Here is a 113,886-nt window from a genome sequence, read left to right on the forward strand (position 1 = left end):
CGGAAGCTAAGCCTGCCAGCGCCGATGATACTACCCTGTCGGGTGGAAAAGTAGGACACCGCCGAACACAAATTAAGAATCGCCCCCCACGTTTTACGTGGGGGGCGATTCGTTTTTAATTATCGATTTCACAGTCGAATTCAGTTGATATTCGAGCGATTACTCGCTGCGTCGGCGCTCACATAATTATGTCGGCCGTGGCTGCTGCCAGTATCCTTTGCGGGAAGGGCGGGTAGAAAGGCACACGTGGTCGGAGACAGACAGGGCGACGCAGAGCGGCGCCCGCGGCGTGCATCGAACGACCGCGCATCGGGCAACAGTTCAGGCCCTCGCCGGCACTACGACCAGCGCGGGAGGGATCAACGTGCCGGCGCACCCCGGGCCTCCGGGCCGGGCCGGGCGCGGTCGGCGCAGCCCACCGAGGATGGCGAACCGAGGAACGACGGCCCGAAATTGCCGGTCGACGTCGAGGCGAAAGAGCTCGCTCCCGATGTGCGTCGGGAGCTGATCACGCTGGACAAGACGACCGCCGATTTCGTGGCCCGCCATCTCGTGATGGCCGGCAAGCTGCTGGATGAGGATCCCGAGACGGCGCTGGCCCACGCTCGTGCCGCCCGCAACCGGGCCGGGCGGATCGCGGTGGTGCGTGAGGCGGTCGGTATCGCGGCGTATTACAGCGGCGACTGGGCCCAGGCGCTCGCCGAGTTGCGTGCGGCGCGGCGCATGGGCAGCAAGTCGGCCCTGCTGGCGATGATCGCCGATTGCGAGCGCGGTGTCGGCCGGCCCGAACGGGCGCTGGAACTGGCGCGCAGTGACGAGGCTGTCGCGCTCACCGGCGAGGACGCCGACGAGCTTCGGATCGTCACGGCTGGTGCGCGTTCCGACCTCGGGCAGTTCGAGCAGGCGTTGGCGATTCTGTCGTCCCCGCCCCTGGACCCGACCAAAGTGGGACCGACCTCGGCCCGGCTGTTCTACGCATACGCCGACACACTGCTGGCACTTGGGCGTGGCGACGAGGCCCTGCAATGGTTCGTCCACGCGGAGCAGGCTGATGTCGACGGAATCACCGACGCGGAAGACCGGATCACGGAGCTGTCCTGACGTGACCACGCTTGCACGGCAACATGATTGCCTGCTGCTCGACCTCGATGGCACGGTGTTTCGCGGGCACGAGCCCACCGCGGGTGCACTGGAGAGCTTGTCCGGGATCGACGCACGGGTGCTGTATGTCACCAACAATGCGTCGCGAGCGCCTGAACAGGTCGCCGAGCATCTGCGTGAACTCGGCTTCGCCGCCGAATCCGACGATGTGGTGACCAGCGCACAGAGTGCGGCGCACCTGTTGGCCGCCAATCTGCCGGCGGACTCAGCCGTTCTCGTCGTCGGGACGGATGCACTTGCCGGCGAGGTGAGCAACGCGGGGTTACGGCCGGTTCGGACGTTCGACGAGCACCCGGTCGCGGTCGTGCAGGGCCATTCGCCCACTACCGCATGGCCGGATCTGGCCGAGGCGGCACTCGCCATTCGTGCCGGTGCCCTGTGGGTGGCGGCCAACGTGGACCTGACGCTGCCGTCCGAGCGCGGGCTGCTACCGGGTAACGGCTCGATGGTGGCTGCATTGCGGGTGGCGACCGGCCAGGATCCACTGGTGGCCGGGAAGCCTCAACCGACTTTGATGAACGACGCGCTGAGCCGTGGGACGTTCGCGACTCCGCTGGTGGTGGGGGATCGGCTCGACACCGATATCGCCGGCGCCGTCGCGGCGGGGTTGCCGAGTCTCATGGTGCTCACCGGCGTCAGCACCGCAGTCGAGGCAGTGCGGGCGGTTCCTGCCGAGCGTCCCGGCTACCTGGCCGCGGATCTGCGGGGGCTGCATGACGACGCCGACGCCTTGCGCATCGCGGCGCAGCCGGCCTGGCGGATCGATGTGGACCGGGACACGGTGACCGCGCATGCCACCGGGGAGGATCCACGCGACGACCTGTCGGTGGTAAGGGCCACCGCGTATGCGGTCTGGAGTGCGGACCTGGACCACGCCGCGTTCACGGTGTCGGCCGGCGACGACACAGCCCGTCGAGCACTGCAACGTTGGTCCTTGCTGTCGGTGCCGGTCGATTAGTGCGCCATCGACTAGCGTGAGTGTTGCTATGAGTACCGATCCCGACGAACTGCGTGCCCAGGTCGCTGCGGTGCTGGCCGGTGTGCCGGATCCCGCGGTGGACCCCTCTGCACTCGAAGGCATGGACATCGACGTGGTGGCCTCGAGACTCGAGCAGGCCCACGATCTGCTGGTGGCGGCCCTTGAATCCGTCGACAGGGGGCAACCAAGCGGACCGCAGGCGACCGGAAGGTGAGCGTCGGTGGCGCGGCGCGCCCGCGTTGATGCCGAGCTGGTGCGGCGGGGTCTGGCCCGGTCACGCCAGCAGGCGGCGGAGATGATCGAGGCCGGGCGCGTGCGGATCGACGGCATGCCGGCCGCCAAAGCGGCCACGGCCGTGGCCCCGGACACCAACATCACGGTGATCGCGACCGCGGAACGGACCTGGGTCTCGCGTGGCGCGCACAAGCTGATCGGTGCGCTCGACGCGTTCGACGTCGCCGTTGAGGGTCGGCGCTGCCTTGATGCCGGGGCCTCCACCGGGGGCTTCACCGAGGTGCTGCTCGACCGCGGAGCCGCGGAGGTGGTGGCCGCCGATGTGGGCTATGGACAACTGGCCTGGCCGCTGCGGTCCGATGAACGGGTGCACGTGCTGGAGCGCACGAATGTGCGGGAGTTGACTGCCGAGGCGATCGGCGGGCCGGTGCAGCTGATCGTGGCCGACTTGTCGTTCATATCGCTGGCCACAGTTCTTCCCGCGCTGACGGCCTGCGCAGCTGCCGACGCCGATATCGTTCCGATGGTGAAACCACAGTTCGAGGTCGGCAAGGATCGGGTGGGCGCCGGCGGCGTGGTGTCCGATCCCGAGCTGCGCATCGACGCGGTGTGCACGGTCGCGCGCAAGGCGGCCACATTGCAGTGGCATGCTGTCGATGTGACGGCTAGCCCGCTCCCGGGGCCATCGGGCAATGTCGAGTACTTCCTGCACCTGCGTGCCCGGAGCGACCGTTCGCTGGACGGCGAAGCGCTCGAGCAGGCAGTGCGGCAGGCGGTCGAGGAGGGGCCGCAATGACGGCTGAACGCACGATCCTGCTGGTGGTGCACACCGGCCGGGACGAGGCGACCGAAGTTGCCCGTCGGGTGGAAAAGGTGCTCGGCGACAACGGCATTGGTCTGAAGGTGCTCTCGGCGGAGGCTGTGGACCGCGGCCCGTTGCACCTGGCGCCCGACGACATGCGGGCCCTCGGCGTGGACATCGAGGTGGTCGACGCAGAGGAGCGGGCCGCCGAAGGGTGCGAACTTGTGCTGGTGCTCGGCGGGGACGGCACGTTCCTGCGGGCCGCGGAGTTGGCACGCAACGTCGAGATCCCGGTGCTGGGAGTCAATCTGGGCCGGATCGGATTCTTGGCCGAAGCCGAGGCCGAGGCGATCGACCACGTGCTCGAGCGCGTCATCGGGCGTGATTACCGCATCGAGGAACGGATGACCCTGGACATCGCGGTCCGGGTGGGTACCGATGTGGTGGACCGGGGTTGGGCGCTCAACGAGGCCAGCCTGGAGAAGGGACCCCGGCTCGGGGTGCTCGGTGTGGTGGTGGAGGTGGACGGCCGGCCGGTGTCGGCGTTCGGCTGTGACGGGGTGCTGGTGTCGACCCCCACGGGATCCACTGCCTATGCGTTCTCGGCGGGCGGCCCGGTGCTGTGGCCGGACCTGGAGGCGATTCTGGTGGTGCCCAACAATGCTCACGCACTGTTTGCCCGTCCGATGGTCACGAGTCCGCTGGCCAGTATCGCGGTTGAGATCGAGGCGAGCGGCAACGATGCCCTGGTGTTCTGTGACGGTCGCCGCGAGATGGTGGTACCGGCCGGAGGCCGGCTGGAAGTGACCCGCTGTGGAACGCCGCTGAAGTGGGTGCGGCTGGACTCGGCACCGTTCACCGATCGGTTGGTACGCAAGTTCCGGCTGCCGGTCACCGGATGGCGAGGGCAGTAGATACCTGTGCTGTCGGAGATTCGTATCGAGTCATTGGGCGCGATCAGTGCTGCCACCGCGGAGTTCGATCGCGGGTTGACCGTTCTTACCGGTGAAACCGGCACCGGTAAGACGATGGTGGTGACCAGCCTGCATCTGCTCGGCGGGGCGCGGGCGGACGCGACCAGGGTCCGTTCGGGCTCTGACCGGGCTGTGGTGGAAGGCCGGTTCAGCACAATCGAACTCGGTGAGGACGTGTCCGGGAGGGTCGAGCAGATCCTGGAATCCTCCGGCGCCGAGCGTGATGATGACGGCAGTGTGATCGCAGCTCGCTCGGTGAGCCGGGCCGGACCGTCTCGGGCATATCTGGGTGGCCGCAGCGTGCCGGCAAAATCGTTGAGCGGTTTCACCGCCCAGGTGCTGACGTTGCACGGCCAGAACGACCAGTTGCGGTTGATGCGGCCCGACGAGCAGCGGGCGGCACTCGACCGGTTCGCCGAGGTGGACAAGCCGCTGACGCGCTACCGGCGTATCCGCGACGAGTGGCTGGCAGCGCGTCGTGATTTGACCGATCGTCGACGGCGGGCCCGGGAACTGGCCCAGGAGGCCGACCGGCTCAGCTTCGGCATCCACGAGATCGATGCTGTCGCACCACTTCCCGGTGAGGATGAGGCGATCATCGCCGACATCCGTCGCCTTTCGGAACTCGACGCGCTGCGGGAGGCGGCGCAGACCGCCCGCTTCGCGTTGTCCGGCGAGCTGGACGAGCCCGCGGAGTCCACCTCCGCGGCCGACGGTGTGGGCCGGGCGCAAGCCGCGCTGGAATCCACCGATGACGCCGCGCTGCAGGCACTGGCGGTCCGTCTGGCCGAGGCGATGGCGGTGATCAATGACGTATCCGGCGAGCTCGGGGACTATCTCTCCGAATTGCCCAGCGACGCCAGCACTTTGGAGACGAAACTGGCGCGTCAGGCCGAGCTGCGCACACTCACCCGCAAGTACGCCGCCGACGTCGACGGGGTGTTGGAGTGGTCGCGTGATGCCGCGGAGCGGTTGGCGCAGCTCGATGTGTCCGAGGAGAGTCTGGCTGTCCTCGACCGCAAGGTCGCCGAGCTGGAGGCGCAGTTGGCCACGGCGGCAGGCGAACTCACCAAGATCAGGTCCAAGGCGGCCAAGGGGCTGGCCAAAGCGGTGACCGCGGAACTTGCCGGCCTGGCGATGACCAATGCGGTGTTCACGATCGGTGTGGCGCCGATGCCGGCACGGGCCGATGATTCCGCGCCGGTGACTATGCCCGACGGAGAGCTGCTGCACGCCGGCCATGACGGCGTGGACGCGGTCGAGTTCGGGTTCACCGCCCACCGGGGCGCGGATGTGCTGCCGCTGGCCAAGAGCGCCTCCGGCGGTGAACTGTCGCGCGTCATGCTCGCTCTCGAGGTGGTGCTGTCGGTGTCGACGGCCGGCACCACGATGGTGTTCGACGAGGTCGACGCCGGCGTGGGCGGCCGGGCCGCGGTGCAGATCGGCCGGCGGCTGGCCCGGCTGGCCCGGACGCACCAGGTCATCGTGGTGACCCACCTGCCTCAGGTCGCGGCGTTCGCCGATGCCCACTTGCTGGTCGACAGCGGTAACGGCCGTGCCAAGTCCAGCGGTGTGCGGCGCATCGACGATGAGGACCGGGTTGCCGAATTGGCGCGCATGCTGGCCGGTCTGGGGGAGTCCGACAGCGGCCGGGCTCACGCCAGAGAGTTGCTCGAGGCCGCGCAGCAGGAGCGCAGCGCCCCCTAGCCCGGGTTGGCCGGCGACAACTCGGCGGAGCCCCATCGCAACGGGCTGATGTGTGTCAGCTCGACCACTTCGGAGACCGTGAAGTCGACCGCGCATTGTGTGCCGGCACCGGAATCGGCTTCATCCCAGTTGATTTCGGCGGTCCCGGTGAGTTGGATCGTTGATCCGGAAGACCAGTCGACCACCAACAATCCGCACCGCGGATCGGCGTCGATATTGCCCAGCGTCATGAACATCGAGTTTCCGCGATAGTCCGGCCAGCGCAGATGCCGGGGCGAGAGCACCTGCAGAAAACCGGGATTGCCACCGCGATGGGAGGCGTCGGCATTGCCCGCCGCATCCGCCGACCCGATGAAGAAGGCGTCGGCGCCGGCGACGAGCTGTTGCTGCCGGTCAGTCAGTGACTCGCCGCGGTGTACGTCGGGCACCTCCATCGTCGACCGCACCTCGGTGATATCCCTGCGCGAGATGTACTTCGGGCAGTTCGAAAACACCTGATCGACGTGGATCCGGAGGCCCTTCCCTGCTGGTTCGGCGGAGCCGTTGACCCGCATCCGGCGTCGGGTCCGCGGCTCGATGGCGATCATCCCGATCTGTTGACCGCTGCGCAGCAGATCGTGGAGAGGATCGCCCGGCCCGGGCAGCGCTTCCAGCAGGATCGTGCGTGGATCGTCGGCGTGGACGAAGCCGGGTGAGCCGGCGATCAAGCTGGTCCAGAGCCGGCCTCGGTCATCGGCTGCGGCGACCACGATCATCGGCTGTTCGGCGAGGAATGCCGCGGCGGCCTCTGGAACGTCGGTGCGGATCATCCGGCCGACGCGCGCGGCGATGGTCGACTGCCCCATCCGCCGCTGCACCGCCAACTCACCTGAGTGATACATGCTCACCTACTCGGCTCAGAAGAATCCGCAGGTGGGGGTCGCCCCATTTGGTGCAGGGGCCGTCTGCGCCCCATTCGGGGCGTACACCTCGAGCCGGGTTCCGTCCGGGTCGGTGAAGAAGATACCGCCGGATGTGGCGCCCTCTCCGTGCGCGACGACGCCGTCGTGCGCGAACTCGGTGCCAAGTGCTTTCAGGGCTGCTTCGACCGTCCGCACCTCATCGATGTCGGCTGCCTCGAACGACAAATGGTGCAGGCCCGGAGTGTCGGTGGAGAATCGGCCGTTGCTCTGCTGCCAGAGGGTCAGGCGCAGCGTCCCGCCGGCTCCCAGGAAGGCGTACCGGTGCTCGCCCTCGCCGTGGACGGCCAGCGGTTCGAAGCCGAGGGCGGTTCGGTAGAAGGCGACGGAGCGGTCGAGATCGGTGACGTTGATGCCGACGTGTCCGGTGGCGAGCTGGGGCGTGGTGGTCCCGGGCATGTAGTCCTCCTGAATGAATAACCGTTGAAGTTGTTTACACAGGTTAGAACTAGTGCAGGGCTGCCGTCAACCGCCTAATCAAATTTCATCGGTTAGTTCGGCGGGTGTCCATTGCTGTCGGTGGCGCGTGGTTACCCTCAGGTATGCGTGATCCGCGCCCGCATGTCGGCGAACCTCTTGCGCTGGATCTGCTGAACACCCGGTGGATGTCGGCGGACGGACCGCAGGACCTTCTCGCGGACGTCGAGGGGCTGCGGTGCTGGTTGCTGGCCAACGGACTGGATGACCGCTGCGAGGCTGACGAGAAGTCGCGGATTGCGCTGGTCGCGGCCCGCGAGGCGATCCTGCGGGCTCTGCAGGCAGGATCCGTCGACGAGGTGAATGAGGTGCTGGAACGCGGCCGGATCCGGCGCATCCTCACGGCCACGGGCCCCGCCGAGGCTGCCGAGGTACACCAACCCGAATGGTTGGCCGGCTGGCTGGCCGCCGTGGACCTGCTGCGGTTGCTGACCGAGGCGCCCGACCGCGTCAAGCAGTGTGCACATCCGCACTGCATCCTGTGGTTCCACGACACCTCCAAAAACGGGGCACGACGCTGGCATTCCATGGCCACCTGTGGCAACCGCGCGAAGGCGGCGCGGCACTATGCAGCGAAGCGCGATTGAGACCGATTGGCTGTTACTGATGTGACAGAAGCCAACTTGTGAGGCTGGTGTTACGGCGCGCCTCCGCCCTCTGACCGGCGATGCCCGACAGAATCGGCGCATGAAGATGTCCACGCTGCTCACTCGCAATGCCAGTACGCGTCCCGGAGTGACCGGCACTGCGCGAGTGGACCGCGACATCGATCGGCTGCTGCGTCGCGTCGGCCCCGGCGACATCGTCGTCCTCGACGCCCAGGATCTGGACCGGATCACGGCCGATGCGCTTGTCGAGGCCCAGATCGCCGGTGTCGTCAACGCCTCGCCGTCCATCTCGGGGCGTTATCCCAACCTCGGGCCCGAGGTGCTCGTCGCCAACGGTGTGGTGCTGATCGACGAGGCCGGGCCGGAGGTCTTCAGGAAGATCAAGGACGGGGCGCGGATCCGCCTGAACAACGGCGGCGTCTACTCAGGTGACCGACGCATCGCGGTCGGTACCGAGCGCAACGACCAAGAGATCCACGAGTTGATGCACGACGCCAAGAGTGGCCTCGTGGCGCACCTGGAGGCATTCGCGGGCAACACGATCGAGTTCATCCGCAGCGAGAGCCCGCTGCTCATCGACGGCATCGGAATCCCGAACATCGACGTGGACCTGCACCGTCGCCACGTGGTGATAGTCGCCGAGGAACCCGACGCAGCAGAGGACCTCAAGGCGCTCAAGCCCTTCATCAAGGAGTACCAGCCGGTGCTGGTCGGCGTCGGGGCCGGCGCGGATGTCCTGCGCAAGGCCGGATACCGGCCCGCCCTGATTGTCGGTGACCCGGACAAGATGAGCGTCGAGGTGTTGCGGTGTGGCGCCCAGGTGGTGCTGCCCGCCGACGCCGACGGCCACGCCGCCGGGCTGGAACGCATCCAGGATCTCGGTGTGGGTGCGATGACCTTCCCTGCCGCGGGATCGGCGGCTGACCTGGCGCTACTGCTGTGTGATCACCACGGTGCGTCACTGATCGTCACGGCCGGTCACACTGCCTCGATCGAGGAGTTCTTCGACCGCTCGCGCCAGCGCAGCAACCCGTCGACGTTCTTGACCCGGTTGAAGGTCGGGGAGAAGCTCGTCGACGCCAAGGCCGTGGCGACCCTGTACCGCAGCCGGGTGTCCGGCGGGGCGATCGCGCTGCTGGTCATGGCCATGCTGGTGGCCGTGGTCGTGGCGCTGTGGGTGTCTCGCGCCGATGGTGCGGTGTTCGACTTGGTCGTCGACTACTGGAACCGCTTCACGCTCTGGGTGCAGAGCCTGGTCAGCTGAGTGGGCGGTGAGCTGTGATCACGCTACGCGCGCATGCGATTTCGTTGGCGGCAGTGTTTCTGGCGCTGGCAATCGGGGTGGCCCTGGGTTCGGGACTGCTGTCGAACACGGTGCTGTCGGGTCTTCGGGACGACAAGTTGGACCTCCAGCACCAGATCGAGGCACTCAATGACGGCAAGAACGCGCTCAATGAAAAGCTGAATGCCGCAAGCGAATTCGATGCCCAGATGGCGCCGCGGATGGTACGCGACGCATTGAAGGACAAGACGGTGGTGGTGTTCCGCACGCCGGACGCCGCCGACGGCGATGTCGACGCGGTGACGCGTTTCGTCCGTGACGCGGGCGGCACCGTGACCGGGAAAGTGGCACTCACGAACGAGTTCGTCGAAGCGAATTCGGCGGACAAGCTGCTCTCGGTGGTCAACTCGCCGATCGTGCCGGCGGGAAAACAGCTGAGCACCGCGGCGGTGGACCAGGGGTCACAGGCCGGCGACCTGTTGGGGATCACCCTGCTGATCGACCGGAACCCGGCCGCGGCGCCCGTCGATGACATGCAGCGGCAGACCGTGCTCGCCGCGCTGCGCGACACCGGATTCCTCACCTATGACGATGCGCACATCGGCGCGGCCAACACGGCGCTGATCGTGACCGGCGGCGGGCTGGGGGAAGACGGCGGTAACCGCGGCGCGACCGTGGCCCGATTCGCCGCCGGCCTGGCTCCGCACGGCACGGGAACCGTGCTCACGGGTCGCTCCGGGTCCGCGTCTGGAACCGGACCCGTGGCGGTGACCAGGTCAGACGCCGGACTGGCGGCTGCGGTCGGCACGGTGGACGACGTCGATTCGAGCGCGGGCCAGATCACCGCGATCCTGGCGCTGAGCGACCTCGTGGGCGGCGGGAAGCCGGGCAGGTACGGGACCGGGCAGGGCGCGATGTCGGTGACCGTGCCGCAATAGGGGCGAGCCGGCCACCGATTTGCCGCAGGCGTACGCGGCGCGCCAGCGGCGGCTTGTCGGTGTCGGTGTTAAGGTGAGATTCCGTGGGTCGGCAGGCCACAGCAGTTTCTCGATCCCCTGCCCGTCGTCACGGAGGATGCTTTTGCCCGCCTTACGCAAGCACCCGCAAACCGCCACCAAACACCTCTTCGTCACCGGTGGCGTGGCGTCTTCACTCGGTAAGGGGTTGACGGCCTCGAGCCTCGGTCAGCTGCTGACCGCGCGGGGACTGCAGGTGACAATGCAGAAGCTCGACCCCTATCTGAACGTCGATCCCGGCACCATGAACCCGTTCCAGCACGGTGAGGTGTTCGTGACCGAGGACGGCGCCGAGACCGACCTCGATGTCGGCCATTACGAGCGGTTCCTGGACCGCGACCTGTCCCAGTCGGCCAACGTCACCACCGGTCAGGTCTACTCGTCGGTGATCGCCAAGGAACGTCGCGGCGAGTACCTCGGCGACACCGTGCAGGTGATTCCCCACATCACCGATGAGATCAAAAGCCGCATCCTGGCCATGGCGGAGCCTGACGCGACCGGTCACCGCCCCGACATCGTGATCACCGAGATCGGCGGCACGGTCGGCGACATCGAGTCGTTGCCGTTCCTGGAGGCCGCCCGTCAGGTGCGCCACGAGGTTGGCCGTGACAACTGCTTCTTCCTCCACGTGTCGCTGGTTCCGTACCTGGCCCCGTCCGGTGAGCTCAAGACCAAGCCCACCCAGCATTCGGTGGCCGCACTGCGCAGCATCGGCATCACCCCCGACGCGCTGATCCTGCGGTGTGACCGCGACGTGCCCGAGCCGCTCAAGAACAAGATCGCGCTGATGTGCGACGTCGACATCGACGGGGTGATCTCCACTCCGGACGCGCCGTCGATCTACGACATCCCCAAGGTGTTGCATCGCGAGGAACTCGACGCGTACGTGGTGCGCCGGCTCAACCTGCCGTTCCGCGACGTGGACTGGTCGGAGTGGGACGACTTGCTGCGCCGGGTGCACGAGCCGCACGAGACTGTGCGGATTGCCTTGGTGGGCAAGTACATCGACCTCTCGGACGCCTATCTGTCGGTGGCCGAGGCGCTACGCGCCGGCGGCTTCAAACACCGTGCCAAGGTGGAGATCCGGTGGGTGGCCTCCGATGACTGTGAGACCGAAGCCGGCGCGGCGGCTGCGCTCTCCGATGTCGACGGGGTGCTGATTCCCGGCGGGTTCGGCATTCGAGGTATCGAAGGCAAGCTCGGGGCGATCTCCTTCGCCCGCAAACGCAGCCTCCCGGTTCTCGGCCTGTGTCTGGGACTGCAGTGCATCGTGATCGAGGCAGCCCGGTCGGTCGGCATCGCCGGCGCCAACTCTGCCGAGTTCGATCCGTTGACCCCGGATCCGGTGATCTCCACGATGGCCGATCAGAAGGACGCCGTCGCCGGCGAGGCCGACCTGGGCGGCACCATGCGACTGGGTGCGTACCCCGCGGTGCTGGAGGCCGGATCCATCGTGTCGGAGGCCTACCAGGCCACCGAGGTGTCCGAACGGCACCGGCACCGCTTCGAGGTGAACAACGCCTACCGGGACCGGATCGCCGAGAGCGGGCTGCGGTTCAGCGGCACTTCACCGGACGGGCACCTGGTGGAGTTCGTGGAGTACGACTCCAAGATCCATCCGTTCCTGGTCGGAACGCAGGCTCACCCTGAGCTCAAGAGTCGCCCGACGCGGCCGCATCCGCTGTTCGCGGCATTCATCGGCGCAGCACTGGCCTACAAGGCCGAGGAGCGGTTGCCCGGGATGGAGCTTCCCGAACAGTTCGACGAGGCGGGCGGGGAAGTGGATGCCGGCGCGAGTCCGGCGGACGAAGCCGAAGCCGCTTCTCTTGGCTGAACACGACTTCGAGACCCGGGCCAGCGAAACCGTCTACGTCGGAAACATTTTCGCGCTGCGCGCGGACGAGGTCAGCATGCCCGGCGGCGGGTCGGCCCGGCGCGAGGTCGTCGAGCACTACGGTGCCGTCGCCGTGGTGGCTCTCGACGAGGACGGCAACGTGGTACTGGTGTACCAGTATCGCCACCCGCTGGGGCGTCGGCTCTGGGAACTGCCTGCCGGCCTCCTCGATCTGGGCGGGGAACCTCCGGAGGTGACGGCCGCGCGCGAACTGTCCGAAGAGGTCGGCCTTGCCGCCGCTCACTGGCGGGTGCTGGTGGACCTCGATTCGACGCCGGGGTTCTCCGACGAGAGCGTGCGGATCTTCCTGGCCACGGAGTTGACCGACATCGGCCGTCCCGAGGCCGAGCACGAGGAAGCTGACATGATCGTCGAGCGGGTGCCGCTCGGGGAGGCAGTGCGGCGGGTGTTCTCCGGCGACATCGTGAATGGCATTGCGGTGGCAGGCATTCTGGCCGCCCACGCGATGCCCGACGCGGAGGCGTTGAGACCGGTCGAATCGGTGTGGACCGACCGTCCGACGGCGTTCAGGCGGCGCAAAGGTCTGTCATGACAACACCGGCGCCCCTCCGATCGGCCCTCGACGACCAACTGCAGGGCTACCTCGATCACCTGACGATCGAGCGGGGCGTGGCGGCCAACACCTTGAGTTCGTACCGGCGCGACCTGCGCCGCTATGCCGAACACCTGACGCAGCGGGGCATCAGGGATTTGGCCCAGGTGGCCGAGACCGATGTCAGCGACTTCCTGATCGCCCTGCGTCGGGGCGATCCCGAATCGGGGGTGACCGCGCTGTCGGCGGTTTCGGCGGCCAGGGCCGTGGTCGCCGTCCGTGGACTGCACCGGTTCGCCACGGCCGAGGGCATCACCGAGCTCGATGTCGCCCGCGGGGTCAAACCACCCACCCCCAGCCGTCGGCTGCCCAAGAGCCTCACCCTCGACGAGGTGCTCGCGTTGCTCGAGGCCGCCGGCGGGGAGAGCGAAGCCGACGGCCCGCTGACGCTGCGTAACCGGGCACTGCTGGAACTGCTGTACTCCACCGGCGCGCGCATCTCCGAGGCCGTCGGACTCGACGTCGACGACATCGACACACATGCGCGTTCGGTGCTGCTGCGAGGCAAGGGCGGCAAGCAGCGGCTCGTACCCATCGGCCGCCCGGCGGTCACTGCGCTCGACGCGTACCTGGTGCGGGGGCGTCCGGATCTGGCCCGCCGGGGCCGGGGCACCCCCGGAATCTTCCTCAACGCCCGCGGCGGCCGGCTGTCCCGTCAGAGTGCCTGGCAGGTGTTGCAGGATGCGGCTGCGCGGGCCGGCATCGCGTCGGCGGTCTCACCGCACACCTTGCGGCATTCGTTCGCGACGCACCTGCTCGACGGTGGCGCCGATGTGCGTGTCGTGCAGGAACTGCTGGGCCACGCTTCGGTGACCACCACGCAGATCTACACCATGGTCACCGTGCACACCCTGCGCGAGGTCTGGGCGGGTGCGCACCCGCGGGCGCGTTAACCCAGGTACTCCGACTCCAGCACCAGATCGGGCAGCAGCGTCTGATATTCGGCATGGGTCTTGTGATGGGTGGTGTTCCAGAGCGAGCTCTGATGCGCGCTCATGTAGGCCAGGTACTTCGGCGCCCCCGGCAACTTCACGTTGTCGGCGACCACGATCGAGCCCGGATGCAGCCAGTCGCGGTCCAGCAGGCTCTGCAGGTCGGACAGATAGGCGTTCTTGTCGTGATCGAGGAACACGAAATCCAGTGCGCCCGGGCTGAATCCGGCCGCCGCGAGCGTGTCCAGCGTGCGGCCGCCGTCGCCGATGGTCCCGACCACGCACGTGATGCGGTCGGCAACCCCCGCGTGGGCCCAGATGCGCCGGGCGATCTCGGCGTTGGTGGCGGAGAACTCGACCGAGAACACCCGGGCAGTCGGCGCGGCACGGGCGATGCGCATCGCCCCGTAACCGCAGTAGGTACCAAGCTCGAGGGCCAGTCGCGGGTTCGCCCGGACCACTGCCGCGTCGAGCAGCGCGCCCTTCTCGTCGCCGACGTTGATCAGGAACGACTTCTCGTAGGCGAACTTGTCGATGGTGGCGATGACATCGTCGAGGTCGCCGGCGCGGGCATTGGCCACCACATAATCGGCGGCCGCGGCCTCTCGGCCGTCGCCCCATTGCCCGGTGCGGGCGAAGTGTCTGGCGCCGATTCCCATCCGGATGAACGACCACCGCAACAACGGCAGCCGCTGTTTGAGACTCATGACGGACAGCCTAGGACGGCAGATGCCGGCAGGTCAGGGTTCCTTCGGCGTGTGTCAGCCGAGGAGATCGGATTCCAGCACCAAATCGGGAAAGACGGACCCGTACTCGCCATGCGTCTTGTGCTCGACGGTCCGCCATCTCGCACCCTGCTGCTCGCGCATGTAGGCGCGGTACTTCGGGGCGCCGGGGAGCTTCACGTTGTCGGCCACCACGATCGTGCCCCTGTGTAGCCAGCCGCGGTCAAGGATGCTCTGGAGATCGGATAGGTAGGCGTTCTTGTCATGGTCGAGAAAGACGAGATCGACTGAGCCGGTGCCGAACTCGTATTCATCCGCCAGCGTCTCGAGAGTGCGGCCACCATCGCCGATGGTCCCGACCACGCAGGTAACCCTGTCATCGACGCCCGCGTGTTCCCAGATGCGTCGGGCGTTTTCGGCGTTGTCGGGCGACAGTTCGATCGAGTACACGCGGGCTGTCGGTGCTGCCCTGGCGATCCGAAGTGCCCCGTAGCCGCAGTAGGTTCCGAGTTCGAGTGCCACCGCGGGCGCAGCGCGGCGTACCGCGGCGTCGAGCAGCTCGCCTTTCTCGTCGCCGACGTTGATCAGGAACGACTCGGTGTAGGCGTATCGGTCGATGGCGGCCAGAACGTCGTCGATGTCGCCCTGGCGAGCATTCGCGAGCACGTACCGCACCGCCGCGGCTTCCCGTCCGTCGCCGATCTGTCCGGTTCTCGTGATGTTTCGACTGCCCAACGCCAGTCGCCAGAAGGACCATCGCAGCAGCGGCACGCGTTGCTTCAAACTCATGATTCCCAGCCTCGTTTCGTATCGGGTGGTGGCGGTAGCTTGCGGACGACGTGCAACCTGATGGGCCGGTTCGGTACCGCGGCGACGCCGCGGGGAATCGACCGTGGCTGTTTGCGCATTCGATCGCCGTCCGGCCGCTTCAGTTCGACCCGGCTGAGTAATGTGCCCAGAACGATCGACAGCTCCAGCGAAGCGAAAGCTGCTCCAGGACAACGCCGGTGCCCGTAGCCGAACGGCGAGTACTCAGCAGGAGGTGGCTTACGCTCCAGAAAACGGTTGGGATCGAACCGGCGTGGGTCCGGCCAGACGGCCGGATCGGCATGCAGCGCCGGCAGTGACACGCCGATCACGTCGCCCGCAGCCCTCGGGATCTGCCAGGCCTGAATGGCCGACTTCAGCTGGCGCACCACGATCGACACCGTCGGATGCATCCGGAGCGTCTCCGAGATGACGGCGCCGAGGTAGGGCAGTTTGGGCATGTCCTCGGGAGGTGGATTGCCCGCCAGCTCGGCAAGTAGCCTGCCACGGACGACGTCGTCATCGTGGATGTGAAACAGGGCCCACGCGACGGTGGTCGCCGATGTCTCGTGTCCGGATACCAGCAGCGTCCGGAGTTGTTGCAGCACCTTGTCATCGCTGCGATTGCCGGCCCGGTCATCGCACAGTAGGACGCTGAGGACGTCGTCGTAGCCGGCGGTGCCCGTCCGTCGTCGCAGAGCGATCTGCTCGGACAGCAGACCGTCAAGCTCCGCACGCCGCCGCGAGAAACGTCGCCAAGGACCGAGGCCGAACGGGGCGCGGCGCAGCGCGGGGAAGAACATGAACGGCGCGACGTAGTTGCGCATCATCGACTTGACGGTGCGGACGAATTGGTCGGTGCGCACGCGGTCCTCGATGCCGAAGACGGTCCGGATGATGATGCGCAGTGTTATCGACTGCGCCGCGTCCCGAGCGTCGATCGATATGCCTGGCCGCCAGGACTCGATCTCTTCCTCGGCTGCCCGCGCCATCGCATCGGCATAACGGCGAATGCGTTCACCGTGCAACGCGGGCAGAAACCGGGCCCGTTCCCGCTTGTGGGGCATTCCGTCGAGCAGGATTATCGATCCTTCGCCGACCACCGGCTCGATCGGATTGGGCATCGGTGGAGTCAGTACCGATGACGGAATGGTGAGGAATTCGCGGACGTGTTCGGAGCGGGTGGCGAAGAGCACCTCGCCGAGGCCCGGTATGGCCATGCCGAAGGGGCATCCGCGACGAGACCGCCTGCGGAAGTAGGCTTCAGCGTCGTACCAGGCGGCGACGGCGTGGGCGAACCGCATTCGCGGGGTGATCCCGGACTTTGCCATGTGACTCCTTCGTACCCGGGGTGGCATCGCCTCGTCACACACCCGCGGCGACCGACTTGCCGATGGCAGCCAGCACCGCGATGGTCGACGGGCGGCCGGCGACAGTGATTCGCACTCCACCGTCGCTGTAGGAGCGCACCTGCAGTCCGGTTCCCTCGAATGCCTCGCGCCACGGTTTGCCGGCCGGAGGCAGGTAGACGAAATTTGCATGCGAATCAGTGCTGGCCACACCGAGGTCGCTGAGTCGGGCGCGTAGATAAGCCCGCTCCGCAGTGATGAAGCGGATACGTTCCTGCAGTTGGTCTTCGGCGGCATAGGACGCCGCGACCGCGGCCAGGCTGGTGAAGGTGGAGCCGAACGGCAATTGCATCGCCCACAGTGCCTGCGCCGACCGTGGTGAGGAGATGCCGTAACCGGTGCGCATGCCGGCCAGTCCGTACGCCTTCGAGAAGGTGCGCACCACGATGACGTTGGCGTGCCGGCGGACCAACTCCCGGCAATCGAGACGGTACGCGGGATGCACGAATTCGATGTAGGCCTCATCGACTACTACCACGACGTCGGACGGCACCCGGTTCAGGAATCGCTGCACTTGTCCGGCGGTTTCGACGGTACCGGTGGGGTTGTGGGGCCGGCAGATCACGACCACGCGGGCATCGGTGGCTTCCTCGGCCATGGCGTCGAGATCTTGATGTCCATGTCGATCGAGCGGCACCGTAACCGGCGTCAGTCGCGCCATCTGGGCAAAGATGGGATACCCGTCGAACGTCGGAGTGGCCAGGACGATCCGGTCACCCGGTGAAGTCACCGTATGCAGGACTTGCATCATCACGCCCGTCGCTCCGGCAGCGACGATCACCTGTTCGTCGAGCACGCCGACGTGTGTGGCGATGAGGCGCCGAAGCTGTTCGGGCAGGAACTCGGGATAGCGGTTGGCCGACGCGGTGGCCTCGACGATGGCCGCGTGCACGGCAGGCAGTGGCGCGAAAGGATTTTCGTTGAGCGACAGTGCCAACGGGTTGTCCGATATTGGCACGACCTCGTGTGGGCGGGCGGTGATCTGCGTCAGCGGTTGCACGTCAGCCTGCCGCCCCAGCGGACCGCGGCCGCAGCGGCGAAGTCGCCGGCGTGGGCAAAGGCCGCCATCAATACGGTGTCACCGGCGCTCACCTGACCGTTCTGGATGGCACGGTCGAGGTTGACCGGGATGCCTGCGGCGAAGAGGTTGCCGCATTCGTCGAAGGTGTGGACATGCCGGTCGCTCGGCAATTCAAGCGCCTCGCTCCAGTTGCGGAGGAACACCCGGTTGGGCTGATTTGTGACCAGTAGGTCGATGTCTTTGGGGTGCATGCCGATTCGGTCGCACACCGCATAGGAGACCTCCGGCACTTGGCGGTTTCCCCGAGCCAGTACTTTGGTGATCTTGGATTCGGTGAAGCCGATGTACCCTTCGCCGGGGCCCGGCTGCCACCATTTGCGGGGCGGGTCGACCGCGATGGCCATGTCGCCGGCATACTCACCGTAAGTGCGGCATTCGACGTCGAGGATCGGCGATTTGTCCGAGATCGTCAGCAACCCGACTGCTGCGCCGTCGCCCGGCACGGCGGCCTGCGCCTTACGTCGCACCCCTGGTTGGTCGAACACCTGGCCGGCCGCATTCTGCGCGACCGCGACCAGCGCAGTGCTTCCTGCTCCCGACGACAACAGCCGGCGGGCGGTCTGCATGCCCAGTACGAACGCGGCGCACCCGCCATTGTGCAGATCGAGAACCCAGTCCGGGCGCATGCCAAGCCGGTGCGCGATGCCCCCGCCGGAGCCGTAGAACGGTATGTCGGGCATCTGGGTGTGGGTGATGAGCACGTCCACGTTCGCGACGACGTCCTGCCCGTGCCGTTCGATGAGACCCGTTGTGGCGCGTTCGATCATGTCGATCGCCGTTTCGTCCGGGGCGACGTGATGGCGGAATTTCGGTGCCCGGAACATGAGGTTGTCACGCAGTTCATCGGATTCGGCGAACTGGGCGTAGTACTCGGCGCTGATGGGTTCGCCGGGCAGATAGGTGGAGACGTCGACCAGGCTGACAGTGGTTTGGCTCATCGTTGGTCTCATTTCATCCAGGCCGGTGTCACGGGTAGTCCATTGCGGTGGCGGTATTCGGCGATCGCCTTGAGGTTTTTGAGTTCCAGGAGATGGCCCGCTCCGAACATGTCCCAGAAGTCACCAACCCACACCGGCCGTTCGGGTGGGGCAGTCTCGGGGTAGGGGTTGTTGTCATAGAACGGGTGATGGCAATTGGTCCACAGCACAACGGAACCCGGTTTGTTCAAAACCGTCTGTGCATCGACGACCCGCATGAGATAGACCATCCAAAGGTGCTTGCCCTGATCCCAGGCACAGTGGTAGTCGACGGTCATAGCCTGTTTGTTCGCCGTTGTGCGAGTGAAGATCTCAGTCTCGGTCCCCAAGCGGTCATACGCCGCCCACAGGCCGGCCTCATCGGTCGGCCGGAATCCCCGCAGGCTGTAAGTCCATTCCTCGAGGCAACGCGTGTCCGACAGGTAATCGAACAGATCCTCAGGCGGGCAATCGATGTAGTCGTTGATGGTGCAGTATTCGCCGAACACCAGGTCGTGTGGGTACACGGACCGCATCATCTCCATGATGATCGGAGTGGCGTTCTCCCGCGGCGATGTTTCGATCCGGACGATGCCGTCGATGGCCGTGGTGGTTCCGGAGTGAAGGGCGATGTCCTCAAGCGCGGGCAGCGACATATGACTGATCCTTCTGTGCGATCGAAATGGATTGGGCTGGAGCTAAAAAGGGCGCAAATGGCGGAATCTCGTCGGCCGAGCACTCGATGCTCACGACCGATGGGCCCTCGGCGGCCAGAGCGCGTGCGAGTGCCTGTGGAAGGTGCTCTTTCGCGTCGACATCCTCAGCCGTCAGACCGGGAAACATCGACGCCACACCCTGGCCGAGACGGCTGGCGGTGAATCGGTTGTAGCTGTAGCGGTCTTGGTAAAAAAGCTGCTCGCGGGTGACACACATCGCGTGGGCGTTGTTGTTGAACAGCACGAAGGTGATCGGCAACCGGTATTGCACAGCGGTGTGTATCTCCATGCCGTGCATGAAGAAGGCGCCGTCACCGGCGATGACAACGGTGCGCCGTTTCTTCCGGGCGAAGGCCATGCCGATGGCAGCGCCGAAGCTGTAACCCATCCCACCCATGCCGAGCGCGACGACGAACCGTCCCGACTGGCGTGCGGGCAGATGGTGAATCGCCGAGGCTCCGGTGTTACCGGCGTCGACAACGACATCGGCGTCGTCGGGCAGCGCCTCGTCGAGCAGCTTCATCGCATCCCGGTAGCGCACACCGGCTCCGTCAGACGGCGGAGGGGCCAGCTCGGCCCGAACCGGGGCGGGAATCTGTTGTCGGTGCGGGTCCGATTTTGCTCGTACGGCGCGGGTCACCTGCGCCAGCGATGCCCTCAGGTCGTCGGTATGGACATGGCGGCATGGCCGATACGGCACCGCCGACCCGATGGAGAAAGTCGGGACCGTCGCCAGTGCCTCGTCGAGCCCGGCGCCGGCGGTCAGTGGCAGCCTCGTCCCGATCAGAAGACACATGGCACTGGCCGTGACCGCCTCGGCCACACCGCGATGGCCCATGACACCCGTCACGCCCAGGTCGGCGGCGGATACGTCCTTGGCGTCGGGCACCGTGGCCACGCGTGCGCCCGTGGCCAGGCGTAGTTCTTCGAGTTCGACGCGGGCGTCGTCACGGGCGATTTGCTCGCCGGCGATGATCGTGACGGGCCCGCCGAGAGCCACGAGTGCTTCGGCGATGGCATGGGGTTCGGCGGGCGACTGACGTCCGCCGATCTGCTTGACGTGCGCAGCAGCGAGCCTGCTCTGTTGGACATCTTTGGGGATGAGCAGCACGGCGGGCCCCCCGGTTCGCGCCGCTTCGACGGCCCGCGGCAGCTCGACGGCGAGCTCGTCGGGGCTGAGCACGCGCGAGCAGTGCACCGACACCTCGCTGAACAAGGCTTTGGCGTTGAGCGAGCCGTTGCGCCCGCTGGTGTCTTGAAAGCTGCCGCGTCCGTCCTGCGTGCTGGGCGGCTGACCGACCACGGCCAGAACCGGAACCCGGCTGGCGAGCGACTCGCCCAGTCCGGGGATCAGGTTGAGGCTCGCACCGCCGGACGTTGCGGCGACCACGCCGAGCCCGGCGCTTGCTCGGCTGTACCCATCGGCCATGGTGGCTGCCGAGAACTCATGCTTGGCCAGTACGGCGGTGATCCCGGTATGGAAGTACGCGGCGTCATAGAGGTCTTCGATGTTGGCGCCGCCGACGCCGAACAGATGGCGAACACCCACATGTGCGAGGTAGTCGACGATGAAGTCGACGACTCGGACAGCGGAGGAGTAATCCGGCACCCACGGTTTGTCCACAACGGTAGTTCGGAGCCGAGGGCCGGGCGGATGGGTTTGATTGTCGACTGTGGAAGTTTTGCTGTCGCCAGAGGGCAAAACTGCGGGCTGCCCGCGGGTCTGCCCGTCCTGGCAGGGTGACGACGTTAAACTTGCCGGGATGTGCGCGAATACTGCGGGATGCCTGACCAGCGGTGGTCGGGTATGAACGACGACAGCGCACACGACGGCCTCTTTGAACACAGCTCACCCGAACTCGGCCTGACCGGCCGGCCACCGCGAGACATCCCCGAGCCGCCGGCCCGTTCGACACATGGCCCGGCCAAGGTCATCGCGATGTGCAATCAGAAGGGCGGGGTCGGCAAGACCACCTCGACCATCAACCTGGGTGCCAGCCTGGCCGAGTACGGCCGTCGAGTGCTGCTGGTCGACCTGGATCCGCAGGGCGCACTGTCGGCGGGTCTCGGGGTGCCGCACTACGAGCTCGAGCACACCGTGCACAACCTGCTGATCGAGCCGCGGGTGTCGATCGACGACGTGGTGATCAAGACCCGGGTCAGCGGCATGGACCTCGTGCCCAGCAACATCGACCTGTCGGCCGCCGAGATCCAGCTGGTCAACGAGGTGGGCCGCGAACAGTCCCTGGCCCGTGCCCTCTACCCGGTGCTCGACCGCTACGACTACGTGCTGATCGACTGCCAGCCGTCGCTGGGTCTGCTCACGGTCAACGGGCTGGCCTGTGCCGACGGTGTGATCATCCCCACCGAATGTGAGTACTTCTCGCTGCGCGGGCTGGCGCTGCTGACCGACACCGTGGACAAGGTCCACGACCGGCTCAACCCGAAACTGTCCATCAGCGGCATCCTCGTCACCCGCTACGACCCGCGCACGGTCAACGCGCGCGAGGTCATGGCTCGCGTAGTGGAGCGCTTCGGCGACCTCGTGTTCGACACCGTGATCACCCGGACAGTCCGTTTCCCGGAGACCAGCGTGGCAGGCGAGCCGATCACCACCTGGGCGCCCAAATCGGGCGGTGCCATCGCGTACCGATCGCTGGCACGCGAAGTCATCGACCGGTTCGGCGCGTGAACGATGTCCTGAACACCCCGGCCACTCCGACCGCCGATCATGTCGAACCAGCTGCCGCGGTCGGGCCCGAGCCGGCCGAGGGGGATCAGCAGAACCGCTTCAAGGTTCGGCTCACCAACTTCGAGGGGCCGTTCGACCTGCTGTTGCAGCTGATCTTCGCGCACCGCCTTGATGTCACCGAGGTGGCATTGCACCAGGTCACCGATGATTTCATCGCGTACACCAAGGAGATCGGCGCCCGGCTCGAACTCGACGAGACCACGACGTTCCTGGTGATCGCGGCCACGCTGCTGGATTTGAAGGCGGCCCGGCTGCTGCCGTCGGGTGAGGTACACGACGAAGAAGACCTCGCCCTGCTCGAGGTCCGCGACCTCCTGTTCGCACGACTGTTGCAGTACCGGGCGTTCAAACACGTCGCGTTGATGTTCGCCGAACTGGAGGCCGCGGCGCTGCGCAGCTATCCGCGTGCGGTGTCGCTGGAGGACCGCTTCTCCGACCTGCTGCCCGAGGTGATGCTCGGCGTCGACGCCGGCAAATTCGCCGAGATCGCGGCTGCCGCCTTCACGCCACGCCCGGTGCCCACAGTCGGCATCGACCACATCCATGCACCCAAGGTGTCGGTGCCCGAACAGGCACACCGGATCATCGCCCTGCTCGAACAGCGCGGGGTCGGCCAATGGGCAACTTTCTCCGAACTCGTGGCAGAGTGCACCGACGGACTCCAGATCGTCGGCCGCTTCCTGGCGCTGCTCGAACTGTTCCGGGCCAGAGCGGTAATATTCGAGCAACCAGAAGCGCTTGGAGTGCTCCAGGTTTCGTGGACCGGAGATCGGCCGACCAGCGAACATCTGGCAACCGCTGATGCGGAAGAATAGCGAGAACAATGACTGACGAGATCTCCGATTCCGGAGAGCGGTCCGATGATGCCCCGGGTGATGTGTTCCCGGTCGGAGATGACCTGGGCATCGATGTGGCGACGGTTCCCGAGCTCGAAGACGGTGAACTGGGTGCCGTCCTCGAAGCGTTGTTGCTGGTGGTGGACACGCCGGTGACAGTGGATGCGCTGGCCTCGGCGACCGATCAGCCTGCCTACCGGGTGATGGCCAAGTTGCGTCTGATGGCTGATGAGCTCGCCGCGCGGGACAGCGGCATCGACCTGCGCGAGGCCGCAGGTGGCTGGCGGATGTACACCCGGGCGCGCTACGCCCCATACGTCGAGCGGCTCCTTCTTGACGGCGCGCGGACCAAACTGACCCGGGCGGCCCTGGAGACCCTGGCCGTGGTGGCCTACCGCCAGCCGGTGACCCGGGCGCGGGTGAGCGCAGTGCGCGGCGTCAACGTGGACGCGGTGATCCGGACCCTGGTGGCGCGCGGTCTGATCACCGAGGCGGGCACCGACTCGGATTCGGGTGCAGTGACGTTCGCCACCACCGAGCTGTTCCTGGAACGGCTGGGCCTGTCCTCGCTGACCGACCTGCCCGATATCGCGCCGCTGCTGCCCGATGTCGACGTGATCGACGATCTGAGCGAATCTCTCGGTGACGAGCCGCGTTTCGCCAAACTCAACGGTGGCTCATCCGGCAGCAATCAGCCGCTGGCCTTCGACGTGGACAAGGACTGACATGGCTGAAGAAGGCGTACGACTGCAGAAAGTGCTGTCGCAAGCGGGAATTGCCTCCCGCCGCGTGGCCGAGCGGATGATCACCGACGGCCGGGTCGAGGTCGACGGCAGATTGGTGACCGAGCTCGGCACCCGTGTCGATCCGGCGGTCGCGGAGATCCGGGTGGACGGCTCACGGGTGGTCATCGATGACACGCTGGTCTACCTGGCGATCAACAAGCCGATCGGCATGCTGTCCACGATGTCCGACGAGAAAGGCCGCCCCTGCGTCGGCGATCTGGTCGAACACCGGGTTCGGGGCAACAAGAAGCTCTTTCACGTCGGCCGGCTCGACGCCGACACCGAGGGGCTGCTGCTGCTGACCAATGACGGGGAGCTCGCCCACCGGCTGATGCACCCGTCGTACGAGATCCCCAAGACCTATGTGGCGACCGTGGTCGGAACGGTGCCGCGCGGACTCGGCAAGAAGCTGCGCGGCGGTGTCGAACTCGACGACGGTCCGGCGCGCGTCGACGACTTCGCGGTGGTGGACACGGTTCCCGGCAAGACCTTGGTGCGGGTCACCCTGCACGAGGGTCGTAACCGCATCGTGCGGCGCATGCTGGCCGCAGTGGATTTCCCGGTGCAGGAGCTGGTCCGCACCGACATCGGTTCGGTGGCGCTGGGGGACCAGCGGCCGGGCAGTATCAGGGCGCTCAGCCGCAAGGAAATCGGCGAGCTTTATCAGGCGGTGGGAATGTGAGCGGATCTCTGGTGGTGGCGGTCGATGGACCGGCCGGGACCGGAAAGTCTTCGGTTTCAAGAGGTTTGGCGCAAGCCCTGGGTGCGAGCTACCTGGATACCGGCGCGATGTACCGCATCGTCACGCTGGCAGTGCTGCGCGCCGGGGCCGACCTGGACGATGCCGCGGCGATCGACGCGGTGGCCTCAGGTGCGGTGATCGGTGTGGGTTCGGATCCCGGTGAGGACCGCGCGTTCCTGGCCGGCGAAGACGTCTCAGACGAGATTCGCGGTGACGAGGTGACCCGCGCGGTCTCCGCGGTCTCTGCGGTCCCGACGGTGCGGGCCCGGCTGGTCGACCTGCAGCGCGAGTTGGCGTCTGCGGGGGGACGTGTGGTGGTCGAGGGCCGCGACATCGGAACCGTCGTACTGCCCAAGGCCGACGTCAAGATCTTCCTGACCGCCTCGGCCGAGGAGCGGGCCCGGCGTCGCAACGCCCAGAACATCGCGAGTGGTCTGCCCGACGACTATGCGACGGTGCTTGCCGATGTGCAGCGGCGCGACCACCTGGATTCCACAAGGGCCGTCTCCCCGCTGCGGGCGGCCGAGGATGCGGTGGTGGTCGACACCAGCGATATGGACCAAACACAGGTCGTGGCACACCTTCTCGACCTGGTGACCCAGCATGCGGGGGTGCGCCGATGAGCTCCGACGGTGACGGAACCTGGTCGGACGAGAGCGACTGGGAGTTCAGCGACGAGGTCGCCGAGGTTCTCGAGGAGGCCGCCGCGCCGCCTCCGGTGCTGGCCGTCGTCGGCCGGCCCAATGTCGGGAAATCCACTCTGGTGAACCGGATTCTGGGGCGTCGCGAAGCCGTCGTGCAGGACATTCCCGGGGTGACCCGCGACCGGGTGTCCTATGACGCGAACTGGCTCGGGCGCCGCTTCATGGTGCAGGACACCGGAGGATGGGAACCCGACGCCAAGGGTCTGCAGCAGTTGGTGGCCGACCAAGCGCTGGTGGCGATGCGCACTGCCGACGCGATCATCCTGGTGGTCGATGCAGTCGTGGGCGCAACATCGGCCGACGAGGCGGCGGCCCGGATGCTGCGAAAGTCGGGCAAGCCGGTTTTCTTGGCGGCCAACAAAGTCGACACGCAGCGCGGTGAGTCCGATGCCACGGCACTGTGGTCGCTGGGTATCGGCGAGCCGCACCCGATCAGCGCAATGCACGGCCGGGGCGTGGCCGATCTGCTGGACGTGGTGATGGAAAAGCTCCCGACCGTCTCGGAGGTGGCCGGCGCCGGTGGCGGCGGCCCACGCCGGGTGGCGCTCGTGGGCAAGCCGAACGTCGGCAAGAGCTCACTGCTGAACCGGCTGGCCGGTGACGAGCGTTCGGTGGTGCACGACGTCGCGGGCACCACGGTTGATCCCGTCGACTCGCTGATCGAATTGGGCGGTAAGACTTGGCGTTTCGTCGACACTGCGGGTCTGCGCCGCAAGGTCGGGCAGGCCAGCGGTCACGAGTTCTACGCCTCGGTGCGCACCCATGGCGCGATCGACGCTGCCGAAGTCGCGATCATGCTGATCGATGCCTCCCAGCCGCTGACCGAGCAGGATCTGCGGGTGCTGTCGATGGTGATCGAGGCCGGGCGTGCACTGGTCGTCGCGTTCAACAAATGGGATCTGGTCGACGAGGACCGGCGCTACCTGCTGGACAAAGAGATCGACCGTGAACTGGCACAGGTGCAGTGGGCGCCGCGGGTCAACATCTCGGCCATGACCGGCCGGGCGGTGCAGAAGCTGGTGCCGGCGCTGGAGGCGTCACTGGCGTCCTGGGACAAGCGGATCTCGACCGGCCAGCTCAACAACTTCCTCAAAGAGATCGTGGCAGCGACGCCACCGCCGGTGCGCGGCGGCAAGCAGCCCAAGATCCTGTTCGCCACTCAGGCAGCCACCCGGCCGCCGACCTTCGTGCTGTTCACCTCGGGGTTCCTGGAGGCCGGCTACCGGCGGTTCCTGGAGCGCCGTCTGCGTGAGCAGTTCGGTTTCGACGGCAGCCCGGTGCGGATCAACGTCCGGGTCCGCGAGAAGCGCGGAGCACCCAAGAGGCGCTAGCCGATAGGGTGGCCCGGGTGTCCGTCACCCACATGATCCTGATCGCGCTGGCCGGTGTCGGTGCGGGCGCGATCAACGCCATCGTCGGGTCCGGCACGCTGATCACCTTCCCCACGCTCGTGACGCTGGGGATTCCGCCTGTCACGTCGACGATGTCCAATGCCGTCGGGCTGGTCGCCGGCGGGGTGTCGGGTACCTGGGGATATCGCCGCGAGCTTCGCGGTCAGTGGAAGCGGCTGCGCTGGCAGATACCCGGTTCGCTGATCGGTGCCGGGCTGGGCTCGTGGCTGCTGCTGCACCTGCCGGAGAAGGTCTTCGTCACGGTGGTGCCGGTCCTGCTGATCCTGGCACTGGTCCTGGTCGTCGTCGGCCCGCGGATTCAGGCCTGGGCTCGAAAGCGCGCCGAGGCGTCCGGGCAGTCTGCCGACCATGTCAGCCCACGTCGTATGGCCATCCTGGTGATCGGCACGTTCGCCGTGGGCATCTACGGCGGCTACTTCACCGCTGCCCAGGGAATCCTCCTGATAGCGGTGATGGGTGCGTTGCTGCCGGAGTCCATCCAGCGGATGAATGCCGCCAAGAACCTGCTGTCGTTGCTGGTCAACATCGTCGCTGCCCTCGCGTACACGATCGTCGCGTTCGACCGGATCAGCTGGGAAGCAGCGGGCCTGATCGCGGTCGGTTCGTTGATCGGTGGCTTCCTCGGCGCGCACTACGGGCGCCGGCTGTCACCGAACGCGCTGCGCGCTGTGATCGTGGTGGTGGGACTGATCGGCCTGTACCGGTTGCTGAGCCTGTAGGGCCGGGCCTTGCCTGTCCGAAGCCTCAGGTAAAGTCACGTCAACTGTCGAGCAGGAAGGGGTGACCGGTGGCTGAACTCGCCTACCGCACCGCACCGTCTGCTCTGGCTGCCCTCGAGCCCTTCTGGCCGTCGCGCCGGTTGATGGCTTTCGACGAGTGGTGTCGCGCGGGTCGATAGACACGCGCCCAACCTTCCGTCGGGTCACCCGGGGCGGTGACCACAATCGAAAGCAGCCGAACCCATGCGTTCGCTTCTGATCTTCACGCTCGTCGGCCTCGGCGCCCAGTTGGTCGACGGTGCGCTCGGAATGGCCTTCGGTGTGACCGCCTCGACGCTGCTGGTGCTCAGCGGGGTGGCTTCGGCGCAGGCCAGCGCCGCGGTGCATCTGGCGGAGGTCGGCACCACGCTGGCGTCGGGTCTGTCGCATTGGCGGTTCAAGAACATCGACTGGCACATCGTGCTCAAGCTCGGAGTGCCGGGCGCCATCGGCGCGTTCGCCGGGGCAACAGTGCTCTCCTCGCTGTCCACCGAGGACGCCGCGCCGCTGATGGCCACGATCCTGCTGTGCATCGGTGTGTATGTGCTGCTGCGGTTCTCGTTGCGCACGCCGCCGGCCCTGCGGTCGGGCAGCACCCCGCACACCGCGAAGTTCCTCACCCCGCTCGGCCTGTTCGGCGGTTTCATCGACGCCTCCGGTGGAGGCGGCTGGGGCCCCATCACCACCAGCACGCTGCTGTCCCGCGGCAAGACCGCGCCTCGCACCGTGATCGGTTCGGTGAGCGCGTCGGAGTTCCTGGTGGCGGTGTCGGCGTCGCTGGGCTTCCTGGTGGGCCTGCGGCAGGACTTCCTGCACAACCTCCCGGTCGTGGCCGGCCTGGCGGTGGGCGGCGTGCTGGCCGCGCCGCTCGCAGCCTGGCTGGTGTCGAAGGTCAGCCCCGCGCTACTGGGTACCGCAGTGGGAGGCGTGATCGTGCTGACCAACGCCCAGAAGCTGCTCAAGTACTTTGGCATTCACGGAGCGGCCTCGACGGCCATCTACGTCACGATCGTGGTCGCCTGGGCCGGGTTGGTCCTGTACGCCTGGCGCACGTCCCGGGCGCCGGAATACCTGCCCGAGCAGCTCGACGCCGAGGAGCCTGCCGACGAACAGCTGGCAGACGAGCCGGACACCGCCCGGGTGGTGACGCGCAGGGGGCGCGATTGGGGCGAAAGCGAGTCTCTACGGTAAGCTTTCGACTCGCTGCCGGTGCAAGCCGGAAGCACGCGGGCTGTGGCGCAGCTTGGTAGCGCACTTGACTGGGGGTCAAGTGGTCGCAGGTTCAAATCCTGTCAGCCCGACAGATGAAGTAGCAGGTCAGAGGCGGTTTCCGAGAAAACGGAGGCCGCCTTTGCCGTACCCGGTTGATGGTCAGCCCAGACCGACGCCGAAACCGAATTCGAAGTCCACGTTGACCCCCGGTACACCGGTGACGGTGTCGGCGGGCGAGTTCGGGTTGCCGACGCAGTAATCGACCTCGACGCCATCGACAACGTCGCTGGTGCAGGTTGCGATCGGTTCGGCCGCGGCGTTCGGCGCGCTGACGACGGCGGATAGGGCGAGCGCGCTCGCCGCCATTGCCCGCCGCCCCAATCGTGCCCGCACAGCGCGCTACGTCGTGAGTAACGAGTGGTACAGCTCGGCTTCGTCGGCGTTCCAGACGTCGCCCGAGAACGCCCTGACGACCTCTGTTGATCGCATGTCTGTACGATCCCACTCTTCTGTCATGGCCGCCGGGATTTCGACATGCGGGCAGAAAATCCTGGTTCTACTCCCACGACGGGTTTCCCGTTCGACGGGTGGAGGGCGCGAAATCATTTGGCTGTGAGGGCAAATCGAACCGCCCGTGGTCTTTGCGAGTGGGGCAGATGTGAAAGAAACCCGGACACACCTGGGTTCGGGTAATACGGTGGCGGTGTTGCCAATCCTGTCCGTCAGCATGCGTAGGGAAACGTCTTGCACAACATCGCGCAGGCATTCATCGACCATCCTGAGATACCGATCTTTCTGGCGCTGGCCGGCGGCTATTTCTTCGGGAAATTCCAGTACCGGGGTCTGGGCCTCGGTGCGGTCACCGCGACGCTGCTCTGTGGCGTCATCATCGGTGCGGTGTTCCAGACAGATGGGGACAGCATCCACATCGACGGTGTGGTCAAGCAGGTGTTCTTCCTGCTGTTCCTGTTCGCACTCGGGTACAAGCTTGGGCCGCAGTTCTTTTCGGGTCTCAAAGGTGACGGCCTGCCGCAGGCGGTGTTCACGGTCATCCTGATAGTCGTCGGCCTGGCCACGGTGATCGCGCTGGCCAAGGTGCTCGACTACGATCCGGGCCTGGCGGCCGGCCTGGCATCCGGGGCTCTGACGCAGTCGGCGATCATCGGTGTCGCCCAGACGTCGATCGCCGACCTCGACATCGCCGCCGACACCATGAGGCAGTGGCAGGACCTGGTGTCGGTCGGGTATGCGGTCACCTACATCTTCGGCACCATCGGCGCGGCGATCTATTGCGGCAGCATCGCCCCCCGCCTGCTGGGTATCCGGGATCTCCCGGCATCGGCGAAGGCTCTCGAGAAGAAACTGGGTTTCCAAGAGGAGGTCGCCAACGTCCTACCGGCCTATGACCAGATCGTGCGCCGGTCCTATCGGATCGTGCGAGGAAGGCCGGAGCGGCACGGCGAAGGCATGACGGTCACCGAGATCGAGAGCTTCTTGCGACAGGCGACCGGTGGCCGCGTGTCCATTGCGCAGGTCCGCCACGACGGCAAGATCGTTCCTGCGGCAGCCGATCTCCGGGTGTTCCCGGGTGACGACGTCGCGGTGAGCGGGCGGCGGGAATGGGTCATCGGCGGACCGGTCGCCGAGCTGTGCGAGGAGGTCGACGACCCGGACTTGCTGTCCTATCCGCTCGAAGAACTCGACGTCGTGCTCACCAAACGCAGCGTCGACGGCATGACGATCGCACAGGCTTCCGCCGCCCCCGACTTCCGCGGTGTCTACCTCAAGCGCATCATGCGGGCCGGCCACGAGATCCCGATCGCTTCCGAGGTGAAGCTGAGGCAGGGCGACGAGGTCCGTCTGGTCGGGGAGCGTCACCTGGTCGAGAACGCCGTTTCCCTCGTTGGCTATCCGGAGCGCACCACACCGGAGACCGACATGGTGACCGTCGGCCTCGGCGTCGCCGTCGGCGCGCTGATCGGGCTTCCCACCGTCATGGTGGAGGACATCCCGCTGTCGCTCACCACCAGCGTGGGTGCGTTGCTGATGGGTCTGCTGATCGGCTGGCGCCGATCGAAATCGCCCACCTTCGGCCGCATTCCCCCTGGCGCACAGTGGTTCTTCGAAGGCGTCGGCCTGACCGCGTTCATCGCCATCGTGGGCATCACCTCGGGCCCCGGCTTCATCAAAGGGCTGCAGAACTACGGTGTCTCCCTGTTCCTGGCCGGCGTGGTGGTCACGATGGTGCCCCTGGTGGTGATGACGTTTATGGCCAGGTACGTCTTCAAGTTCGATCCGGTACTGACGCTGGGCATGCTGACCGGCGCGCAGACCACGACGGCAGCGGTCGGATCGGTGCGCGAGGCCGCGAAATCCAGTGTGCCCCTGCTGGGTTTCACGGTGCCCTACGCCATCGGGAACATTTTCCTATCCATCGGCGGCGCTGTCGTCGTCGCATTCATGGCTTAGCCGACACGATCCCTGAGAGGACCTTCGATGACCTTTGAGCACATCTCCCGTGAGGAGATCGTCGAACTTCAGCAGCTCTCGCCGTTCGAACTCAAGTCCAAGCTGATCGAACTGGCCGACGAACTCGAGGAGCGCTCGACGTTCCACATGCTCAACGCCGGCCGCGGCAATCCCAACTTCATCGCCACCACCCCGCGGGAGGCATTCTTCGCCCTCGGAACGTTCGCGCTCGAAGAATCTCGTGCCGACCGGGAGTGGGATCACGAACTCGTCGGCGTGCCACAGAAGACCGGCATCGCGGACCGGTTCCGGGCGTGGTTGGCCGACCACAAGGGGCAGCCGGGGATCAAACTGCTCTCCCAGACGTTGGCCTACGGCGTGGACGAATGCGGTTTCGACGCAGACTCTTTCGTGTGGGAGCTGGCTGACTCGATCATCGGCGACCATTATCCCGAACCCGACCGCATGCTCAAGCACAACCACGAGATCACCAAGCGCTACCTGATGCAGGAACTGGTGCCCGGCAAGGAACTCGGTGATTACGACCTGTTCGCCGTCGAGGGCGGTACCGCGGCGATGTGTTACATCTTCGACTCGCTGATGCTCAATCGCCTGATGCACCGCGGCGACAAGGTTGCGCTGATGGTGCCGATCTTCACGCCCTATCTGGAGATCACGGAACTCGACGAGTTCGATTTCGAGCGCGTCTACATCGAAGCGTCGGGCACCTTCGAGGACGGCCGACACTCCTGGCAGTTCCCCGACTCGGAAATCGACAAGCTGCTGGACCCGGACATCAAGATTCTCTACTGCGTCAACCCGACGAACCCCCCTTCGGTACGGATTGCGCCCGGGACCCTTGAGCGGATCGCCGACATCGTCAACACCAAGCGGCAGGACCTCATCGTCATCACCGATGACGTTTACGGCACGTTCATCGACGGCTTCCAATCGTTGATGGGCGCCGCGCCCCGCAACACCATCACCGTCTACTCGTTCTCGAAGTACTTCGGCGCCACCGGCTGGCGGCTGGGCACCATCGGCATCCCCGCCGACAACGTGCTCGACGAGAAGCTGGCCGCGCTGCCGGAGGAGGACAAGATCCATCTTGACAAGCGTTATGCGCCATTGACGTTGACACCGCGCAACATCAAGTTCATCGACCGCTTGGTGGCCGACAGCCGCAATGTGGCGCTCAACCACACCGCGGGGCTGTCGCTGCCCCAACAGTGCCAGATGCTGTTGTTCTCCGCCTATTGCCTGCTGGACAAGGAGGACTACTACAAGCACCAGGCGCAGGCGCTGATTGCCAGGAGATACAAGGCGTTACAGCGCGGCATGCAGATCGACATCGACCCCGACCCGAACCGGGTCGCCTACTACGTCGAACTCGACTTCCTGGTGTGGGCCGCGGAGCGCACCTCGGATCCGAAGTTCTTCGAGTTCGTCAAGGCCAACTACGAGCCCACGGACATCCTGTTCAGGTTGGCCGAGCAGACCGGTGTGGTGCTGCTCAACGGCGGGGGGTTCGAAGGGCCTGAGTGGTCGATCCGGGTCTCGTTGGCGAACCTGCGCGACAAGCAGTACGAGGAGATCGGAGCGGCGATGATCACAGTGTGTGAGCAGTACCTCGCCGAATACGGGGAGAGCCGAGACGACAAGGGCTGAGGGCCGAAACTCGCTGGGGTCCGGGCCACTATCCGGACGTGGCCCGAATAGGTTCGGCTTCGTCGGGCACCAGTTCGAGGCTGTCGCCGACGTCTATCGTGACCACGGCCGTGGCCTGGAACAGGCCGTAGAAGTCGTCGGTTCTGGCGAATGTGTGTGCGCGGGAGAACAGTGGCTGCACATCGAACACCCGGACTCGAAGCTTCTCGCGCGTGAGTCTGCCCAATTCCCGGCCCGATTCGGGGTCGGTGATCACCTGGCCCGACTCTGAGTGCACGGCGAAGATCATGCCTGGCACGACACCTGCCTCAGCGCCACGATTGATGACCAATGTGTAGTCGTCCTCGATGAGCGCGACCTGGCCGGAGAGGGTGTGTCCGTTGTTCATGAGGCCGCCAGGGAATTGCTTTCTCGCAAGGATCTGGACGCGGAGCCGGGCCGGATTCGCGGCCGTGCCTCGTGATCCTCCACGGACAGCAGCGCGTCGATGTGGCTCACCGCGTCCTGCTCTGTCCCGAGCGTGAGCTCGACGGCCGTCTTGGCCTGAAACAGCGCGATCATCGCGTGTTGTTGACGTTCGGCGCCGAATGCGTTGAGTGCGATCGCGAGCTTCTTGTCGACATATTCGACCGACCGCTGCAGCTCCGGCGTCGAGGGTCCGGCGGTCGGGCCTTCCACCCGCGGCGCGGGTTGCACGTCGAGTCCGCTGTACCAACGGTGCCCGAGCGCGCCGAGGGCGAACGAGCACACCGGGACCACCACGACGATGCAGGCGAGGCCGAGTGAGCTCGGTAGCGCGATGGCGCCGACAATGCCCAGGAGCATGGTCACGCCCACCACGGTCAGTAGGCGTACGGCCGGCGGCACAGTCTCGATCGCACGCGACGCCTGCCTCAACCCACGAGCGCCAAATCGGGCGATGTCGGCGATGAACCCGAGGACGGCCGTGCCGGCGTTGAGCGCGATTTGTCCGACCCTGTCGGCCTGCGTTCGCGTCACTGCAGGCTTGGGCATCGACCAGACCCGCTTCTGCTCTGACGCCGAACTGGGATGCTCGGGTACCGGCACGTCATTGGTCACATTCGCATCAACAACCACATCTGCATCATCTCGCCATTGAGTACGATGCCGGCTCCGGCGCGCCGACGACGCCCGAATTCGCTGCATGGCGCGCGACAGGCCGGGGCCTGCGTCCGGCGCCGATTCTACTTCTTCGTCTCACCCTTTTCGGATGAGAGACAACGATTTTGGTGGTGCGACACGCGAATAATCGGTCTTGGTTCCGCCGATCCCGGATTGATGGCAAGGTGGCGGGGGTATGGACCAGACAGGGCGTGTCTCCTCGCCCACGGCCTCGTCGTCGATCGATGAGGGCAATCTGCAGCCAGCGAGCTGACTGCACGTCACCGGAGGTACACATGGCAGAAAAGTCAGGCAATACCAAGCCGAACATTGTTCTCATCGTCTCCGATGACTTCGGTTACGGCGATGCAGGCGTGTACGGAGGTGGCGAAAACCGAGGAATGCCCACCCCCAATCTCGACAAAATGGCCGACGAAGGCATGCAGTTCCTGTCGTTCTACGCCCAACCGAGTTGCACCCCCGGGCGCGCGGCGATGCTCACCGGACGTATCCCGAATCGCAGCGGCATGACGACCGTGGCCTTCCAGGGCCAGGGCGGCGGGTTGCCGGCGGCCGAGTGGACTCTTGCGTCCGTGCTCAAGACCGCCGATTACAAGACATTCTTCACCGGCAAGTGGCACCTCGGTGAATCCGACTATGCGCTGCCCACCGCGCACGGTTACGACGAAATGCGGCATTGCGGGCTGTATCACCTCAACGCATACACCTACGCCGACCCGGAATGGTTCCCGGACATGGACGAGGAACTTCGGGAGATGTTCGCGCGCGTGACTCAGGGGGCGCTGTCGGGCAAAGCGGGCGAGAAGGCCAAAGAGGAGTTCAAGGTCAACGGCCAATACGTCAACACACCTGAGAAAGGGATCGTGGGGATTCCGTTCTACGACGAGTATGTCGAGCAGGACGCGCTCGAATACCTAGACGACAACGCGAAGTCCGAATCCCCATTTTTCTTGCACGTCAACTTCATGAAGGTGCATCAGCCGAACATGCCGCACCCCGATTTCAAGGGCAAGTCGCTCTCGAAGTCGAAGTATGCGGATTCGATCGTGGAGAACGACACCCGGATCGGCCGCATCATGGACAAGATCCGCTCGCTGGGCCTCGACAAGAACACATACGTGTTCTGGACGACGGACAACGGCGCCTGGCAGGACGTCTATCCCGACGCCGGCTATACACCGTTTCGCGGCACCAAGGGCACGGTGCGGGAGGGTGGCAATCGCGTTCCGGCAATCGCCTGGGGCCCGGGGGTCAAGGCGGGATCACGTAACTCCGACATCGTCGGCGGCCTCGACTACCTGGCGACGTTCGCCGCGCTGGCCGGCGTGCAATTGCCGGAGAACGATCGCGAAGGCGAACCGATCATCTTCGACAGCCAGGACATGTCGCCGGTGTTGTTGGGATCGGGCAAGTCGGAGCGCAAGTCATGGTTCTACTTCAGTGAGAACGAACTGACGCCGGGGGCGGTGCGCGTCGGCCACTACAAGGCTGTCTTCAACCTGCGCGGTGACAACGGCGCAAGCACGGGCGGCCTGGCGGTCGACACCAACCTGGGCTGGAAAGGTGCGGAAGCGTACGTCGCGACCGTCCCGCAGATCTTCGATCTCTGGCAGGACCCGCAGGAACGCTACGACATCTTCATGAACAACTACACCGAACACACCTGGACCCTCGTGACCATCAACGAGGCGATCAAGGAGCTGATGCAGACCTACCTGAAGTACCCGCCACGGAAACTTCAGAGCGAAGGCTATTCGGGCCCGATCACCGTCACGCAGTACCAGAGATTCCAGTTCCTCAGAGAGCAACTTGCGGCAGACGGATTCAACATCGCGCTGCCCACCGGTAACTGAGCCACAGCCCGCAGGGCTACGTCAGATACGTTTCGTGTCCGGTGGGGAATCCGCCGCCGTTGGTGGCGATGTGCACATGGTCGAAGTGGTTGGCGGTGATTCCGCCGCGGTCCGACATCATCCTGGGTGCCCTGCCGCGGGAGTAGATGTGCTGACGGAAGATCACGTGGTTCACACCGAACCGGTCGGCATTGTCCAGGGCATACGCGACGATCCGTTCTCCGAGCGCCTTGCCTTCCGGGGTGGCGTAGTTCGGGATCATCACGTCGATCGCCAGTCCGTTGGGGTGCCACTTCATCGAATCGGCCCGGACCCCGCCGATGTCCAGAATTTGGGGGAATCGTGCGCTGACCGCGCGGGCCGCCAGAATGGTCTCCACCTGTAGGCCTTTTTCGGAGGCCCGGCCGGCGGGCAGTGGGAACCTCATGTTCCGTCGCACGGCGCGCTCGGCCGGTACTGCTGGTGCCGCAGGCGCGGCGGCCGGCGTGACGGCGGGGGCTGCGACAGCTGCGGCGTCGGCCTGGGGGGCCGGTCCGGTGTCTGCGCCGACGACGATGAGTGCGACGGCAGGCACGACGACCGCTGCCACGGCTGCGGATCGGCGGCGCCGATCCTTTTTCAACTGGTGTCTACCCACGAGGACCGGACCCTACCGGCGGGCGGAACGATCCCCGGAATCGCGAAGTTGTCTGGTGCTGTCGATGGCAACCAGTTCGGCGTTCATGCGTCAACCGCGGCTTGACGCTCGCTGGTGTCAGGGGAACGCGAGGTGAACCATGGGTAAACCCCGGTGAATTAGCTGGTCATAGATTATTGCACAGCCGGCCGGCGGTCCAACTTTCCGGGGTCCGTTCGGTGTCGGAGGCGACCCTGGCTCCGCACGAACGCAGTGACTTGTGCCCGGGCGGGCAAAATTTATGGCATTTACCACATCTGTCGGCCGACAGTGCCTCCGAACTGGCTGACGACGGCGTAATTTGAGCGAATCTGGCCCGTCGAAAACGGGGAGGGCGGCCCATGACAGAGGTCGACTGTTGCGTGGTGGGTGCGGGGTTCGCGGGCCTGACCGCGGCCCTGCGGCTGAAGCAGGCGGGCCGCTCCGTGGCGCTGCTCGAAGCACGTGATCGGGTTGGTGGCCGCACCTTCACCGAGGTGCTGCCGGACGGCACGTGGATCGACCGGGGCGGGGCCTGGATCGGGCCGGGGCAGGACCGCATCAAAGGGCTGATGGCCGAGTTCGGCGTCGACGAATACAAGGAGTACGTCGACGGCAACGCGATGATGATCCTCGACGGCAAACAGCACCGCTATTCCGGCACCATTCCGTGGGCGATGAGCCCGTGGGCGATCGCCAACCTCGGCGCCGGATTGCTCGAGGTGGAACTCATGTGCAGGACGATTCCCTTCGAAGCCCCGTGGGAAGCGAAGAAGGCGGTTGAGTGGGACCGGATCAGCTTGGGGGAGTGGATCAACCGTCATATGCGTTCCAAACAGGCGCGCGAGATGATCGACATGGCGCTCGCCGGCATCTACACCTCGGCAGGATCCGAAGTCTCGTTGTTGTGGGCATTGCACCAGATGGGGTCGGGCGGCGGGCCCGGCTTCGTCATCTCCAATCGGGGCGGTGCCCAGGATGCGCGGGTGCGCGGCGGCATGGGCGCAATCTACGGGCCGATGGCCACCGAACTTGGTGAGGCGCTGCACCTTTCGCAACCGGTGCGGCTCATCGAGCAGGACAACGACGGCCTGACAGTGCACGCCGAGGGCATGACGGTGCAGGCGAGGCAGGTGATCGTCGCTGTCCCGTTGGCCGTGGCGAGTCAGATCGCCTATGAACCGATGCTTCCCGTCGACCGGATGTTTCTTCATCAACGGATGCCCAGCGGAGCCGTCTTCAAGATCTCGGTCGTCTACGACACGGCGTTCTGGCGTGCCGACGGGCTGTGCGGACAGTCCGCCGCTCCCGGCAGCCCTGCCACGCTGACCATCGACGCATGCACCGACACCGGCACCCCGGGGATCATGTGCGTCATCACCGAAGGACCCGCCGCCCGCCGGCTCGGGCTGCTCGACACTGCGGAACGCAAATCCGTGGTGATCGGCGAGCTGATCGACCGGTTCGGTTCCAGGGCCGCGTCCCCGCTCAGTTATCACGAGCAGAACTGGACGGTGGAGCGCTACTCGGGTGGCGGGATGATCAGTCACGCACCGCCGGGCGTGCTGACCGAATTCGGCCATGCCCTCCGGGAACCATGCGGGCGCATTCACTGGGCAGGCACGGAGAGCTCGGCGGTCATGTGCGGCTGGATCGATGGCGCGGTTCGGTCTGGCGAACGCGCCGCCGCCGAGGTGCTGGCCGCCGAGAGCGTGGCAGCAGCGTAATTAGCCCGCGTAGCGCGGTGGCGAGGGTTACCGTGCAATTCTGACCAGCCTGCGGCGAGGTGATGTCGAGTGCACAGCGGTGAGTTGGAGAGTCGGCAGACCCTCACACTCGACGAGTCCGTGCTGGCCGACGCCGAGGAGCAGGACCGGCCGGTCGTCGAATTCCTGCGGGCCACGCCGGGCCGGATAGCGGTGCTGGCCGTCGTTCTGATTGCGGCAGTTCTCGCCGTGGGCGTGGCGGCGTCGATGACCGAGTCGAGCCGCCAACGCCAACTGGAGACCCTGCGGTCACACACCGAGCCGCTGGCCGATGCCGCGCAACGGATCTACAGCGCGCTGTCGTCCGCCAACACCACCGCGGCCACCGCATTTCTGGCCGGCGGCGCCGAACCAGGCGAAGTCCGCGAGCGCTACGACGCGTCTGTCGGGGCGGCATCGGCGGGGCTGATCACCGCATCGAATGGGGTGTCGCCCAACGACATCCAGTCGCTGACATTGCTCACCGACCTGTCCAACCAGCTGGCCGTGTACACCGGCACGATGGCGACCGCTCGTGCGACCAACCGTGGTGGCGACCCGATCGGCGTCGGGTACCTCAGCGAGTCGTCCACGCTGCTGCAGCAGTCCATCCTGCCCGATGCCGAGCGGCTGTACCGGGCCCAGGCTGACGCCGTCACGGCATCAGGACGGTCGGCCGCTACACCGTGGACGTTGATCGTCGGCGCCGCTCTGGTGGTGGGTTTGTTGGTGCTCGCGCAGGTCTTTCTCGCCAGACGCAGTCACCGGCGCCTCAACCCCGGCCTGGTGGGGGCGTCGCTTCTGATGGTCGTCCTCGTGGTGTGGTTGGCGGTGTCCGGGCTGGTGGTGACGCACGCGATCACCAGTGCCCGTATCGAAGGTGGCGAGCCACTGGAATCGGCAGTGACAGCTCGGATTCTGGTCCAGCAGGCCCGTGCCGACGAGATCCTCGGATTGCTCAATCGCGGCTCCGACACGCTCTCCGACATTCGATTCGAACAGCGCATCACCGATGTCGGTCGGATTCTCGACAAGCATCCGGTGAACGGGGCGCAGGACACGCTGCGAAGCTGGAAGGAATCGCATTCCGATGCCCGGAACCTGCTGGGCAGTGGCGACTACGCCGGGGCCGTGGCGATCGCGCGGGACGGCGGGCCGCAGCACTCCACTGCCCAGTTCAGCCGCCTCGACGACGCGTTGGGCGCCGACATTGCGCGTTTGCGCGATCGACAACGTGACGGGATCACCCGCGCCTATGGGGGATTGAGTGCACTTCCGGCCGGTGCCGCGGCCATCGGTGTGCTGGCCGCACTTGCGGTTGCCGCCGGTGTCGCACCGAGGCTGAGCGAGTACCACTGATGCGGGCCGTCGCCGGACTTCTCCTCCTGGCCGCGGCCGTGATCGCGGGATGTTCCACGCCACAACCGCTTGTCGAGATTTCCGCCTCGCGCACCACGCTGCCGCTGCCGAGCGGCGCCGCCGTGGCATCACAGGTTCCCGGTCTGCCGGTCGAGAGTTGCGATGCCACAGCGAGTTTGCGCCCATCGACAGCCTCCGGCCCGGCTGTGCAAGCAATCCGGCAGCGCGGCCGGCTGGTCGTCGGTATCGACCAGAGCACCAATCTGTTGAGTTTTCGCGATCCGGTTTCGGGTGAACTGCAGGGCTTCGACGTCGATATCGCCCGCGAGGTGGCCCGCGACCTGTTAGGCGATCCGGCCAAGGTGGAATTCCGCCTGCTGACCTCGCCCGAACGCATCACCGCGGTGCGCGACGGGACCGTCGACATCGTCGTGAAGGCGATGACGGTCACCTGTGCTCGCGCGGAGCAGATCGCCTTCTCCACGGTGTATCTCGATGCGCACCAGCGGCTGTTGGTGCCGAAGGATTCACCGATCGAGGGGCCTGGAGACCTGGCCGGGAAACGGGTGTGTTCCCAGGTGGATACCACCTCGCTGGCCACGGTCGCCCGGGTGGCGCCCGCAGCGATCCTGCTCGCAGTGCAGAATTGGGACGACTGCCTGGTGGCGCTGCAGCAAGGGCAGGCCGACGCGGTCAGTACCGACGACTCGATACTCGCCGGCATGGCGGTGCAGGATCCCAACCTGCACCTGGTCGGCCCCAGCCTTGAGGACGAGCCCTACGGCATCGGGATGAACAAGTCCCGGGAAGATCTGGTCCGGGCGGTCAACGGCACCCTGGAACGAACGCGGCGCGACGGCACCTGGTTGTCGCTGTACCGGAAGTGGCTGAACGTTCTCGGCGCTGCGCCGGGTCCGCCGGAGCCGAGGTACCGGGACTGACATGGCAGGCGAAGAGGGCACTCGAGCCGTCCTGGTGACCGAATCCGCACCGGTCAAGACCGAGGGCGCGATCACCCGTCCGCGACTGCGTACCGGCCGCCGGCGCATCGGCGATGGCCTGGTGGAGATCCCGATTCGCGAGGACATCGAACCGGCCGGTGCCGTCCTCACCAACCCTGTTGTCGCCGAGGCGAAACGGGAGTGCGCCGGCTGCGGCCGTCCGGTAGGGCGGGGGACTGAGGGACAACCGGGCCCAAGCGACGGGGTATGTCCGCAGTGCGGCACCCTGTTCTCGTTCTCCCCGCAGCTGGAGACCGGTGAGTTGGTGGCAGGTCAGTACGACGTTCAGGGCTGCATCGCGCACGGCGGTGTGGGCTGGATCTACCTTGCGATCGACCGCAATGTCAGCGATCGCTGGGTGGTGCTCAAAGGCCTACTTCAACCCGGAGGGCAGCAGGCGCAGGAGATCGCGGTCGCCGAACGGCAATTCCTCGCGATGGTCAACCACCCCGGCATCGTCAAGATCTACAACTTCGTCGAACACCCGGGATTTGACGGAAACCCCGTCGGCTACATCGTGATGGAGTACATCGGCGGAACCACGCTGGAAGCCATCCTGGACAAGCAGCAGCCTGCCGCGGGTGGAGAAGCCAGGCAGATGATGCCCGTGGAGGAGGCGCTCGGTTATCTGCTCGACGTAATGCCGTCGCTGTCCTACCTGCACTCACTCGGCCTGGTGTACAACGATCTCAAGCCGGAGAACATCATGCTCACCGAGGACAACGTCGAGTTGATCGACATGGGTGCGGTATCGGGTGTCGAGGAGTTCGGATACATCTACGGCACCAAAGGATTCCAGGCGCCTGAGATCGTGCGGACCGGACCCTCCGTCGCCACCGACGTCTACACGGTCGGCCGCACGCTGGCCAAGCTGACCGTCGACCTGCCCAACGACCGCTACGCCGAGACATTGCCCAACCGTGACGAGGTACCGCTGTTCGAACAGTACGAGTCGTTCTACCGTCTGCTCGTCCGTGCGACCAACCCCCGTCCGGCGCAACGGTTCTCGTCGGTAGAGGAGATGGCTGACCAGTGCCGGGGTGTGCTCCACGAAATCCTCGCCGAGCAGACCGGCTCGCCGAGTCCCCGGACCTCGACGCTGTTCAGCCCGCCGCACTCCACCTTCGGGGCAGATCTGGCATTGCAGCGCACCGACGTGTTCGTCGACGGCCGTCGGCGCACCGTCGCGCTGGACGCCCGCGACGTCGCGGGTGCACTGCCTGAGCCCGTGCAGGTCGAGGACTCCGACGATGACTGGCGACTCGAGTGGGACGACGGGATCAGCGGCCTGAAGGCCGGTGGTCATGGGGCGGCCCTGGCATGCTTCGAGCGCGTCGTCGCCCTGCTTCCCGGTGCAGCCGCACCCAAGTTGGCGGCGGCCGCGGCGGCCGAACTGCTGCTGGACACGCACGGCGCACCGGATGCGGAACGGTTGCGGCACTTGGCCGAACGTGACTACCGCACGTTGTGGCGCACCGACCACGCGATGGTGAGCGCGGCGTTCGGCCTGGCTCGTGTCCTCTTCGGACGCGGCGATCGGTCGGGGGCGATCGAAGTGCTCGACCAGGTCCCGGTGGCCTCGCGCCACTACGGCGAGGCCCAACTGACGTCGGTGGTGCTGCTGCTCGAGGGGCGGCCCCGTACGGAGATCGCGGAGGCAGACCTGCGCGACGCCGCGCGGCGGGTGGGCAGCCTGCCCGAGACCGAGGCGCGCGTTCTGCAGATCCGCGCGTTCGTCCTCGGCATCGCCCTGGACTGGCTCCGGTCCGGCGCTGTGAGCGCCTCCGGCGAACCGCTTTTCGGTCACGCCTTCGACCAATGCGGTTTGCGCGTCGGTGTCGAGGAGGTGCTGCGGGAACTGGCGCGGCACTCGCCGCGGCGGCGTCACCGCTACCGGCTGGTCGACGTGGCGAATGCGATCAGGCCGCCGAGCTGGATGTGACGCTCAATCGTCCGGCCGGGTGACACCGCGAACCAGGGCGACACAGAGGGTGGCGCATTCGGCCGCGAGTTGCTCGGGCGTTTCGGCGGGATCCTCAACCCAGGCTTCGATGATCTGGTTCACGCCGCCGACCATGAACTGTGCTCCGCGGCGCAATTCGGCCGGGCTCGGAGCCGCCGACTGCAGCACATCCGGGGCGAGCTGGATGATCAGGCCGGTGATCATCTCCAATATGTGCGTGCGGTGCTCGGTCAGTCCGGTGACGCTGCTGACATCTCCGGTGGCGATGCGGTGGATGTGCGGGTCGGCCGCGATGATCTCGAGAAATGCGGTGAGTGCGGAGCGGAGTTTGTCGGTCAGTGTGCCCGGGTCGCCGACGCCGGCGTTGACCAGCGCGGTCAGCAATTGATCCCGCACGTCGTCGGAAATGGCGAACAGCAATGCGTCTCGGGTCTCGAACTGTTCGTAGAAATAGCGTGATGTCAGCCCGGCGGCGCTGCAGACGGCACGGACGGTCACTTCGGTGATCCCGGATTCGCCCCAGATCTGGCGTCCGGCGGCGAGCAGCTTGCTCCGTCGTTCGGTCCGGCGGTCGGCCGCGCTGATGCCGCCGTATCCGCGCACCACCTGTACGCGCTTCATCGACAGCACCCTACATTCGGCTTCCTAGCGGCTCATCGATCCCATGAAATAGGTCTCGTGCCCGGTGGGATATCCGCCACCGTCGGTGGCGATGTGCACATGGTCGAAGTGGTTGGCGGTCTCGTTGCCGTAATCCGCGGTCCAGTGCGGTGCGCCGATCCCTGGATAGAGGCCCTGACGCCAGATCACGTGCAGCACGCCCCAGCGTTGGGCGTTGGCCAAGGCGAAACCGGCGATCTGATTGCCGAGCGCGATGCCGTCCTTGGTGTGATAGTTCGGGATCATCACATCGATCGCCAGACCATTGGGGTGCCACTTCAGCGCGTCCTGGCGATACCCGCCGATCGTGGTGATCTCGGGGAACATCACGGCAATGGCGCGGGCCACCCAGATCGTCTTGATTTGTAACCCGCTCTCGGGTGCCGGACCTTTCGGCAGGGAGAACTGAAAGTCGCGGGCCGCCACGGGCGCACTGGCCGCCACCAACTCGGCCTGAGCTGGCACTGGTGCCGGTTGCTGAGTGCTGGGCGGTGCTGCCGACGGGATCTCCGGGCAGCAGTCCGCCCCCGTGTTCTGCGCGTACACCATGCCCGCAGCGAGGGTGACGGAGGCGGCAAGCGCCAGCAAGCGTCCCCGGCCGCCGGCCAACAGTCGTTTCCCCACGGCAGCAATCTACTGCGGTCGCCGCTGCGGCGGGCAATCTTCGCCATCCGTGTGGTCACTGACCATTAGCTGTCAGCCCACGCCGTCGGTCGGGTACGGATACCCGGGCGGGTCGGAAAGCCCCGGGTCGAAATAGCTGCGCAGGGCTGCATCGCAGGCGGCATAACCCCAATTGACCAGTTGCCGGCGCAGAGTCGGATCCAGCTTCTTCAGCCGCGTGGGCGTCCTGGACAGGAGCTTGGTGGCCGCGTCGGTCGCGGGCAGCGCCGGACTGCGTCGCGGGAACCGTGCGTACTCGGTGTTGATGGCCATGAAGGCTCCGCGACGTTGCTTCGACGCCAGCAGTCCCACGATCTGACGTCGACGTAACCGGCGGACCTCGACATCGACCGTGTCCAGGACGCGCAACGTGGCGCGCACCCAGTCTCTTTTGGGGTTCGGGTCGACCTTGAACGTGCCGCCACCGTCGCTGACGAAGACCGTGGCGCATCGCTTCACCACGGGCTCCAACCCGAGGTTGTCGAAAACACCGCCGTCGGTGAGTTGCAGAGTGGGCTTGCCCGGGATGTCGAGCAGGTTGGGTGACAGAAACGGGGGGAAGGCCGAACTGGCGGTGACGGCATGGGCGATCGGGAGAGTCGGGTTGGCGATGGACTCGGTGCGCCAGTCACGCATGTACGGTTGGCTGAACCGCCACGCCGATCCATTGCTCAGATTGGTCGACAGGATCACGAATAGCGGCCCCTGACCGTTGTGGGGGAGGTCCTGCAGCGTCGCACCGTGGAACAGGTGCTTGTCATACGCGTGCTGCACCCGCCGCGAGATCCGCCCGGGCATCAGCAACCCGCCCAGCACCGCCGGGCGGTCGACGGTGTGGCCGGCCAGGTCCATCACCGGCTCCTCGACCTCGCCTACGAAATTGCCTGCGACACCATCGTTGTCGAACTCGAGACGGTGCCAGGCCAACCCCAGGACGGCGGCCGTGACCGAACCCCCGGACACCGAGGCCACCCGGGTCAGCCGGGCCAGCCATCCGGTCTCGTTCAGTCGGCGCAGGGTGCCCAGGTGAAACAACATGGCCCGGAATCCGCCGCCGGACAGGCACAATCCCACACCGTCGCGCGGGCCGACGGTCGGCAGGTCGAGGACATCAGGCTGATCGCCGTCGTCGGTAATGCTCGTCGGCTCCGTCATGCCGTCGCCGAAACCCGTAGTCCCGTGCGCCCGTTCGCCGGCAGGACGAATTTGGCACCGACATCGGCCGCCCGCGCCTGCCACGGCTCCGTGAACTCGCTGCGGTAGTTGCAGTAGAACGTGGGAGGGTGAGCCGAGCCGATGATGATCCGCGCGATCGCGGCGTGATCCGGATGCGCGAAGTTGTCCCCGTTGGTCGAGATCAGATACCTCTTGGCGGCGATCGCGTCGACCAGTTCCGCGGTGACGTTGGCCCGGCTTCCGTGGTGCGGAAGCTTCACCAGATCCAGCCGAACTCGTTCCTCGCCAACCGTCGTGGCGTACTTGGTCAACGACTGCACGAGTACATCGGAGTGGGCGTCGGCGCCCAACAGGGCGCGCCGGCCGTCATATTCGACGATGAACGCAATGCTCGATCCGTTGGCCTCCGAGTTGTCGGCGGTCGACGCCGTCGCCATCTTCCGCAGAATCTGATCGGTGAGCTTGTCGGGCAGCGGCGGGACTTCCTTGTGGCGTATCGGTGGTGTCCGCGCTTCCAGCGGGGTTCCCTCGCCGGGCACCAGACCCGCTGCGGTGACCACCGATCGCCATTCGGTCGCCATCTTTTTCAGCTTCTGCCCGGTAGGGGACAGCAGATGGATGGCGGCACCGCCGGGCAGTTCGATGACAGGAAGCTCCGTACCTGAGGCCGAAACCACGACCGGCCCACCGACTTTGTTGCTGACCCGGTTGGGGAAAGGTTTGTTCCAGCGGAACGGGCCGTCGTTGATCCGCTGGGTGAGCCGCTCGCCGTCGACGGGCCCCAGCACGCTGCCGCCACGTTCACAGTGCACGAATCCGTTGAACCAGATGTCACGGATCCGGTGGCTCAGATCCGGATCGGCGAGAATCTGCAGGCTGCCACCGATGTGATCCTCATCGACATGGGTGATGACCATCGCCTCGTAGGTGTGGTCGGGCCGGGCCTTGAGCCGTTCACGCACGGCATCCCAGGAACGTGCGGTGCCGCCGTCGATCAGAATCCGGTGCGTGTCCGCCGCGGTGCCGTACTCGACGACGAGGGCATCGCCGTGACCGCCGGGCAGCATGTCGATGGCCAGCATGACTTCTCCTAACCGACCAGCTTGAGGTCGATCTCACCGACGGCGACCAGTAACAGACCAACCAACAAGCCGTTGGCGACCAGATCGCGTCGGGCCTGGGTCAAGGCCGATCCCAACGTGAGCCCGCCGCCCGCCGCATTTGCGAACAGTGCAGAAACGACCGCGACAGCGGCTTGGGAAGCCTGCTGGCCCTTGAACTTCGTCAGTGTCGCCACCACCGCCGCAGCGCCCATGCGAATGAATGTCGCGGGCAACGCTCCGAAGACGTCACCGGATATCGCGGAGTCGCAGGCGAACAGCAGCACGATCGGTGCGGGACTGGTGGCGACTCCGAGCTCACGTTCCGAGATGTCCGGTTGGGACAGGGTCGAATCCTTGCCGATCGCGATCCGGAACTCGGACTGCGCCTGGTCGGTGTGGCCCAGCACCACCAGCAGTTGCGGACTGGTCTGCTTCACCGCGGTACGCCACCTCGGCCACGTCTCCACCCGTGTGCAATCGGTGGAACCCACGCGCTGGGTGAGCGCGGACTGCAGGAGTTCCGAAGGCAATTGATTTGCCGGACTGCCGATGTCGGCGCGATTGGCGGCGGCGTAGACGACGGGCCGCAAAGCCAGTTCGGCGAGTTTCGGGCGCGATTCGGTGGCGGGCACGGGGCCGAAGCGCACCGTACGGGCGATGACGCGGTTCATTCCCCAGAACGCCCACGGGCACACCCGACGCCTGGAGCGCCGCCGTGTGCACGGTTGATTGGCAGCCTGGCCCACGCAGTCGCAGAGGGACGCAGTCTCGGTCGGAGTAGGGCCGTCGTAGGCGAGCTCGAGGGGCAGGAGCGACCCGTCGTATCGCACCATCACGGAGATGGTGCGGGCGTCCCGCAGGCCGAGTTCACCCAGTTTCTTGGCGAATTGGCTGCCGCGCCGGGCGAGCAGGATCAGCAGCCGCACCGCTTCTGGATCGGTGATCGATCCAGGAGCGGAGTCGGTGCCCAAAACCTGCGAAGCCACCTGCTCGAAGGCCTTCGACCAATTCTCCGCGCCGGCAAGGGGAATGCCGTCGGAGTGATCGGTCCCCTGTAGGGACAGCGTGACGCCGTTGTCGTCGAGCGCGACGTCCGCACCGGTGACCTCGGTGGGCTCAGATGGCGAGCTCAGGCCGATCGGCCAGAACTGGACCTCGTCGTCGGGCAGTGCGCTGCTGCGGACGACGGCGACGATCCGGCCGGCACGGATCGGCCGATTTCGGTACAGGACAGTGATATTCAGCTGCAGAATCGTCCCGTCGTCACCGGCGCGGACGGGAAATGCCGCCGTGGTGCTCGGGCGGGTGCGGTCCCGCGGTAACACCATGGGCCGGGTGGCGTGAAACGTTCCGTCGTCGCTGGTGACGTCGATGACCAGATCGGCCGCTCCGTCCGCGTCGAATTCGACGTCGTCTTCGTCGAAGTCGATGCCTCGCTGACCGGGACGGGGGACGGCAATCCGCACTGCGAGCGTGTGGTCCTGCCCGGGCGTCAACACCGTGCAGACCGCGCCGTCGCGGAAGATCTCGGCGATCAGCCGGCGGGGTGTCTCCGTGTCCGTGTCCGTGTCGGTTTCCAAGGGAGACGGCTGTTCCTGGACGCCAAGGTCGGGTTGGTCCAGCGGCGCCATGTGGACCACCACCTCCCCGCCGAGGTCGCCGTAGCCCTCGATCAGGTCCCGCCAGCCGTCGTGTGCGGTGTCGAAGGCTGCCGCGACATCCGGCATGGAGGCCATCACCTGCAGACCGGTGATGTGATCCCATTGCGCCAGCCGAACGGCATCTTCGGCGGTGGCCACTCGGACATAGAGCGCCGAGACGTCGTGGTCGTGGGCGTGTATCACGGTCTGCCGCCACGCGGTGTGGAGCTGCGGCGCTATTCGTGCCGTCAATTCCAGGTCCGGTGCCACCCAGTACGGTGGGTCCGTTGGCCCGCCGGGACCCGAATCCGCGCACATCTGGATCAGTTTGTCGAGGCTGTCCAACAGTTTGTCGACGTTCAACTGTGGTGCCAACGAATCGTTTCCTGCCAATAATCCGGCAGCGAACAATACGTCGACAGGTATTGTTTTGCCGGAGGTCATTGCCGGAATCTCCTACTCGACGGGTCGATCAAGAACTGCACTGAGTATCCATGGGTATGGCTCGTCTGTCCGTCATTCAGATGAGGTACGGACATTCTTCGAAACAATCTATTTCTGCTTGCAAATACATGACATTCAGCCATTTATTGATGCGGCAGAACAATGGCGTGCCGCAATTTCTGATCGGTACCCGGGGTGATCTCTGTGCCGGCCGGATGTCCGGCGGCTCCTAAACTGCCAGGATGCTCACTCGGGCGCGGACGATAGCCGCGACGCTGGCGGTCGTGCTCGCACTGGTGTCCTTGGCCCATGTGCTTTACCTCGGGTTCGGCCCACTTCCGGACCGCGCCGAGCGTCAACTCGGATTCCTCGACGCAGCACTGGCATCCGGCCGTGACACCGAAATGCAGGGGCTGTTCCCGGAGGGTGAGTACTTCACCAGGGTGCTGACCGGTCTGGCCGAGGCCCAACTCGCCGCGCAGGTCGGCTCGGACCCCCGATCCTCCGGGTATGTCGCGCGGGCCCGAACTCGGCTTGCCGCCATCGAAACCCCGGAATCCGTGGCGGTGTTCGGCCGCGGAATGGTTCCGGAAAACGGGATTTTCGCGGCAGGCTGGTCGCTTGCCCTGGCCGTCGCGATCGCGCGGGCGTCGGACTCCGATGCGGACCGCGCCGCGGTGCTGGAGCGGGCTCACGTGGTGCATTCAGTGCTGGAACAATCGGATTCACCGTTTCCCCCCAGCTATCCGGGCCAATTCTGGCCGTGTGATTCAGTCGTGGCAGCGGGAGCGCTCGCCCAGGCGATCGCGATGCTCGATCTGCCATGGCGCGAGGATCTCGCCGAATGGCGGTCGCGGGCACTGGCTGCCGCGGATCCGGACACGGGTCTCCTGCCGCATCAGGTTGATGACCGCGCCCACACCATCGCGGCACCACGAGGGTCGTCCCAAGCCATCGTTCAGACTTTCTGGCCTGCGGTCAATGACGTGGTCGGGATCAAAGATGATCAGTGGCAGCAGTTTTCGGACCTTTTCGTTACCAGCAAGGCCGGAATGGCCGGAGTTCTGGAGTATCCGTCCGGCACCGGCGGTGATGCGGATGTCGACAGCGGTCCGTTGATCCTCGGGGTGAGCCTGAGTGCATCGGCGGTCGGGTTGGCGGCGGCGCGAGCCAACGGCGACGCTGACCTGGCCGGCCGGCTGACCCGGCAGGTCGAACTGATCGGGGTGCCGGTGGGTTTACGCACCACGCGATATCTGTTCGGCGTCCTCCCGGTGGCTGATGCGTTCATCGTGTGGGCACGCACCGTGCCCGCGGGTGAGGTGGCGCTGAATGCGGGCTCGGGGCGGTCGGCGTGGTTTGTGGTGTGGACCGTGCCCTCGGTATTGCTGCTCGTGGCGGGACTGGCGTTGTGGCCGGGCAGACGGCGGCCGGGAAAATGACTCGGAAAACTCGGGAAACAAGGTAGGACTACGCATCCCTTCCCGACCGATCGCCCGGCAGACTGAACCCATGCCAAGCCCCGAAGTGGTGCCGTCGGTAGATGCCGTGGTGCACGACACCAAACCCGACCGCGACCGCGCCGTTGACGTGGCGCGCCTCGGCGCCCTGCTTGTGGTGATGTTCGGCCACTGCGCCCTGCTACTGGCCACCATCGACTCGGGCGGTGTGCGGGTCGGCAACATCCTCGGCGCCTTGCCGTCGCTGGCCCCGGTCACCTGGGTGCTGCAGGTGATGCCGCTGTTCTTCATGGCCGGTGGGGCCGCGGGTGCCTACAGCTGGCACGACGGACGCTCCTGGGGAGAATGGCTGCTCGCGCGCGCCCAACGGTTGTGCCGGCCGGTGTTCTGGTACCTGGCCATGTGGACGGTGGTCCTGCTGGTGGTGCGCGCGACGATGGGAGCTTCATCCGCGTCGGCGCTCGGGCGCGAATGTGTGGCGCTCCTGTGGTTTCTGGGTGTCTACCTGGTGGCGCTCGCCTTCGTCCCGGCGCTGATGCGCCTGTCCACCGGCCGGGCGTTCGCGTGGGTGATAGCCGCATTGCTTGCCGGGTCCGGGGTGGTGGATGCCATCCGGTTCGCAGTGGGAACACCCGAGGCGGGCACTGCCAACCTGATCATCGTCTGGCTGATACCGGTTGTGATCGGCGTGGCCTACGCGCGTCACGTGATCTGCGCGCGACGGGCGTTGGGAATCGCGATCATCGCGTTCGCGGTGCAGGTAATCGTCGCTCTCACAGGTATTTACGACGTGTCCCTGGTTGTCACCGGAACCGAACGGGTGTCCAACGTCTCGCCGCCGACACTGCTGCTGGCACTGCACTGCATCTGGATGCCATGCCTGTTCATCGCCGCCGCGGACCCGATCCGGCGCTGGGCCGCCCGTCCGCGCGTCTGGCGCATCGTGGCGACGGGCAACGGGGGAGCCATGACGCTGTACCTGTGGCACATCCCGGTGATCGCGGTCGCCGCATTCACCTTGCACGCCGTCGGTCTCGATGCCTTCGATCCACACGCTCCAGGGTTCTGGGCCCACCTGGCTTTGCGCGCAGTGGTTTTCGCCGTTCTCATGGCGGTTGCCTTCCGTCTGCTGTCACCGCTGGAACACCTCCCTCTGCCGTGGTGGGACAGCCGGGTCCAGATCGGCGGGGGCCGGTCGGTGCTGACCGGTGCGCTTCTGTGCGTCGCCGGTGCCGCGTTGACTCTGATGGCCAAGAACGGGCTCGACGGTGTGCTGGGTTGGTCGGCGCTCGGCGGGTTCGTCATCGCTGCGGTGGTCGCGCGCGTGAGCGCAGGGCGCCCGGATCCATCAAGGCCCACGGGTAACCGGTTTTCTACTCGAGGGTCGTGACCCGCGCGAGCCACGACCCGGCGGTAGAAACCGGCGCAGTACTACGCGGCCCGCCGACCCTCAGTCCTCCTTGCGGATCAACCGTCCCAGGGCCTCACGATCGGGTGCCAGCAGTTCATCGATGCGGGCCTGGTTCACGTCGGCCACGATGATCTCGCCGACCTCCTGGTACACATCGCTGAAGATGCCGTGCGCCTTCATCTTCTCGGTCTGATAGACGTTGTCCTCCGTCGGCGTCACGTAGTAGACGATCTCTGGCTTGAACCGGTGGATGAGCCACACGTGGATCAGGTCCATCAGGCGCTTCTTGCGCAGCTTCTCGGCGAAGGTGTTCTGGTCGCGCACCGTCAGGATGTTGCGGCCATGCCGGTCTTTGATGGGGTCGACGACGACGTTGGCCAACGGGTCGTCACCGTCGCCGTAGATACCGAGGTCGAGTACGTCCGACCCGGCGCGGCGCGGCCGCAACTGCACCCGCAGGTTCTCACCGATCTTGTAGTAGTCGCCCCAGATCGCCAGCCACTCTTCGAGGAGTTTCTTGGGCACCTCGGTCTGCACCAGATGCTGGTGTTGCGTGGAACCCGCGCCCATCGCCTTGGTGGTGGCGGTACGGCCCGACGAGGCGGCCAGGGCGGCGTCGCTGCGTGGACCGCCGACCAGCGTCTGCGGTGTCCGGTAAGGAGATTCGACCAGACGCATCTTGCGTTGCAGCCGGGCCAGTGCCAGCATGCCCTCCTGTCGCAGCGACGTCGCGAACTCCTCGCACGCCACGCCGTCGACCTGATGGCCGCCGTAGGTGATGAAGTTGAAGACGAACCCCATCTTGCCGAGTTCCTCTGGGAACGCCCGCATCTCGTCATCGGTCATGCCGGTGGTGTCCCAGTTGAACGACGGTGACAGGTTGTAGGCCATCATCTGGTCGGGGAACTCGGCGTGGATCGCATCGGCGAACTGCTTGGCATCGGCCAGATCGGCGGTCTTGGTCTCCATCCACAGGATGTCGGCGAACGGCGCTGCCGCCAGCGACTTCGCGATCGCATACGGAATGCCGCCACGAACCTGGTAGTAGCCCTCGGGGGTCTTGACCCGCTCGCAGTCCCAGGCCACGTCGGCGCCGAGTTCGTGCGCCTTCTGTTGCGCCGTGTACAGCGATGCCCGCGCAGCGAAGACGCGCCAGTCAGCCGCGCTCATCGCAGCCGGCTCGCCCTCGCGTTCTCGGAACTCTAGAAGTTCGGCGACCGCCTCGCCGTAGGTGTTGAGTCCGGCATCGTCCTGCCACGCCTCCACGAACGCCGACTCGACCTTGTCGAACAATGAATCGACCGAATCGCCGGTCCGGTGGCCCTTCGCGGCTTCGTCGATCGTGTTCGTGATGCCCTGGCGTTCCAGCCAGGCGTCGGCGGTCGCGTACTCGCCCTCGGGAAGTGCATAAAGCAGGTGTCCGTTGAGCTCGGTGACGCCCTGGTTGTAGAACCGGCGCACCATCGCAAGGAAACACGACTTGTAGGTGGGCACCGACAGATTCGTCGCCCCGAGCAGGAACGGCTGATCCCGCTCATCTGCGCGACCGTCGAGGAGGTTGGCGGCCTCGGCATCGGTGCGGGCCACGATGATGCCGGGAACCCGCATGATGTCCAGCTGGAACCGGGCCGTGTTGAGGCGTTTGATCTGCTCATCCGAGGGCACCAGCACCTTGCCACCCTGGTGGCCGCACTTCTTGGTGCCGGGCCGCTGATCCTCGATGTGGTAACCGGGCACCCCGGACTCGACGAAGCGGCGGATCAGGTTGCGGACATGCGGATCGCCACCGTGACCGGTGTCGGCGTCGGCGATGATGAACGGCCGGTAGTCGACGACCGGGGTCGTCGCGCGCTGCTCCGGCGTCATCCGCAACCGCAGGTACTGCTGATTGCGGTCGGCGGTCAGTAGCGCCCGGACCAGGCCGGCGGCCTCGTCGGGCACCTGGCTCAGCGGATAGCTGGCCAGGTCGGGCCCCGGATCTTCACTGATCGAGCCCTTGGCGGAGGTGGCCCACCCGCCCAAGTAGATCCCCTCGATGCCCATCCGTTTCATGACCACCGCCTGGCCCGGTGAATACGGACCGAAGGTGGTGATGCTCTTCTTCTGCGCGAACAGTTCGCGCAGATGCGGAAAGAACGCGGTCGCGGCCTCGCGGGCGACCGGATAGTCGGACGGGATCGTGCCGCGTTGCTCGGCGACCTGACGTGCCGTGTACAGCCGGATGATGCCCTCGAACCGAGGACTGTCGATGTAGGCCTGGGTGGCTGCGACATCACTCTCGAAAGACGAGTCGGTCTGTGCGTTGGCTTCGATTGTGGCCATGTGTGCGCTCCTGAACTCGGGTACCCCAATCATTGCTGGCAAGTTGCGGCGCCGGAGCCGGTTGGGAGATTTCACAGGAGTTCCCCGTGCGGCGGACCCGACGTTCTAGGCTGCACGCCATGTCGATCGACCGGGCCGCACTGGCCGCCGGTGCCATCCGATTCGCGTCGGGCGTCTCGTTTCTCGTCGACCCGAAGCGGGCCGACCGGTTATGGGGCGGGCGGGAAACACCTGACGCAACCGCGCAGCTGATGTGGCGGTCGATGGGATATCGCGATGCGCTGATCGGCGGCCTGCTGCTGGCGGCGGGACTACGCGGGAAGGACACGCGCGGCTGGTTCCTGGCCTCCGGCGGCGCCGACGCGGCCGACCTGCTTGGCGGCGTGGCGGTCCACGACCAGCTGCCGCGGTCGCAGCAGGTCATCGGCCTCGGGGGAGCCGTGGTCGGCATCGCCGTCGGGCTGTGGGGCGCCACCCGCCGCCGAGAGCGTAGGCCGGACCGGGCGGCAGACTAGGTCGGGCCTATTCACCCGCCTCGACGATGTCGCTGCGGTACCAGCGGGCGGCGACGAGATAGCAGCCCATGGCCAGCAGTTGCAGCGCCGGAACCAGGATCAGCAGGGCCCGGCCGAGTGCGTGTGCGCCGAGATCGGCGGTCAGCGCGTCGCTGATCAGGCCCGTGACGAACGGGCCCACAGACCCGAGAGTGGCATTGAAGAACAAGAACAAGGCCGACGCGGTCGCCCGCTGTCTGGGCAGCACCAGACGCTGGATTGCGGCGATCGACGGGGCCAGATATGCCGTGCCGATGACGTAGCTGAGCGCCAGGAGCCATACGCACGCGAGGCGACTCTCGACGGTGAAGGCGAGCACCGAGGCGGGCAGCAGCACCGCCGTGGTGAGTACCACGATCCACAGCAGCCAGCGCGCGTCGCGCAACGCCAGCCGATCGGCCAGCCGGCCCACGATGAGCAGTCCCAGCACCCCGGCCAGTCCGGTGGCCAGGCCGTACTCCCACCCGACCTCGCTGAGCGACATGGACCGGGTGCGCATCAGGAAGGCCGGGGAGAAGGTGGTGAGCGAGTAGCCGGCGGCCGAGACGAATGCGGTGCCGCCTACGACGGCCAGGAAGCTGCGCTTGCGTAGCAGCGCCCACCACTTGACCGGCGGGCCGTCCTCCGCGACTGTCGCGACCGGCAGAGTCTGGCGTGTGCCGACCACCATCAGCACCAACGGGGCGAAGACCACGCTGAACGCACCCATCGCCACGAAAGCCGTTCGCCAGCCGAGGTTCTCGGCCAACAGGCCACCGCCGATCAGGCTGGCGCCGCTGGCCAGTGGGATCGCGAAGGTAAGCACCGCAAGTGGCGCCGCGCGACGCGACGGGGCAAAGTTGCGGGCCACGTACGCGTGTGCGGCCGGGGTGCTGCCCGCCTCGCCGACCGCTACGCCCACCCTGGTGAGCGCGAGCTGAAAACCGGATTGCACGGCACCGCCGAGCATGGTCATGGTGCCCCACAGGGTCAGGCAGGCGGCGATCACCGCGCCGAACGCCCCACGGTCGGCAACCCGTGCCACCGCGACGCCGAGCACCGCGTACACGATCAGGAAGCCGAACCCGTTGATCACCCCGATTGCGGTGTCGGACAGGGCGAGTTCGTGTTTGATCGGCTCGGCCAGGACCGAGGGCAGGAACCGGTCGACGTAGTTGAGGGTGCCGACCAGGGTCAGCAGTGCGACCGCCGCCCAGGCGCGCCGTGGTCCGTGTACGTGGCCCGGCTCAACCATGTCGTACGCCGCGGGCAAACCGCCAAAGATACCGCGGCAGCCGGCGCAGTGGCACAGCCTTCGGCCAGTCCTGGGGACGGAAGAAGGCGTCGGAGCCACCGTCGACGAAAATCACACTGCCGCAGAGGAAGTCGGCAGAGTCCGACAGCATGAAACACATCCAGTCGGCGAGGTGGCCGGCGTCGCCGTATCCGCCGATCGGTACCGGGAACCTCCGCACGGCGGCGCCCTCGCGCGGATCGGCGAGTTGGGCCTGCAGGAGTGGCGTCAAGATCGCGCCTGGGGCCAGGGCATTCAGTCGGATACCGGCACCGGCCCAGGCCGCGGTGACCGCATTGACCCGCAGCCAGCGGCTGACCGCTATCTTGGAAGCCGCGTACATGATGGCCGACCCGTTTCGCCCGAACAGGCGCAGCGAGCGGATCGCCCTGTCGGTGTCGCGCGCCAACAGTGCCCGAATTGTCCGGCGCGGAACGATCGGTACCGTCGTCGTCGAATTGCTGGAGATCACCACGACTTTGGCGCGGTCCGCGTTGGCCAGCGCGGGCCGCCAGGCCTCGAGTAGCTCGACGACGCCGAGGAAATTGACCTCGGCGATCAACCGATTGCGGTCCGCGCCGGGGCCCGGGCCGAGCCCGGCCGCCAGCACGGCCCCGTCGAGCACTCCGCCGCACGCCGCCAGCACGCCGTCGGCCGCCGCTCGGCGGCCCTGAGGGGTGGACAGATCGGCAACCACATCGCCCTCTTTGAGGTCCACACCGATGACGGCGTGCCCGAGGTCCTGGAGCCGCTGGGCGGCCTGCAATCCCATACCGGATGCGGACCCGGTGACCGCGTATGTGCCGATGATCGTCTCCTTGCTGCCCGATTCCGGGCTGGTTCGGCGGCAAAAATAGCATCCAGGTGAATTCTGGGTGCCCAACCGGTTACCGACCCCTTCTCCCGGATGCCGACGCCTGCGGGGCGACTTACGCTCGTCGCGGCCGGGTGCCGGTCACGCGAGAGGAATCGAGGTCGCAGGGTGAGGACAGTGCTGGGGCTGTCGGTGACTTCGCACGGCATCGCCTGGGCCCTCGTCGGGGGCGATGACCGCACCACAGATCTCACCCCGCTGGATGACGACGCCTTCGATGTCGACGACGCCGATGATGTGACTGTCCGGGCCGTCGCCGCTGCCCGCAGCGCCCAGGCCATCGCGGCCGCCAGTGGTCAGAACGTCGCCGCGATCGGCGTGTGTGCGCCCGGACTCGTCTCCGGTGACGGCCATGACGCCGTGCCCCAACTGCTCGACCTGCTCGCCGCCGCGGGATTCGACGATGTGCGGACCGTCCCCGGACGGTCCGGCACCACCGCCCGGGCCGCCGCAGTGGCCGTCGCGACCAACGCGGTCGCCAGGACACCGAGGCCTGCCGCGTTGCGGACTCCGGCCCCGCGCCGGCACACCGCGGTACGGGCTATGGCCGCCACGGCTGCGGCGATCGCGACAGGACTGCTCACGGTCGGCTCGCAGTTCGTGGAACCGGCGCCGGGCCCGGCGCCCGACGACGCTTACATCTCCGCGGCGGCCGCCGAGCCGCAACTCGTCACCGTCATCACCCCGCGGGACGTGACACGTTCGGTGAGGGAGTTGCCGGCCGAGCCGGGAGTCTCGAACCAGGCGGCCGAACGGTCAGAGCGGGTGCCGGTCGCCGAACCGGTCGCGGTGGTCCCGGTTCCCGCCCCGGCACCGCCGCAGGCCCCGGCCGTGCCGATTCAGCAGCCGGTCGCAGTCACCGTCCCGCACCTTCCGGCAGCTGAGCCACACCTACCGGCACCCGCACCCGCCGCCGAACCGCACATTGCGGCAGACCCGTCGCCCGGGCCCGCACTGGCCGCGGTACCTCCCGCGGCAACACCGGGTCCTGCGCCGGCCGGACTGTGGTTCCTCGGCGCGATGCCGTAACCGGGACCAGCCGAAACTACGGCATGGTCGCCAGGTACCGCAGTCCCGACATGCCCGGCAGGAAGAAGTATGCACCACCCCGAAGTGTGGTGAAGGCCGGAATTCCCTTGTGCACTTTACGTATCGGACGTTTGGGGACCGTGAAGTCGAGGGTGCCGTCCTGGGTACCGCAGATCGGGTCGTGCTCGTTGCCCAGTTCGTGGAACGTCTTGTCGTTGATCCAGACGTTCTGCGCGAACTCGAACTGGCGCACGAGGTCGGCACAGACGATGAACGCTGCGATGCCGCGTTCCACCCCGTCGTCGGGCGCGCCGTCGGGCAGGGCGGGGCCGTAGGTGGCGCCGCGCCGGATCATCCGGCGGCGGTTCATGTAGTGCGCGGTGTCGCGTGGGTTGAGCCGGCGCGCATGCGACCCGAGCGGGCACGCATAGCCGAAGGGATCCATTTCCTTGTAGTTGAAATCGTTGTTGCGCGCCGGATCCGCGCCGAGCTCGGGATCATCGTGCTCGGGCGCCAACACCAGGGGCGCGCCGCTGCGCCACCGGCCCATGAACTTGGCGGCCAAGAGTTCCTCGGTCTCCGGCGAATCGGACCGCTCACGAAGGTAGTCCCGGAACAGCCCGACGTGTTCCTCGAGCCGGCGGTAAGCCAGATAGCTCCCGTTGCGGGACAACACATCCGGCTTGGGCAGGTTGGCGACGGGTCCGTCCTCGTCGGGGTAGCCGAGGATGAACTCTCCGGGCTCAAGCGGGGCGCCGGAACCCGGGGTCGGTTCCTCCCCGGATCCCTTCATCACCGGCTGGGACAGCCGGTCCCGGTATCCGAAGTGATCATGGGCGAAGTTGAACGGCGGGGTCGCGTTCAGGTCCAGGTACGACAGGCTGCGCACGCCGGGGGTTCGGTCGAGCAGCTTGTCGTGCTCGGCGATGGAGCGACGGTACTGTTCGTCGGTGCGCGAGAACAGGATCGCTATCGCATGCAGATCCTCACCGGCCAGGCCGCCGGACCAATGCTCGGGTGCGGCCTCGCCGGTGTCACCCAGGATCGAGGCGCGCTGCGCCATGCCTTCCCGGAACGCCGCGGGGAAGGTCGCCAGCGACTCCTCGTCGACACCGAGTGCCCGCAGTCCGTTCCAGGTGAACGCCAACGTGACCCAGCGGTCGGACTCGTCCATGGTGGCCGTCGCGTCCGTGGCCGAGGACACCTTGTCCAGCAGGTCGGTCAACCAGGCGCGGCCGCCCTCGCGGGTGTCGAACGTCAGGAACTCGTAGCGCCCGGTGATGGCCGGGGTACGGGTCAGCAGGATGTGCTGGATCTCGTCGAACTCGAGCACAGTCGGCTACTGCATCTGATCGAGCATGTTGGAGAAGGCGGCCTTGAGTCGCAGCGCTTTCTTGATTTCGTCGGCGGTGACGTAGGGGTACTCGCCGTATTCCAGGAAGCTCGGCACCTGGTGCGCCCGGACGAACTCGATGAATGCCTGAGGGTTCTCCTTCCAGTCCTCCGGGAACCCCTCCAGATTGGTGAATACCGTGGTGATGCCGGTGGCGCTGAACAATTGCACCGCGTCCTCGGTGTACTTGTCGAAGTCGGTGTCGAAGATGCCCTGGTATTGGAAATGCAGACCCGAGCCAACGTCGAACAATTGCCAACGCAAATAGTGCAGCCGCAGGGGCGCAAGCACTTCGGGGCTGGCGGCCACGGCGGCCTCGATCTGCTTGCCGTAGGCGCGTACTGTCTCCTCGCGGCCTTCCTTCACCTTTGCGATGATGGAAAAGCCATGGCACGCAGGTGTTCTCGGGTAGGTAGGGCCGTATCGACCCTCCTTGAGTTCGAAATAGCCTTCCGGTGGGATGGCCATCGCGGCGGGCTTGGTCCAGTCAGGGTCGTTGGTAGTCATACGGAACCCCCAGGGTCGTCAGATAATGCCGAACGCTAGCACCGTGCTGCCGTGCGAAATGCGGATTCCATTGACGCACCGTTAAATTTGCCGAGGTATTTGGTGGAAAACCCGGAAAACGCCCGTGATCGGCGTAGTGTCCGATGTGTCGGGGCCGTTGAGGGGTTGGCCAAGGCAATCACTACTTCTCGGCGCCATCCAGAACTGCAGTGCGAGCGAAGGCACGAACCCGGTCCTTGGCGACCTTGCCGTTACCGGTCAGCGGTAGTGCCTCGGTGAACAACACAACCCGTGGTCGTTTGAAACCTGCGATCGTGCCACGCACGTGGCTGATCAACTCATCAGCGGTCGGCCGGCGCCCCGGCGACGGGACGACCACCGCGCAGACCGCCTCGCCCCAGTAGTCATCGGGAACCGCGACCACAGCGACCTGGTCCACGCCGGGATGACCGGACAGGGCGTCCTCGACCTCGCGGGAGGACACGTTCTCACCGCCGGTGACGATGATGTCCTTGAGCCGGTCGACGATGAACAGACGTCCATCGGTGTCGCTGCGGCCCATGTCACCCGTGCGTAGCCAACCGTCCTCGGTGCTGGCCTCGTCGGGCCAGTAGCCGGGCGTCACCTGTGCACCGCGTACCACGATCTCGCCCACCTGCCCGGGCTGCAGCAATGCGCCGTCTGTGTCGGTGATGCCGATCTCGACGCCCGGGTGCGGATAGCCGGCACTGGTGAGCAACTCGGGATGGCCCGCGGCGCCGGCGCGGTGGTCGTCGGGGCCGAGAAACGTGATGTTTCCGCCGGTTTCGGTCATCCCGTAGCCCTGGTGGAAGTCGACGCCGAGAGTGTCGATGGCCCGACGCAGCAGATCCAGTGGCATCGCGGCGGATCCGTAGGCGATCGCGTCGAGCGTGGGCAGATCGGTCCCGGTGCGCTCGAGATGGCCGAGAAGCGAGTGCAACATGGTGGGCGCCAGCGAACACGACGTCACCTCGTGGGTACGTACCAGGTGCGCGAAACCTTCGGGGCGGAACTGGGCGCACAGGACGACCGTCGCGGCGACCGCATGCTGCACCAGCATGTTGTAACCGGCGATGTGGCACATGGGAAACGGCAACAGGTACACCCCGCCGGGCTGCACCGAGCGGCCCGCCACCGAGCCCCATACTGCGGTGAGGATCGAACGGTGGCTGTGCACAACAGCTTTCGGGACGCCGGTGGACCCGCTGGTGAACAGCAGCCAGGCGGGATCATCGGGCTCGGGGTCGGCTTCGATGGGGAGTTCGGCCGCGGGTGCTGCCCGCCACTGGTCGGATTCGAATGCGACGGCGGGCGCTCCGGTGTGTGCGAGAGCCGACAGATACCGCTCGTCGCCGAGCAACAGGGTGGGCCCGGCGGTGGCCAACTGTGCGGCCTGTTCCGCCGGGCTGAGACGCTGATTGATCAGCGTCAGGACGCGCCCGCTTCGCGGCACCCCGTAATACAGCTGGGCATAGGCGACGCTGTTGTCGGCGACCACGGCCACTCGGTCACCCGGTGCGGTCCGGGCCGCCACCCACCCTGCGACGCCATGGATCTGGCGGTCGAACTCGGAAAAGGTCGAGGTGGTGCCGTCGTCGGTCACCACGGCCGGGCGCTGCGGCGCGCCGGCGGCAGACGCCGAAACCAGTTCGTGCAGAAGGCTCATGTCGGATCCCCCTGGGGCAGCTCGAATCGGTCCAGATAGCGCCGCACGAAATCCTGGGCCTCGGCGTGCCCACGGCTTATGCCGAGCCCCCGCTCGAGCACCAGGATCCGGGCCAGGCTCGCCACGATCATCGACATGACCACGGGCGGGAACTCGTCGGTGTCGACCCCGTGCGCCCGTAGCGCCGAGCACATCGCGGCCTCCTCGAGGTCGCGGAACCGGTCGGCATAGCCGGCGATCTCGCTGCGGATGGCCTTGCGGTGGTTGGCCAAAGCCATGAACTCCATCCACAGTGCCGCGCCCTGGGTGTTGTTGAGGTCCCACAGCGCGTGTAGAGGGGAGTCCTCGGCGAAGGCCTCCTGCTGGGTGCTCAGGTTGGTGTCGGCGCCGGCGGCCAGGACCGCGATGAACAGATCGTCCATGCTCGGGAAGTAGTAGTGCACGAGGGCGGGTTTGACGCCGGCCCGCGCGGCCACCCGCCGCGAGGTCGCCGCGGCGTAACCCTCCTCGAGCATGACCTGGGCGGTGGCCCGGATCAGGGCTCGGCGGGTGGTGCTCGGCGGGCTCACCGCACCCTTGACCACGCGCGGCGACGGCTGCTAAACATGGCCTGAGTGTAATTATTGGGCGATCGCCCAATGTTGGCGGAGGGTGGGGAATGACCGGACGGGTCGACGGCAGGGTCGCACTGATCACCGGAGCGGCCCGGGGGCAGGGCCGCAGCCACGCGGTGCGGTTGGCGGCCGAGGGTGCCGACATCATCGGGTTGGACATCTGCGCAACGTTCGATCGGTCACCGGCATCGGGAGCGACGGCAGAGGACCTGGCCGAAACGGCCGATCTGGTGAAGAGCCTCGGCCGGCGAATCGTCACAGCCGAGGTCGACGTACGTGATTTCGGCGCGCTCAAGACGGCCGTCGACAGCGGCGTCGAGCAACTGGGCCGGCTGGACATCATTGCCGCCAACGCCGGCATCGGCACCACCGGGGTGAAGCTGGACCGGATGGACGAGGACCTCTGGCAAGAGATGATCGACGTCAACCTCAGCGGTGTCTGGAAGACGGTGAAAGCCGGTGTGCCCCATATCCTCGCCGGTGGGCGGGGCGGGTCGATCATTCTGACCAGCTCGGTGGCGGGGTCGAAGGCCTACCCGTTCACCGGGCACTACGTAGCAGCCAAGCACGGTGTGGTCGGTTTGATGCGCAGTTTTGCCGTTGAACTGGGCCAACATTCGATCCGGGTGAACTCGGTGCACCCCACCCACGTGAACAGTCCGATGCTGATGAATGACACGACTTACCGGATGTTCCGGCCCGACCTGGAGAATCCGGGTCCCGACGACCTGGCTCCGATCTGCCAGACGTTCCACATGCTCCCGATCCCGTGGGTCACTCCCGAGGACATCAGCAATGCGGTCCTGTTCCTGGCATCGGACGAAGCCCGCTACATCACCGGGGTCACCCTTCCCGTCGACGCCGGCAGCTGCCTGAAATGACCGTCTACTACGACCCCTATGACGTCGGAATCGTCGCCGACCCGTATCCGGTGTACGCCCGCCTGCGCGATGAGGCGCCGATCTACCGCAACGAGCGCTACGACTTCTGGGCACTGTCCCGGCACGTCGATGTCGAAAGAGCTTTGTCGGACTGGGAAACGTTCTCCAACAGCCGAAGTGACATCCTCGAATTGGTCAAGTCCGATTTCGACATGCCGCCGGGCGTGATGATGTTCGAGGACCCGCCCATGCACACCCTGTTGCGCGGGCTGATGTCGCGGGTGTTCACCCCGCGGCGGATGGCCGAGATCGAGGATCAGATCCGCCAGTTCTGTGTGCGGTGCCTGGACCCGCTGGTCGGCTCGGGCGGATTCGACATCATCGCCGAACTCGCCTCGATGATGCCGATGCGGGTGATCGGAATGCTGCTCGGCATACCGGAATCGGAGCAGATCGGGGTTCGTGACGCCAACGACGCCAACCTGCGCACCAAACCGGGTGTGCCGATGAAGGTGGTGCGGGCCGACCGCATCGCCGACGGCCGGATTTACGCCGACTATGTCGAGTGGCGGGCCAACAACCCTTCCGACGATCTGATGACGGCACTGCTCAATGTTGAGTTCACCGACGAGTTCGGTGTCACCCGCAAGCTTGAGCGCAAGGAAGTGCTGCACTACACCCAGGTGGTGGCGGGCGCCGGAAACGAGACCACCGGCCGGCTCATCGGCTGGCTGGCGAAAGTGCTCGCCGAGCATCCAGACCAGCGTCGCGAAGTGGAACGGGACCGCTCACTGCTGACCCGCGCCGTCGACGAGACGCTTCGGTTCGAACCCACCGGCCCACACGTGGCACGTTGGGTGGCAAGAGATTTCGAGTACGACGGCACCACGGTGCCTGCCGGCAGTGCGATGCTGCTGCTGTTCGGGGCGGCCAACCGTGATCCGCGCCGCTACCGCAACCCCGACACCTTCGACATCCACCGCGACAACATCAGCCACCTGACCTTCGGCAAAGGTCTGCACTACTGCCTGGGTGCCAATCTGGCCCGGCTCGAAGGCCGGGTGGCCCTCGACGAACTGCTCAACCGTTTCCCCGAATGGGAGATCGACTACGACAGTGCGCAACTGGCACCGACCTCCACGGTGCGCGGCTGGGAGAAACTGCATCTCGTGGTTGGTTGACTGTGGTGAACTTGCTGCCGTGAGCATCTGGATCGGGCAGGCTCGGCGCACTGTCAGCGGTGAGGTGCCCGCACCACCGGAACAGGTGCGGGCGGTCTACGTCGACCTGGACCACATCTCGCAGGTACATCCACTGGTGCAGTGGGTGCGCAGCACCTCCCGGATGGAACTGGCCGACGGATACCGGCAGGACTATCAGGTGCGCGACCGAATCCCATTGGGGCCGCTGAATCTTCCGATCACCTACCGGGCCCGGCTGATCGTCCCCAGCGCCGGCGTGGTGACCGCACAGGCCAGACAGTTCCCACAGGTGCGGCTGGACAGCCGGGTGGACTTCGCTGCGACCGCGGCCGGAACCCGGATCACCGAAGAGCTGACCATCTCCGCGCCCAGGCCGTTGTTGGCGATCACCGTGGAGCAGGCGGTCGCCGCCCACGCCACGATGCTCGCCGAGATCGCTCGGGCTATGAGGCGCTGACAGCCTCGGCTTGTTCGGTCGCCACCGACTTGGCCCACCGGTAGTCGGCTTTACCGGCGGGGGAGCGCACGATCTGCGGTGACCGGACGAACGCCTTGGGGATCTTGTAACGCGCGATCGAGCTCTCGCACACCTTCACGAGTTCCTCGTCGGTGGCCGAAGCGCCCTCGGCGAACTGCACCACCGCGACGACCTCACTGCCCCAACGTTCCGAGGGACGGCCGACCACCACCACGTCGTAGACAGCCGGGTGGGCGGCGATGGCCCGCTCGACTTCCTCGACGAAGATCTTCTCGCCGCCGGAGTTGATGGTGACCGAGTCACGGCCCAGCAGCTGAATCCGTCCGTCTTCCAAGACGTTTGCGCGGTCGCCCGGAACCGACCAGCGCACCCCGTCGATGGTCGGGAAGGTACGTGCGGTCTTGGCTTCGTCGCCCAGGTAACCCAGCGGGATCAGGTCCCGCCGCGCCAGCCAACCGCCACCCTCACCGGGTCCGAGGACCCGGGACAGATCCTCGGCGACCACGCCGGTATCGGACTGGGCGTTGAACGTCGCGGCCTCGGATTCACTGCCCGCGGTGGAGAAGGTGCTCATCTGGGCGCCCGACTCCGATGCGCCGACAGCGTCGAGCAGAGTCAGATGCGGTAGTGCGGTCAGGATTCGCTCGCGCACGGTCGGCGACAGTGGCGCACCGCCGTTGGTGATCGTGAACAGGCCCGACAGGTCGTAGTCGCCCTTCTCGATCTCGTCGACCAGTGGCCGGGCGATCGCATCGCCGACCACCGGGATGCTCAGTACCCGTTCACGTGCGGCGAGCTGCAGCACGTTGTCGGGACGCATGCGCACCACATCGTCGGGAATGACGAGCTTGCCGCCCATGGTCACGGCGTTGTAGGCGGCCCACTGTGCGGCGCCGTGCATGAACGGCGGGATCATCAGCAGCGACAACCCGCCGCCGGCGTTGGCAGCCCGCTCGGCGAGTTCCTCGTACGAACCGATGAAGGTGTCGCTGCCGAACGGTCGGCCACCCATCGAGGACAGGAAGATGTCGTGCTGGCGCCACAGCACGCCTTTCGGCATGCCGGTGGTGCCACCGGTGTAGAGGATGTACAGGTCATCGCCGGACGGCGTCGGCATTCCCGCCTGCGGCGCAGGCGTTTTCAGGATGGTCTCGTAGTCCACGGCGCCCGGGAGAAGCTCGTTGCCGGACTCGTCGGCGACCTGGATGAGGACCTGGAGGTTCGGCAACTGGTCGCGGATCGCGGCCACCCTGGGCGCGAACTCGGCGTTGTAGATCACCGCGCGGGCGTTCGAATCGGTCAGCAGGTAGAGGAGTTCGTCTTCCACGTAGCGGTAGCTGACGTTGAACGGTGCCACCCGTGCGCGGTAGCTGCCGATCATCGACTCGAGGTACTCGTTGCCGTTGCGCAGGTAGATGCCGAGGTGGTCCTGACCCGATTCGTGCCCGGCCAGCGCGTCGCGCTCGGTGTGGGTGCCGAGGCCGGCCGAGACGAGGTAGTGGGCGAAGCCGTCGACGCGGGCGTCGAACTCGCTGTAGGTCAACCGGCGGTCGCGCCACACCAGGAAGGTCTGGTCGCCGATGGCTTTCGCCACCGTCGAGAACACTGTGGACAGGTCGAACTTCACGTCAGCGCTCATGGCACTCCTGGTGTGCACGGATTCGGGGCCCCACGACCATACACGGAGCATTCAGCTGTATGGCCGTCGGTGGGTGACCCGCGCCTCAGACCGGGAAGAACCCGTCTCCGGTCAATATGCCCGCCTGCCAGCCCTGCTCGCCGAGGCACAGCATCGGCCGGCCGTCGGGGGACTGCGCAGCCTCCTGCGGCCCGGGGCACGGCGAGCCGATCTCCTGCACACCGTTCAACGGATACGCGTAGGTCCAGAAGCCGGTGTAGACCGGCGGCCACTGGTTGGGAATCCACTTGCACTGCATCGCGGTGCCGCCCGGACCCCGTCCGAACACATTGCGCTCCCAGCTGAAGCACGGTGCGCCGTTCGAAGCCTCGTAGCTCATCCCGGGGACATCGGTGGGGTAGTGCCCGGGATTGTCCGGATACATGTTGCTGTTGTCGTCGGCGAGAGCACCCGGCGCGGCGGAAATCGCTGTCGCCAGTGCCGCCGCGGCGACCGCCGTCGTGGCGAAGAGTTCACGAATCATGTCCCACCCTCAGCATTGCCGGCCGCCGGTCGAATCAGGCCGGGCAGTTCGTTGACTTTGGGCCAGAATCCTAGCCGGTCCCGAAGGTCGACAGACGACATTCGGGCTGTTGTTACTCGCCGGTATCCGCGTCGAGCACGCCGACGGCGATGCCGTAGGGCAGGAACCGGACCCGGCGGCCGGGATCGGTATTGCCGGCATTGGCCCGCAAGGCCTCGAGCTCACTGGGATACACCTGCTCGATATGGGCGCCACCCGCCTCGTCGACGGAGTAGATGGCCCACACGCCATCGCCCTTCTCGCCAGTGGTTTCCGGCTCGGTCCTGGGCTGGGAGAAGCGGGCGAACTCATCGAGCAGCCCCGCCCAACCGCCGGCCTGGCCGGGCCTCGCGATGAACTTGCTCAACCCGTCGAGGGCGTCGCGCAACCCTTCGCCGGCCTCACGGGCGACGCGGTCGAAGTCCTCAGGGTCGAATCCGAACGGTCCACTGCCACTCATGGCGCTCTCCTCGGTGGATGTGGGCAATCTCAACGTGTCAAACACCAGTGTGCGCGCACGCGGCGGCGGGCGGGATGGTAAACGAACCATATGGCCTTCACACGGGACGACCTGCTAGCCACCGTCGAATTGTCACCGCAGGCAGCGGGTGCGCACGACCGTCGAGGATGGGTGGGACTGTTCGCTGCGGGCGGACAGGTCGAGGACCCGGTCGGCTCCCGGCCGCACCGCGGGCCCGCCGAGATAGAGCGGTTCTACGACACCTTCATCGCCCCGCGCGACATCACCTTCCACCGCGACGTCGACCTCGTCGCCGGCTCCACGGTGATCCGCGATCTCGAGCTCGAGGTCGTCATGAGCCCATCGGTCACCATGCGGATTCCGGCCTACCTGCGCTATGTCGTCACCGCCGGCCCGGCCGGCCCGAGGGTCGACCAACTCCAGGCGTACTGGGAGTTGCCCGCGATGATCGGACAGTTCGCCCGGGCCGGGCTCGGCGCTGTACCGGTCGGGCTGCGCCTGACCGGCGCGTTGCTGCGCAACCAGGGACCTACGGGCGCGGTGGGCTTCGCCAAGGGAATGGCCGGTGCCCGGCGGGCGGGCCGGCGGCTGGTCTCCGGGTTGCTCGACGACCTCTGCGCCGGCGACACGGTGGCGGTGCAACGGCGGTTGAACACCGAAACCGACGTCTACTCCGGCGACGACACCCCGCTGAGCACCTCCGGGTTGGTGGAACGCACCTCGGGTGCCTCCTGGCGCAAACTGATCGTGTCCGGGCACAGCCTGGTGGCCGGGCTGGACCGCGACGGTCGCCGGGCCGTACTGATCGCCGATCTCACCAGTGGGCCGCTCGCCGTCGCCCGGTTGCGATACTTCGCCGACGGGGCTTGAACGACGCGACGTGAACGCGCATTACGGCCCGGCTGCACCATCGCCACACACCGTCGTGAGACCGTAGACGGATCATGGCTGATCACGCTTTCATCACCTACGAGGAATTCGGACGCCGGTTCTTCGAAGTGGCGGTATCCGAAGACCGGGTCGGCGACGCCATCGGCTCGATCGCCGGCGACGCGTTCGAGATGGGGCCGATCGGCCAGGGGCCGGGCAAGATCGCCAAGGTCACCGCGCGGGTCAAGATCCAAAAGCCCCGGGTGAGCCGCATTGTGGGCGAAACCATCACGTTCTCCATCCGGATCCCGCTGGAGATCGACATGGTGATCGACCTACGCATCGACCGGCCCAAGTTCATGGTGTTCGGTGAGATCGCCCTGCGGGCCTCGGCGTTGGCGGCCGAGCCGCTCTTGTTGATCCTCGATGTGAAGAAACCGCGGCCGTCCGACATCTCGATCCACGTCACCTCCACGTCGCTGCGCGCCGAGCTGCTGCGCATCCTGGCGGGCGTCGACGCGGAGATCAAACGGTTCATCGCAGCGCACGTGGCCGGTGAGATCGACAGCCCGGCGTCGGAGCAGGCCAAGGTGATCGATGTCGCCAAGGAGCTCGACTCCGCGTGGGGCGGGGTCTGATCCTGGGCTTGAGTCAGGCGCTCAGACACATCAGGGCCGGCCGTCGGGCTGAGCGGCCCGAGCCGCCCGACCGGCCGCGAAGGTGACGCCACAGCCACGGCATCAGCATGTTCTGCGTCCACAGCACTTGTGAATAGGCGCGGGACCGAAACGACTGGATCCGGTCCGGGCCAGTTGTCAGGGCCCAATCATGGTTGCTGTCAGGCAGTCCGAGCGCTTCGGCGGCTGCTGCGGCGAACAGGCGGTGCCCCTGCGCCGACCCGTGGACCCGGTCGGGGCTCCAGGTCTCCGGTTCGCGCATCGACGGGGCCGAGTACAGATCGACGAGGTGGAACCCGTACCGATCGGCGGCATCGTTGATCGCGTCGTTGATCCGGACCACCCGCTTCCCGAGCAACCGGCCCACCGGCAGGATCTGGGTGATGTCAGGGAACGTGGTGGTGACGACGGTGGCCCCCGTTGCCGCGAGCCTGGCGTAGACGGTGTCGAGGTCGCCCAGAGCGCGGGCGAACGAGCGACCGGGCCGGGTCACGTCGTTCATGCCGATGCAGACGGTGACCAGGTCGGGTCGCATCGACAACGCGGTGGGGAGTTGGGTGTTCAGCACGTCGCCGATGCGATGACCGCGAACGGCGAGATTGGCATAACCCAACCCCGGATAGAGGCCGTCGAGGCGGACCGCGAGACGGTCCGCGAAGCCCATCAGGCCGATGCTGTCATCGCCATCCCACAGCCCTTCGGTCTGGCTGTCGCCGATGGCGACAAATCGGGTGAAACGTCGCACGTTGGCGACTCTAGCGGGGCCCGGCCCAGCCGCTTCGCGGGGACACCAAGGAGGGGCGCCCGAAAAGGGCGCCCCTCCTTGATGTTTCGCGATGTTTGGGCTTACTTCACATCTACGTAAACTGTCTTGTTGAGCACGGTCGTCTGCAAATCGCCGCCCGGGCTACTGGAATCCGTCCGGCTGTAGGTCTGTCCCGGTCGTACCGCAACCACGGTAGCCCGGTCCAACGGGGTGGAACCGACGTGGTTGACGATCACCTTGTAGCCCTGAGACTGCAATTGACTGATGGTCTGCTGGGCGTTGCCCGGGCCGGTCGGTGCCGCCTGGGCCGGTGCCGCCAGGCCGATCACCGCTGCGGCAGCTGCGCCTGCAAGTGCCGTGGCGAGTCCGATCCTCATCATCTTTGGTGCCTTCTTTCGCTCTTCTGTTGTTTCGCGCGTGATACCGACGTCGGCGGCCCGCCCCAGCGCCGACGTCAGTTCCGTTTGAGTGTTACTCAACAGTTAACCGGCAGTTCACAATTAAAATTCCGGCTGGCCGTAAATGTTGACGAGTCGTGCGTCACACTTGGGAACTCCGCGGCCGCGTAGCGTGCACGGAGTGGCCAAGCTGAGCGCAGGTGTCCTGTTGTACCGTCTCGCCGGGGCGGAGGTGGAGGTTCTGATCGCCCACCCGGGCGGGCCGTTCTGGGCGCGCAAGGATGCCGGGGCATGGTCGGTGCCCAAGGGGGAGTACGTCGCCGGCGAGGACCCATGGTCGGCGGCGCAACGCGAGTTCACCGAGGAACTCGGCTCGCCCCCGCCTGCGGGCCCGCGCATCGACCTGGCCCCGGTGCGGCAGGCGGGAGGCAAGGTGGTCACCGCGTTCGCGGTGCGCGGTGACTTCGATCCCGCGGCAGCGGTGAGCAACACGTTCAGCGTCGAGCTGCCGAAAGGGTCGGGGCGGCTCGTCGAGTTCCCCGAAATCGACCGCGTGGCTTGGGTTTCGGTGGCGACAGCCCGCATAAAGCTGCTCGACGGACAGCGTCCCCTGCTGGACCAGCTGATGGCTTCACCCGAGCTCGCCGGCTACGGCGAAGGTGCCTCGCAGGGCGGCTAGCGACTCAGAGGTCGAGCGTCAGCCGGTGTCCGGCCTCAGCCCGCGACACACAGGTCAGCAGATACCCCGCGTCGCGCTCCGGGTCCGTCAACAACGTATCGCGATGTTGCACAGTCCCGTCCGTTCCCGGCAGGGTCCGAATTCGGCAGGTGCCGCAGAAGCCCTGCTGACATGAGTACGGGGCATTCACCCCGGCCCGGCCCAGCGCGGCGAGCAGGGTCTCGTCGGCTCCCACCGTCACCGTGGCGCCCGTAGAGGCGACGGTCACCGAAAACTCCGCACCGTCGACAACCGGTGGCGCCGCGAACCTTTCGAAATGCAACTCCACGTCGTCGCGGCCGGCGAGCGCCGCCCGGATCCCGGTCAGCATCGGAGCCGGACCGCAGGCGTACACCGTGGTGCCGTCGGGGCAGTCGCCGAGTAGGTCGTCGGCTCCGGGCAGTCCGTCGACGTCGTCGGTGCGGATCTCGATGCGGTCGCCGAACCGGGCGAGCTCGTCCAGGAACGGCAGGGTGTCGCGACTACGTCCGGCGTACACCATCGACCAGTCGACACCCAATCGCGCCGCCAACCCGAGCATCGGCAGGATCGGGGTGATGCCGATTCCGCCCGCGATGAAGCGGAACCGCTGGGTGGGCGACCCGTAGCCGGGCACCGTCAAGGCGAACGCATTACGCGGGCCATGGGTGCTCACCTGGCTGCCGACCTGCAGGCTGTCATGTACCTCGACGGAACCACCGCCGCCATCAGGTATGCGCCGCACCGCAATTCGATAGTTGTCGCGGACGGCGGGATCACCGCACAGTGAGTACTGCCGGACCCGCCCGCTGGCCAGATGCACGTCGATGTGCGCACCCGGATACCACAGCGGAAGCGTGCCGCCGTCAGCCGCGGCCAAGGTGAGCGCGATGACATCCTGGTCATGGGCCACCACTTCCCGCCCGGTCACCGTCAACGTGATCGTGCGGTCCAGTTCGGGCGGCGGCGCCGACCGCCGTACGAGGCGGCCCACCGTCCAGATCGTGGCGATGGCGGCGCCGGCTGCACCGAGCATCGGATCATGCCGGAACCGGCCCGAGATGCTCGGCGGCAGCCGCCGGTATCTGGATATCAGTGACGGTGTCGGCATGGCTGAGTCCGTCACAGGTGCGCGGCCCGCGCCGCGGGTGAACTCGCCAGATACGCGACCGCCTGGGCCGTCGACCCCATCTCCTCCGGGGAAAACCCGGGCCGGCAGTAGGCCAGTGTGTTGGAGCCGAACATCCGGGAGAACTTGGGCAGCAGTCCGAGCTTGGAATCGCGTATACGCATCTTGTTCATCTGCCACCAGCCGATGTCGAGGGTCGGATCGCTCTTCACCATCGCCCAGCAGCCGCGCTGGAAGAACAGGTACACCGCCGTCGCCGCGATCGACATCGCCCGCACCCGGCTGAAGTAGCTGTCCTGGAAGTACACCGCCACGTCGTGGGCCACGCTGCGGTGCTCGACCTCTTCACTGCCGTGCCAGCGGAACAGGTCGGTCATCGTCGGGTCGGCGTCGTAGTCCTCCCAGGCGCAGTTCAGCACGAAGTCGCCCAACACCGCGGTGTAGTGCTCGATGGCCGCGATGAGCCACAGGCGGTCGCACAGGTGGGCCAGCCTGCGGCGCGGATCGGGTGAGTCCGACGGCGCCAGAGTCCTGGTGAACACGTGCTCCACCAGAGACAGCACCGGCTGGTAGTCCACCCCGTGACCGGTCAGGAACTCGTCGAGCACCTGATCGTGCGTCTCGGCGTGGGTGGCTTCCTGACCGATGAAGCCGCGCATGTCGTCGGCGAGCTTGGGATCGCGCACATACGGCAGCGCTTCGTTGAACGTCGCGACGAACCAGTGCTCGGCCACCGGCAGCACCACGTTGAACAGGTTCACCATCGACGAGGCCACAGGATGGCCGGGAATCCAGTGCAACGGGATGTCGTCGAGATCGAAGTGCACTTTGCGGGCCTGGATCTGTACCGGGCCCGGGTCGATCTCATTGTCGAACCGCAACGGACGCAACATCGAGAGCCTCCCTGGGATGAGTGGACTCTCAGCAGTGTACGGATTTAGGTGGGAACGGCGGTACCGGGTGGGGGTCAGGCGGGGGGTGGGGTGCCCGCGCCAGGCGCGCCGGCGATCGGAACCACCGGAGTCGGCGTCACTGTGGTCACGCCGTTGCTGCCGACCCTCGGACCCCCGGGCACGGCCGAATCGGCCGACTGGTCGGCGGCGGCCTCGCTGCAGTCCAGCATCAGGATCATCTTGCCGCCGGAGTTGACCTTCTGGGAATCGACCAGGCACTCGGCCTGCGGCAAGGCACTGCCGAAAGAGCCGCCGAAGGTGGCCTTGACGCCCTGGCTCTTCAGGATCGCCAGCGCCTTCATATACGGCTCGCCGACGACGTTGACCGAAGCCGAACTCGGCTGTGAGGTGGCGGTGCCCGCGGCCATGAGGGCCATCGAACCGGCGGCAAGCAGACCGCCGCCGAGCGCAACAAGCTTCTTCACGTGAACTCCGTCAGTCGGGTGCGTTTGCGAACATATCGCAGCAGAGACGTTTGTGAAACCGGAGCAGAAGCCAGAAGCGTTACATCCCGGACTGGACCGGGTGTCCGGTGATCCCCGCCATCACCTGGCTCAACGCGGCCGCGCGCGGATCGGTGAACACGTCTTCGAGCAACAGTCGCCGGCCGTCCGGACCCGCCAGCGGGATCCGCCAGTTCGGGTATTCGTCGGTGGTCCCCGGCTGATTCTGGGTACGCAACTCGCCGACTGCATCAGCAAGCGACAGTGCGAGCAACTTCGACGGGGTTCGGGCCAGATACCGGTACAGCGCCGTCACGATCTGATCGGTATCCGGATCGGGTCCGAGCAGACCGACCCGGCGCAGCTCGTCGAGCCAGGCCGCCTGAGCGGCGCGGTCCACGGCCAACTCCTGATCGGCAGGCCGGGTGAGCAGGCCGAGTTCCTCCCGCAACCGCACATGCTCGCCCGCCAGATATCCGTGTGTCGGCGGTAGGTCATGGGTGGTCACCGAGGACAGGCAGTACTCACGCCAGCGCTCGGCAGGTAGGGGCCTGCCGGACTCGTCCGCCTCGAACCACAGGATCGAGGTGCCGAACAAGGCCCGCTCACGCAGATAGTCACGTACCCACGGCTCAACCGTGCCGAGATCCTCGCCGACCACGATCGCCCCGGCCCGGTGCGCCTCGAGCGCGATGATGCCGATCATCGCGTCGTGGTCGTAGCGCACATAGGTGCCTTCGGTCGGCGCGGCGCCCTTCGGGATCCACCACAGCCGGAACATGCCGATGATGTGGTCGATGCGCACCCCGCCGGCGTGTCGGAACGCCATCTCGACCAACGCCCGGAACGGCTCATATGCCTGCTCGGCGAGCCGGTCCGGCCGCCATGGGGGCTGCGACCAATCCTGGCCGAGTTGGTTGAACTCATCCGGCGGGGCGCCGGCGGTAACCCCGAGGGCCAGCACATCCTGCAGGGCCCACGCGTCGGCACCGTCGGGATCGACGCCGACCGCGAGGTCACCCATGACGCCCAATGCCATCCCGGCCTGAACCGCCGCGGCCTGAGCTGCGGTGAGTCGGTCGTCGAGGACCCACTGCAGCCAGCGATGAAAATCGACGGCATCCGCATGGGCCGCGGCGAACGCGGCGACCTCCGGGTTCGCCGGGTGCTGCAGCGCGTGCGGCCAGGCATGCCAGTCGGCGCCGTACTGCTCGGCGAGCGCGCACCAGGTCGCGAACTCCTCCAGGCCGTGGCCTCGCCGGGCCCGGTATGCGGTGTAGGCCAGTTCCCGGCCTGCCGAGCGTTCAACTCGGTACACGTGTTCCAGTGCGGTGCGTTTGGCCTGCCAGGCCGCGTCGCGGTCGATGGTCGCATGGCGGTCGGCGTGCGTGTTGACCGTGGTGCGCAGCCTCTGGAGGCGACCGCGGTTACGGACCGCGGCGAATTCGGCAATGGCCTCCACGCGCAGGTAGAGCGGATTGCCGAAACGCCGGGAGGTGGGCAGATACGGCGAGGGCTCCATCGGCGCTGTGGGGGCGGCCGCGTGCAGTGGGTTGACCAGAATGAACCCGGCGCCGTGCGCGGCGGCCGACCACACGGCCAGGTCGGTGAGGTCAGTGAGATCGCCTGTACCCCAGGAGTGTTGCGAGCGGATGCTGTAGAGCTGGACGGCCAGACCCCAGGCGCGGCGCCGGCCCAGGCGGGTGGGCAGTCCCAGGGTGGCGGGGGAGACCACCACCGGCGCCTCGGTATGGAATTCCCCCTCTCGCAACTGCAGTCGGTGATAGCCCAGCGGCAGGTCCGCGGGCAATTCGAACGTGGCCTCACCGACCAATCGGTCGCCGAGATCGTATGGAGGCCGGTTGTTCTCGAGTTGCCTCAGGCCGCCGCGTTCGGTGCCGTCCTCGAGCAACAGGGTGAGGTGCACCGGATCCCCGTGGGTGACGTGGACCCAGAAGCTCGACGGCACTCCTGCCCGGCCCAGCACGATCGGCGGCAGGCGGCGCTGCCAGTACTGCCGGTCGTGCGCCGCCAAGGTGTCCGCGCGCTCCTGTTCGGTGCCGGCCTTCACACCCAGCGCGTCCAGTACGGCGACCAGGGTGGCCTCTGCGACAGCGGTACGGCGGCCGGTCCAGTCGTCGAACTCCGCGGCGACGCCGTAGCGGCGGGCCAACTCCAGCAGGGTCGACGACGGGGCCGATGACGAAGAGGTCATGGTGCCAATCTTGGTGCCTGGAACGCGATCGCGTCAGCCGACATCGCTGGGCCGGCAGGTCGCCCCTGGTGTCGCGGCGCACCTCCAGGTTGTCGCCATCCCGCCGTCCACCGCCACGTGGGTGCTCGCCCTTGCCCGCGAGCGCTGTTAGCCTGTCTGTAACGATCCTTACAGAGAGGTCGACATGACGTCTCCAGCCACCAGAAGACAACAGCAGGGCGCGGATTCGCGGGAGCAGATCCTCGAGGCCACCGAGCGACTGATCGCCACCCGCGGTTACGCCGCCACCTCGATCAGTGACATCCGCAAGGCCTGCGGCCTACCGGCCAGCTCCATCTACTGGCATTTCGGATCCAAGGACGGCGTCCTCGCCGCGGTGATGGCCCGCGGGGCCGAACGCTTCTTCGTGGCGATACCGAGCGAAGGCAGCATCGACGAACGACTGGCGGTTCTCGCCGAACTGCAATCGCAGCGCCCCGAATTCCTGCGGATCCTCTACCTGCTGTCCCTGGAACGCAGCGAGGATCCGACGGTGACGCAGGTGGTGCGCCGCGTGCGTGACACCGCGATCGCGCGATTTTCCGACGCCGTCCGCCGCTTGCTGCCCGACGGCCTGCCGCCACACCGCGCAGAGTGGGTGGTCGCCGAACTCACCGCCTTCGCCGTCGCGCAGTCCGACGGCGTGTTCTTCGCCAACCACCTCGAACCCGACACCACCGACGTCGTGCGCATGTACAGGAGGCTGTGGCAAGCCGTCACCGCCCTGGTCCCGATACTCCTGGAGGACGAACAGTGACCGACCGGACCGCGATCATCACCGGCGCGAACGCCGGGCTGGGATTCGAATGCGCGCGTGCCCTCCTGGAGTCCGATCCGGGCTGGCATGTGGTGCTGGCCGTGCGCGATGCCGCGCGTGGTGCCGACGCGGCGGCACGGCTCGGCCATCCCGGGCGCGCCACCGTCGGTGAACTCGATCTGGCATCGCTGGTGTCGGTGCGCGACTTTGCCGGCAGGTCGTCGAGATTGGATGTGCCGCCGGTGGCCGCGCTCGTGTGCAACGCCGGGCTGCAGATGGTTGCGGGTTCGCAGACGACGGCGGACGGCTACGAAATGACGTTCGGCGTCAACCATCTCGGTCATTTCGCGCTGGTACAGCATCTGCTCGAGCACTTGGACACACCGGCACGGATCGTGGTGGTCAGCAGCGGCACCCACGATCCGGAGAAGTTCACCGGTATGCCGGCGCCGCGGTACACGTCGGCCGAAGACCTGCTCAGCCCTCCGCCGGGCGGTCTCACCGGCGAAGAGGGCCGGCGCCGCTACACCACCTCCAAACTGTGCAACCTGTTGTTCAGCTATGAGTTGGACCGCCGGCTGGGCCACGGTGGCCGCGGAATCACGGTCAACGCGTTCGATCCGGGCCTGATGCCGGGCTCGGGGCTGGCCAGGGATTACTCGGGCGTTCAGCGAATGGCCTGGCGTCTGTTCATGCCTGCCCTGCGGATACTGCCCAATGTCAACAGCACTCGACGCTCCGGAGCCAATCTCGCCGCGCTGGTGGCGGATCCGAACCTCGACGGTGTCTCCGGGGCGTACTTCGAAGGGAGTCGCCGGATCCGGTCCTCGAGTGATTCCTACGACGGGACCAAGGCCGCCGACCTGTGGCAGGTCAGCGAACGGTTGGTGTCGGCGGTCGGCTGACCCGTCCGCCGCGCAGTAGTGTCGGCTCAGTGGTATCCGCCTTACGCCGGGCCCGCATCGCGGTGGGAGCGTTGTTTCTGACCAACGGCGCGATCTTCGCCAATCTGCTGCCGCGCTATCCGGAGATCAAGACCGATCTTCACCTGAGCAATGCGGTGTACGGGGCGGCTGTGGCCTCGTTCTCCGGCGGCGCGCTGGTCGCAGGATTGACTGCGGCAACGCTGATCCGACGGTTTCGCAGCGCCCGGGTGGCCGTCATCGGCACCGTGGCGCTGGCCGCCTTCGTCGTCCTGGCCGGCTTGGCGAGCACCCCGCTGCTGCTCGCCGCCGCGTTGTTTCTGGCCGGCGCCTGCGATTCGGTGGTCGACGTCGCACAGAACGCACACGGGCTGCGGCTGCAGCGCGAACACGGCCGGTCGATCATCAACTCACTGCACGCGGTATGGGCCGCCGGGGCCATCCTCGGCGGGCTCACCGGCGCCGGTGCAATTGCCCTGGGGATCCCGCGCGCCATCCATCTCTCGGTGATCGCCGTGCTGTTGAGCGCGGTGGCCCTGGCCGCCTACCGCTACCTGTTGCCCGGGCCCGACCATGACGATCATCCGGCAGCGCACGCTTCGCCCGGGTCCGGGGCGGGGCCACGGGTGTACCTGATCCTGCTGGCGCTGGTGCTGATCGCCATCGCAGGCGCCACGGTCGAGGACGCCGGCAGTTCCTGGGCCACCCTGTATCTGCGCGACAGCCTGCACACACCTCCGGCCTTGGCGGTCTTCGGGTACATCGCACTGGTCGGGTTCATGTTCGTCGGAAGGCTGATCGGCGACCGGCTGGTCGACAGGTTCGGAGAGGCCACCGTGGCGCGGGTGGGCGGACTCATCGCCGCCGCCGGGATGGGGACCGCGCTGGCCTTCCCGAACATCGTCACCACGATTGCCGGCTTCGCGCTGGCAGGCCTGGGGGTTGCCACCCTGGTGCCGGCCGCGATGCACGGCGCCGACCAGCTGCCGGGGCTGCGACCCGGGACCGGACTGACCGCGGTCACCTGGCTCATGCGGGTGGGGTTCTTCGGTGCGCCGTTGCTCGTCGGGCTCGTCGCCGACGCAGCCGGGCTGCGGGCCGGCCTCCTGGCCGTTCCCGTGGCCGGGATGGTCGCCGCCCTGCTGGCCGGAGTGCTGCCGGGACGGTCGTCAGTGCGTGCCCGGGCCGATGCCGGCCAGCTCGATCGTGAACACACCCGACACGATTAGCGCGATACCGAGCATCATCACCGGGGTCAGCGGTTCGCTGAACAGGAACTTGGCGATGATGGCGACCAGCGCGACCCCGCATGCCGTCCAGATGCCGTAGGCGATGCCCACGGGCACACCCAACGACAGGGCCAGCCACAGCAGATAGAACGACATCACGTACCCGGCGATCACCGGCGCCAGCCAGACCTTGCGGCGGAACCCGTCCGACGCGCGCAGCCCGAGCGTGGCGAACACCTCCACCAGGATCGCCCCGGTCAGTGCCAGCCACATCATGACTCGGCCCGATGTGGGTGCGACCCGAGTTCGACCAGCAGCACGCCGGCGATGATCAGACCGATACCGGCCATGATCGGCCAGGTAAACGGATCGCCGAACAACGCCGCGGCCAGCACGGCCGTCGCCGCGGTACCCAGCGCACCCCAGATGCCGTAGGCGACCCCAACGGGCATACCCGCCCGCAGCACCAGGGTCAGCAACACGAATGCCGCCAGGTAGCCGCACACCACCAGCACCAGCCACCCCGGATGGTCCTGGGACGCACGCAGCGACAGCGTGGCGGTGACCTCGGTGATGACGGCCGCGATCAACAACGCCCACTTCCGCACCGGACAAACTTATCCGAGCCCACTTCGGCGGGTGAGTACCGTGGGGGAGTTCGCCCCAGCTTCACCGAGGAGTCCGCATGACCGATCCGACACCCGTCCGGACCAGGGCTGAGCCGGTCGTCGAGACCGGGCACGGGCCGGTTCGCGGGACCGACGACGGGACGGTCAAGCAGTGGCTCGGTATTCGTTACGCCGCAGCGCCGGTCGGCGAGTTGAGGTGGCGGTCACCGCAGCCGCCCCTGCGCCGGCCGGAGATCGCCGACGCGACGGTGACGGCTCCGGTATGCCCGCAGATCACCGATCCGCGGCTCCCGCTGGACCTGGGCGGCCGCCAGGGTGAGGACAGTCTGGTGCTCAACGTCTGGGCGCCTGCAGGAACCGAGGCGGGGGATGCCAAGCCCGTAATGGTCTGGGTTCACGGCGGTGCTTACGTCCTCGGCTCGGGCAGTCAGCCGCTCTACAACGGCACGGTCCTGGCCTCCGAGGGCGACGTATTGGTGGTCACCGTCAACTACCGGCTCGGCCCGTTCGGTTTCCTGGACCTGTCCGAGTTCAGCGGGCAGCCGGGTGCCAAGGGGCTGCGTTTCGACACCAACCTCGGTCTGCGCGACGTGCTGCTCGCACTGCACTGGGTACGCGACAACATCGCCGCATTCGGTGGTGACCCGCAACGGGTGACCCTGTTCGGCGAGTCGGCCGGCGGCGGGATCGTCACCACACTGCTGGCCAGCCCGGCCGCCGAAGGCCTATTCAGTGCGGCGATCGCGCAGAGTTCGCCGGCGACATCGGTGTACGACGGCGAACGATCACGTGCCGTGGCCGCCCAGGTCCTGGAGCGCTTGGGCATCCAACGCAACGAGGTCGGGCGTTTGTCCGGTGCCCCGGTGCCCGCCATCCTGGCGGCGGCCAAGGACGTGTTCGACGCGGTCCCGACGCAGACGCCCGGCCTGCTGGCATTCGCACCGATCGTCGACGGAGATGTGGTTCCGGACTATCCGGTCGTGGCGGCCAGGGCGGGGCGCACCCATCGGGTTCCGCTGATCATCGGAACCAACGCGCATGAGGCCACGGTGTTCCGCTGGATGAGATCACCGTTGATGCCGATCACTCCCGGCGCACTGCGGTCGATGTTCGCCGCCATCGCCGCCGAGCAACCCGGCCTGCAACTGCCGACCGAAGCCCAGATCACGTCGGCCTATGCAGGCTTGCGGCCCAAGGCGATCGGGCTGGGTGTGGCACGCGACGTCGGATTCCGCATGCCGACACTGTGGTTCGCCGAAGGCCACAGCGCTGTCGCGCCGGTGCACCTGTACCGCTTCGACTACACCACGCCGATGTTGAGACTGCTGCGACTCGGTGCCGCCCACGCCACCGAGCTGCCCTATGTCTGGGGCAATCTCGTTGCCGGGCCGAAGGATCCGACCTTCAAGCTGGGTGGGCTCAAGCACGGACGTGCGGTGTCGGAGCGGCTGCGCCGCCGGTGGGTCAACTTCGCGGCGACCGCGCAACCGTCGGGGGCGCCGGGAGAACCGGTATGGCGGCCATATCGCCGCGACGACCGCGCCACGCTGCTCATCGACAAACAGGACAAGACCATTGCTGACCTGGACCGTGATCTGCACGCGGCCTGGGGCAGCCAAGTGCTCAACTTCCGCTGACCCGAAGATGCTGACATGGACATGATCCGGTCCGTCCTGGACTTTCTGCCCCCGCCGATGCGGGATCCGGTTTTCTTCGCGATCCCGTTCTTCCTGGTGCTGTTGACCGTGGAATGGGCTGCCGCGCGACGCCTGGAGCACTTCGAATCCCAGCGGGAACCCGAGGGCGCGTTCAACACCCGCGACGCGTGGGCGAGTATCTCGATGGGTTTGGTGTCCGTCCTCACCACGGCCGGATGGAAACTGCTGGCGCTATTGGGTTATGCCGCCATCTACGCATACCTGGCGCCGTGGCACCTGCCCGGGAACCGGTGGTACACCTGGGTGATCGCGATAGTCGGGGTGGATCTGCTGTTCTACATCTACCACCGGATCGCGCACCGGGTGCGGTTGATCTGGGCGACGCATCAGGCCCACCACTCAAGTGAGTACTACAACTTCGCCACCGCGCTGCGCCAGAAATGGAACAACAGCGGTGAGATTCTGGCCTGGATTCCGTTGCCACTTCTCGGCATCCCGCCCTGGCTGGTGTTCGCGAGCTTTTCGGTGAACTTGGTCTATCAATTCTGGGTTCACACCGAACGGGTCGGAAAACTATGGCGGCCAATCGAATTCATCTTCAACACGCCATCGCATCATCGGGTGCACCACGGGCATGACCAGCTGTATCTGGATCGCAACTACGGCGGCATCCTCATCGTCTGGGACCGGATGTTCGGCACCTTCCAGCCGGAGGTGTTCCGCCCGCACTACGGGCTGACCAAGCCCGTGAACACCTTCAACATCTGGAAGCTGCAGACCCACGAATACGTGGCGATCGCCCGCGACGTGCGGCGGGCCCACCGGCTGCGTGACCGACTGGGCTACGTGTTCGGCCCACCGGGCTGGCAGCCCGTCGAGTCTTCCGAATCTCAGCCGGTCGGATGACCGGGATGGCTCCGGTTGCCGGCGGTGCGGCCAGAACCATTGGCCGCCATAGGAATTGACGCGCGCTACGATTCCGGCTGAACCCGGCGGATCACATCGCTGCGCTTCGATACGCGACACGCCGTGCGCGGCCGATTCGCCCCGCGTGCTCTGGAGATTCCCAGCGTTTCCCAGTGTTTGTGTGACGTTTGAATTCGAGGCGAGCCGAATGGCACCAAAGCAAACTTGAAATCAGTAAGGTCGACAGAACCCGGGTGCGACAACCCGGATCACGGTCACGAAAGGGGCATTGCGTGGGAGACACACTGACCGAAGGACAGAAGCTGGAGAAGGGGGGGTCACTCACCTCCAACAACGGCGCGTACACGCTGACGTTGCAGGATGACGGCAACCTGGTGTTGGAGGCACGTGGCCAAGCGGTCTGGTCGACTTCCACCAACGGCCAGGATGTGCAGAGGGCGGAGGTGCAGACCGACGGTAACTTCGTGCTGTACACGTCGGAAAAGCCGGTGTGGCACACCGACACCAAGGGCAAGAAGGACGTCAAGCTGGTTCTCCAGGACGACCGCAACCTGGTGCTGTACGCCGCCGACGGCCCCGCGTGGAACTCTGAGACCGCCACCTCCGAGCCGCCGCCACCGGCACCCGAGGCCGCTGCGCCCGAGGTTGAGGTTGCCCCGGCCGCCGTGGAGGAGCCGGTCGCCGCTCCCGAGCCGGCTGCGCCGCCGCCACCCCCGCCGGCACCCGAGCCGCGCACCTACACGGTGGTCTCCGGCGACACCCTGTGGGCGATCGCCGAGCGTTTCTACGGCGATGGCAACCGCTACCAGCAGATCGCCGATGCCAGTGGCATCGCCAATCCCGACCTGATTCACCCCGGCCAGGTCTTGACGATTCCTTGACCTGAACAGACGTACGGCCCGGACCATCTGGTCCGGGCCGTCGTTGTTTCTGGCACTGGATCTCACGGGATGTGGGTACCCCCGGTAACAAAGTTGCCGCGTGACCGATATTGATGTCGGTAGGGTGATATTCACCACGTCCGTACAGCGAGGGAGGCCGGCCGTGAAGAGTTGGCTAGGTGGGGTGATGCGGGCGTTGGCCGGGGTTCCGGTGGCGGGGTTGTTGGTATGTCCGGCACCGGTGGCAGTCGCCGCGGGTTCGCTGGTGTACCCGGGTATGGAGGTCCGGCAGGGCACGAATGTCTGCACGCTGGGCTACGTGGATCCGGTCAGCCGTGTCGCCTTCACGGCGGGCCACTGCCGGGGAAGTGGGCCGGTGGACGACCGGGACGGCAACTTCATCGGGCACCTGGGTTCCTTCCTGGACAACACGCCCGACGGCGCCACCGTCGACACCAATCACATGATTTCCGATTGGGAGACCATCCAATTGGCCGGCGATGTCGCGGCGAACAACGTCCTGCCAGGTGGGCGGATGCTGGTGGAGGACGCTTCGGTGATACCGACACCGGGTGCGCCGGTCTGTCACTTCGGTGTGGTCACCGGGGAGAGCTGCGGCACCATCGAGGCCGTCAACAACGGGTGGTTCACCATGGCCAACGGCGTGGTCAGCCAAAAGGGCGATTCCGGCGGCCCCGTGTACGTGGTGATGCCTGATGGCCGTGCCGCGATAGTCGGGATGTTCAACAGCACGTGGGGTAACTATCCGGCTGCGGTGTCCTGGCAGAACGCGAGTGGGCAGGCCCGCGGCGGCGGGCTGCCAGCCGGTGAGGTCTCGAATCTGGTCGGGCAGCCCTGACCGGGAACGGCTAACTAGAACACGTTCTAGCCAACCCGGCGGGTGGGCGATATTCTCATGGCGATGCTTGATCAGACACCTGTCCAGATTGCCTGGGTTACCGCCGATCTGGATGCCACCGAACAGGCCCTCTCCACCCTGCTGGGGGCGCGACGGTGGGTGCGTATGCCTGAGGTGCATTTCAGCCCCGAGACCTGCCACCACCGCGGCCGACCCGCCGATTTCGTGGCCGACATCTCACTGAGCTACGCCGGCGACACCCAGCTCGAACTCATTGCGCCGGTACGCGGTGGCAGTGTCTACAGCGAGTTCCTGGAGCAACACGGGGCCGGCCTGCACCACATCTGCGTCGAGGCGGCCGACCCGGAGGCGTTCGAGGCGCGACTGCGCGACGCCGAAGGCGACGGGACACCGGTGGTGTGCCAGGGCGAGATGCACGGAGGCATGAGATTCGCTTACCTCTCGGCCGTCGGGGCCGGGGTGCCGTATCTCGAGATCGCTTACATCCCGCCCGAGATCCGGGCGTTCTTCGAGTATGTGAAACAGGAGCAGCAGTGAAGGAAATCGCCGATGTCCCCGAAGTCTTAGTGGCTGCGGACGTCGAATCCTGGTCCGACGAGTTCGATGTCGTGGTGATCGGGTTCGGTATCGCCGGAGGCTGTGCGGCGGTCAGCGCTGCCGCCAACGGTGCCCGGGTTCTGGTGTTGGAGAAGGCCGCGGCGGCCGGTGGCACCACCGCGATGGCCGGTGGGCACTTCTATCTCGGCGGCGGCACCGCGGTGCAGGAGGCCACCGGGCACCCTGACACCGCCGAGGAGATGTACAAGTACCTGGTCGCCGTCTCGCGGGAACCCGATCTGGACAAGATCCGCGCCTACAGCGACGGTAGCGTCGAACATTTCAATTGGCTTGAGGCACTGGGCTTTCAGTTCGAGCGCAGCTTCTACCCCGGCAAGGTGGTGGTTCCGCCGGGCACCGAGGGGCTGTCCTACACCGGCAACGAGAAGGTGTGGCCGTTCACCGAGCAGGCCAAGCCGGCGCCCCGCGGTCACTCGGTCCCTGTTCCCGGCGAGCTGGGCGGCGCGGCGATGGTGATCGATCTCCTGCTGAAACGCGCTGAGACGCTGGGTGTCACGATCCGCTACGAGGTCGGCGCCACCAACCTCATCGTCGAGGGCGGTGCGGATGAGCGCAGGGTGGTCGGGGCGAAGTGGAAACACTTCGGCGAAACTGGTTGCGTCAAAGCGAAATCGGTCATCATCACCGCCGGGGGATTCGCGATGAACCCCGAGATGGTCGCTGAATACACCCCGGCGCTCGGTAAGAAGCGCCGCACCAAACACCACGGCGAGGTGGAGCCCTACATCCTGGGCAATCCCAACGACGACGGCCTCGGCATCCGGATGGGCGTCGCGGCAGGCGGCGTCGCCAACGGTATGGACCAGTTGTTCATCACCGCCGCGGCCTACCCGCCGGAGATCCTGTTGACCGGTGTGATCGTCAACAACCAGGGCCAACGCTTCGTCGCCGAGGACTCCTACCATTCGCGTACCTCCGCGTTCGTGCTGCAGCAGCCCGATCAGCAGGCATACCTCATCGTCGACGAGGCCCACATGGAGATGCCCGCCATGCCGCTCATCCAGTTCATCGACGGCTACGAGACGATCTCCGAAGTCGAAGAGGCACTGAACATCCCGGCCGGGAACCTGGCCGCAACGCTGGACCGCTACAACAAGAACGCGGCCAACGGCGAGGATCCCGACTTCCACAAGCAACCCGACTACATCGCCGCGCAGGACAACGGCCCCTACGCGGCGTTCGACCTGTCGCTCGGCGTCGCCATGTACTCGGGATTCACCATGGGTGGGCTGACGGTCTCCATCGACGGCGAGGTGCTGCGTGAAGACGGCAGTGTGATCACGGGTCTCTACGCGGCGGGCGCCTGTGCGTCCAACATCGCCCAGGACGGCCAGGGCTACGCCAGCGGCGTGCAACTCGGCGAAGGATCGTTCTTCGGGCGCCGCGCCGGTACGCACGCGGCACGTTAGGCCGAGTCCCCGACCAGACCGAGCTCCCAGCGGCCGTCGCCGAGCAGTTCCAGGCGGCGGTCGTGGAGCCGGTTGACGCTGTCCCGATGGCTGATGCTGACCACGATGCAGTCGGGCAATTCGGTACGCAGGGTCGAGTACAACGCGTGCTGTTGACCGGCATCGAGCGCCGAGGTGGCCTCGTCGAGGAACACGGCCGACGGTTTGGCCAGCAGAATCCGGGCGAATGCGATCCGCTGCTGTTCGCCCGGGGACAGGACCTTTCCCCAATCGGCGTCCTCGTCCAGGCGGGAGGCCAGATTTCCCAGGGCGACCGTGTTGAGCGCTGCCCGGATCTCGTCGTCGTGGTAGGTACCCGTCGGTGCGGGATAACTGACCACCGTGCGCAGATCGCCCAGCGGGGCATAGGGGAGTTGGGACAGGAACATCACCTCACCCTGCTCGGGATAACGCACCGTCCCGGATCCGTACGGCCACAGCCGTGCCAGGCTGCGTAGCAGTGTCGTCTTCCCGGTGCCGGACGGCCCGGTGATGACCAGCGAATCACCCGGTGCCAGTTGCATGTCGAGGTCGTGCAGCAGCAGATCGCCCTCGGGCGACCGCACCTCGACGTCCTCGAGTTCGACTCCGCCGCCTGCGCTCACCCCGATCTCCAATCTCGGTAGTGCCCTTGCCTGTTCGTTGGCGGCGACGAGCCCGTCGAGGCGGATGATCGCGGCCCGGTAGCCGGCGAATGCGTCGTACACCGAGCGGAAGAAGCTCAACGAACTCTGCACCCGGTTGAATGCGCTCGCCGACTGCAGCACATCGCCGTAGGTGAGCTGACCCGCGAACAGTCGTGGCGCCTGAATGATCAACGGAAGCGGGTCGATGATCTGGTTGATGGATCGGTTCCAGCCGAGAAACGCCACGCCCCGCAACACAAGTCGCCGGTAATTGGCGATGACCTTGGCGAACCGATCTGCCAGCGTGCCACGTTCGGTGCGTTCGCCGTGATAGAAGCCGACCGCCTCGGCGCCGTCGCGGACGCGGACGAGTGCATACCGGAAAGCGGCGTTGGTCAGCGAGTTACGGAACGTCAGCCGGATGATGGGCCGGCCGATCCAGATCGCCACGACCGTGGTGATCGCCACCCACAGCAGCGCGATCCAGAACAACGCCTTCGGCACCGTCACGCCCAGAAACGTCAAGGGGCCGGCCAGATTCCACAGGATCGGCGTGAACGCCACGACAGAGACGATCGAGTAGACCGATCCGAACAACAGCGTCTGCGCGGTGGCGACAGTCGGTGTGTTGGTTTCTGGCCCGGTACCGGTGGTGAAGACGTCGATGTCCTGCTGGATGCGCTGATCCGGGTTGTCGATCGGAGTGCCGCCGAAGCCGCCGATGAACCGGCCGCGATAGTAGGCCCGTTGGTCCAGCCAGTCCCCGGTGAGCCGGTGGGTGAGCCAGACCCGCCAGCGAACGATGAAGTACTGCATGAGATACAGGTCGAGCAAGGTGCGGGTGATATCGGCGGTCACCAACAGTCCGAAGATCAGGATCGAATGCCAGAAGCCGTCGATTCCCGAGCGGCGCACCGATTCATTGCCCGAACCGGCGCCGGAGAACGCCACCTGCAGGGCCGTGGTCTGGTCGTTGAGGTAGTAGCTGAACAGCACGTCCATGCGCACCGAGAGCATCACCGAAAACAGCAAGACCCCGAGCAGACCCCACACCGGAAGGCTTTGGCGTCCAACGAAATAGCCGCTGGTGACCCGCCAGAATTGACGGCCCCACGTGGTGATGCGGGCCAGCACCGCCGCTACCGCGACCAGCGCCACCGCGCCGATCGCCCAGGCCTTGAGGACCCAGAACAGCGACGCAAGGATCTCGTTGCCCCAGTCCAGGGACTGGGTGAACATCTCCATACCCCGGCAAGTTACCGGGAACGGCCGCTCACGGTTGCTTGATCAGGTCAGCCTCGTCATCTTCGACGCGTCCCAGCCGCCATTCGCCTTCACCGAGGAGCTCCAGTTCGTGCGTGTGGTGCTGCTCGACGGTGGTGCGGTGACTGACGCTTACCAGGATGGTGTCGGGTAGATCGGTGCGCACCCGTTGGTAAAGCATGAATTCGAGACCTTCGTCGAGCGCGGAGGTCGACTCGTCGAGGAACACCACCTTGGGCTTGACGAGCAGGATGCGGGCGAACGCAATCCGTTGCTGCTCACCGGGAGACAGCACCTTGGCCCAGTCCTGCACCTCGTCCAGTCGGCTGACCAGATGAGGTAGCGCCACCTCGTCGAGAGTCCGCCTGAGTGCCTCGTCGTCGACGGAACCCTCCTCGCCCGGGTAGGTCACCACCGCGCGCAGGTCACCGAGAGGGACGTACGGCAACTGCGAGAGGAACATGGTTTCGTTGGGCCCGCACGGACGGGTCAGAGTGCCCGAGGTGAACGGCCACAGTTCGGCGAGGCTGCGCAGCAGGGTCGTCTTGCCGCTGCCAGAGGGCCCGGTGATGACCAACGTGTCGCCCACCTGCAGGTGCAGGTCGAGGGGATTGATGAGCTGCCTGCCGTCGGGTGTGCGGACCTCGACGTCGGTGAGCTTCACCGTGCCGTCCACACACGGCAGGGTGGTTACCTCAGGCAGTGCCCTGCCCTCTTCGTTGGCCACGACCAGCCCGTGGAGACGCATGATCGCGGCCCGGTATCCGGCGAATTGGTCGTAGGCAGTACGGAAGAAGGACAACCCGTCGAGCAGGCTGCGGAAGGCGCTGGCGGTCTGGTTCAGCGCGCCCAGGGTGATCTCGCCGCTGTAAAACCGCGGGAATTGCACGATGTAGGGGATGAGCTCTTGGGCCTGGTCGATCGAGTTGTTCCAGCCCTGGAACTTGATCATCCGGTTGATGTAGTTCCGGTAGTTCGACACGACCGGTGCGAACAGCTTCCGCAGCCCGGTGCGTTCGGCGATCTCTCCGCGGTAGAACGCCACCGCTTCGGAGGCATCGCGCAGCCGCACCAGCGCATAGCGGAACGCCGCGTTGTACTTCTCGTTGTTGAAGGCCAGCTGGATGATCGGCCGGCCGATCCAGAACGCCACGACCGTGGCGACCAAGACGTAGACGATGCCGATCCAGAAGATCGCCCGGGGCAGGTCGATGCCGACCAGCGGCAGGGTGACGCGACCGGACAGGTTCCACAGAATCGCGGTGAACGAAATCATCGAGGCCACCGAATAGACGGAGCCGAACAGCAGGGTGTTCGTGGAGCCGGCACTGGGACGGTTCGGCAGCGAGTCGATGCCCGCGGTGAACGTGTCGATGTCGGCCTGGATGCGCTGGTCCGGGTTGTCGATGGTGTCGTCGATGAAGCGCGTGCGGTAGTAGGCCTTGCCGTCCAGCCAGTCACCGGTGAGCTGGCTGGTCAGCCAGGCCCGCCAGCGCAGCATGAACCGTTGGGCCATATAGATGTCGAGCATGATCCGGGCGATATGGATCGCTGCCAGCAGCGCGAAGACGGCCAGCGACAGCCAGAACCCGTCTTTGCCGGACACTTTGACGGCCTCGTTGCCGCTGGAGATGCCGCCGGCGATCACCTGGAAGCTGGTCATCATGTCGTTGCCCTGGTAGCTGAAGAGCACCGACAGGCGCACTCCTGCGGTCACCGAGAGCAGCAGCGTCGCCAGCCACAGCCACACGATCACGCTGTCGCGGCCGACGAAGTATCCGCGCGTAATCCGCCAGAACTGCCTGCCCCACGGGGTGAGCTTGGCGAGCAGAACCAGGATCACCATCGTGGACACCGCCGCGATCAGCCACCCTTTGGCGATCCACACCAGCGACGTCGCGACCTCATTGCCCCAGTCCAGGGTCGGAGTGAACATCTCCATGCGGGCAAGGTACCCCGCGCGATCGCGACGAGCCTGTGAGACACCATCCCGGTGTGCTGCGCCGATCCTGTTCGGGGTCACGCTCCGGCGTACTCTGCGCGTCCGCGTACCGTGAACATGTGCCGAAGACGTCCAGCGCCAAACCGGGCCGCTTGAGCAGCAAGTTCTGGAAGCTACTGGGGGCCAGTACCGAGCGGAACGAGGCCCGGTCGCTCTCAGAGGTCAAGGGTGCAGCCGAGTTCGAGGACAAGGCTGCCAAACTCGACGACGAGCAGCTCACCAAGGCTGCCAAGTTGCTTCAGCTGGAGGACCTCGCCGCATCTGCCGACATGCCGCAGTTCCTGGCGCTCGCCCGGGAGGCCGCCGACCGGACGACCGGCCTCCGTCCCTTTGACGTACAGCTGCTCGGTGCGCTGCGCATGCTCGCCGGCGACATCGTCGAGATGGCCACCGGTGAGGGCAAGACCCTGTCCGGGGCGATCGCCGCCGCCGGCTACGCCATCGGCGGCCGGCACGTGCACGTCATCACCATCAACGACTATCTGGCCAAGCGCGACGCGGAATGGATGGGCCCGCTGCTGGAGGCGCTCGGCCTGACCGTCGGCTGGATCACCGAGGACTCGACGGCCGAAGAACGCCGCACCGCCTACGAGTGCGACGTCACCTACGCATCGGTCAACGAGATCGGCTTCGACGTCCTGCGTGACCAGCTGGTCACCGACGTCGCCGACCTCGTGTCGCCGAATCCCGACGTGGCGCTCATCGACGAGGCCGACTCGGTCCTGGTCGACGAGGCGTTGGTGCCGCTGGTGCTCGCCGGCACCAGCCATCGCGAGCAGCCGCGCGTCGAGGTCATCCGGATGGTCGGGGAACTGATCAGCGGGCCGGATTCCGCCGAGAATTTTGCGACCGACGACGACAACCGCAACGTCCATCTCACCGAGACGGGTGCCCGCAAGCTCGAGGCTCGGCTGGGCAATATCGACCTCTACTCGGAGGAGCACGTCGCCACCACCCTCACCGAGGTCAACGTCGCACTGCACGCGCACGTGCTGCTGCAGCGCGATGTGCACTACATCGTCCGGGACGGCGCGGTCCACCTGATCAACGCGTCCCGTGGACGTATCGCGTCGCTGCAGCGCTGGCCGGACGGCCTGCAGGCCGCCGTCGAGGCCAAGGAAGGCATCGAGACCACCGAGACCGGCGAGGTCCTCGACACCATCACGGTGCAGGCGCTGATCAACCGTTATCCGACCGTGTGCGGCATGACCGGTACCGCGCTGGCCGCCGGCGAACAGCTGCGCCAGTTCTACAAGCTCGGGGTGTCACCGATTCCGCCGAACAAGCCCAACGTCCGCGAGGACGAGACCGACCGGGTATACCTCACCGAGGCCGCCAAGAACTTTGCCATCGTCGAGCACATCGCCGAGGTGCACGAAACCGGGCAGCCGGTACTCGTCGGCACCCACGACGTGGCCGAGTCCGAAGACCTGCACCGCAGACTGGTCAAGGCGGGCGTCCCCGCCGTCGTGCTCAACGCCAAGAACGATGCCGAAGAAGCCTCGGTGATCGCCGAGGCGGGCAAGCTGGGCTCCGTCACGGTCTCGACGCAGATGGCCGGTCGCGGCACCGACATCCGGCTGGGCGGGTCCGAGGCGGGCGACGACTCGGCAGACAAGGAGAAGGTGGCCGACCTCGGCGGGCTGCACGTGGTCGGCACGGGCCGGCACCACACCGAACGTCTGGACAACCAGTTGCGCGGGCGGGCCGGGCGCCAGGGCGACCCGGGCTCTACGGTGTTCTTCTCCAGCTGGGAGGACGAGGTGGTGGCCGCCCACCTCGACGAAACCAAGCTGCCAGGAGAAACCGACGAGGACGGCCGGGTCACGGCATCCAACGCGGCCGGATTGCTCGACCACGCGCAGCGGGTCGCCGAGGGAAGGCTGCTCGATGTGCACGCCAACACCTGGCGCTACAACCAGCTCATCGCTCAGCAGCGCGCGATCATCGTGGAGCGCCGCGAAACCCTGCTGCGCACCGATACCGCACGCCAGGAGCTCGAGGCGCGGTCACCGGAGCGGTATGCGAAGTTGGCCGAGGGGTTTGGTGAGGATGCCGAGGAGAAGCTGACCAAGATCTGCCGGTTGATCATGCTCTACCACCTCGACCGTGGTTGGTGCGACCACCTGGCGTTCCTCGCCGACATCCGCGAGAGCATCCACCTGCGCGCGTTGGGCCGGCAGAACCCGCTCGACGAGTTCCACCGGATGGCCGTCGACGCGTTCGCCTCGCTGGCCGCCGACGCCATCGAGGCCGCCCAGCAGACCTTCGACACTGCGGAGGACATCGAGGACGAGCCCGGTGTCGACCTGTCCAAGCTGGCACGGCCGACGTCGACGTGGACGTACATGGTCCACGACAACCCGCTCAACGACGACACCATGTCGGCGCTGAGCCTGCCGGGCGTGTTCCGCTAGGTTCTAGACATGGACACCGCGCCTGCTTCGGAGGGCAGGAGCGCAGCGAGTCGGGCCGCACCGTCTTCGTCGGATCGGGTGCTGACCGTGCCCAACGCGCTCAGTGCGCTGCGCCTCGTATTGGTGCCGGTTTTCCTGTGGCTGCTGTTCGGTGCGCACGCCAACGGGTGGGCCGTCGCGATCCTGATGTTCAGCGGCTTCTCCGACTGGGCTGACGGCAAGATCGCGCGCCTGGTCGACAACCAGTCGTCGCGGCTCGGCGAACTGCTCGACCCACTCGTCGACCGGATCTACATGGTCACCGTTCCGGTCGCCCTGGCGCTGTACGACGTCGTGCCGTGGTGGTTGGTGCTGACCCTGCTGGGCCGCGATGTCCTGCTCGCCGCCACGCTGCCGCTATTGCGACGCCGCGGACTGACCGCGCTGCCGGTGACGTATCTGGGCAAGGCTGCCACCTTCGCGCTGATGTCGGCCTTCCCGTGGGTGCTGCTCGGCCAGTGGGACGCGACGTGGAGTCGGGTCGCGCTGGCCTGCGGATGGGCCTTCCTGCTGTGGGGTGTGGCGCTCTATCTGTGGTCGGCGGTGCTGTATCTGGTTCAGGTGGGCATGGTGGTGCGACAACTCCCCGTAAAACGGGCATGAGCACCCTGGGTGGTTACGAGTCGGGGGCCGGGCTCAACGACCATGAGGCCCACGCGCCCAAGCGGATCCCGCTGCCCTCACTGCTGCGGTCGCTCCTGTCGGAGCATCTCGACCCCGGCTACGCCGCGGCCGCCGCGGCCCGTGAGGCCGGTGACAAGCCGCGCCGAAAAGTCTGGGATTTCGGGTGGTTGGTGGTCGGTGCGGGGGCGATCGCGACGGTGTTCGCGGTGGCTGCCGGCCAGGCCCAGACGGCGGCGCCGGCGGCCCGCGAAGCCCAACACACCCTGGCCGGGAGGGTACGCGCGGCTCAGATCGGTGCCGACGAGGCCAGCTCCCAACGCGATGCACTGGTCGATCAGGTGGACGCCGAGCGGCGTAGCCGGCTCGGTATGGATGAGAACGGCCAGCATTTGCTCGGCAGCCTGGACACCGCCAACGTCGAAGCCGCCGCCATCCCGATGATCGGTCCCGGGCTGACCGTGACGGTCACCGACCCCGGCCTGTCCAAGGACCTGAGTGACGTGTCCAAACAGCGAGTTGCCGGCGGTCAGCAGATCATTCTCGACCGGGACCTCCAGTTGGTGGTGAATTCACTGTGGGCGAGTGGCGCGGAGGCGGTCTCGGTAGGTGGCGTGCGGGTCGGCGCCGGCGTCACGATCAGACAGGCCGGTGGTGGAATTCTGGTCGACAATCAGCCGATCACCAGTCCGTATGCCATTGTGGCCATCGGACCACCGAAGGGGATGGCCGACACCTTCGACCGCACTCCGGGTTTGCAACGGTTGCGGCTGTTGGAGACTTCCTACGGGGTAGGGGTGAATGTGAGTGCCGGTGACGGCCTGACCGTGCCCGCGGTGTCGGTGCGAGATGTCAACTTCGCCAAACAGATTGGATAGGCCTGACGTGCACAGGATGGACCGTTAGATGATCGGGATCGTCGCACTGGTGGTCGGGATCGTGCTGGGGTTGGTGTTCCACCCCAGCGTTCCCGACTTCGTCGAGCCGTACCTGCCGATCGCCGTGGTGGCGGCGTTGGATGCGGTGTTCGGTGGGTTGCGTGCCTACCTGGAGCGCATCTTCGACGCCAAGGTGTTCGTGGTCTCGTTCGTGTTCAACGTGTTGGTGGCGGCGTTGATCGTGTACGTCGGTGACCAGCTGGGGGTCGGTACCCAGCTGTCGACGGCGATCATCGTCGTCCTCGGCATCCGGATATTCGGCAACGCGGCCGCACTGCGGCGGAGGTTGTTCGGTGCCTGACATGACCGGACCGGAGCCTCCGCCCCCGGAAGAGCAGGAAGAGAAGGACGATCCGGCTGAGCCGGATCAGCCCGACACCGAGCCCGATGCCCACACCGAGCCCGAGCATCACGGCCGCCATGAGATGCCGGCCGATGTCTCGCCGCGCCGGTTCCGGAATCTGCGGATCGTGCGCCGTGGCCGTTCGCAGTTGATGTTCGGCGCCCTGGGGGTGTTGTTGTGCATCCTGCTCGGCATGGCGATCGTCACGCAGGTTCGCCAGAACGAGTCGGGGGATTCGCTGGAGACCGCGCGTCCGGCGGATCTGCTGGTGCTCCTGGACTCTCTGCAGCAACGCGAGGGCTCGCTCAATACCGAGGTGGCCGACTTGCAGCGGACGCTGCAGCAGCTGCAGGCCTCGGGCAGCAGCGATCAGGCCGCGATCGAGAATGCCCAGGCCCGGCTGGAGGCCCTGTCCATCCAGATCGGGACGGTGGCCGCCACGGGTCCGGGAGTGACGCTCACCATAGAAGACAATGCGCCCGGGGTACCCGCCGAGACCATGCTCGATGTGATCAACGAGCTGCGCGCGGCGGGCGCCGAGGCCATCGAGATCCGCAGCGGAGACCAGCAGTCCGCGGTGCGGGTCGGCATCGACACCTGGATCATGGGCGCCCCCGGGGCGCTGACCGTGGACGAGGCGACCCTGCGGCCACCGTATTCGGTTCTGGCCATAGGGGACCCGCCGACACTGGCGGCGGCGATGAACATTCCCGGCGGGGCAATGGACAGTGTCAAGCGTGTCGGCGGCACGATGGTGATACAACAAGCCGAGCGCGTCGACGTCACCGCCTTGCGACAACCGAAACCGCGCCAATACGCTCAGCCCGTCAAGTGAGCATCAAATGAGCACAGCAACCAACTCCCCGAATTGTTTAGGAGCGCCGTGAGCGAGATTCCTGCCGACCTGTACTACACCTCGGAGCACGAGTGGGTGTTGCGCACCGGTGACAACACGGTGCGCGTCGGCATCACCGACTATGCGCAGTCCGCCCTCGGCGATGTGGTGTTCGTCCAGCTGCCTGACGTCGGCGCCGAGCTGGCGTCCGGCGACGCGTTCGGCGAGGTCGAGTCCACCAAGTCGGTGTCGGATCTCTACGCTCCCGTCGCGGCGAAAGTCGTTGCGGTCAACGGTGATCTGGACGGCAGCCCTCAGCTGGTCAACTCCGACCCGTACGGCGAAGGTTGGCTGGTCGATCTGCGGCTCGAGGACGGCGCGCTCGAGGGCGCTCTGGCTGGTTTGCTCGACGCGGACGGCTACCGCGCGGCTGTGACCGAGTGAGAGATTGTTAGGGTTTCGAAGGCCGGTCGCCGAGACCGGTTCGGCTGTACCCGGCGCGCAGATATCTTCCCCATCGGATCCGGCGGTGGTGGACACAATGATGCCTGAGGCGCGGTACGGTCGACGTGAGACCGACGATGGGCTGGGGCCGCGCCGGCCAACGCCACAGCAGCCAGTGAGGAGCAGCGGGTGACGGAAAAGGACAGCAATTTGGGGGCCGACCAGTCGGAAGACGTGACGGTGGAAACCACATCGGTTTTTCGCGCGGACTTTTTGAACGAACTGGATGCGCCCGCAACGGCTGGCACCGAAGGCGCCGTTTCCGGCGTCGAGGGCCTGCCCGCGGGTTCGGCATTGCTCGTCGTCAAGCGTGGACCGAACGCCGGATCGCGTTTCCTGCTCGATCAGCCGACCACGTCGGCGGGACGTCACCCGGACAGCGACATCTTTCTCGATGACGTGACGGTGAGCCGTCGACACGCCGAGTTCCGGTTGGAGAGCGGCGAGTTCCAGGTTGTCGATGTCGGCAGCCTCAACGGCACGTACGTCAACCGCGAGCCGGTCGATTCGGCGGTGCTCGCCAACGGCGACGAGGTGCAGATCGGGAAGTTCCGCCTGGTGTTCCTCACCGGCCCTCGATCTGACGACGACAGCGGCCCGACCAGCTAGCCGATGACTGCCCCCGACAGACCTGCGCTGGCCGGGATGTCGATCGGCGCAGTGCTGGACCTGCTGCGGGGCGACTTTCCGGATGTCAGCATCTCCAAGATCCGGTTCCTCGAGGCCGAGGGACTGGTCGCACCGCAGCGCACCGCGTCGGGGTACCGGCGGTTCACGGCGTACGACTGCGCACGGTTGCGGTTCATCCTCACCGCCCAGCGCGACCAGTACCTGCCGTTGAAAGTGATCAAGGCTCAGCTGGACGCCCTGCCGGACGGTGAGTTGCCGCAGGCCGAATCGGCCTACACGGTGCCCCGCCTGGTCGGGGTGTCCGACGGTGGAGACCGCGGAGGCGACGGGGTGAACGGCACCGCCGGGATATCTGGGGTGGCGCCGACGCAGGTCCGGCTGTCGCGTGAAGATCTGCTGGCCCGGTCGGGCATCGACGAGGAGATGCTCGGGGCGTTGGTCCGCAACGGCATCATCACGGCCGGGACCGCCGGATTTTTCGACGAACATTCCGTGGTGATCGCCCAGTGTGCGCGAGCCCTGGGCGACTATGGCGTCGAGCCAAGGCATCTGCGGGCATTTCGGTCCGCCGCAGACCGGCAGTCCGACCTGATTGCCCAGATTGCCGGCCCGGTGGGCAAGGCGGGCAAGGCCGGTGCCCGCGATCGGGCCGACGATCTGGCCCGTGAAGTGGCCGCACTGGCGATCACCCTCCACACGTCACTGATCAAGTCCGCCGTACGCGACGTTCTGGATCGCTGAGGACTAGACTCGTTTTGACGGCCAGCTCGTCTAAGTCGGGACCCCTGAAGCGAACTGGCGAAGGACGAAGATTCGACGAAACGGCACGGCGGTGCGGAGGGCAGGCGCAGATGGCTGAGGTTCGTGTGGTCGGCATTCGGGTTGAGCAGCCGCAGAACCAGCCCGTGTTGCTGTTGCGGGAATCCAACGGTGACCGGTACCTACCGATCTGGATCGGGCAGTCGGAGGCCGCCGCGATCGCCCTGGAACAGCAGGGCGTCGAGCCCACCCGGCCGCTCACTCACGACCTGATCCGAGATGTCATTGCTGCCCTGGGGCATTCGCTCAAAGAGGTGCGGATCGTCGATCTTCAGGAAGGCACGTTCTACGCCGACCTGATCTTCGACCGCGACATCACGGTGTCGGCCCGGCCTTCGGACTCGGTGGCGATCGCTCTGCGTGTCGGCGTGCCGATCTATGTCGAGGAAGCGGTGCTCGCCGAGGCCGGCCTGCTGATTCCCGACGAGAACGATCAAGATGGCGGCACCGGCGGTGTGCCTGAGGACGAGGTCGAGAAGTTCAAGGAGTTCCTGGACAGCGTTTCGCCGGACGACTTCAAGGCGACATGACCGTCGCCCGCGCCTTGCAGGTCACGGATACGTCTCAACTGGGCATATCGGTGTCGACACGCGGCGCGGGAGTCAATCGGGCGGGAAATCGGGCGCCATACTTTCATCGCAGCCAGCAATCAGGGCTCGGCGGGAAGCGTATGCTCGACACATTCGAGCGCGCAGCAAACCGCCGCAGAAGAGATGGCTACGGTGCGGGACATGGCACTACGGTGCGGGCGAGTTCGATCGGCGAGAGGATTCACAGTGGGTGACACGCCACGGCAGGAAGAGCTGGATCTGGCTACCGGGAGCGGCGCGGAGCCGCCTGTCAGGCCGGCTGGCGAACCCGTGCAGGGTGGTCTGTTCCCCGATGATTCGGTGCCTGACGAGCTCGTCGGTTACCGCGGTCCGAGTGCCTGCCAGATCGCCGGCATCACCTACCGGCAGCTCGATTATTGGGCGCGCACCTCCCTGGTGGTCCCATCCATCCGGGGTGCGGCCGGTTCGGGCAGCCAACGTCTCTACTCGTTCAAGGACGTCCTGGTCCTCAAGATCGTCAAGCGGTTGCTGGACACCGGAATCTCGTTGCACAACATCCGGGTTGCCGTCGACCACCTGCGCCAGCGCGGCGTGCAGGATCTGGCCAACATCACCCTGTTCTCCGATGGCACCACGGTCTACGAATGCACCTCGGCCGAAGAGGTCGTGGATCTGCTGCAGGGCGGTCAGGGCGTGTTCGGGATCGCGGTGTCCGGCGCCATGCGTGAGTTGACCGGCACCATCGCCGACTTCCCGGGCGAGCGCGCCGACGGTGGCGAGTCCATCGCGTCACCCGAGGACGAGCTGGCGTCGCGGCGCAAAAGCCGCGATCGCAAAATCGGCTGAGTTCCCGCCGCAAGCAGACACCTAGTACCCCGGGGCCGACGGTTCCGGGGTACCTGTGCGTCCGTTCGCGAATACCGGTGCGCGGCCGGTAGAATTGCCGACGCATCGCCCTCGCGCGGGAGAGTTTCGTGACAGCCAGCCACGGACGCCGAAGGAGCAATACCTCTCCGTCAACCTCTCAGGCACCCAGGACCGCGCCAGGCCCCGATGCCTCTGGAAAGTGGTGCCCCTGTGGGCACCCGCCCATGGGGAAAGGTCCTGTACCGGGGCTGAATCTCTCAGGCGCCCGGACCGGGTCGACGACAGAGGGAGAGGGACGCCTACGACGTCTCAACACGTCTGCGCCTCAGGAGAGTGTCGTGTCCGACCAGCATCAATCGCGTTTCGCCGATCGTCACATCGGTCCCGACGCCTCCGCCGTTGCCACCATGCTCGAAGTGATCGGCGTGGCATCCCTCGACGAGCTCGCCGCGAAGGCGCTGCCGGCAGGCATTCTCGACGCGCTGGCCTCCGACGGGGTCGCCCCGGGCCTGGAGGGTCTGCCGGCGCCTGCCACCGAAGAGCAGTCACTTGCCGAGCTGCGTGCGTTGGCCGATTCCAACACGACCGCGGTCTCGATGATCGGCCAGGGCTACTTCGACACCTTCACGCCCGCCGTGTTGCGGCGCAACATTCTTGAGAACCCCGCCTGGTACACCGCCTACACCCCATATCAGCCCGAGATCAGCCAGGGCAGGCTCGAGGTGTTGCTCAACTTCCAGACCATGGTGTCCGACCTGACCGGACTTGAGGTGGCGAACGCCTCGATGCTGGACGAAGGCACCGCCGCGGCCGAGGCGATGACCCTGATGCACCGCGCGACCAAATCCAAGACGAACCGACTGCTGGTCGACACCGATGTGTACGCGCAGACCGCGGCCGTGCTGGCGACCCGCGCACAGCCGCTCGGCATCGAGATCGTCACCACGGACCTCAGCCAGGGCCTTCCCGAGGGCGAGTTCTTCGGCGTCATCGTGCAGCTGCCCGGTGCGAGTGGCCGCGTCGTGGATTGGACGCGCCTGATCGCCGATTCTCATGAGCGTGGCGCACTGGTTGCGGTGGGTGCCGACCTGCTGGCGCTGACGTTGATCAAGCCGCCGGGCAACGTCGGCGCCGACGTCGCCTTCGGGACCAGCCAACGGTTCGGTGTACCAATGGGATTCGGCGGTCCGCACGCCGGCTATCTGGCAGTGCACGCCAAGCATGCCCGGCAGCTGCCGGGCCGGTTGGTCGGTGTCTCCGTCGACGCGGACGGGTCGCCGGCCTACCGCCTGGCGCTGCAGACCCGCGAGCAGCACATCCGCCGGGACAAGGCGACCAGCAACATCTGTACTGCGCAGGTGCTGTTGGCCGTGATGGCGGCGACGTACGCCAGCTACCACGGCGCCGAGGGGCTGACCGCGATCGCCCGCCGCGTGCACGGCCACGCCGCCGCGATCGCGGGTGCACTCGGTGACGCGGTGGTGCACGACGAGTACTTCGACACCGTGCTGGCCCGGGTCCCCGGACGCGCCGACGCTGTGATCGCGGCCGCCAAGATCAAGGGAATCAACCTGTGGCGTGTCGACGCCGACCACGTGTCGGTGTCCTGCGACGAGGTCACCACCGAAGCCCATGTGGCCGCGGTCCTGGAGGCATTCGGGGTGTCGCCGGCCGAGCCGGTGGCCACCGGCATTGTTACGCGTACCTCGGAGTTCCTGACGCATCCGGCATTCAACTCCTATCGCACCGAGACCGAGATGATGCGCTACCTCCGGATGCTGGCGGACAAGGATATTGCCTTGGACCGCAGCATGATTCCGCTGGGCTCCTGCACGATGAAGCTGAATGCGGCCGCCGAGATGGAGCCGATCACCTGGCCGGAGTTCGGCCGTCAGCACCCGTTCGCGCCGGCATCGGACAATCCGGGCCTGCGCAAGCTGATCGCCGACCTGCAGGACTGGCTGACCGGGATCACCGGCTACGACCAGATCTCATTGCAGCCCAACGCCGGTTCCCAGGGGGAGTACGCCGGCCTGCTGGCGATCAAGGCCTATCACGACTCGCGTGGCGAGACCGAACGCGACCTCTGCCTGATCCCGTCGAGCGCGCACGGCACCAACGCCGCCTCGGCCGCACTGGCCGGCATGCGCGTCGTGGTGGTGGCCTGCCGCGAGAACGGCGACGTCGACCTCGACGACCTGCGCGCGAAGATCGCCGAACACGCGGATCGGGTTGCGGCGCTGATGATCACCTACCCGTCGACGCACGGCGTCTACGAGCACGACGTCGCCGACATCTGTGCGGCGGTCCATGACGTGGGCGGACAGGTCTACGTGGACGGCGCAAACCTCAACGCGCTGGTCGGGTTGGCTCGTCCGGGTCGCTTCGGCGGTGACGTCAGCCATCTGAACCTGCACAAGACGTTCTGCATCCCGCACGGTGGCGGCGGCCCCGGCGTCGGACCGGTTGCGGTCCGCGCTCATCTGGCACCGTTCCTGCCCGGCCATCCGCTGGCCGACGAGCTACCCGACGAGCACACCGTCTCGGCGGCGCCATACGGGTCCGCGTCGATCCTGCCGATCACCTGGGCCTACATCCGGATGATGGGTGCCCCGGGCCTGCGTGCGGCGACGCTGACCGCGATCGCGTCGGCCAACTATGTGGCCCGCCGCCTCGACGAGTACTACCCGGTGCTCTACACGGGGGAGAACGGCATGGTCGCCCACGAGTGCATCCTGGATCTGCGCGGGATCACCAAGGACACCGGCGTGACCGTGGATGATGTGGCAAAGCGGCTCGCGGACTACGGTTTCCATGCACCGACCATGAGCTTCCCGGTTGCCGGCACGTTGATGGTCGAGCCGACCGAGAGCGAGAGCCTGACCGAGGTCGACGCGTTCTGTGACGCGATGATCGCCATCCGGGGCGAGATCGACCGGGTCGGCTCGGGGGAGTGGCCGGTTGACGACAACCCGTTGCGTGGTGCCCCGCACACCGCCGAGTGCCTGCTGGTAGCCGACTGGGATCACCCTTACACCCGCGAACAGGCCGCTTACCCGTTGGGCAAGGGGTTCCGTCCCAAGGTGTGGCCGCCCGTCCGTCGGATCGACGGCGCGTACGGCGACCGGAACCTGGTGTGCTCCTGCCCGCCGGTCGAAGCGTTCGCCTGAGCCGTTTCTCGCGTCGGTTTCTACCCCGGGGCTGTGCACGATCGCTCCGAACGACCCTGGGGTAGAAAGCGGCGCGCGCCGTGGAACACGCGGCGAATCACCCGCGCCGGATCAACCCAGCATCGAGTTGACAGCGCCGGCCAGTTCGGGTGAGGCCGAGCTGGAGAGATGTTGGTAAGTGCCGCTGCTGGCCTGCGCGACGGCCTCCCACGTGGCCCGGTCCGAGCCACTGCCGAAGTCGATCACGTTGACTGCGACTGGACGCGCGGGGTCGAATGCGCCGCGGATGAAATCCTGCAGCCCGGCCCCGTCCAGACTCTGATCGGTGTGGGGTCCCGTGGTGATCAGCAGGATCGAATTGCTCTGGCCCTCACGATATTTCGACAGCGTTTCGTTGTAGAGCATTCGTAGCGTGGTGAACGACACCGCGCCGCCGCCCGAGGCGGACTGCTCGTCGAGCGTCGAGGTCAGCGCATCGGAGCGCCGCTGCCCGTTGACCGGCTCGGCCAACGGCCCGGTCGAGACCTCCGAGCGGCCCTCGGTGCCGTCAAAGGTCCACAGGCCGACTGCTGCGGTATCGGGCAATGCCTTGAGCCGGCTGTCGAGCGCTGCCACGACGTTGGCCAGCCGTGACTTGCCGCCCTCCTCGGTCGGCATCGACTGGTCGAGCATGATCGTGACCGCAGGGTTTCCCGACGGTGTGGCCGTGGCGTTGGCCAGCGTCACCCGCATGGCGTTGTCACCGACCGACAACGGTGCGGCGAGCTGGCTGAAAGTCGTGACATCGCTGGACGGCGGCGACGTTCCCTCGGCACGGAATCCCACCTTGGCGAGCTCGGCGAGTTGCTCGGGCTTGCGCAGATAGCGGGCGAACTCGCTGGCCGCGGTGATCTGTTCCTTCTCCAGCCAGTCCCCGGCCAGCAGCACCGTCGGATAGTCGGCGGTGGCGGTGGGACCCGGCGGCAGCCAGCCGGCCAGCGAGGATTTGACGTTGTCGACCGACGTGGCCCGCAGGAACAGTTGCTGCTCGGTGGTGGCCACGGCGTGTACCGGCGCGGTCGCCGCGTCGGAGGCGTTGAGCAACGCGTCCAGGGCGCCTCCCAGCTCGGAGTCGTCGAGTTTGGGCTGGCCGTGGAAGAGCGTGTTCACGCCGCTCATGCCGGAGGTCGCCGGCGCGCCCGACGGAGCCGTTGCCGCGGCGACGGCCTCGGCGACGAGCGGGGCGGCATCGCCGTTGCTGTGGGTCGGCAGTGCCAGTTTCAGCGTGCCCCACCCGGGCAGCTTGAGCGCATTCATCGCGGCCGGGCTGCTCTGAAGTTGCGGCAGCGTAGCCCAGGTCTGTTGTGCCAGTGCGTCCTTGAGCTGCGGGCGGACCGCCAGCAGGACCGGTGAGGTGACCAGCGATCGGCTGTCGCTGACAGTCTTGGCTCCCGCAGTCGCCTCCAGTCGCGCCTCGGCGATGCCGCTCGCCGGAATCCACAGCGCCGGACGGTCGCCGAGTTCGCTGGGCCATGTGTTGGCGAAACCGCCGACCACACGGTCGGATTCGGCGGACTGCACGCGCACCTTGACGCAGCGATCACCGACCGGACTGACCGACTCGTTGTACGCGTTGGCCAGTCCTTCGATGTGTGTCGAGATCGTCGGGTCGGCGATGACGGCGACGCCGAGTTCGCCGTCGACGCAGCGTGCGGCCGCAGCATCGCTGCGGCCGGCGAGGACATCGCCGAAGAACTTCCACAGGATCACCGCGCCGACCACGCCCACCACCGTGACCAGTGCGACGATCACACTGACGCTGACACCGCGTCGGCCGGATTCCACTGCGCGATGGCTGCCCGTCCACTCACCGCCGTCCCAGTCCCCGCCGTGCTGGCGGCCGGACGGGCCGGACGGCGGCGGCGGTTCGCCCACCGCGCCGAACTGGGCGGTCGGCTGATCGTCGGCGAACCCCGCGTCGTAGTCGTCGGAGTAGTTGTCGCGGTATCCGTCGACGTAATCGTCGTCGTACGCGTCTTCCTCGACGTAATCCGTTTCGTCATAGTCGGCGTACTCGGAATCGTGATAGTCCGATTCGTAGTCGTCGTCCCCGTCGGCGTACTGGGGTGCGCGGTAGTCGGGCTCGGCCCGGTACCCGGGTGCATCCCGGTAGCCACGATCGGGCTGACGCCCGGGCAGGTCGAATTCGTCTCCGGCGTACGGTGACTGCTCGTCACGGGGACGTTCGTAATCGTCCCGGTAACCGGAGTCCCCGACGTGCCCGTGCTCGGGCTCGTCGGGCGCATCCTCAGGGTCGGGAATGCTGTGCCTGCCCATTCCTAACCCCTGTACGTCTCGCGCCGACTAGTCATCCGGACCCGCCGAAGTCTAATCACTTCCCGGCGATGCTCGCTTTGAACTCGCGGCGGCGCCGGTGCAGGATCGGCTCGGTGTAGCCGTTGGGCTGCTGGGCTCCGGACAGGATCAGCTCCTGGGCTGCGCCGAACGCGATGCTGGCATCCGGGTTGGGCGCCATCGGCAGGTAGTCGGGGTCCCCGGCGTTCTGCTCGTCGACGACGGCGGCCATCCGGCGCAGGCTGGCCTTGACGTCCTCTTCGGTGATGACGCCGTGACGCAGCCAGTTGGCCAGCAGCTGGCTGGAGATCCGCAGGGTGGCGCGGTCTTCCATCAGCGCGATGTTGTGGATGTCGGGCACCTTCGAGCAGCCGACGCCGGCGTCGATCCAGCGGACCACGTAGCCCAGGATCGACTGGCAGTTGTTGTCCACCTCTTCGTGGATCTCCTCCGGTGACCAGGTCAACGAGGAGTCCGCGAGCGGGATCGTCAGCAGTTCCTCGATCGTGGCGCGCTTCTTGCCGGTCAGCTCCTTCTGCACCGCCTCGACGTCCACCTGGTGGTAGTGCATCGCGTGCAGGGTGGCCGCGGTCGGTGAGGGCACCCACGCGGTGGTGGCGCCGGCCTTCGGCTGGCCGATCTTCTGCTCGACCATGTCGGCCATCAGATCGGTCATGGCCCACATGCCCTTGCCGATCTGCGCCTTACCGGCCAGACCGGTCGCCAGACCGACGTCGACGTTGTTGTCCTCGTAGGCCTTGATCCACGGCTGGGCCTTCATGGCGCCCTTGCGGATCATCGGGCCGGCCTCCATCGAGGTGTGGATCTCGTCGCCGGTGCGGTCCAGGAAGCCGGTGTTGATGAACACCACGCGGTCGGCGGCGGCCGAGATGGCGGCCTTCAGGTTGACCGTGGTGCGACGTTCCTCGTCCATGATGCCGACCTTGAGGGTGCCACCCGGCAGGCCGAGCACGTCTTCGACGCGGCCGAACAACTCGCAGGTGAAGGCGACCTCTTCGGGTCCGTGCATCTTGGGCTTGACGATGTAGACAGAGCCGGTGCGGCTGTTCTTCAGCGGACCGTTGGCTCCGTCGTTGTCGGCGGCATCCTTCAATCCGTGCATGGCGATCAGGCCGGTGAACAGCGCGTCCTGAATGCCCTCGGGAACTTCGGCGCCGTCCACCCCATCATTGTCGAAGACGATGGCGTCGTTGGTCATCAGGTGTCCGACGTTGCGGACGAACAGCAGGCTGCGGCCGGGCAGGGTCAGCTCGCCCTCGCCGTCCGGGGTGGTGAAGGTGCGGTCGGGGTTGAGGACACGGGTGAAGGACTTGCCGCCCTTGCTGACCTCTTCGGCCAGGTCGCCGCGGTTCAGGCCCAGCCAGTTGCGGTAGCCGAGCACCTTGTCGTCGGCGTCGACGGCGGCCACGGAGTCCTCGAAGTCCATGATCGTGGTGATCGCGGATTCCAGCACGACATCCTTGATGCCTGCGGCGTCGGTCGAACCGATGGGGGAGTCGGGGTCGATCAGGATCTCGATGTGCAGGCCGTGGTTGGCCAGCAGCACCGACCACTGGGGCTCGCCCAGCTCACCGGTGTAGCCGACGAACTGCTCGGGGGTGGCCAGACCGGTACTGAGGTCATCGCCGTACTCGACCAGCAACTGGCCGGCCCCGTCTTCTTGGACGATCTTGAGTCCCGTGGCGTCGCTCCAGGAGCCTGCGGCCAGCGGCGCGGCCTCGTCCAGGAAGTTGCGCGCGTAGGCGATCACCTTGTCACCGCGGATCCGGTTGTAGCCGGATCCCTTCTCGGCGCCGTCTTCCTCGCTGATGACGTCCGTGCCGTACAGCGCGTCATAGAGCGAGCCCCACCGGGCGTTGGCGGCATTGAGCGCGAAGCGGGCGTTGAGGATCGGCACCACGAGCTGCGGGCCGGCGGTCGAGGTGATCTCGTCGTCGACGCCGGAAGTGGTGACGGTGAAGTCGGCGGGCTCGGGCAGCAGGTAGCCGATATCGGTGAGGAACTGCTTGTAGGCCTCGGGGTCGACCGGCTCGAGCACATGCGCGCGGTGCCACTTGTCGATCTGCGCCTGCAGATCGTCGCGACGGGCCAGCAGGTCCTGGTTCTTCGGGGTGAGGTCAGCGACGACCTTGTCCACGCCGGACCAGAAGCTGTCCGGGTCGACGCCGGTGCCCGGCAGTGCCTCGTTCGTGATGAAGTCGTGCAGCACCTGCGCGACGCGCAGGTTTCCGACAGTCACGCGATTGGTCATGCGCGTTTCCTCCCTCGGCTCCAGGCACCGTGCGATGCCTGCCGTTTATCCAGCTTACCCATTGGTAACGTCGGCCTTTCAGCCGTCCAGCTTGGTGAGCAACAGCTCACACCGGTTTGCCAGAGTGACCCGCAGTGGAGCCGCCCGCTCGGCGATGCGCTGTTGGGCCCTGACGTATTCGGCACGCCCGGCCGGTGTTTCGATGGCGATCGGCTCGAAACCATAGCGCCTCAAGTCGTATGGGCTGGCACACATGTCGAGTGCCCGCGCGTCGGCGGCCAGATCGAGTGCGTCCATCACCAACTCCGACGGCACCAGCGGGCCCAGTTTGTACGCCCACTTGTAGGTGTCCATGGCGGCGTGGATGCAGCCGGGCTGCTCGGCGTCGAGCTGCTGCTCCCGGCTCAGTTGCCGGTCGTTGCGGCCCACCGCGGCGTCGGTGAAAAAGCGAAACGCATCGAAGTGGGTGCACCGCAACGGCATTGACTCGACAACGGCATCGGTGCCGGCGCCGCCCAGCCGCAGCGGAACCTGGTCGTGGCGCAGCTGAGGGGCCCGATAGACCATGGCCCACTCGTGCAGTCCGAAGCAGTTCATCCGGGGTGCCCGCGTCGCGGTCGCACGCATCAACCGGGCCACGAATCGGACGGTCTCGATACGGGAGCGCAGGTAGTCGTCCCGCACCGTCACGCCGTGCGCGTGCGGGCCGTAACCGGTGCGGCGCAGATACGCGCCGGACCCGTCGCCGGCGAGCACCACCCCGAAGCCTGGATGCCATTGACGTAGCTGGCGGGGGCGAAGGCTGTAGTAGGTGAACAGGAAATCCCATACCGGGTGCGGCTCACCGGCGTGTCGCCGGCGCACGTGCGGTGTGAGGAAGTCGTCGGTCCGGCGCCGGTGTGATTCTGCCCGTGCAGCCCACTCCGGGGCGGCCAGAACCTGCTCGGCGTCGGCGATCCCCGGAAGGGTCAGCCGGGCCGCGTCAGATCCAGCGTGTCCTTCCATGTCTCCTCCACCAGGTGGCCCGTCGCCGGTGTGCGGCTCGAGCCTACCGATCAAACCGGGCGACAGTCCGACAGGTCAGATGCGGTGCGTGCCGTCGCGCACCGTTCCGACCAGGTCTTCGACCAGGTCCTCCAGGGCGACCATCGCGGTGACGGTCCCGGACACCTCTCGGTCATGCTCGTCCACACCGTCAGCGCGCTCAGGTTCCTCGCCGTGCTCATCCTCTTCCTCGACCACCAGCGCGAGGTGACTGTTGCTGCGTCGCATCCGGGACAGTGCGTCGGGCAGCGGCAACGAGGCGGGGACCCGGGGCAGCGGCCGCACCATCGACACGTCCAGCACCGCGTCGGGGTCGCTGATCTTCGGCAGCACATCCTTGATGTGCAGGTATCCGATGACTGTCCCCGACGTATCGGTCACCGGGAAGCGGGAGTAGCCGGTCTCGGTGAGGGCCTGCTCGACCGCCCCCACGGTCGGCCCGCTGCCTTCGGCGGCAACGGGTATCGCATGAATTTCGTTCAACGGCATCGCAACGTCGTTGACCGTGCGGCTGCGGGTTTGCAGGGCCCGTGTCAAGCGGCCGTGCTCCTCGGTGTCGAGCAGGCCTTCGGACACCGATTCGGCGATCATCTCCGACAACTCGACCGTCGACACGGCTGAGGCCAGTTCGTCAACCGGTTCGACCCGGAACGCGCGCAGGGTGGTGTTGGCGCACCAGTTGTAGAAGGCGATGAACGGCTTGGCGGCACGGATGTACACCAGATACGGCGGGACCAACAGCATCGCGGCAGTCTCGGGGCCCGCGATGGCGATGTTCTTCGGCACCATCTCGCCGAGCAGCACGTGCAGGGTGACCACGATGGCCAGGGCGATGAAGAACGAGACCGTGTGCAGGACGGCGTCGGACACGCCGATCAGCGCGAATGGTTTCTCCAGCAGATGGGCGACGGCGGGTTCGCCCACCCGGCCCAGCAGGATCGAGCAGATCGTGATGCCCAGCTGGGAGCCGGCCAGCATCAGCGACAGGTGTTCGCCGGCCCGGATGACCGTCACAGCGCTGCGCTTGCCCTGCTCGGCGAGCGCCTGTAGCCGGTCCCGGCGGGCCGAGATCAACGCGAACTCCGCCGCCACGAAGAACGCGTTGGCGGCCAGCAGCAGCACCGTCAGCAGCACACCGAGGATGTCACCCATGGCCGTCCTCCCGGTTGCCGAGGTTGGTCAACTCGAGCAGATCGATCCGGCGCCCGTCCATCCGCACCACCGTGGCCAGCCATCTGGTCGGTTTGTCCGGATCACCGTCCGGGTCGAACGCGGTGAGCTCCACGGATTCACCGGTCTCCGGTATGTGGCCGAGCTCCTGCAGGACCAGTCCGCCGATCGTCTCGTATTCGCCCTCGGGGGCACGGAACCCGGTGCCGGTCGCCACCTCGTCGATACGCAGGAGCCCGGATACCTGCCAGCCGGCCCCGGCCGGCACCACGTCGGGGGTCGCATCGTCATGCTCGTCACGCACGTCGCCGACGATCTCCTCGATCAGGTCCTCGACCGTCACGATGCCCGCGGTGCCGCCGTACTCGTCGACCACGAGTGCGGTCTGCAACCCGTTGGCCCGGATCTGGGTCATCACGGCATCGCCGTCGAGAGTGGACGGCACGGTGGCCACCGGCAGCGCCAGCGCGGCCAGCCGGGTCCGGTCCCGGTCCTCGCGCGGTACCGAGAACACCTGCTTGACGTGGACGACGCCGATCGTCTCGTCGAGGTCGCCCTCGACGATGGGGAACCGCGAGTACCCGGTGCGGATCGCAGCGGACATCAGGTCGGTCACCGAATCGCCGGCGTCGAGCACCTCGATCTTGGAGCGCGGAGTCATCAGTTCCTCGGCGGTGCGCTCACCGAACTGCAGCGAGCGGTGCACCAGCAGCGCGGTGGTGGGATCGAGTGACCCGCTGCGGGCCGAATTCCGGACCAGCGATGCCAGCTCCTGGGCCGAGCGTGCCGAGCGCAGTTCCTCGGCGGGCTCGACGCCGAGGCGGCGGACGATCCAGTTGGCCGAGCCGTTGGTCAGCCGGATGACCGGGGTGAACAGCATCGAGAACAGCAGCTGGAACGGGGCAGCCGCACGCGCTGTCGGGACCGGGCGGGCCACCGCCAGGTTCTTGGGCACGAGCTCGCCGAACACCATCGACAGCGATGTCGCGATGAGGATCGCGAGGAACAGGGACAGACCGCCGGCGAATCTGGCCGGTATGCCGATGGCATCCAGGCCGGGGCGGATCAGTTCTCCGACCACGGGTTCGGCGAGGTAACCGGTGGCCAGAGTGGTGATCGAGATGCCCACCTGGGCGCCCGAGAGCTGGAACGACAGGGTGCGGTGGGCGCGGCGGACCAGTTGGTCGCGGCGGTCGCCGGTGCGGGCATTGGCCTCGACCGTGCTGCGCTCCAGTGCGGTCAGCGAGAACTCGGCGGCCACGAACACCGCGGTGCCGAAGGTGAGTAGGACGATCGCCAGGACCGACAGCAACGACAAAACCAGGTCGGTTGAGCTGCCCATCACATCCTCACCAGTGCTACGCCGGGCCCGGGGCCCGGCCGACTAGGAGAGGGGTCGTCAGCTTCGGCGCTCAGAAGTGACTGCTGTTCCACCCCGAAGGCCGGTTCAGAACCGGAGGCCTCGGTGGGTGCCTGCGGCACGTGAACCCTTTCGTTCGATCTGACAAAGCGGACGACCGGGCAATGTCCGACCGTCCACTCTGATACTCAGAACCCCAATAGTAACGCGGTCACCAACCGGTCGGCAGCGGATGGCCCTCGGCGAAACCGGCGGCCGATTGCACGCCCAGCACTACTTTCTCGTGCAGTTCGGTGATGTTGGTGGCCCCGACGTAGGTGCAGGTGCTGCGCACCCCCGAGGTGATGTGGTCGAGTAGATCCTCGACCCCGCCGCGGCCCGGGTCGAGGCTCATCCGCGAGGACGAGATGCCCTCCTCGAACAGGGCCTTGCGGGCGCGGTCGAACGGGCTGTCCCCGGCGGTACGGGCGGCCACCGCACGTTTGGAGGCCATGCCGTAGCTCTCCTTGTACGGCCGTTCCTCCCGGTCGTGCAGCAGGTCGCCGGGGGATTCATAGGTTCCGGCGAACCAGGAGCCGATCATCACGTTGGCGGCGCCGGCGGCCAGCGCCAGTGCCACGTCCCGCGGGTGCCGGACCCCGCCGTCCGCCCACACGTGTGCACCGAGTTCCTTTGCCGCAGCAGCACATTCGACTACAGCGGAGAACTGGGGGCGTCCCACGCCGGTCATCATCCGGGTGGTGCACATCGCGCCGGGGCCCACCCCGACCTTGACGATCGAGGCGCCGGCTTCGATGAGGTCGCGGGTGCCCTCGGCCGAGACCACGTTGCCCGCTGCCAGCGGCAGGCCGAGGTCCAGCGATGCCACCTGCTTGATTGCGTCGAGCATCTTGAGTTGATGACCGTGTGCGGTGTCGATGACCAGCAGGTCCGCCCCGGCCTCCGCCAGTGCCCGGGCCTTGGACCCGACGTCGCCGTTGATCCCGACGGCCGCGGCGACGCGGAGTCGTCCGGCGGCGTCGACGGCCGGGGTGTAGATGCCGGCCCGCACCGCTGCGGTGCGGGTCAGAACCCCGGCCAGGGAGCCGTCTGTCGCCGTGAGCACCGCGAGATCGTGCGGTGCGTGCTCGAGGAGGTCGAACACCTGTTTCGGGTCGGTGCCGACCGGCGCGGTGACGAAGTCGGACACCGCGACGTCGCGGATCCGGGCGAACCGGTCCACACCGGCGCAGCTGGCCTCGGTCACCAGTCCGATCGGGCGTCCCTCGAACACCACCACCGCGGCGCCGTGGGCACGCTTGTGCAGCAACGCCGCGGCGTCGGACACCGAGTCGTCGGGGCTCAGCGTCACCGGTGTGTCCACCACGAGGTCGCGGCTCTTGACGAACTGAACGGTGTCGGCCACCACGGTGCTCGGCAGGTCCTGCGGCAGCACCACGATGCCGCCGCGACGCGCGATGGTCTCGGCCATGCGCCGGCCTGCCACCGCCGTCATATTGGCCACCACCACCGGGATGGTGGTGCCGGATCCGTCGTTGGTGGACAGATCCACGTCGAACCGCGATGCCACATCCGACCGGCCGGGGACGACGAAGACGTCGTTGTAGGTCAGGTCGTACGGCGGGATGTGCCCGTTCAGGAATCTCACGCCCACGAGTCTAGTGGCGCGGTTCCTCCGCCGAGCAGACACAAAACTGCCTCATCTCGGGACGAAATGGGCAGTTTTGTGTCTGCTCGCGGTCGAGAATCAGGCAGGGACTTCGCTGCGGTCCCCGCTCCAGAGGGTGTGGAACTTCTGGCCCGGCTCGGCGTCGGTACGCCCGTAGGTGTGCGCGCCGAAGAAATCGCGCAGCCCCTGGGTCAGTGCGGCGGGCAGCCGTTCGGTACGCAATGCGTCGTAGTACGACAGTGCCGACGCGAAGCCGGGGACCGGGATACCCAGCGCCGTCGCTGTGATCACCACACGGCGCCAGCTGTCGATCCCGTCCTCGACCGCACTGCGGAAGTACGGTGCGGCGATCAGGGTGGCCAGTTCCGGGTTCTCGTCGTAGGCCTCCTTGATCCGGTTGAGGAACTTGGCCCGGATGATGCAGCCGCCGCGCCAGATGGTGGCCATGTCGCCGAGCGTGATGCCCCAGCCGTACTCCGCGCTGCCGGCCTGAATCTGGTTGAAGCCCTGGGCATACGCGATGATCTTCGAGGCGTACAAGGCCTTGCTGACGTCATCGATGAATTGCTTTGCGTCGCTGGGTTTTGCGCCGAGGTCGCCGGAGGCCAGGCCGGTGGTGGCCTTGCGCTGGGCGACCGAACCCGACAGTGCGCGGGCGAACACGGCCTCGGCGATGCCGGTGACCGGAACCCCGAGGTCCAGGGCGGACTTCACGGTCCAGCGCCCGGTGCCCTTCTGCTCGGCCTCGTCGACGATCACGTCCACCAGCGGCTTGCCGGTCTTGGCATCCACCTGGCTCAGCACCTCTGCGGTGATCTCGACGAGGTAGCTGTCGAGGTCGCCCTTGTTCCACTCCCTGAACACGTCGGCGATCTGTGCCGCCTCGAGGTCGAGGCCGTCGCGCAGTAACTGGTAGGCCTCGCCGATGAGCTGCATGTCGGAATACTCGATGCCGTTGTGCACCATCTTCACGAAGTGTCCGGCGCCGTCCGGGCCGATGTGGGTGCAGCAGGGCACACCGTCGACGTGTGCGGAGATCTCCTCCAGCAGGGGGCCGAGTGACTTGTAGGACTCGGCGGGGCCGCCGGGCATGATCGACGGGCCGTTGAGCGCGCCTTCCTCGCCGCCGGAGATGCCCGCGCCGACGAAGTGCAGGCCGCGCTCGCGGATCGCCTTCTCTCGGCGGATGGTGTCGGTGTAGAGGGCGTTGCCGCCGTCGATGATGATGTCACCGGGTTCCATGGCGTCGGCCAGCTCGTTGATGACGGCATCGGTCGGATCGCCGGCCTTGACCATGATGATCACCCGGCGCGGTTTTTCCAGGGCTTCAAGAAATTCCGCGATCGTCTCGCTGCGCACGAACTTGCCCTCGGAACCGTGCTCGGCCAGCAACGCATCGGTCTTGGCGATCGACCGATTGTGCAGTGCGACGGTGTAGCCGTGGTGGGCGAAGTTACGAGCGAGGTTGGAGCCCATCACGGCCAGGCCGGTGACTCCGATCTGCGCCGTGCCGGAAGTGCCGGTCTTGCTCATGCAGCAGCCTTTCGTTGTTTTGTTGTGTCAGAACGCCTGTTGGACAGGGGTTTATCCCAGTCCGGCGAACAGGCGGTGAAGCTCGGTGAGCCAGGGGACGGCAACGGCGACGGTGGGTACCACCAGCACGGCCGCGGCGGCCAGATAGGCAGTGGCCGCCATGGCAACACTGTTGGGCCTGCCGCCGAGACGTCGCACGCGGATCACGGTGGTCGGCCCGCCGGCGGCCAGTGCGCCCGAGGGGGTGCGGCCGCTCGCGCAAGCGACCAGTGCGCGGGCCAGGGGAGTGGGGCCTGCCGTTCGGACCGCTGCGTCGTCGGCCAGCAGCTCGATCAGCAGCCGGACGGCATCCAGCGCGTTGCCGCTGCGGACGAACCGCGGGAAGGCGGCGTGGACGGCGGTGAACATCTCCAGGACCAGGTCATGGCGGGCCCGCAGGTGGGCCCGTTCATGGGTGAGGATTGCGGCGATCTCGTTGTCGGACAACGTGGTCAACGTTCCCTCGCTCACCACGACACGACTGCGGACCCCGGGTAGGCAGTAGGCGAGCGGCTGCGCGACATCGAGGATGCGCAACCCGTCACCGGCGAGCGGGCGGTGCGCTGTACAGAGGTGGGCCGGTACCGCGTCGCGGGACTTGCTGAGCAGGTCGACCATCATGCGGTGATGGGCGCGCCGGCGCCGGGTGGCCACCGCCACCTGGATCACGGCCAGACAGAGTCGCCCCCCGATGAACAGGGTCAAGGTGAATACGACGACAAGCAGCAGCCACAGTGGCCAACCGAGGGCCTCGATCTCGCTGGTGATTGTCGCGGTCGGCCGGCCGTCCGGCCCCGGGACGAACAGCCGGCTCGCGATGGCGATACCGGCCGAGAAAGCCGAGAGCACGGCGGCCAGTGCGATCGACTGCCACAACACGATTGCGGCACGCGGGGCACGCAGGGGCCAGGTCGCGCGTGCCAGCACTGCCGGTACTGGCCCCACCAGGGCCAGCGCGACGAGGGTGAAGGCCAGCGCGGACACGCCGTAAGTCTCTCTCAGTCGGTGCCCGAATTGCCAGCCGGTGGGGGCAGCTGGTGTTTGTTCTCCAGTTCAGCGAGTGCCCGGCGCAGCGCCCGGGCCTCGTCGACGCCGACTCTCTCGACAAAATGGACCAGCGCGGCCTGCCGGCTGCCGGAGTCCGAGGCCTGGTCGAGGGCGTCGACCATCAAGCCGGCGACCAGCTCGTCGCGACCGTGTGTGGGCGCGTAGCGGTGTGCCCGGTCATCGCGGTGCTGTACGACGAGGTTCTTCTTCGCGAGCCGTTGCAGCACGGTCATGATCGTGGTGTAGGCCAAGTCGCGGTGGGCGGCCAGCGCCTCATGGACTTGGCGCACTGTTTGGGGTTCGGGTGCGGACCACAAGTGGTCCATCACCGCGCGCTCAAGCTCCCCGAGACGCGTCAATTTGGCCATGTTCCGTTCACTCTCCTGAGCAGTAAAGCCAGCGTACTACGGGTTTACTACCGCGCGTCGTATGTATTTCTGACGGGCCTCCGGACAGCTGTCCGCATCGGTTTAGGGCAAGGTCAGCGCCCTTTGCGGGGCTTGTTGTGAATCCAGTCACAGGGGGTAGCTCTCGTGCTTCACGTGACTATAGTAAGGCTAACCTAAGTCAAACTGGAGCCTACGGAGGTGACATGACGGTCTTGATCGAAGATCCGCTGATCGCGGGTATGGCTATCGAGCGGACGCTGCCGCTGCATGAGTCGAGTCGGCGTCTACGTGAGCTGTACGCGGAGTGTCCGCGGGTCTACGGCGTGGCCGTGGTGGGCGATCTGTCGCGCCGGCGGTGGTGGCCCCTGGCCGAGGCACTGTCCGCCGATCGGTTGCAGGGCATGTTCGACGCCGCGATGGCCGAGACGGGCAACCGGGCCGCGGTGGCCCAGCAGTTGGCCGCCACGTTCACCCATGTGGTGATCGGTCGGGTGGTGCCGCTGCTGGTGCTCGAGGGACGCGCCTGGGATACCGGCCTGGAGAACCTGTGGGTCCATGTCGACTCCGAGGGTGCGATCGACTGGGTCGGCGTCGTGGATCCGACCCTGCGCGGCCTGCCCGGGGATCCGTGCTTTTCCGGTCGGGGCGCACGGTTCGCCCGTGCGTCTCGCGACGGGATCGTCGCGTTGCCGAGTGAGGCGGCGCTGACGACGTGGGTCGCTCATCGCAGCCATCGTGCGCTTGAGCCGCTGTTCGCCCGCTTGGTCGAGATCAGTGACGGCGCGATGTCGGTCGCCGCCATGTGGCACATGGTGGGCGCGGCCG

The 113,886-nt window shown here is 66.6% G+C and carries 106 protein-coding genes, 1 tRNA gene and 1 riboswitch (1 of these 108 only partly in view); of the genes, 60 read left to right on the forward strand and 47 right to left on the reverse strand.

The genetic code is table 11. The features are described from left to right. Positions 1-246: 246 nt before the first annotated feature. From ACZYZF_RS24865 to recN, 6 genes are read left to right on the forward strand one after another with little or no spacing between them, the layout of a single operon-like run. Positions 247-1,101 carry a tetratricopeptide repeat protein gene (locus ACZYZF_RS24865; RefSeq protein ID WP_463747709.1) on the forward strand — a complete coding sequence of 285 codons (855 nt, stop codon included), beginning with the start codon at positions 247-249 and terminating at the stop codon, positions 1,099-1,101. Between the two features lies 1 nt (position 1,102). Beyond that, the gene (locus tag ACZYZF_RS24870; RefSeq protein ID WP_463747710.1) at positions 1,103-2,119 is read left to right on the forward strand and encodes an HAD-IIA family hydrolase; all 1,017 of its coding nucleotides are present in this window, start codon (positions 1,103-1,105) and stop codon (positions 2,117-2,119) included. A 28-nt stretch (positions 2,120-2,147) separates the two neighbouring features. Further along, on the forward strand, positions 2,148-2,354 hold the full coding sequence (locus ACZYZF_RS24875) for a hypothetical protein (RefSeq protein ID WP_463747711.1): 207 nt from the start codon (positions 2,148-2,150) through the stop codon (positions 2,352-2,354). Positions 2,355-2,360: 6 nt separating this feature from the next. Next, positions 2,361-3,170 carry a TlyA family RNA methyltransferase gene (locus ACZYZF_RS24880; RefSeq protein WP_463747712.1) on the forward strand — a complete coding sequence of 270 codons (810 nt, stop codon included), beginning with the start codon at positions 2,361-2,363 and terminating at the stop codon, positions 3,168-3,170. After that, positions 3,167-4,090, forward strand: a complete 924-nt coding sequence (locus ACZYZF_RS24885) for an NAD kinase (RefSeq protein ID WP_463747713.1) — start codon at positions 3,167-3,169, stop codon at positions 4,088-4,090. Before ACZYZF_RS24880 ends, ACZYZF_RS24885 begins: the two co-directional genes overlap by 4 nt. 6 nt (positions 4,091-4,096) lie before the next feature. Continuing rightward, positions 4,097-5,857: a DNA repair protein RecN gene (gene recN, locus ACZYZF_RS24890; RefSeq protein ID WP_463747714.1), complete on the forward strand. Its 1,761-nt coding sequence runs from the start codon at positions 4,097-4,099 to the stop codon at positions 5,855-5,857. On the opposite strand, the gene ACZYZF_RS24895 is transcribed toward recN, so the two are convergent. Next, positions 5,854-6,738 (reverse strand): pyridoxamine 5'-phosphate oxidase family protein, encoded by an 885-nt coding sequence (locus ACZYZF_RS24895; RefSeq protein ID WP_463747715.1) that lies wholly within the window; start codon positions 6,736-6,738, stop codon positions 5,854-5,856. The genes recN and ACZYZF_RS24895 overlap by 4 nt on opposite strands. A 15-nt stretch (positions 6,739-6,753) precedes the next feature. After that, on the reverse strand, positions 6,754-7,215 hold the full coding sequence (locus ACZYZF_RS24900) for a VOC family protein (protein WP_463747716.1): 462 nt from the start codon (positions 7,213-7,215) through the stop codon (positions 6,754-6,756). Between the two features lie 143 nt (positions 7,216-7,358). Between ACZYZF_RS24900 and ACZYZF_RS24905 the strand changes: the two genes are divergently transcribed. From ACZYZF_RS24905 to xerD, 6 genes are all read left to right on the forward strand, one after another. After that, complete coding sequence (locus ACZYZF_RS24905; protein WP_463747717.1) at positions 7,359-7,880, forward strand: CGNR zinc finger domain-containing protein; 522 nt, start codon at positions 7,359-7,361, stop codon at positions 7,878-7,880. A 100-nt stretch (positions 7,881-7,980) separates the two neighbouring features. After that, positions 7,981-9,165 carry a putative cytokinetic ring protein SteA gene (gene steA, locus ACZYZF_RS24910; protein ID WP_463747718.1) on the forward strand — a complete coding sequence of 395 codons (1,185 nt, stop codon included), beginning with the start codon at positions 7,981-7,983 and terminating at the stop codon, positions 9,163-9,165. A gap of 14 nt (positions 9,166-9,179) precedes the next feature. Continuing rightward, on the forward strand, positions 9,180-10,121 hold the full coding sequence (locus tag ACZYZF_RS24915; protein ID WP_463747719.1) for a copper transporter: 942 nt from the start codon (positions 9,180-9,182) through the stop codon (positions 10,119-10,121). 136 nt (positions 10,122-10,257) lie between these two features. Continuing rightward, positions 10,258-12,033: a CTP synthase gene (locus ACZYZF_RS24920; protein WP_463747720.1), complete on the forward strand. Its 1,776-nt coding sequence runs from the start codon at positions 10,258-10,260 to the stop codon at positions 12,031-12,033. Beyond that, on the forward strand, positions 12,026-12,646 hold the full coding sequence (locus tag ACZYZF_RS24925; RefSeq protein ID WP_463747721.1) for an NUDIX domain-containing protein: 621 nt from the start codon (positions 12,026-12,028) through the stop codon (positions 12,644-12,646). Before ACZYZF_RS24920 ends, ACZYZF_RS24925 begins: the two co-directional genes overlap by 8 nt. Continuing rightward, positions 12,643-13,599, forward strand: coding sequence for a site-specific tyrosine recombinase XerD (gene xerD / locus ACZYZF_RS24930; protein ID WP_463747722.1), 957 nt, complete (start codon positions 12,643-12,645; stop codon positions 13,597-13,599). Before ACZYZF_RS24925 ends, xerD begins: the two co-directional genes overlap by 4 nt. On the opposite strand, the gene ACZYZF_RS24935 is transcribed toward xerD, so the two are convergent. Genes ACZYZF_RS24935 through ACZYZF_RS24965 form a run of 7 tightly spaced genes read right to left on the reverse strand, consistent with a single transcriptional unit; the run spans position 13,596 to position 20,956 of the window. Then, complete coding sequence (locus ACZYZF_RS24935; protein WP_463747723.1) at positions 13,596-14,345, reverse strand: O-methyltransferase; 750 nt, start codon at positions 14,343-14,345, stop codon at positions 13,596-13,598. The genes xerD and ACZYZF_RS24935 overlap by 4 nt on opposite strands. 54 nt (positions 14,346-14,399) lie before the next feature. Beyond that, on the reverse strand, positions 14,400-15,152 hold the full coding sequence (locus tag ACZYZF_RS24940; protein ID WP_463747724.1) for an O-methyltransferase: 753 nt from the start codon (positions 15,150-15,152) through the stop codon (positions 14,400-14,402). Next, positions 15,149-16,501: a cytochrome P450 gene (locus ACZYZF_RS24945; protein WP_463747725.1), complete on the reverse strand. Its 1,353-nt coding sequence runs from the start codon at positions 16,499-16,501 to the stop codon at positions 15,149-15,151. Before ACZYZF_RS24945 ends, ACZYZF_RS24940 begins: the two co-directional genes overlap by 4 nt. Positions 16,502-16,535: 34 nt before the next feature. Then, on the reverse strand, positions 16,536-17,579 hold the full coding sequence (locus ACZYZF_RS24950; RefSeq protein ID WP_463747726.1) for an aminotransferase class I/II-fold pyridoxal phosphate-dependent enzyme: 1,044 nt from the start codon (positions 17,577-17,579) through the stop codon (positions 16,536-16,538). Continuing rightward, on the reverse strand, positions 17,567-18,598 hold the full coding sequence (locus ACZYZF_RS24955; RefSeq protein WP_463747727.1) for a 3-oxoacyl-ACP synthase III family protein: 1,032 nt from the start codon (positions 18,596-18,598) through the stop codon (positions 17,567-17,569). The genes ACZYZF_RS24950 and ACZYZF_RS24955 overlap by 13 nt, the downstream gene beginning before the upstream one ends. An 8-nt stretch (positions 18,599-18,606) precedes the next feature. Further along, a complete protein-coding gene (locus ACZYZF_RS24960; RefSeq protein WP_463747728.1) occupies positions 18,607-19,272 on the reverse strand; it encodes an SRPBCC family protein in 666 nt (221 codons plus the stop codon). Further along, positions 19,253-20,956, reverse strand: a complete 1,704-nt coding sequence (locus ACZYZF_RS24965) for a thiamine pyrophosphate-binding protein (protein ID WP_463747729.1) — start codon at positions 20,954-20,956, stop codon at positions 19,253-19,255. The genes ACZYZF_RS24960 and ACZYZF_RS24965 overlap by 20 nt, the downstream gene beginning before the upstream one ends. A 183-nt stretch (positions 20,957-21,139) precedes the next feature. Here ACZYZF_RS24965 and ACZYZF_RS24970 point away from each other — a divergent pair, with 183 nt between their 5' ends. The 9 genes from ACZYZF_RS24970 to ACZYZF_RS25010 all read left to right on the forward strand — a co-directional run bounded on the left by ACZYZF_RS24970 (position 21,140) and on the right by ACZYZF_RS25010 (position 28,622). Continuing rightward, complete coding sequence (locus ACZYZF_RS24970) at positions 21,140-22,024, forward strand: ParA family protein (protein ID WP_463747730.1); 885 nt, start codon at positions 21,140-21,142, stop codon at positions 22,022-22,024. Next, positions 22,021-22,899 carry a segregation/condensation protein A gene (locus ACZYZF_RS24975; protein ID WP_463747731.1) on the forward strand — a complete coding sequence of 293 codons (879 nt, stop codon included), beginning with the start codon at positions 22,021-22,023 and terminating at the stop codon, positions 22,897-22,899. Before ACZYZF_RS24970 ends, ACZYZF_RS24975 begins: the two co-directional genes overlap by 4 nt. Before the next feature lie 8 nt (positions 22,900-22,907). After that, complete coding sequence (gene scpB, locus ACZYZF_RS24980) at positions 22,908-23,645, forward strand: SMC-Scp complex subunit ScpB (protein WP_463747732.1); 738 nt, start codon at positions 22,908-22,910, stop codon at positions 23,643-23,645. Position 23,646: 1 nt separating this feature from the next. Further along, the gene (locus ACZYZF_RS24985; RefSeq protein ID WP_463747733.1) at positions 23,647-24,387 is read left to right on the forward strand and encodes a pseudouridine synthase; all 741 of its coding nucleotides are present in this window, start codon (positions 23,647-23,649) and stop codon (positions 24,385-24,387) included. Further along, the gene (gene cmk / locus ACZYZF_RS24990) at positions 24,384-25,070 is read left to right on the forward strand and encodes a (d)CMP kinase (protein ID WP_463747734.1); all 687 of its coding nucleotides are present in this window, start codon (positions 24,384-24,386) and stop codon (positions 25,068-25,070) included. The genes ACZYZF_RS24985 and cmk overlap by 4 nt, the downstream gene beginning before the upstream one ends. Continuing rightward, a complete protein-coding gene (gene der / locus ACZYZF_RS24995; RefSeq protein ID WP_463747735.1) occupies positions 25,067-26,482 on the forward strand; it encodes a ribosome biogenesis GTPase Der in 1,416 nt (471 codons plus the stop codon). Before cmk ends, der begins: the two co-directional genes overlap by 4 nt. A 32-nt stretch (positions 26,483-26,514) precedes the next feature. After that, entirely contained in the window at positions 26,515-27,282 is a 768-nt protein-coding gene (locus ACZYZF_RS25000) for a sulfite exporter TauE/SafE family protein (RefSeq protein WP_463747902.1), read from the forward strand. Positions 27,283-27,525: 243 nt separating this feature from the next. Next, positions 27,526-28,512, forward strand: coding sequence for a sulfite exporter TauE/SafE family protein (locus tag ACZYZF_RS25005; protein ID WP_463747736.1), 987 nt, complete (start codon positions 27,526-27,528; stop codon positions 28,510-28,512). Positions 28,513-28,548: 36 nt separating this feature from the next. Continuing rightward, positions 28,549-28,622: transfer RNA gene (locus ACZYZF_RS25010), tRNA-Pro, on the forward strand. A 70-nt stretch (positions 28,623-28,692) separates the two neighbouring features. On the opposite strand, the gene ACZYZF_RS25015 is transcribed toward ACZYZF_RS25010, so the two are convergent. Next, on the reverse strand, positions 28,693-28,899 hold the full coding sequence (locus ACZYZF_RS25015) for a hypothetical protein (RefSeq protein ID WP_463837133.1): 207 nt from the start codon (positions 28,897-28,899) through the stop codon (positions 28,693-28,695). 378 nt (positions 28,900-29,277) lie between these two features. On the opposite strand from ACZYZF_RS25015, the gene aspT reads away from it, so the two are divergent. Beyond that, positions 29,278-31,002, forward strand: coding sequence for an aspartate-alanine antiporter (gene aspT / locus ACZYZF_RS25020; RefSeq protein WP_463747738.1), 1,725 nt, complete (start codon positions 29,278-29,280; stop codon positions 31,000-31,002). Between the two features lie 27 nt (positions 31,003-31,029). Beyond that, positions 31,030-32,670: an aspartate 4-decarboxylase gene (aspD, locus tag ACZYZF_RS25025; protein ID WP_463837134.1), complete on the forward strand. Its 1,641-nt coding sequence runs from the start codon at positions 31,030-31,032 to the stop codon at positions 32,668-32,670. A gap of 28 nt (positions 32,671-32,698) precedes the next feature. Here aspD and ACZYZF_RS25030 read toward each other — a convergent pair whose 3' ends face one another. Further along, the gene (locus ACZYZF_RS25030; RefSeq protein WP_463747740.1) at positions 32,699-33,058 is read right to left on the reverse strand and encodes a hypothetical protein; all 360 of its coding nucleotides are present in this window, start codon (positions 33,056-33,058) and stop codon (positions 32,699-32,701) included. Beyond that, entirely contained in the window at positions 33,055-33,768 is a 714-nt protein-coding gene (locus ACZYZF_RS25035) for a hypothetical protein (protein WP_463747741.1), read from the reverse strand. Before ACZYZF_RS25035 ends, ACZYZF_RS25030 begins: the two co-directional genes overlap by 4 nt. A 152-nt stretch (positions 33,769-33,920) precedes the next feature. Between ACZYZF_RS25035 and ACZYZF_RS25040 the strand changes: the two genes are divergently transcribed. Then, entirely contained in the window at positions 33,921-35,666 is a 1,746-nt protein-coding gene (locus tag ACZYZF_RS25040) for an arylsulfatase (protein WP_463747742.1), read from the forward strand. 16 nt (positions 35,667-35,682) lie between these two features. Here ACZYZF_RS25040 and ACZYZF_RS25045 read toward each other — a convergent pair whose 3' ends face one another. Further along, positions 35,683-36,255 (reverse strand): hypothetical protein, encoded by a 573-nt coding sequence (locus tag ACZYZF_RS25045; protein ID WP_463747743.1) that lies wholly within the window; start codon positions 36,253-36,255, stop codon positions 35,683-35,685. Between the two features lie 428 nt (positions 36,256-36,683). Between ACZYZF_RS25045 and ACZYZF_RS25050 the strand changes: the two genes are divergently transcribed. From ACZYZF_RS25050 to ACZYZF_RS25065, 4 genes are all read left to right on the forward strand, one after another. Continuing rightward, positions 36,684-38,048, forward strand: coding sequence for a flavin monoamine oxidase family protein (locus ACZYZF_RS25050; RefSeq protein ID WP_463747744.1), 1,365 nt, complete (start codon positions 36,684-36,686; stop codon positions 38,046-38,048). Between the two features lie 69 nt (positions 38,049-38,117). Then, positions 38,118-39,425 (forward strand): hypothetical protein, encoded by a 1,308-nt coding sequence (locus tag ACZYZF_RS25055; RefSeq protein ID WP_463747745.1) that lies wholly within the window; start codon positions 38,118-38,120, stop codon positions 39,423-39,425. After that, positions 39,425-40,366, forward strand: a complete 942-nt coding sequence (locus ACZYZF_RS25060; protein ID WP_463747746.1) for a glutamate ABC transporter substrate-binding protein — start codon at positions 39,425-39,427, stop codon at positions 40,364-40,366. The genes ACZYZF_RS25055 and ACZYZF_RS25060 overlap by 1 nt, the downstream gene beginning before the upstream one ends. Position 40,367: 1 nt before the next feature. Then, a complete protein-coding gene (locus ACZYZF_RS25065; RefSeq protein ID WP_463837135.1) occupies positions 40,368-42,368 on the forward strand; it encodes a serine/threonine-protein kinase in 2,001 nt (666 codons plus the stop codon). Between the two features lie 3 nt (positions 42,369-42,371). Here ACZYZF_RS25065 and ACZYZF_RS25070 read toward each other — a convergent pair whose 3' ends face one another. From ACZYZF_RS25070 to ACZYZF_RS25090, 5 genes are all read right to left on the reverse strand, one after another. Beyond that, positions 42,372-43,010, reverse strand: a complete 639-nt coding sequence (locus ACZYZF_RS25070) for a TetR/AcrR family transcriptional regulator (protein WP_463747748.1) — start codon at positions 43,008-43,010, stop codon at positions 42,372-42,374. A 24-nt stretch (positions 43,011-43,034) separates the two neighbouring features. Continuing rightward, entirely contained in the window at positions 43,035-43,673 is a 639-nt protein-coding gene (locus ACZYZF_RS25075; RefSeq protein ID WP_463747749.1) for a glycoside hydrolase, read from the reverse strand. Positions 43,674-43,745: 72 nt separating this feature from the next. After that, positions 43,746-44,867, reverse strand: coding sequence for a patatin-like phospholipase family protein (locus ACZYZF_RS25080; RefSeq protein ID WP_463747750.1), 1,122 nt, complete (start codon positions 44,865-44,867; stop codon positions 43,746-43,748). Continuing rightward, the gene (locus tag ACZYZF_RS25085; RefSeq protein WP_463747751.1) at positions 44,864-45,970 is read right to left on the reverse strand and encodes a ComEC/Rec2 family competence protein; all 1,107 of its coding nucleotides are present in this window, start codon (positions 45,968-45,970) and stop codon (positions 44,864-44,866) included. The genes ACZYZF_RS25080 and ACZYZF_RS25085 overlap by 4 nt, the downstream gene beginning before the upstream one ends. Positions 45,971-45,978: 8 nt before the next feature. Further along, positions 45,979-48,006, reverse strand: coding sequence for a CHAT domain-containing protein (locus tag ACZYZF_RS25090; protein WP_463747752.1), 2,028 nt, complete (start codon positions 48,004-48,006; stop codon positions 45,979-45,981). 311 nt (positions 48,007-48,317) lie between these two features. Here ACZYZF_RS25090 and ACZYZF_RS25095 point away from each other — a divergent pair, with 311 nt between their 5' ends. Together ACZYZF_RS25095 and ACZYZF_RS25100 are read left to right on the forward strand one after the other, a co-directional pair. Further along, on the forward strand, positions 48,318-49,517 hold the full coding sequence (locus ACZYZF_RS25095; RefSeq protein ID WP_463747753.1) for a hypothetical protein: 1,200 nt from the start codon (positions 48,318-48,320) through the stop codon (positions 49,515-49,517). A gap of 70 nt (positions 49,518-49,587) precedes the next feature. Then, positions 49,588-50,925: an acyltransferase family protein gene (locus tag ACZYZF_RS25100; RefSeq protein ID WP_463747754.1), complete on the forward strand. Its 1,338-nt coding sequence runs from the start codon at positions 49,588-49,590 to the stop codon at positions 50,923-50,925. A 60-nt stretch (positions 50,926-50,985) separates the two neighbouring features. On the opposite strand, the gene aceA is transcribed toward ACZYZF_RS25100, so the two are convergent. Then, complete coding sequence (gene aceA / locus ACZYZF_RS25105) at positions 50,986-53,268, reverse strand: isocitrate lyase ICL2 (protein ID WP_463837136.1); 2,283 nt, start codon at positions 53,266-53,268, stop codon at positions 50,986-50,988. Positions 53,269-53,387: 119 nt separating this feature from the next. Between aceA and ACZYZF_RS25110 the strand changes: the two genes are divergently transcribed. Beyond that, entirely contained in the window at positions 53,388-53,783 is a 396-nt protein-coding gene (locus tag ACZYZF_RS25110; RefSeq protein WP_463747755.1) for a DUF4267 domain-containing protein, read from the forward strand. 7 nt (positions 53,784-53,790) lie between these two features. Here the strand turns inward: ACZYZF_RS25110 and ACZYZF_RS25115 are convergent, their stop codons facing one another. Beyond that, entirely contained in the window at positions 53,791-55,056 is a 1,266-nt protein-coding gene (locus ACZYZF_RS25115; protein WP_463747903.1) for a spinster family MFS transporter, read from the reverse strand. Beyond that, the gene (locus ACZYZF_RS25120) at positions 55,049-55,903 is read right to left on the reverse strand and encodes an SDR family oxidoreductase (RefSeq protein ID WP_463747904.1); all 855 of its coding nucleotides are present in this window, start codon (positions 55,901-55,903) and stop codon (positions 55,049-55,051) included. The genes ACZYZF_RS25115 and ACZYZF_RS25120 overlap by 8 nt, the downstream gene beginning before the upstream one ends. Before the next feature lie 174 nt (positions 55,904-56,077). Between ACZYZF_RS25120 and ACZYZF_RS25125 the strand changes: the two genes are divergently transcribed. Next, positions 56,078-56,998, forward strand: a complete 921-nt coding sequence (locus ACZYZF_RS25125) for a DUF7159 family protein (RefSeq protein ID WP_463747756.1) — start codon at positions 56,078-56,080, stop codon at positions 56,996-56,998. Positions 56,999-57,014: 16 nt separating this feature from the next. Here the strand turns inward: ACZYZF_RS25125 and ACZYZF_RS25130 are convergent, their stop codons facing one another. From ACZYZF_RS25130 to ACZYZF_RS25145, 4 genes are all read right to left on the reverse strand, one after another. Beyond that, on the reverse strand, positions 57,015-58,331 hold the full coding sequence (locus ACZYZF_RS25130) for a Dyp-type peroxidase (protein ID WP_463747757.1): 1,317 nt from the start codon (positions 58,329-58,331) through the stop codon (positions 57,015-57,017). Between the two features lie 6 nt (positions 58,332-58,337). Next, complete coding sequence (locus ACZYZF_RS25135; protein WP_463747758.1) at positions 58,338-58,898, reverse strand: hypothetical protein; 561 nt, start codon at positions 58,896-58,898, stop codon at positions 58,338-58,340. A 181-nt stretch (positions 58,899-59,079) separates the two neighbouring features. Beyond that, positions 59,080-60,585: an AMP-binding protein gene (locus tag ACZYZF_RS25140; protein ID WP_463747759.1), complete on the reverse strand. Its 1,506-nt coding sequence runs from the start codon at positions 60,583-60,585 to the stop codon at positions 59,080-59,082. Then, the gene (locus ACZYZF_RS25145; protein ID WP_463747760.1) at positions 60,582-61,154 is read right to left on the reverse strand and encodes a TetR/AcrR family transcriptional regulator; all 573 of its coding nucleotides are present in this window, start codon (positions 61,152-61,154) and stop codon (positions 60,582-60,584) included. The genes ACZYZF_RS25140 and ACZYZF_RS25145 overlap by 4 nt, the downstream gene beginning before the upstream one ends. An 89-nt stretch (positions 61,155-61,243) precedes the next feature. Between ACZYZF_RS25145 and ACZYZF_RS25150 the strand changes: the two genes are divergently transcribed. The 3 genes from ACZYZF_RS25150 to ACZYZF_RS25160 are packed head-to-tail and all read left to right on the forward strand — an operon-like array spanning position 61,244 to position 63,739. Next, complete coding sequence (locus tag ACZYZF_RS25150) at positions 61,244-62,080, forward strand: mycofactocin-coupled SDR family oxidoreductase (RefSeq protein ID WP_463747761.1); 837 nt, start codon at positions 61,244-61,246, stop codon at positions 62,078-62,080. After that, positions 62,077-63,261, forward strand: coding sequence for a cytochrome P450 (locus ACZYZF_RS25155; protein WP_463747762.1), 1,185 nt, complete (start codon positions 62,077-62,079; stop codon positions 63,259-63,261). Before ACZYZF_RS25150 ends, ACZYZF_RS25155 begins: the two co-directional genes overlap by 4 nt. A gap of 19 nt (positions 63,262-63,280) precedes the next feature. Beyond that, positions 63,281-63,739 (forward strand): SRPBCC family protein, encoded by a 459-nt coding sequence (locus tag ACZYZF_RS25160; protein WP_463747763.1) that lies wholly within the window; start codon positions 63,281-63,283, stop codon positions 63,737-63,739. Here the strand turns inward: ACZYZF_RS25160 and ACZYZF_RS25165 are convergent. The 3 genes from ACZYZF_RS25165 to ACZYZF_RS25175 all read right to left on the reverse strand — a co-directional run bounded on the left by ACZYZF_RS25165 (position 63,726) and on the right by ACZYZF_RS25175 (position 66,421). After that, on the reverse strand, positions 63,726-65,399 hold the full coding sequence (locus tag ACZYZF_RS25165; protein WP_463747764.1) for an acyl-CoA synthetase: 1,674 nt from the start codon (positions 65,397-65,399) through the stop codon (positions 63,726-63,728). The two genes, ACZYZF_RS25160 and ACZYZF_RS25165, sit on opposite strands and share 14 nt — an antisense overlap. An 85-nt stretch (positions 65,400-65,484) precedes the next feature. Next, positions 65,485-65,922 (reverse strand): hypothetical protein, encoded by a 438-nt coding sequence (locus tag ACZYZF_RS25170; protein ID WP_463747765.1) that lies wholly within the window; start codon positions 65,920-65,922, stop codon positions 65,485-65,487. A 112-nt stretch (positions 65,923-66,034) separates the two neighbouring features. Further along, the gene (locus ACZYZF_RS25175) at positions 66,035-66,421 is read right to left on the reverse strand and encodes a hypothetical protein (RefSeq protein ID WP_463747766.1); all 387 of its coding nucleotides are present in this window, start codon (positions 66,419-66,421) and stop codon (positions 66,035-66,037) included. Positions 66,422-66,511: 90 nt separating this feature from the next. Here ACZYZF_RS25175 and ACZYZF_RS25180 point away from each other — a divergent pair, with 90 nt between their 5' ends. Together ACZYZF_RS25180 and ACZYZF_RS25185 are read left to right on the forward strand one after the other, a co-directional pair. After that, entirely contained in the window at positions 66,512-67,312 is an 801-nt protein-coding gene (locus ACZYZF_RS25180; protein WP_463747767.1) for a ketosteroid isomerase family protein, read from the forward strand. 74 nt (positions 67,313-67,386) lie between these two features. Then, positions 67,387-67,950, forward strand: a complete 564-nt coding sequence (locus ACZYZF_RS25185; protein ID WP_463747768.1) for a hypothetical protein — start codon at positions 67,387-67,389, stop codon at positions 67,948-67,950. Between the two features lie 13 nt (positions 67,951-67,963). Here the strand turns inward: ACZYZF_RS25185 and ACZYZF_RS25190 are convergent, their stop codons facing one another. Further along, positions 67,964-68,734 (reverse strand): SGNH/GDSL hydrolase family protein, encoded by a 771-nt coding sequence (locus tag ACZYZF_RS25190; RefSeq protein WP_463747769.1) that lies wholly within the window; start codon positions 68,732-68,734, stop codon positions 67,964-67,966. Between the two features lie 101 nt (positions 68,735-68,835). Then, positions 68,836-69,135: a hypothetical protein gene (locus ACZYZF_RS25195; RefSeq protein ID WP_463747770.1), complete on the reverse strand. Its 300-nt coding sequence runs from the start codon at positions 69,133-69,135 to the stop codon at positions 68,836-68,838. 199 nt (positions 69,136-69,334) lie between these two features. Here ACZYZF_RS25195 and ACZYZF_RS25200 point away from each other — a divergent pair, with 199 nt between their 5' ends. Beyond that, entirely contained in the window at positions 69,335-69,832 is a 498-nt protein-coding gene (locus tag ACZYZF_RS25200) for an NUDIX hydrolase (protein ID WP_463747771.1), read from the forward strand. Positions 69,833-69,836: 4 nt separating this feature from the next. Here ACZYZF_RS25200 and ACZYZF_RS25205 read toward each other — a convergent pair whose 3' ends face one another. The 4 genes from ACZYZF_RS25205 to malQ all read right to left on the reverse strand — a co-directional run bounded on the left by ACZYZF_RS25205 (position 69,837) and on the right by malQ (position 74,590). After that, complete coding sequence (locus ACZYZF_RS25205) at positions 69,837-70,961, reverse strand: PDR/VanB family oxidoreductase (RefSeq protein ID WP_463747772.1); 1,125 nt, start codon at positions 70,959-70,961, stop codon at positions 69,837-69,839. Positions 70,962-70,972: 11 nt separating this feature from the next. After that, positions 70,973-71,872: a metal-dependent hydrolase gene (locus tag ACZYZF_RS25210; RefSeq protein WP_463747773.1), complete on the reverse strand. Its 900-nt coding sequence runs from the start codon at positions 71,870-71,872 to the stop codon at positions 70,973-70,975. 74 nt (positions 71,873-71,946) lie between these two features. Then, positions 71,947-72,357 (reverse strand): hypothetical protein, encoded by a 411-nt coding sequence (locus ACZYZF_RS25215; protein ID WP_463747774.1) that lies wholly within the window; start codon positions 72,355-72,357, stop codon positions 71,947-71,949. Positions 72,358-72,436: 79 nt separating this feature from the next. Beyond that, on the reverse strand, positions 72,437-74,590 hold the full coding sequence (gene malQ / locus ACZYZF_RS25220; RefSeq protein ID WP_463837138.1) for a 4-alpha-glucanotransferase: 2,154 nt from the start codon (positions 74,588-74,590) through the stop codon (positions 72,437-72,439). On the opposite strand from malQ, the gene ACZYZF_RS25225 reads away from it, so the two are divergent. From ACZYZF_RS25225 to ACZYZF_RS25240, 4 genes are read left to right on the forward strand one after another with little or no spacing between them, the layout of a single operon-like run. Next, a complete protein-coding gene (locus ACZYZF_RS25225; protein ID WP_463837139.1) occupies positions 74,589-74,741 on the forward strand; it encodes a hypothetical protein in 153 nt (50 codons plus the stop codon). The genes malQ and ACZYZF_RS25225 overlap by 2 nt on opposite strands. 33 nt (positions 74,742-74,774) lie before the next feature. Then, positions 74,775-75,386, forward strand: a complete 612-nt coding sequence (locus tag ACZYZF_RS25230) for a TetR/AcrR family transcriptional regulator (protein ID WP_463747776.1) — start codon at positions 74,775-74,777, stop codon at positions 75,384-75,386. Beyond that, positions 75,383-76,291 carry an SDR family NAD(P)-dependent oxidoreductase gene (locus ACZYZF_RS25235; RefSeq protein WP_463747777.1) on the forward strand — a complete coding sequence of 303 codons (909 nt, stop codon included), beginning with the start codon at positions 75,383-75,385 and terminating at the stop codon, positions 76,289-76,291. Before ACZYZF_RS25230 ends, ACZYZF_RS25235 begins: the two co-directional genes overlap by 4 nt. Positions 76,292-76,320: 29 nt before the next feature. After that, positions 76,321-77,538, forward strand: a complete 1,218-nt coding sequence (locus tag ACZYZF_RS25240) for an MFS transporter (protein WP_463747778.1) — start codon at positions 76,321-76,323, stop codon at positions 77,536-77,538. Here ACZYZF_RS25240 and ACZYZF_RS25245 read toward each other — a convergent pair. Next, entirely contained in the window at positions 77,479-77,811 is a 333-nt protein-coding gene (locus ACZYZF_RS25245; RefSeq protein WP_463747905.1) for a DMT family transporter, read from the reverse strand. The two genes, ACZYZF_RS25240 and ACZYZF_RS25245, sit on opposite strands and share 60 nt — an antisense overlap. Further along, positions 77,811-78,146: a DMT family transporter gene (locus ACZYZF_RS25250; RefSeq protein WP_463747779.1), complete on the reverse strand. Its 336-nt coding sequence runs from the start codon at positions 78,144-78,146 to the stop codon at positions 77,811-77,813. Before ACZYZF_RS25250 ends, ACZYZF_RS25245 begins: the two co-directional genes overlap by 1 nt. Before the next feature lie 77 nt (positions 78,147-78,223). Here ACZYZF_RS25250 and ACZYZF_RS25255 point away from each other — a divergent pair, with 77 nt between their 5' ends. The 6 genes from ACZYZF_RS25255 (at position 78,224) to ACZYZF_RS25280 (ending at position 84,540) form a co-directional block, all read left to right on the forward strand. Beyond that, positions 78,224-79,804: a carboxylesterase/lipase family protein gene (locus tag ACZYZF_RS25255; protein WP_463747780.1), complete on the forward strand. Its 1,581-nt coding sequence runs from the start codon at positions 78,224-78,226 to the stop codon at positions 79,802-79,804. 15 nt (positions 79,805-79,819) lie between these two features. Continuing rightward, on the forward strand, positions 79,820-80,731 hold the full coding sequence (locus ACZYZF_RS25260; protein WP_463747781.1) for a sterol desaturase family protein: 912 nt from the start codon (positions 79,820-79,822) through the stop codon (positions 80,729-80,731). A gap of 293 nt (positions 80,732-81,024) precedes the next feature. Next, entirely contained in the window at positions 81,025-81,633 is a 609-nt protein-coding gene (locus tag ACZYZF_RS25265; protein WP_166905038.1) for a LysM peptidoglycan-binding domain-containing protein, read from the forward strand. 163 nt (positions 81,634-81,796) lie between these two features. Beyond that, positions 81,797-82,492 carry an Rv1815 family serine proteinase gene (locus ACZYZF_RS25270; RefSeq protein WP_463747782.1) on the forward strand — a complete coding sequence of 232 codons (696 nt, stop codon included), beginning with the start codon at positions 81,797-81,799 and terminating at the stop codon, positions 82,490-82,492. 63 nt (positions 82,493-82,555) lie between these two features. Then, on the forward strand, positions 82,556-83,050 hold the full coding sequence (locus ACZYZF_RS25275) for a VOC family protein (RefSeq protein WP_463747783.1): 495 nt from the start codon (positions 82,556-82,558) through the stop codon (positions 83,048-83,050). 5 nt (positions 83,051-83,055) lie between these two features. Then, entirely contained in the window at positions 83,056-84,540 is a 1,485-nt protein-coding gene (locus ACZYZF_RS25280) for an FAD-binding protein (RefSeq protein ID WP_463747906.1), read from the forward strand. Here the strand turns inward: ACZYZF_RS25280 and ACZYZF_RS25285 are convergent. Further along, complete coding sequence (locus ACZYZF_RS25285; RefSeq protein ID WP_463747784.1) at positions 84,537-86,450, reverse strand: ABC transporter ATP-binding protein/permease; 1,914 nt, start codon at positions 86,448-86,450, stop codon at positions 84,537-84,539. The genes ACZYZF_RS25280 and ACZYZF_RS25285 overlap by 4 nt on opposite strands. 28 nt (positions 86,451-86,478) lie before the next feature. Further along, the gene (locus ACZYZF_RS25290; RefSeq protein WP_463747785.1) at positions 86,479-88,410 is read right to left on the reverse strand and encodes an ABC transporter ATP-binding protein/permease; all 1,932 of its coding nucleotides are present in this window, start codon (positions 88,408-88,410) and stop codon (positions 86,479-86,481) included. A gap of 119 nt (positions 88,411-88,529) precedes the next feature. On the opposite strand from ACZYZF_RS25290, the gene secA2 reads away from it, so the two are divergent. The 11 genes from secA2 to gcvP all read left to right on the forward strand — a co-directional run bounded on the left by secA2 (position 88,530) and on the right by gcvP (position 100,204). After that, positions 88,530-90,887, forward strand: coding sequence for an accessory Sec system translocase SecA2 (gene secA2 / locus ACZYZF_RS25295; RefSeq protein WP_463837141.1), 2,358 nt, complete (start codon positions 88,530-88,532; stop codon positions 90,885-90,887). 9 nt (positions 90,888-90,896) lie between these two features. Beyond that, positions 90,897-91,529: a CDP-alcohol phosphatidyltransferase family protein gene (locus tag ACZYZF_RS25300; protein WP_463747787.1), complete on the forward strand. Its 633-nt coding sequence runs from the start codon at positions 90,897-90,899 to the stop codon at positions 91,527-91,529. Continuing rightward, positions 91,526-92,425 (forward strand): DUF881 domain-containing protein, encoded by a 900-nt coding sequence (locus ACZYZF_RS25305; RefSeq protein ID WP_463747788.1) that lies wholly within the window; start codon positions 91,526-91,528, stop codon positions 92,423-92,425. The genes ACZYZF_RS25300 and ACZYZF_RS25305 overlap by 4 nt, the downstream gene beginning before the upstream one ends. Before the next feature lie 28 nt (positions 92,426-92,453). Next, complete coding sequence (locus tag ACZYZF_RS25310; protein ID WP_036449743.1) at positions 92,454-92,786, forward strand: small basic family protein; 333 nt, start codon at positions 92,454-92,456, stop codon at positions 92,784-92,786. A 124-nt stretch (positions 92,787-92,910) separates the two neighbouring features. Then, positions 92,911-93,663 carry a DUF881 domain-containing protein gene (locus ACZYZF_RS25315; protein ID WP_463747907.1) on the forward strand — a complete coding sequence of 251 codons (753 nt, stop codon included), beginning with the start codon at positions 92,911-92,913 and terminating at the stop codon, positions 93,661-93,663. A 48-nt stretch (positions 93,664-93,711) separates the two neighbouring features. Then, the gene (gene gcvH, locus ACZYZF_RS25320; protein ID WP_463747789.1) at positions 93,712-94,107 is read left to right on the forward strand and encodes a glycine cleavage system protein GcvH; all 396 of its coding nucleotides are present in this window, start codon (positions 93,712-93,714) and stop codon (positions 94,105-94,107) included. A 189-nt stretch (positions 94,108-94,296) separates the two neighbouring features. Next, positions 94,297-94,776, forward strand: coding sequence for a glycogen accumulation regulator GarA (garA, locus tag ACZYZF_RS25325; protein WP_166905047.1), 480 nt, complete (start codon positions 94,297-94,299; stop codon positions 94,774-94,776). A gap of 3 nt (positions 94,777-94,779) precedes the next feature. After that, positions 94,780-95,538 carry a transcriptional regulator FtsR gene (ftsR, locus tag ACZYZF_RS25330; RefSeq protein WP_463747790.1) on the forward strand — a complete coding sequence of 253 codons (759 nt, stop codon included), beginning with the start codon at positions 94,780-94,782 and terminating at the stop codon, positions 95,536-95,538. A 110-nt stretch (positions 95,539-95,648) separates the two neighbouring features. Next, on the forward strand, positions 95,649-96,146 hold the full coding sequence (locus ACZYZF_RS25335; protein ID WP_463747791.1) for a bifunctional nuclease family protein: 498 nt from the start codon (positions 95,649-95,651) through the stop codon (positions 96,144-96,146). Between the two features lie 246 nt (positions 96,147-96,392). Next, positions 96,393-97,013 (forward strand): MerR family transcriptional regulator, encoded by a 621-nt coding sequence (locus ACZYZF_RS25340; RefSeq protein WP_166905050.1) that lies wholly within the window; start codon positions 96,393-96,395, stop codon positions 97,011-97,013. Positions 97,014-97,119: 106 nt separating this feature from the next. Beyond that, positions 97,120-97,218: riboswitch (glycine riboswitch) on the forward strand. Positions 97,219-97,372: 154 nt separating this feature from the next. After that, positions 97,373-100,204 (forward strand): aminomethyl-transferring glycine dehydrogenase, encoded by a 2,832-nt coding sequence (gene gcvP, locus ACZYZF_RS25345; RefSeq protein WP_463747792.1) that lies wholly within the window; start codon positions 97,373-97,375, stop codon positions 100,202-100,204. Positions 100,205-100,315: 111 nt separating this feature from the next. Here gcvP and ACZYZF_RS25350 read toward each other — a convergent pair whose 3' ends face one another. The 9 genes from ACZYZF_RS25350 to ACZYZF_RS25390 all read right to left on the reverse strand — a co-directional run bounded on the left by ACZYZF_RS25350 (position 100,316) and on the right by ACZYZF_RS25390 (position 113,040). Continuing rightward, positions 100,316-102,520 carry a substrate-binding domain-containing protein gene (locus ACZYZF_RS25350; protein WP_463747793.1) on the reverse strand — a complete coding sequence of 735 codons (2,205 nt, stop codon included), beginning with the start codon at positions 102,518-102,520 and terminating at the stop codon, positions 100,316-100,318. Positions 102,521-102,575: 55 nt separating this feature from the next. Then, positions 102,576-104,810: a malate synthase G gene (locus ACZYZF_RS25355; protein WP_463747794.1), complete on the reverse strand. Its 2,235-nt coding sequence runs from the start codon at positions 104,808-104,810 to the stop codon at positions 102,576-102,578. 78 nt (positions 104,811-104,888) lie between these two features. Further along, positions 104,889-105,815, reverse strand: coding sequence for a 3-methyladenine DNA glycosylase (locus ACZYZF_RS25360; protein WP_463747795.1), 927 nt, complete (start codon positions 105,813-105,815; stop codon positions 104,889-104,891). A gap of 75 nt (positions 105,816-105,890) precedes the next feature. Beyond that, the gene (locus tag ACZYZF_RS25365) at positions 105,891-107,006 is read right to left on the reverse strand and encodes a hemolysin family protein (RefSeq protein WP_463747796.1); all 1,116 of its coding nucleotides are present in this window, start codon (positions 107,004-107,006) and stop codon (positions 105,891-105,893) included. Then, positions 106,999-108,366 carry a hemolysin family protein gene (locus tag ACZYZF_RS25370; protein WP_463747797.1) on the reverse strand — a complete coding sequence of 456 codons (1,368 nt, stop codon included), beginning with the start codon at positions 108,364-108,366 and terminating at the stop codon, positions 106,999-107,001. Before ACZYZF_RS25370 ends, ACZYZF_RS25365 begins: the two co-directional genes overlap by 8 nt. 229 nt (positions 108,367-108,595) lie before the next feature. Then, positions 108,596-110,032 (reverse strand): GuaB1 family IMP dehydrogenase-related protein, encoded by a 1,437-nt coding sequence (locus ACZYZF_RS25375; RefSeq protein ID WP_463747798.1) that lies wholly within the window; start codon positions 110,030-110,032, stop codon positions 108,596-108,598. Between the two features lie 99 nt (positions 110,033-110,131). Continuing rightward, the gene (gene gndA / locus ACZYZF_RS25380) at positions 110,132-111,586 is read right to left on the reverse strand and encodes an NADP-dependent phosphogluconate dehydrogenase (RefSeq protein WP_463747799.1); all 1,455 of its coding nucleotides are present in this window, start codon (positions 111,584-111,586) and stop codon (positions 110,132-110,134) included. A 51-nt stretch (positions 111,587-111,637) separates the two neighbouring features. After that, positions 111,638-112,609 carry a M56 family metallopeptidase gene (locus tag ACZYZF_RS25385; RefSeq protein WP_463747800.1) on the reverse strand — a complete coding sequence of 324 codons (972 nt, stop codon included), beginning with the start codon at positions 112,607-112,609 and terminating at the stop codon, positions 111,638-111,640. Positions 112,610-112,623: 14 nt separating this feature from the next. Next, positions 112,624-113,040, reverse strand: coding sequence for a BlaI/MecI/CopY family transcriptional regulator (locus tag ACZYZF_RS25390; protein WP_463747801.1), 417 nt, complete (start codon positions 113,038-113,040; stop codon positions 112,624-112,626). A 224-nt stretch (positions 113,041-113,264) separates the two neighbouring features. On the opposite strand from ACZYZF_RS25390, the gene ACZYZF_RS25395 reads away from it, so the two are divergent. Beyond that, positions 113,265-113,886 carry the 5' portion of an iron reductase gene (locus ACZYZF_RS25395; RefSeq protein WP_463747802.1) on the forward strand. It continues 149 nt past the right edge of the window, so the window shows 622 of its 771 coding nt (coding positions 1-622); its start codon is at positions 113,265-113,267; its stop codon lies off the right edge, out of view.

Source organism: Mycobacterium sp. IDUB_24 (genome assembly GCF_055419385.1).

Bases quoted from the DNA above. Each gene is read 5' to 3' on its own strand.
- ACZYZF_RS24875 (WP_463747711.1), top strand. From the start codon at position 2,148: ATGAGTACCGATCCCGACGAACTGCGTGCCCAGGTCGCTGCGGTGCTG.
- ACZYZF_RS24885 (WP_463747713.1), top strand. From the start codon at position 3,167: ATGACGGCTGAACGCACGATCCTGCTGGTGGTGCACACCGGCCGGGAC.
- ACZYZF_RS24895 (WP_463747715.1), bottom strand. From the start codon at position 6,738: ATGTATCACTCAGGTGAGTTGGCGGTGCAGCGGCGGATGGGGCAGTCG.
- ACZYZF_RS24900 (WP_463747716.1), bottom strand. From the start codon at position 7,215: ATGCCCGGGACCACCACGCCCCAGCTCGCCACCGGACACGTCGGCATC.
- ACZYZF_RS24905 (WP_463747717.1), top strand. From the start codon at position 7,359: ATGCGTGATCCGCGCCCGCATGTCGGCGAACCTCTTGCGCTGGATCTG.
- steA (WP_463747718.1), top strand. From the start codon at position 7,981: ATGAAGATGTCCACGCTGCTCACTCGCAATGCCAGTACGCGTCCCGGA.
- ACZYZF_RS24920 (WP_463747720.1), top strand. From the start codon at position 10,258: ATGCTTTTGCCCGCCTTACGCAAGCACCCGCAAACCGCCACCAAACAC.
- xerD (WP_463747722.1), top strand. From the start codon at position 12,643: ATGACAACACCGGCGCCCCTCCGATCGGCCCTCGACGACCAACTGCAG.
- ACZYZF_RS24935 (WP_463747723.1), bottom strand. From the start codon at position 14,345: ATGAGTCTCAAACAGCGGCTGCCGTTGTTGCGGTGGTCGTTCATCCGG.
- ACZYZF_RS24940 (WP_463747724.1), bottom strand. From the start codon at position 15,152: ATGAGTTTGAAGCAACGCGTGCCGCTGCTGCGATGGTCCTTCTGGCGA.
- ACZYZF_RS24945 (WP_463747725.1), bottom strand. From the start codon at position 16,501: ATGGCAAAGTCCGGGATCACCCCGCGAATGCGGTTCGCCCACGCCGTC.
- ACZYZF_RS24955 (WP_463747727.1), bottom strand. From the start codon at position 18,598: ATGAGCCAAACCACTGTCAGCCTGGTCGACGTCTCCACCTATCTGCCC.
- ACZYZF_RS24960 (WP_463747728.1), bottom strand. From the start codon at position 19,272: ATGTCGCTGCCCGCGCTTGAGGACATCGCCCTTCACTCCGGAACCACC.
- ACZYZF_RS24970 (WP_463747730.1), top strand. From the start codon at position 21,140: ATGAACGACGACAGCGCACACGACGGCCTCTTTGAACACAGCTCACCC.
- scpB (WP_463747732.1), top strand. From the start codon at position 22,908: ATGACTGACGAGATCTCCGATTCCGGAGAGCGGTCCGATGATGCCCCG.
- ACZYZF_RS24985 (WP_463747733.1), top strand. From the start codon at position 23,647: ATGGCTGAAGAAGGCGTACGACTGCAGAAAGTGCTGTCGCAAGCGGGA.
- der (WP_463747735.1), top strand. From the start codon at position 25,067: ATGAGCTCCGACGGTGACGGAACCTGGTCGGACGAGAGCGACTGGGAG.
- ACZYZF_RS25000 (WP_463747902.1), top strand. From the start codon at position 26,515: ATGATCCTGATCGCGCTGGCCGGTGTCGGTGCGGGCGCGATCAACGCC.
- ACZYZF_RS25005 (WP_463747736.1), top strand. From the start codon at position 27,526: ATGCGTTCGCTTCTGATCTTCACGCTCGTCGGCCTCGGCGCCCAGTTG.
- ACZYZF_RS25015 (WP_463837133.1), bottom strand. From the start codon at position 28,899: ATGGCGGCGAGCGCGCTCGCCCTATCCGCCGTCGTCAGCGCGCCGAAC.
- aspD (WP_463837134.1), top strand. From the start codon at position 31,030: ATGACCTTTGAGCACATCTCCCGTGAGGAGATCGTCGAACTTCAGCAG.
- ACZYZF_RS25030 (WP_463747740.1), bottom strand. From the start codon at position 33,058: ATGAACAACGGACACACCCTCTCCGGCCAGGTCGCGCTCATCGAGGAC.
- ACZYZF_RS25050 (WP_463747744.1), top strand. From the start codon at position 36,684: ATGACAGAGGTCGACTGTTGCGTGGTGGGTGCGGGGTTCGCGGGCCTG.
- ACZYZF_RS25060 (WP_463747746.1), top strand. From the start codon at position 39,425: ATGCGGGCCGTCGCCGGACTTCTCCTCCTGGCCGCGGCCGTGATCGCG.
- ACZYZF_RS25065 (WP_463837135.1), top strand. From the start codon at position 40,368: ATGGCAGGCGAAGAGGGCACTCGAGCCGTCCTGGTGACCGAATCCGCA.
- ACZYZF_RS25070 (WP_463747748.1), bottom strand. From the start codon at position 43,010: ATGAAGCGCGTACAGGTGGTGCGCGGATACGGCGGCATCAGCGCGGCC.
- ACZYZF_RS25080 (WP_463747750.1), bottom strand. From the start codon at position 44,867: ATGACGGAGCCGACGAGCATTACCGACGACGGCGATCAGCCTGATGTC.
- ACZYZF_RS25085 (WP_463747751.1), bottom strand. From the start codon at position 45,970: ATGCTGGCCATCGACATGCTGCCCGGCGGTCACGGCGATGCCCTCGTC.
- ACZYZF_RS25095 (WP_463747753.1), top strand. From the start codon at position 48,318: ATGCTCACTCGGGCGCGGACGATAGCCGCGACGCTGGCGGTCGTGCTC.
- ACZYZF_RS25100 (WP_463747754.1), top strand. From the start codon at position 49,588: ATGCCAAGCCCCGAAGTGGTGCCGTCGGTAGATGCCGTGGTGCACGAC.
- aceA (WP_463837136.1), bottom strand. From the start codon at position 53,268: ATGGCCACAATCGAAGCCAACGCACAGACCGACTCGTCTTTCGAGAGT.
- ACZYZF_RS25110 (WP_463747755.1), top strand. From the start codon at position 53,388: ATGTCGATCGACCGGGCCGCACTGGCCGCCGGTGCCATCCGATTCGCG.
- ACZYZF_RS25115 (WP_463747903.1), bottom strand. From the start codon at position 55,056: ATGGTTGAGCCGGGCCACGTACACGGACCACGGCGCGCCTGGGCGGCG.
- ACZYZF_RS25135 (WP_463747758.1), bottom strand. From the start codon at position 58,898: ATGACTACCAACGACCCTGACTGGACCAAGCCCGCCGCGATGGCCATC.
- ACZYZF_RS25140 (WP_463747759.1), bottom strand. From the start codon at position 60,585: ATGAGCCTTCTGCACGAACTGGTTTCGGCGTCTGCCGCCGGCGCGCCG.
- ACZYZF_RS25150 (WP_463747761.1), top strand. From the start codon at position 61,244: ATGACCGGACGGGTCGACGGCAGGGTCGCACTGATCACCGGAGCGGCC.
- ACZYZF_RS25155 (WP_463747762.1), top strand. From the start codon at position 62,077: ATGACCGTCTACTACGACCCCTATGACGTCGGAATCGTCGCCGACCCG.
- ACZYZF_RS25165 (WP_463747764.1), bottom strand. From the start codon at position 65,399: ATGAGCGCTGACGTGAAGTTCGACCTGTCCACAGTGTTCTCGACGGTG.
- ACZYZF_RS25170 (WP_463747765.1), bottom strand. From the start codon at position 65,922: ATGATTCGTGAACTCTTCGCCACGACGGCGGTCGCCGCGGCGGCACTG.
- ACZYZF_RS25175 (WP_463747766.1), bottom strand. From the start codon at position 66,421: ATGAGTGGCAGTGGACCGTTCGGATTCGACCCTGAGGACTTCGACCGC.
- ACZYZF_RS25180 (WP_463747767.1), top strand. From the start codon at position 66,512: ATGGCCTTCACACGGGACGACCTGCTAGCCACCGTCGAATTGTCACCG.
- ACZYZF_RS25185 (WP_463747768.1), top strand. From the start codon at position 67,387: ATGGCTGATCACGCTTTCATCACCTACGAGGAATTCGGACGCCGGTTC.
- ACZYZF_RS25195 (WP_463747770.1), bottom strand. From the start codon at position 69,135: ATGATGAGGATCGGACTCGCCACGGCACTTGCAGGCGCAGCTGCCGCA.
- ACZYZF_RS25205 (WP_463747772.1), bottom strand. From the start codon at position 70,961: ATGCCGACACCGTCACTGATATCCAGATACCGGCGGCTGCCGCCGAGC.
- ACZYZF_RS25210 (WP_463747773.1), bottom strand. From the start codon at position 71,872: ATGTTGCGTCCGTTGCGGTTCGACAATGAGATCGACCCGGGCCCGGTA.
- ACZYZF_RS25225 (WP_463837139.1), top strand. From the start codon at position 74,589: ATGGTGCCAATCTTGGTGCCTGGAACGCGATCGCGTCAGCCGACATCG.
- malQ (WP_463837138.1), bottom strand. From the start codon at position 74,590: ATGACCTCTTCGTCATCGGCCCCGTCGTCGACCCTGCTGGAGTTGGCC.
- ACZYZF_RS25230 (WP_463747776.1), top strand. From the start codon at position 74,775: ATGACGTCTCCAGCCACCAGAAGACAACAGCAGGGCGCGGATTCGCGG.
- ACZYZF_RS25245 (WP_463747905.1), bottom strand. From the start codon at position 77,811: ATGTGGCTGGCACTGACCGGGGCGATCCTGGTGGAGGTGTTCGCCACG.
- ACZYZF_RS25255 (WP_463747780.1), top strand. From the start codon at position 78,224: ATGACCGATCCGACACCCGTCCGGACCAGGGCTGAGCCGGTCGTCGAG.
- ACZYZF_RS25260 (WP_463747781.1), top strand. From the start codon at position 79,820: ATGGACATGATCCGGTCCGTCCTGGACTTTCTGCCCCCGCCGATGCGG.
- ACZYZF_RS25275 (WP_463747783.1), top strand. From the start codon at position 82,556: ATGCTTGATCAGACACCTGTCCAGATTGCCTGGGTTACCGCCGATCTG.
- ACZYZF_RS25285 (WP_463747784.1), bottom strand. From the start codon at position 86,450: ATGGAGATGTTCACCCAGTCCCTGGACTGGGGCAACGAGATCCTTGCG.
- ACZYZF_RS25290 (WP_463747785.1), bottom strand. From the start codon at position 88,410: ATGGAGATGTTCACTCCGACCCTGGACTGGGGCAATGAGGTCGCGACG.
- ACZYZF_RS25300 (WP_463747787.1), top strand. From the start codon at position 90,897: ATGGACACCGCGCCTGCTTCGGAGGGCAGGAGCGCAGCGAGTCGGGCC.
- ACZYZF_RS25305 (WP_463747788.1), top strand. From the start codon at position 91,526: ATGAGCACCCTGGGTGGTTACGAGTCGGGGGCCGGGCTCAACGACCAT.
- ACZYZF_RS25310 (WP_036449743.1), top strand. From the start codon at position 92,454: ATGATCGGGATCGTCGCACTGGTGGTCGGGATCGTGCTGGGGTTGGTG.
- ACZYZF_RS25315 (WP_463747907.1), top strand. From the start codon at position 92,911: ATGCCGGCCGATGTCTCGCCGCGCCGGTTCCGGAATCTGCGGATCGTG.
- ftsR (WP_463747790.1), top strand. From the start codon at position 94,780: ATGACTGCCCCCGACAGACCTGCGCTGGCCGGGATGTCGATCGGCGCA.
- ACZYZF_RS25335 (WP_463747791.1), top strand. From the start codon at position 95,649: ATGGCTGAGGTTCGTGTGGTCGGCATTCGGGTTGAGCAGCCGCAGAAC.
- ACZYZF_RS25350 (WP_463747793.1), bottom strand. From the start codon at position 102,520: ATGGGCAGGCACAGCATTCCCGACCCTGAGGATGCGCCCGACGAGCCC.
- ACZYZF_RS25355 (WP_463747794.1), bottom strand. From the start codon at position 104,810: ATGACCAATCGCGTGACTGTCGGAAACCTGCGCGTCGCGCAGGTGCTG.
- ACZYZF_RS25360 (WP_463747795.1), bottom strand. From the start codon at position 105,815: ATGGAAGGACACGCTGGATCTGACGCGGCCCGGCTGACCCTTCCGGGG.
- ACZYZF_RS25365 (WP_463747796.1), bottom strand. From the start codon at position 107,006: ATGGGTGACATCCTCGGTGTGCTGCTGACGGTGCTGCTGCTGGCCGCC.
- ACZYZF_RS25370 (WP_463747797.1), bottom strand. From the start codon at position 108,366: ATGGGCAGCTCAACCGACCTGGTTTTGTCGTTGCTGTCGGTCCTGGCG.
- gndA (WP_463747799.1), bottom strand. From the start codon at position 111,586: ATGAGCAAGACCGGCACTTCCGGCACGGCGCAGATCGGAGTCACCGGC.
- ACZYZF_RS25390 (WP_463747801.1), bottom strand. From the start codon at position 113,040: ATGGCCAAATTGACGCGTCTCGGGGAGCTTGAGCGCGCGGTGATGGAC.